The organism is Arthrobacter sp. SAFR-179 (assembly GCF_059414945.1).
In genome coordinates this window covers 1-115,343 of record NZ_JBPFDM010000015.1, presented here as the reverse complement: position 1 = coordinate 115,343, position 115,343 = coordinate 1, and the positions used below count along the sequence as shown (strand labels likewise).

Sequence of the window (115,343 nt, the reverse complement as noted above, 5' to 3'; positions counted from 1 at the left end):
TGCTGGACTGCAGGTCGGGCACGATGATGGCGGTGTCACCGTTGAACTGGCCCACGACGGCGGTGGGCTTGTATGCGGCTGCGTGGATGGAGGCGAGGTTGGCAAGTTCCCCGTGCTTGAGCCCGGCGTCGTCGGCGCGCGAGTCGGCGTCGGACATGCCGATGAGGATGAGCGCGGCGGGACGTTCCGAGGGGATTTTCCCGCTGTGCGCGCTGGCGGCGGCCTCGGCGGGGCCGGACAGGATCCGGACGATCCGGTCCTCCCGCATATGGACGGACTGCTGGTTGCGGTAGCGGATCAGTTCTGCGGAAACGCGTGCCGCGGAGCCGGTCAGGACGTATTCAACATCCGGACCAAAGCCGGCCCCGGTCTCCTGGAGCCAGATGTAGCCCATGATCCTTTCGCCTGCGAAGAGTGCGATGGCAACCCGTTCCCGCAGCCCGTCCTGGGGCCGTGCGGGGACGCGGACCGGCTGCCGGGTACGGTGGAGTTCCCGGTAGGCGCCCAGGTCCTTGAGCAGCAGTTCGTACTTGCGGGGGCCGCGGCGGGCCAGGATGGACGCCTTCCGGAGTTCATCGATGTCGTTGGTGACGGTGGAGTAGGCCAGGACCTTGTTGGCCGCATCCTCTATGAGCACATGGCTGGACGTGAGCCGCGCCGTGGTCTGGGCGATTGCGAACAGGTCTTCCTCGAGCAGCGTCAGCACTTCGCTCTGGTAGCTGCGCGGCTGGATCCGGTCCTTGGCAATGGAGAGCAGGCGGTCCCAGTCTGCCGACGGGTCCACCAGGAGCAGACCTAACCCGGCTGCGCGCAGGAGTTCCTCGGCTTCTGCGAGGTCTTCACGCTGGCCCTTCATGGCGACCACCGGGGGCGGGTCCTTCAGGAGGCGCCGGAGGGCAGGCAGCGCGGACCTGCCGCGGACCCCGATGAGCAGGACAAAGGCTTTGGCGGGCTCGATGGCTTCGTCGTCCGCGTCCACAATCAGGAACCGTTCGATGGCCGGCGCCGAAGGGGCAGGCCGGAGGATGAGGCTGGCGAAGCCAAGGGGAAGATCCGAGAGGATGTCATCCACCGTAACCGCGGCCATGGCTTTTCCTTTTGTGTCGATCCCAGCGGACGGCTCTGTCCGGTCACCTCATGCTATCCAGCCTCCGCAGGTGATTTCATGGAATCTTTTCCAAGTCCAGCGGCCCATTTTTGGTTTCCAGCCCGAGGCGCAGTCGCGGGGGCGGAAGCGGCACGTCTGCGGTAACGACCAGAGGCGGGCCAGCGCATGCTGGCCCGCCTCCGGTGCGGTGTAAGTGGTCCCGGTCAGATCCAGGCCGGTGCCGGCGCCGCCGGGGTGACCAATCCGTTGTCGAGCTTTGCCGTGGTTCCGTCCGTGCCGCGGCCGGTGGCCCACTGCGCGATGGCCGGAAGGGAACCCGAAACCACGGTGGGTGAGGCAGACGCCGTGTCACCGAAAGTCAGAGGCGACGCTGCGCCGGTAACTTCGACCATCAGGTCCTTGTCGGTCCCGCGGGCGTGCCAGGCACCGGTGATGTCGCCCAGGAGCCGTTCCAGGACGGGTGCGGGGATGTCCTTGAAGGTGGCACCGTTGTCCAGGTCCACGGCGTGCACCCACACTTCACGGGTGCGCATCCACACGGTTTCTTCCGCCGGGACTGTCCTGCCCTGGACGGTTTTGACCTTGTGGTGCCAGTTGTCGGCGGGCAGGTCGCGCCATTCCACGTTCAGGTGCACGGCGGAGTGGTCGAACAGGTTCCGCAGTGCGATGGGACTCAGGGTGGCGCCGAAGTCGATCTCGTGGTTGCGGACTTCAACGGAGGGATACATGGGTGTTTCCACCCCGGTGGCCGCCCACTCCACCAGGCGGGCCACCGCCCGCGCGTTGTAGCCCACGTGGGCTACAACGTGGCGGCGGCTCCAGCCCGGCAGCAGCGAGTCACCGTCGAGTTCCGCGTCCGTCAGCTCATTGAGCTTGCGGGCGAAGAACGCGGTGCCGCGCCGGGCCTGCAGCAGCCCGTCGAGCAGGACGGGATCGGTGGCCTGGTCGTGCCGGGCAACCATCAGGCTTCCTTGACCACGCGGTTGGTCAGCTGGCCCAGGCCCTCGATGGTGGTCACCAGGACCTGGCCCTCCTGCAGGTAGCGCTTGGGGTCCTGTGCGTGGCCCACACCGCCGGGGGTGCCGGTGGCAATGACGTCCCCCGGGTTCAGGGTGATGATCGTGGAGATGTAGGAGACCAGGAACTCTGGGGTGAACACCAAGTCCGAGGTGGGGGTGCTCTGCTGGACTTCACCGTCCACGGCCGAGGTCATCAGCGGTCCGGCAGTGAACTCGTCCTTGGTGACCAGGGCCGGGCCGAACGGGGTGGACTTCTCCCAGGTCTTGCCCTGCAGCCACTGGATGGTGCGGAACTGGTAGTCGCGCATGCTGATGTCGTTCAGCACCGAGTAGCCGGCGATGTGGTCCGCGGCTTCCGCCTCGGGAATGCGGCGGCCGGACTTGCCAATGACGACGGCGAGCTCCGCCTCCCAGTCAACGGTGTCCGACTCCTGCGGCAGGGCGAGGTCGTCGTTGGGGCCGATCAGGGATTCGGCGTACTTGGCGAACAGGGTGGGGTGCTCGGGGACCTCGCGGCCCATCTCCTTGATGTGGTTGCGGTAGTTGTGGCCAACACAGATGATCTTCCCCGGTGAGGGCACGACGGCGGCGAGGTCGGCGCCGTCGAGCGCGTGCGTTGCGCCGCGGGCTTCCTTGGCCGTGGTTTCCCAGTTGGGGTCCTTCAGCAGGGCACCGACGTCGGAGAAGCCCGGAATCTCGGTGAGAGTGTCACCGTCCTGGCGGACCGCCGTCGTACGTGCTTCATCGCCGGGGCCGGAGGCGAGGCGGAGGGTGAGGAGTTTCATTACTTGGTGCGTCCTTCGATGTAGGTGCGGTTGAAGTTCAGGCGCTCAAAGATGGGGGCGTCACTGAAACGGAACAAATCAAATTCACTCTCGGCCTGAAGCGACCAGGCAGCCCAGGACGGGACCACGAACAGGTCGCCCTTGGCCAGGATCTTCGTTTCGCCGTTGAGGGTCACAGTGCCGGTGCCTTCGAAGACCTGCCAGACGCTTGAGCCCACCTCGCGGACGGTCTCGGTGCTGGCGCCGGCGCGCAGCCGGTGGAACTCGGCACGGATGGTGGGCATCACGTCACCACCGGTGGTGGGGTTGGTGTACCGGATGGCGGCGTGGCCCTGGGAGACCGTGGCCGGGTGGCCCTCGTCTTCCAGCAGCAGCTGTTCGCGCAGGGCGGCGTCGGTGTACTTCCACCGGTAGGCGGCGATGGGGGAGTTGGTGGTGTCATCGAGCCCGGAGAGCGGGCGCAGGCCGGGGTGGGCCCAGAGCCGCTCGGAGCGGGAGATGTCCGGGGTGGCCTCATCGGTGACGCGCTCGGTGCCGAACTCGAAGAAGCCGGCGTCGGCGTAGTGCACGAACGGGATGTCCAGGCCGTCGATCCACGCCATGGGCTCGTCGGTGTCGTTGTGGTGGCCGTGGAAGTTCCAGCCCGGGGTGAGCAGGAAATCGCCGCGGGACATGCGGACGGGGTCGCCGTTCACCACGGTCCACACGCCCTCGCCTTCAACGACAAAGCGGAAGGCGTTCTGCGAGTGGCGGTGCTCCGGTGCCGTTTCCCGGCCGCCCAGGTACTGGATGGCTGCCCACAGCGTGGGGGTGGCATAGGGGGTGCCGGCAAGGCCCGGGTTGGCCAGCGCGATGGCGCGCCGTTCCCCGCCGCGGCCCACCGGCACCAGGTCCCCGGCGCGGGCGGCCAGGGGGTACAGGTCATTCCACCGCCATACGTGCGGCACTGCTTTGGGGGACGGGACCATGGGCATCAGGTCCGCGATCTCCGTCCACAACGGAATCAGGTTCTCTTTATCGAAATCCCGGTACAGCTGCTCAAGCTGGGCAGCCTCCTCAGGGGTGGGCTCGGGAACATGGTGTTCCTGCGCTACGGATTCGTGCGTTTGGTTTTCAGCGCTGATCGACACTGGCCTTCTCCTTGCGTGCGGACTGACTGCGACGTGGATTCGACCCTAGGGAAAATCTGCTGTGATCCCTAACATATTCTGGCTGCCAGAATTACTTCCGCGCCCGCTGTTGGCCCTGCTCAGGCGCCCCCTGCACCGTCCGCCGGATTGGCGGCGATGTCTATTTCCAGCTGGCGCCGGGTTTCCATCATGACGCCCACCAGTCCGGCGTCGAACAACGGGCGGAACCGTGCCACGGGAGTGGCCACGCTCAGGGCGCCCACCACCATGCCCTTGCCGTTGTGCAGGGCCATCCCGAAGGCACTGATGCCCTCCTCGGTGCCCTCGAAGTTGGCGGCAAACCCGTTGGCGCGGACGGACTCCAGCTCGCGCAGGAAGGCCGGATACTCGGCGTCCGGGATGTAGTCGCCGCCCAGCTCCGCGTTGGGACTGCGGAACAGCTGCTCCAGGACGCCTGGATCCAGTTCCGCCAGGATGGCCTTGCCGCCGGAGGCTTTGTGCGCCGGAAGCAGTGTGCCCTGGCGGTCCCCGACGCGCAGGATGTTGGTGCTCTCCACCGTGTCCAGGAAGCGGACCTTGGTGCCCACCCGGATCATGAGGTTGACGGTCTCATTGGTGCGGGCGCACAGCAGTTCCATGTGCGGCCGCGAGATGTCCCGCAGTTTCCGGGTCCAGCTGAAGCCTGCGGGGCCCGCGCCCATGGCCGGCCCGGGCACGTACCGGCGAGTCTCGTCCTGGACCGCAAAGCCCCGGTACACCAGCATGGCCAGGAGCCGGTGGGCTGTGGACGGGGCCACCCCCAGTTCCTCTGCCGCGTCCTTGAGCCGCAGGCTGCCAACGTCCCTCAGCAACTGGAGGAGCTGCAGGGCGTTGTCCACCGCTTCGATCGAATAGGTGGGCTTCCGCCGGGCCGGAAGATTCTGCATAACAGAATCTTATGGGCGGGACGGTATGACTGCCAGCACAGTGGTGGGATGAATCACACAACTTCCGCTGCAGCGCCGCAGCGCACGGCCGCCCCCGCTCCGGGCGCAGGCCTTTCCGGGTTTCCCCGGCGTTCCATGCTCGCCGTCCTGGTGTGCTGGCTGCTGGTCGTTTTCGACGGCTACGACCTGATTGTCTACGGCACCGTCCAGGGCTCGCTCATCAGCGACACCGGCTGGGGCCTCACCAAGGCCACGGCCGGAACCATCGGGTCCATGGCCTTCGTCGGCATGATGATCGGGGCGGTCTTCGCCGGCCGCATGTCCGATACCTGGGGCCGGCGGCGCACCATCATCGGCTGCGCCATCGTCTTCTCCGTCTTCACCATCCTCTGCGCCTTTGCGCCCAACGCGCCGGTCTTCGGCGGCCTCCGCCTGTTGGCCGGCATCGGACTGGGCGGCCTGGTGCCCTCAGCCAATGCCCTTGTGGCCGAACTGGTGCCGGAAAAATGGCGGTCCACCATTGCCACCCTGATGATGTCCGGGGTTCCCATCGGCGGATCCATCGCCGCACTGGTGGGCATCCCGCTGATTCCGGCCTTCGGCTGGCCCGTTATGTTCCTGGTGGCGGTCGTCGCCCTGGTGGTGGTGATCCCGCTGGGCCTTCGCTACCTGCCGGAAACCCTGGCCCCCAATCCTGGCGCGGAAGCCGGAGGCACAGTCAAGGCCTCAGTGGGATTCGGTTCCCTGCTGAGGGCGCCCTACCTTGGCATCAGCGTGCTGTTTGCCATCGGCACCCTGGTGACCCTGTTCGCCTGGTACGGGCTGGGCACGTGGCTGCCCAACCTCATGCAGCTGGCCGGCTACAACCTTGGCTCCGCCCTGACGTTCGCGCTGGCGCTCAATCTGGGCGCCGTGGCGGGCTCGGTGCTGACGGCTTGGGCGGGGACCCGGTTCGGACCCATCCCCACGGCCATTGCGGCAGCGGCCGTTGCCGCCGTCGCCCTGATGGTCCTGGTGACCGGGCCGCCCGTCGCCGTCGTCTATTTCATGCTGGTGCTTGCCGGTGTGGGGACGCACGGCACCCAGTGCCTGATCATCGCCGCCGTGGCCAGCCACTACCCGGCGCACCTGCGCGGTACCGCCCTGGGCTGGGCGCTCGGCGTGGGCCGGATCGGCGCCGTTGCCGCGCCGCAGGCCGGTGGGCTCCTGCTCGCAGCGGGCCTGGGCGTCAATTCAAACTTCCTGGCGTTTGCCGGAGCAGCCGCCGCGGCAGCAGTCCTGATCGCGGCAGTCGGCATGAAAATCAAGAAATCAACAGCAGTAGGAGTTTCCAATGTCTAACGTCAAAGAGTCCACCGACGTCCTCGTCGTGGGCGGCGGCATGGCCGGACTCGCCGGAGCCCTGGCGCTCCGCGAAAACGGCGCCGATGTCACCTTGGTTGAAGTGGCGCCGGCCTTCGGCGAAGTGGGTGCAGGCCTGCAGATGGCCCCCAACGCCTCCCGCGTCCTCAAGCGCTGGGGCCTGCTGGAGAAGGCGCTGGAAATCGGCGTCCAGCCCAAGCACCTGGTGTTCCGCGACGCCATTACCGGTGAGGAACTGACCCGCCAGACCCTGGGCGGCGAGTTCGAGGAACGCTACGGCGCCCCTTACGTTGTCATCCACCGCAGCGACCTGCACCGGATCCTGCTGGAGGCCTGCCAGGAAGCCGGCGTCACGCTGGTGAACGACGTCCTGGTGCAGAAGGTGGAAACCGACGGCGACCGGGCCCGCGCCTACACCGCCAAGGGTGAAGTCTTCGAAGCCGACGCCATCCTGGCAGCCGACGGCCTGAAGTCCACCCTCCGCGGCACGGTTGCCAACGACGGTCCGGTCAACTCGGCCTACGTGGCGTACCGCGGGACGGTGCCCGTCACGGAGGAGACTCCCGCCGCGGACCTGGAGGACGTCATTGTCTACCTGGGCCCGGACTGCCACCTGGTCCAGTACCCGCTGCGGAAGGGCCAGCTGCTCAACACCGTGGCAGTGTTCAAGTCCCCCTCCTTTGAACGCGGCGAAGAGCAGTACGGCGGCGTGGACGAACTCCAGGCCGCGTACAAGGACTGCGTCCCCGCTGTGCAGGAAGCCCTGAAAAACCTGGCCACCGGAATCCGCTGGCCCATGTACGACCGCAACCCCATCGAGAACTGGGTGTCCGGCCGCATGGCACTGATCGGCGATGCTGCCCACCCCATGTTGCAGTACCTGGCCCAGGGTGCCTGCCAGGCCCTGGAAGATGCAGCCGTGCTCCAGGATGTGGCCTGCAACAAGGTGTTCACCCCCGAGGGGATCGACGCCGGCGCCTGGGAGGCTGCCTTCCGCGAGTTCAATGAAGTCCGTGCCGCCCGCACCGCGCGCGTTCAGCGGACCGCCCGGATCTGGGGCGAGTCCTGGCACGTGGACGGCGTGGCCCGAGTCCTGCGGAACATGCTGTTCAAGAGCCGCGGCGACAACAACTTCCAGTACAACGACTGGCTGTACGGCCGCGGCGAGCCCGGCGTTCCCGCGGAGGTTCGGGCCGGGGCCAAGTTGGTGGAAGCCTAGGCACGGCATTCCAACGGCGGGCGTACGACGGCGGGTGGCTCCCGGCGTCGTACGCCGCTTTATGAATCGGCCGGGCGGGGCGTTCAACCCCCATCGACTGCTCCGTAGTTGTCCTTTTGACGCCTCAAAACGGCAGGTACGGAGCAATGGATTCCTCTACTGGGGCGCGGGGCCGGTGGACTCCCGGATGGTCAGGTGGGTGGGCATGACGGCCAGCTGGCGGGTGGCGCTTCCGGACAGTGGGTTGAGCTGCGCCAGCAGCATGGACACCGCCACCCTCCCGGCCTGTTCAATGGGACTGGAGATGGTGGTGAGGGGCGGGTTGCAGAAGTCGGCGCCGAAGATGTCGTCCGACCCGATGATGCTCATGTCTTCCGGGACGCGGATACCGCGGGCCTGCAGCCGCTGGAGCATACCGATGGCCAGCAGGTCGTTGAAGACGATGCAGGCCGTGGCCCCCGTCCTGACCGCCGCGTCCGCCGCGGCGGCCCCTGAGGTCGTCTTCGGGGTGTAGGGGCCGATCCGGTGGACCTCCATGCCCCGCCTTGTGGCGTCTTCCTCGAAGACCTTCCATCGCGCCTGGTTTGACCATGAGGTGGGCGGCCCGGCGACATAGCAGACTCTGTGGTGGCCCAGGGAGGCCAGGTGCTCCAGGGCCTGGATGATGGCGGAGGGCGTATCGATCATCACCGTGGGGGCGCTGGTGGAGGCACGGTTGAAGGTGACCAGGGGCTGGGTCCGGGAGACCTCTGCCAGTTGGGCGTCCGTCAGGCGCGAGGCGGCAAGGATGAAGCCGTCCGCGGACTTGCGCATCTTTTGCAGCGCATCCAGTTCCATCTCGCTGGACTCCTCGGTGTCCACCAGGAGCTGGGTCACGCCGGCGGCCTTGAGCTGGTGCTGGGTGCCGCGGATGATGTCGAAGTAGAACGGGTTGGTGATGTCGGGCACCAGCACGGCTACTGCATTGGTCCGGCCGGAACTAAGCCCGCGCGCCTGCGAACTCGGCACGTAGTTCAGTTCCGCTGCCGCCTCTTCGATCCGTACGCGCGTGCGCGGGTTTACCCGGTCCGGCTTGGCGAGGGCGCGTGAGACGGTGGACGTTGCCACCCCGGCGAGCTCGGCAACGTCGCGGATGGTGGGCGGGCGGTCTCGCCGTGCATCACGTTTTGGTGCGTCCCTGGCGGTCTCTGTAGTCCCTGAATCAGCCATGGCAGTGGACCTTTCCTTGCTGGCTGGACGAACGGCCATCCCCAGTTTCCTGCCGGCGTGCCCTGTCTTTTTACTGCCTCCATCTGAGCACTTATGGCAACTTTTGGCAACCGCTTGCCACCTGCTTGCCATCTTCCTAGACTGGCTTTCGAGTCGCCTGCAGTGATTTCCGCCACAGGACGGATGTGGCCATGTGGGTGTCCTAGAGGAGAAAAACAATGAGGTTTAAATCGACTACTGGGCTTGCGGCGATTGTTACGGCTGCAGCACTCGCCCTGACCGGTTGCGGTTCAGGTTCCGGGACCGGCGGGGGAGGTTCCACGAATGCGGACGGCAAAGTGGACGGGACGGGCAAAACCCTTAACGTCCTGGTCGGCGTCCTCAGCCAGTACCCCGAACAGCAGAAGCAGTGGCAGAGCGACATCGCCACCAAGTTCAAGGCTGAAACCGGAGCCGACGTGAAGTTCGAAACCTTCGCTTCGGCCAACGATGAACTCACCAGGATCCAGACCTCCGTGGTCTCCGGGCAGGGCCCCGACGTCTACGGGCTCGGCACCACCTTCACCCCCACGGCCTACGCCACCAAGGCATTCGTCACCCTCTCTGATGACGACTGGAAGAAAGTTGGCGGCAAGGACCGTTTCAACCAGGCCGCACTCGGTATTTCCGGACCGGACAAGGACCACCTGGCCGGTATTCCCTTCGTCAGCCGCCCGTTCGTGATGGCCTACAACAAGGACCTCCTCGCGGCCGCAGGCATCGACAAGCCCGCAACCAGCTGGGATGAACTTGCCGCCCAAGCCAAGAAGATGACCAAGGACGGCACATACGGCATCGCCACCGGCTACAAGGACAACTTCGATCCCTGGAAGTTCATCTGGGCCATGTCCGTCCAGGCAGGCAACCCGCTGGTGGACGGCAACAAGCTGAAGATGGACGACCCCACCGTCAAGAAGGCCTACGAGACCTACTTCGGCTGGCTGACCAACGACAAGGTTGTGGACCCCGCTGCAGTGGGCTGGAGCAACAGCAACGCCGTGGCCGCCTTCGCCAGCGGCAAGGCCGGCTACCTGATGATGACCACGTCCAGCTCCATCCCCACCCTGGATAAGTCGGCCATCGCCGGCAAGTACGAATACACCCTCATGCCCACCATCGCTCCGGGTGAGACGCAGTCCAAGTCCGACGGCGACGCCGCCAGCATCCTCTCAGGTGACAACCTGGTGGTGGCTGATTACTCCAAGCAGAAGGACCTCGCGTTCGCCTACATCAAGCTGATCACCTCCAAGGACGAGCAGCTGAACTACCAGAAGATCTTCGGCGACCTTCCGGCCAACGCCGAAGCCCTGGCCACCCTCACTGACGCCAAGCTCAAGCCGCTGGCCGAGGCCGCCGCAAAGTCCAAGGCCACCCCCTTCACCGGTGCCTGGGGCGACATCCAGCTGGGCCTCCTCAACGTCACCGTCCAGTCCGTCCCGGACCTGGCCGCGGGCAAGGTTGACGAGTCTGCGCTCGAACAAAGGATCAAGGACGCCCAGAGCAAGGGCCAGGCTTCCCTGGACCGGGCCTCTAAAGGATAGTTCCAATGTCAACTGACGCCTCCCATGAAGTCCGGCCTGCGGTGGATTCCGCCGCAGGCCGGGCGGCCAGGACTGCCGATGCAGCCGGCCACAGCCCCGAGCACCACGGTGGTCCCCGCCGTAAAGGCCTGAGCGAACGCAACCGGCCGCTGTGGATGCTCATCCCCGGCGGGGCCCTGATGATCATCATCATCGTGGTTCCGCTCCTGCTGGGCATCTACATGTCCGCCCTGAACCTGGACCAGTACACCCTGCGGAAATGGATCAGCGCACCATTCATCGGAGTCGAGAACTTCGTTGAAGCTGTGACCGCTTCACCGTTGCTGCACGCTGTGTGGCTCAGTGTCAGCTACTCGCTCCTGGCCATGGTGGTGACGCTTCCGCTGGGCATCGCGGCCGCCGTCGCCACCCAGAACGCTTTCAAGGGCCGCGCGGTCATCCGGTCGGTCTTCCTCATCCCCTACGTCCTCCCGTCCTTCGTGGTGGCAACTGTCTGGCGGACCATCCTCCAGCCGGGCGGCATCATGGATGAAGCCCTGGCAACCGTGGGAATCCACGTTGGCCTCTGGCTGAACGGGCCGCAGACCTTCTGGACGCTGGTACTGGTCCAGATCTGGGCGTCCTGGCCGTTCATCTACCTGCTGGCACTGTCCGGCCTGCAGTCCGTGGACCACGAGGTGCACGAAGCCTCCGCCCTGGACGGCGCACTCTGGTGGAACAAGCTTCGGTACGTCATTTTCCCCTACCTGAAGGGCCCGCTGGCGCTGGCCTTCCTGATCGGGATGCTGCACCACATCAACAACTTCACCCTCCCGTACGTGCTGTTCGGCGTTCCGGCGCCGGCCGACGTCGAGGTCCTGCCCATCCTGACCTACGTCACGAGCTTCCAGAGCTTCCGCTTTGGCCTCAGCGCCGCCATGGCCTTCATCTCCCTGGTGCTGATCGCCATCCCGCTGTTCGTCTACCTCCGTGCCGTCAAGCTTGACGACGCCGAAACACCTGGAGCCAAGAAATGAGCACCACGACAGCCAACCGGCAGCGTGCGGCCACCTTAGATATCGACCGTCCGGGCTCCCACCGCCAGCATGAGGTGCTGCGGCTTCTGCCCACCCCCTTGCTGATCTTCGTCCTGGTCTTCCTGGGCGTCCTGGTCCTGACTCCTGTGCTGTACATCTTCCTCGCCTCCGTCAACTCGGACATCGGGGTGGCCAACGGGGAGTTCTGGCCGTCCACGGTCACGTTCGAGAACTACTCGAAGATCTGGACCAGCGTGGGCCTGGCCACCGGCCTCACCAACAGCGTCCTGGTGGCCGGGGCAACCGCGGTGGTCTCGGCGGCGATGTCCATCTCCACGGCGTTCGTCCTGGTCCGCTACAGCTTCCGCGGCAGGCTGACCATCCTCCGCGGACTGCTGGCACTGCAGTCCGTGCCCGGGACCCTCATGGTGCTGCCCGTCTTCGTCCTGTTTTCCTCCGCCTCGACCTACCTCGGAATCCAGGTCATCGGGACCCAGTGGGGCCTGTTCGTCACCTACCTGACGTTCGCCATGCCGTTCTCCACCTGGGTCATGGTCACCTACCTCCGCGGGCTCCCCAAGGAGCTTGAAGAGGCAGCAAGGATCGACGGCGCGTCCCACCTTGGCGTGCTGTTCCGCATCATCCTGCCGCTGAGCTGGCCCGGCATCGTTGTCTCCGGCATCTTCGCCTTCCTGCTTGGCTGGAACGACGTGCTGTTCGCCTCGGTGATGACCCGGCCGGAAAGCCAGACCGCCGCCGTCGCGCTCCAAATCTTCGGCGCTTCCCAGGAAGGCGGCGCCATTCCCTACTACGGCCAGATGATGGCGGCGGCGCTCGTGTGCGCCGCTCCCGTGGTCATTCTTTACCTGATTTTCCAGCGTTACCTAGTAGGCGGGCTGACCGCCGGAGGAGTTAAATAACCATGGTTTCGACCACCCAGGTCACGTGGCAGCTGTCGGGCTTCGGAGATGAGATCGACGACGACCCTGCCGTCCAGGTCGCGGTGCTGCAGGCCCTCGGCGCCAACCATATCGAAGTCCGCAGCGCCTGGGGCACCAACATTGTGGACCTGAGCGACGAACAGCTCCAGGCCCTCGCCTCCCTGCTGGCGGACAAAGGCATGAAGGTCTCGGCCATCGCTTCGCCCATCGGGAAGGTGGATGTCAGCCTCCCGGTGGAGCATGAAGTGGAACGGCTGCGCCGGGCGGTGAACGCAGCCAAGGTCCTGGACGCCAGGTACATCCGCATCTTCTCCTTCTACTACGGCGAATCCGTGCAGGTGGACAGCATCCGCGACGCCGTCATGGAACGGATGCGGGCGCTTGCCGATGTCGCCGAGGAAGGCGGCGTGATCCTGCTGCACGAGAACGAAAAGGACATCTTCGGGGACACCCCCGACCGTGTCCTGGACATCATCGAGACCGTCAACTCGCCCGCCTTGAAGGTGGCCTGGGACGCCGCGAACTTCGTCCAGGTGGGGGTGAAGCCCTTCGACGAAGGCTACGCGAAACTCCGCCCGCACCTGGAGTACCTCCAGGTCAAGGATGCCTTGTTCGAAAACGGCCACGTGATGCCCGCCGGTGAAGGCGACGGCGACGTGCTCAAGACTGTGGAGGCCCTCAAGAACGACGGCTACCAGGGCTTCGCCTCCCTGGAACCGCACCTCGCCGGTGCCCACGGGCTGGGCGGATTCTCCGGCCCCACCGCATTCGGCATTGCAGCACGCGCCTTCGCAAAAGTCACCGCAGAAGCAGGAGTCCAGACCGCATGAGCACCTTGAATGTAGCCATCGCCGGGTGCGGCGTCATCGGCCGCACCCACGCCGTCGCCCTCCAGGCATTTCCGGAGGTCCGGATTGTCGCGCTGGTGGATGCCATCCCTGACGCGGCCGAGGCCCTGGCGGACTTCATCGAGAAGAAAGGGGGGCCACGGCCGCCGCAGTTCACCACCCTGCAGGAAGCCTTCGGCGCTGTCGACATCGACCTCGTGGCGCTGGCAACCCCCAGCGGCCTCCACATCCAGCAGGGCCTGGAAGTCCTGGCTGCCGGGAAGCACGTGGTGATCGAAAAGCCGCTTGACGTTGACCTCACCCGCGCCCAGGAAATCGAAGCCGCGGCCAAGGAAGCGGCGGGCAAGGGGATTGTGGCTTCCGTCATCAGCCAGCACCGGTTTGACCAGTCAAGCGTGGCCGTTGCCGATGCCGTGGCCAAGGGACGCTTCGGCCGGCTCACCTCCGCCATCGCTTCCGTGGCCTGGTGGCGCAGCCAGGGGTACTACGACTCCGGTGACTGGCGGGGCACCTGGTCCATGGACGGCGGCGGTGCCCTGATGAACCAGGGCGTCCACACCGTGGACCTGCTGCTGTGGTTCATGGGACGGCCCGTTGAGATCCACGCACACACAGCCCGGCTTGCCCATGAACGCATCGAGGTGGAGGACACCGCGGTTGCCACCATCACCTTCGAAAACGGCGGCCTGGCAGTCCTGCACGCCACCACCGCGGCCTACCCGGGGCTGACGGTACGCGTCCAACTGATGGGATCCGAAGGCTCGGCCGTGGTGGACAACGACCGGCTGCAGTACTTCCACAGCAAGGATGCCGGCGGTGAGTCCGCGGACATGGGCCTCCAAGGCGGCGGCAACCAGGCGGAAGAGGAACTGGCCAAGTTCCCGGAGGAGGACTACAAGGCCGCGGATCCCACCGTGTACCCCGCCGGCCACGTCCGGCAGTACCGGGACATCCTGGCGGCCCTCGCCGGTGGACGGCAGGCCGGCGTTACCGTCAGCGACGCCGTCAACGCGCTCGCCGCCGTACGCTCCGTTTACGTTTCGGCCACCCTTGGTCAGCCGGTCCTCTTCGACGACGTCCTGGCAGGCAAGTACAACGACCTTGAAGTCCGCACCGGCGGCACATCGGCAGAAAGCGCCTGAGGCTATGAAGTTTTCAGTATTTACCGCATCAACCCCCGAATGGACTCCCGAAGAAGCGGTGCAGCACCTGGCTGAGCAGGGCTGGGACGGCGTGGAGTGGCGGATCACGGACCAGGCTGATGCCCCCGAGCCCGGATTCTGGGCCGGCAACAAGGCAACCGTCCCGCTCACCGGCATGGAAGACCACCTGGACCGCATCGCCGCCCTTACCTCCGGCGCCGGCCTGGAATTCTCCGGCATCGGCGGATATGCCCGGTGCGACAACCATAAGGACGTTGACCACATGCTGGCCGCAACGGCCAGGCTGGGTGCGGAGAAAGTCAGGGTAACCACCCTTCCTTTGGGAACCGCGGCGTGGGGCAACGAACCGGCCAGCGGCACGCCCTACCCGGAGCTCTTCGCGGCAGCCCGCCGCGACTTTGAGTGGATCGCCGAACGGGCTGCTTACCACGGAGTCAAGGCGCTGGTGGAACTGCACCACCGCACCATCACCGCTTCCGCGTCCTCCGCCCTGCGGCTGCTGGACGGCCTGGATCCGCAGCACGTGGGCGTCATCCATGACCTGGGCAACCTGCTCATCGAAGGGCAGGAGGACTACCTCCCCGCCTTCGAACTCCTGGGCGACTACCTGGCCCATGTGCATGTCAAAAACGCGCTATGGGTCAACAGCGGGGAAACCGACGAGTCCGGCGCGGCCGTTTACCGCAACGAGTGGGCGCCGCTGCGGTCAGGCCAGGGCAGTGTCCTCCAGTACTTCAAGGCGCTCGCGGCCTTTGGCTATGACGGATGGGTGACGGTGGAGGACTTCTCCACCGAACTCCCGCTGGCTGAACGGACCGCGGACAACCTCGATTACCTCCGCTCCACCGCCGTACTGGCCGGACTCCCGGTCCCTGCAGGGAGGCGTTGACCCATGGGAACGCCCATTGCGGACCACCCTGACCGGCTCCTGCCGGCGGATCCCGGGGTCCGGGAGATCGCTCGGTCCCTCTTCAAGAAGGTGGAGGGGCTGCCGATCATCTCCCCGCACGGGCACGTCGATGCGGCGGTCATCGAGCGGAACACCCCCTTTCCCGATCCCGCCGCCCTGCTGGTCACCCCGGACCACTACGTCACCCGGCTGATCCACGCTGGCGGGGTGCCCATGGACCAGCTGGGATTGGGCAGCCATGCGGCCGGTTCGCGGCAGGTGTGGCGGCACTTCTGTGAGGCGTGGCCTGCCTTTGAAGGAACGGCGTCCGGGTACTGGATCCGGCAGGAGTTCGCCCACGTGTTCGGCCTGGCGGAGGAGCCGTCCGCGGAGAATGCTGACCGGCTGTACGACGCCCTGCAGGCCAAGCTTTCGGAGCCGGGCTTCCGGCCGCGCGAGCTGTTCAAGGAATTCAACATCGAGGTGCTGGCCACCACCGATGATCCGCTGGACTCGCTGGACAGCCACGCGGCGCTGCACGCCGACCCCGCGTTCGCCGCGCGGGTGCTGCCCACCTTCCGGCCGGACCAGTACCTGAACATGGCGCATCCGGCCTGGCAGGACAACGTGGAGCGCCTCATCGGCTCCGCCGGTGAGGGGGCGTCGGGCTACGCCGGGTACATCAGGGCACTTGAGGCCCGGCGCCGGCACTTCGTGGAGCGCGGCGCGGTCTCGGCCGATCACGGCGTTTTCACGCCTGCCACGCTCAAACTGGACGACGCCGAGGCGGAGCGGCTTTTTGAGCGGGGACGGGCGGGCCAGGCAAGTGCTGCTGACAGGGACGCCTTTGAAGCGCACATGATCTACCAGATGGCGCGGATGTCGGTGGAGGACGGCCTGGTGATGACCATCCATCCCGGGTCCTTCCGCAACCACCACGCACCCACGTTTGATGCGTTTGGGGCCGATACCGGCCACGATATCCCGGTGGCGGTCAATTACACGGAGGCCGTCCGGCCGCTGCTTCAGGATTTCGGGACCGCCAAGGACTTCCACCTGGTCCTCTTCACGCTCGACGAGACCGTGTTTTCCCGTGAACTTGCCCCGCTGGCCGGCTTCTACCCGTCGGTGTATCTCGGGGCGCCGTGGTGGTTCCTGGACGCACCGGATGCCATGCTCCGCTTCCGGTCCGCGGTGACGGAGACGGCAGGGTTCTCCCGGTCCTCGGGCTTCATTGATGACACGCGGGCTTTCTGCTCCATCCCGGCCCGCCATGACACTGCCCGGCGGATTGAGGCCTCGTTCCTGGCCCGGCTGGTGGCTGAGCACCGGGTCACCGAAGAACGCGCGCATGAACTGATCGTGGACATTATCGACGCCTCGCCCCGGCGGGTGTTCAAACTGTGAATGCGGCCCCGCCCGTCCCGGACCCGGCTCCTGCCCAGACCCCTGTTCCTGCACTGGACCGGAGCCTGAAGCCACTGCCCAAGGCCCCGGTACGCATTGTCCACCTCGGCCTGGGCGCCTTCCACCGTTCCCACCAGGCCTGGTACACCCAGCACGCCCCGGACGCGGCTGAGTGGGGGATCGCGGCGTTCACCGGCCGCCGCCCGGACGCCGCGGAGACGCTCTCCGCCCAGGACTGCCTCTACACCCTGGTGGAACGATCGGCAGGCGGGGACAGCTTCGAAGTCATCGGAAGCATCGTCGAAGCCGTGGACGGGGCCAACATCACCCGGCTTTGCGAGCTTGTCACCGCCCCGGAAACGGCCGTGGTCACGCTGACCATCACCGAGGCCGCCTACGGGTTGGCGGCGGATGGAACGTTCGACGCCGACGCCCCGAGTGTGGCGGATGACCTCCGCGCGCTGTCGGCAGCGGCGGCCCCGGAGACTTCCATTACAAGGGAGACTTCCGCTTCCGGGGAGACTTCCGCGCCCCGCGGGACTGTTGCTTCCGGCGGGGCAAGGGTGCCCGGCACGCCGTTGGGGCGCCTGGTGCTGGCCCTGGCGGGCCGGAAAGACAGCGGCGCGGGACCGATCGCCGTCGTCAGCTGTGACAACCTGTCGGCCAACGGTGACGTTGCCCGCCGTGGCGTCCTGGGCATGGCCGCAGCATGGGGGCAGGACCTGGTGGAGTGGATCGGGGCGAATGTCAGCTTCGTGAGTACTTCTGTGGACCGGATTACCCCGCGGACCACCGACGCGGACATCGCGGAAGTGGCGGAGCAATGCGGCTACCGCGACAGCTCGCCGGTGGTTGCCGAGCCGTTCCGGAACTGGGTGCTCAGCGGCGACTTCCCGGCCGGAAGGCCCCGCTGGGAGGATGCGGGCGCCGTGGTGGTTGATGACATCGAGCCCTACGAGAACCGCAAGCTGTGGCTGCTCAACGGGTCGCACTCCATCCTGGCGTACGTCGGCCAGCTGCGCGGGCACGCCACCGTTGCCGAGGCCCTGGCCGACCCGCTCTGCCGGAGGGCGGTGGAGGATTTTTGGGACGAGGCCGCCAACCATCTGCGCTCTGAGGGCCTGGACATCCCGGGGTACCGGCGGGCACTGCTTGAGCGCTTCGGAAACGCCCGGATCGCCCACCGCCTGGCCCAGATCGCTGCCGATGCCACCACAAAACTGCGGATGCGCGCTGTACCTGTCCTGGCAGCGGAACGCGCCGAAGGCCGCAGCGGTTCCGGTGCCGCCCTGATGCTCGCGGCGTGGATCGACTACGTGGCCGCGGCTGGGGACTTCCAGGATCCGCTGGCACGGGAGATCCGGGCGGCCGCTGCCCTTGACGGGGCCGGCAGGGTTGAAGCCCTGCTCCGCCTGGTCAATGCCGGCATCGCCGAGGACGCGGACATCGTGTCCCTGGTCCACCGGCTGTGCGGATCGTTCTCCGCAACAACTGCGTCCCCCGCCACCCCCACACGTACCTGACCCTGCTTTTTGAATCCCGCTTACTTGAACCCTGCTTTTATTTCCGGAAGGAACAGTTAATTCCCATGAAGATCGTTGCCGCCGATGTGTTTGTGACCAGTCCGTCCCGGAACTTTGTGACGTTGCGGATCACTACGGAGGATGGCGTGACCGGTATCGGTGATGCCACGTTGAACGGCCGTGAGCTCGCCGTCGCCGCGTATTTGAAGGAGCATGTGGCGCAGCTGCTGATTGGCAAGGATCCGCACCGGATTGAGGATACGTGGCAGTTCCTGTACCGGAGTGCGTATTGGCGGCGGGGTCCGGTGACGATGGCGGCGATCGCTGCCGTGGACATGGCGTTGTGGGATATCAAGGGCAAGCTGGCGGGGATGCCGGTGTACCAACTCCTGGGCGGTGCGTCGCGGAACGGCCTGCGGGCCTACGGGCACGCGTCGGGTGCGGACATCCCGTCGTTGTTTGATTCGGTCCGGGAGCATCTGGAGCTGGGCTATAAGTCGATCCGGATCCAGACCGCGGTGCCGGGGATCAAGGCCGTCTATGGTGTGGCGGCGCAGGCGCAGGCCTCGGGGGAGCGGTATGACTATGAGCCGGCGGGGCGGGGTGCGTTCCCGGTGGAGGAGGACTGGGACACCCGGGCCTACCTGCGGCACCTGCCTACCGTGTTTGAGGCGGTCCGGAATGAGTTTGGGCCGGAGATCCCTTTGTTGCATGACGGGCATCACCGGATGACGCCGATCCAGGCCGCGAAGCTGGGCAAGGCGCTGGAGCCGTATGACCTGTTTTGGCTGGAGGACTGCACGCCGGCTGAGAACCAGGAGGGGTTGCGCCTGGTGCGGCAGCACACCACCACGCCGCTGGCGATCGGGGAGGTCTTCAATACCGTGTATGACTTCCAGACGCTGATCAAGGAGCAGCTGATCGATTATGTCCGGGCGGCGTCGACGCACTTTGGCGGGATCAGTCCGTTGAAGAAGGTGATGGATTTCGCCGCGCAGTACCAGATCAAGTCCGGCTTCCACGGCCCCACAGACATCTCCCCGGTGGGCTTCGCCGCGCAGCTGCATGTGGGGTTGGCGATCCATAATTACGGGATCCAGGAGTACATGCAGCACTCGGAGAAGACCAACGAGGTCTTCGAGCAGTCCATGACCTTCACCGACGGCTATCTGCACCCGGGCGACAAGCCGGGCATCGGCGTCGAATTCAATGAAGAAGCCGCCGCGGCGTATCCCTACCAGCAGGCCTACCTGCCCTACAACCGCCTGGTCGACGGCACCGTCCACGACTGGTAAGGAAATTCGATGAAGAAGCAACGCATCGTGGTCATGGGTGTCTCCGGCTGCGGCAAGACCACCATCGGCGACCTCGTAGCCCGCGAACTGGGTGTCCCGTTCATAGACGGCGATTCCCTCCACCCCGTGGAGAACGTGGCCAAGATGGCGGCCGGCACACCGCTCACGGACGAGGACCGCTGGCCATGGCTCGCCACGGTGGGAACCGAGCTGGCAAAGGCCGGTGACGGCGGAATGGTCCTGGCCTGTTCCGCACTGCGCCGCAGTTACCGCGACGCCATCCGGGAACAGTCCCCGGATACGATCTTCCTGCACCTGAATGGCAGCAAGGAAGTCCTGAAGGCGCGGACGGAAGGCCGCACCGGGCACTTTATGCCCCCCGCCCTGCTCGATTCCCAACTCGCCACGCTCGAACCGCTCCAGGAAGACGAGGCCGGCGTGGTGGTGGACATCGCCGCGCCCGTCGCGGACGTCGTGGCCCAGGCACTCAAGGGAATCGCCGCCGTCGTACCTTCTGCCAAGGGGGCCCACGGCGCCCGGCCGCGGCAGTTCGACGTCGACCTTGCGGCGGCGCCGTTCAAGCTCGACGCCGACGCCATCGTCTGGGTGGAGGGCACCATTGGTGCCATGACGCTCGAGGAAAAGATCGGGCAGCTGTTCATCAACCACAACAACGACTACTCGCCCGAGTACCTCGACGGGGTGCTGGAGAACTACCACGTGGGCGGCATGCGGTACCGGCCCGGGCCGGCCGCCGCCGTGCAGGAACATATCCGCTACGCACAGTCCAGGTCCACGATTCCGCTGCTGATTGCTTCCAACCCGGAGATGGGTGGCGCCGGCAGCTGCGACGACGGCACGTTCGTGTCCACGCACCTCCAGGCCGGTTCGCATCCGGACAAGAACATAGCCCGGCAGATGGGCCAGGTGGCAGGGGTTGAGACGGCGGCCCTGGGCTGCAACTGGGCCTTCGCGCCGATCGTGGACATCCACTACAACTGGCGGAACACCGTCATTTCCACGCGTTCCTTTGGGAACACGCCGGAGATTGTGGTGGAGCGGGCCAAGGAGTACTTCGACGGCATCAGCGAATCGCCCACGGCCTGTGCCATGAAGCACTTCCCCGGCGACGGCATCGATGAGCGGGACCAGCACGTGGTCACGTCCTACAACACCCTTGGCTACGAGGAATGGAACCGGACGTACGGGCACGTGTACCGGGAGATGATTGCGCACGGCGTGCAATCCATCATGGTGGGCCACATTGGCGCGCCTGAGGTCTCCCGGCATTTCCGGCCAGGCCTTGCGGATGCCGAGATTCTGCCGGCCACGTTGTCCCCGGAGCTGCTCCAGGACCTGCTGCGCGGCGAGCTTGGCTTCAACGGCCTGGTCCTCACCGACGCCTCGCAGATGGTGGGCCTGACCCAGGCGATGAAGCGCAGGGACCTGGTGCCGGCCACGATCGCCGCCGGCTGCGACATGTTCCTGTTCTTCCGGAACCCGGCCGAGGACTTCCAGTACATGCTGGACGGGTACAAGTCCGGGGTCATCACCGAGCAGCGGCTGCACGATGCGCTGCGGCGGATTCTCGGGCTGAAGGCGTCCCTGGGGCTGCACCTGAAATCTGCGGACCAGCTGGTGCCGCCCGCGGAGGCGCTTGCCGTGATTGGCTCCGCAGAGCACCGGTCCATCGCCGCGGAGATCGCGGACAAGACGGTGACGCTGGTCAAGGACACAGCCGGGAACCTGCCCATCACCCCGGCCACGCATCCCCGGATCCGGTTGTACGGGATCTCCGGCGGGGCCGACTTCACCCGCGCTGACCCGCTGGCCTACCTGGAGGTGGTGAAGGAGGAATTGGAGGCTGCCGGTTTCGAGGTGCATCTGTTCCGGACCGCTGAGCAGCGCGAGGCGGCGGGGGAGACCGGGGTGAACTTCATGTCCGTCATCTCCGAGGAAGCCACGGGCGACTATGCGGAGAAGTACGACGCCGCGTTTGTCTTTGCCAATGTCAAGGGCTTCGCGCAGGAGGCGGCCATCCGAATCAAGTGGTCCTCGCCGATGGCCGCGGAAATCCCCTGGTACGTCACGGAGGTGCCCACGGTGTTCGTATCGCTCAACCAGCCAAACCACCTGATCGACGTGCCCATGGTCAGGACGGCAATCCATGCCCATGCCGGGACGCGGGAAGCCATCCGTGCCGCAGTGGAGAAGATCCAGGGACGGTCCGAATTCCAGGGCACGTTCAACGAGAACGTGTTTTGTGGGTCATTCGATACGCGGCTCTAGCAGTACTGCAGGAGGCGCCACCGCAGCAGCGGTGGCGCCTCCTTCATGCGTCAGTAGTGGGAGCCCTTAGGCGTCCTCACGGTCCGGGTTCTCCAGCCGGAAGAAGTTGGACTGGTTGCCATCCGTCCTCTGCTCCTGGTAGATGAAATTGAGGCGGCGCTCGTCAAAGGTCTTGAACCATTCTTCCCAGCTGACTTCGCGCAGGTTGGTGTCCTTGTCCCGGAAATCGATGCGCAGGACGCCAAGATGGTCACCATGTTCCGTGCCTTCAACCGTTGCGGGCACGCCGCCGCGTTCTTCGGCCCACTGCCTGATGACCTCATGGTGGGTGGTTGCCAGGCTTCGGCCTTCGCGTTCGGGCTCCGCATCCGGGGAGGTGATTTCCTGGGAGTACTTCAGCGATTTGGACGAGTCGTCGCCGTAGCGGATTTTGCCGCCGTCGGGGCCGGCACCCAGGTCTTCTGCATCTTCCGTGTCTTTTGCTTGGCTGCCGCTGGCTTTACCTTTGCCGCCGTCCCCGCCTTCCTGCCGGGCTTTGGCGACCTCCTTCACCAGCTCTTCCTTGCGCATTCCGGACGTGCCGGGAATGTTCTCTTCCTTGGCTTCGTTCCGGAGTTCGTCCACCTTCATGTTGCGCAGTTCGGTTTCACTGACGTCAGGGGTGTTCGGCGTCTGGTTACCCGGCTTCTCACTCATGGCATGTCCTCCTTGTGCTGAACTCTTTGGCAGAATCGACAAATAATAAGGCTGCTTACTTTTCTAGCCGCTGCCGGATAATGCGTCAAGCACGCGTGCCCGCCGACGCAGTCCCGGGGCCTTGAAAGACGGCTGTGAGGGGGCCTTGGACCCTGGGCGGCCGGTTAGGTATCTGTAGGCTCCATGCATTCCGTAGCTGAAAGAGGTGTGCCGTGAGCAGCACGACATCTGAGTTCCTAGCCCTCATGCGGCCAAAGACGGCCAGGAACAATGCATCCAGCCGCATCCGCCGACGGCTTCCCGGAGTCCTCGCTGCCGCCGCCGCTGCGGGGTTTCTCACTCACAGCCTCAGGCCGCGCGTACTGGGAACGTGGGGAACCACGGAGCCCGAAAGAGCTGGCTCCGCGTGATGGACTTCCTTCTTCTGCGCTGGTGCCTGGTCATGGACCGGGCGATGCTGCTGGGCATCAAGAAGCGCGCCGAAAGGGAAGCACACGGGCGGCAGCCGTCGTCGGCCCCGCAGTGACTCCGTCCGGTGCGCGGGCAACCGCGTAGTGTGAAGCAGTGGACTTCTCCTGCGAAATTTCTGAGGATGTTGTGCTCCGTCCTGTCCAGCCAACGGATGCGGGGGCGCTGGCGGCGGCCTTTCAAGCGAACCGTTCACATCTCGCCCCATGGGAACCGGTCCGGCCTGCGGAGTTTTACACCGTCCAAGGCCAGAAGGAAGCGGTTGAACGACGACGTGAGGAGCTGGATTCGGGCACGGCACTTCCCATGGTGCTGGCGCGAAATGACAGTATCGTGGGGCTGTTGACCTTGAGTTCGATCGTGCGGGGCGCCTTCCAGAACGCGCACTTGGGCTACTGGATCTCCCACGCGTCCCAGGGTGCAGGGATTATGACAGCGGCTGTAGGTGCCGCCATCAACATCGCCGCAGTTGATCTCGGTCTCCACCGGCTCGAGGCCGCAACCCTGGTGCACAACACGGCATCCCAGCGGGTGCTGGAAAAGAACGGGTTCGAGGCCTATGGCATGGCGCGCGCCTACCTCCGGATAGCGGGCCAATGGCAGGACCACCGGATGTACCAGCGGATTCTCTGAGCCCGTACATTGCGGCTAGAGTCAGCCAGTAATTCCTGACGGTCCTGTTGTTCATCAGCATCCTCAACTGAAGGGGCAAGTGGTCCACCCTATTCGTTCCGCCGCGCCCACGTGTAAGGGTTTGGTTCGTGCCCGCCGCGCCGGCCCTGCTCAAACCCCTGTTGCCATGCCTTCCCGACCGCGGACACCAAATCGGCGAGCAAGGGATAGTAGGGGTGGTCTGGACCGATGTAGATCATTTCGTCGTTGGCTCGGTCCACGGCGGCGCGGACTTGGTTCTCGGCAGCAGGACTGGTCACGGTACCGCCCTTCGTCCAGGAACTCCGGTGTCCGCTTCGAAGGTAACGCCGGACCGCGGAAGTGTCTACGGTTGCGGGCCAGGGGCCTGGCTGGAGCGACAAGGACCCACCTTACCCACCTGAACAGGCCAGCCACACGAGGACGCAGCGGGATCAAGGATGAGGAGAAGCATAGGCTGGCGTAGGCTCGGGCTATGTCACAACTTGGGGGAGTACGGCACTGTTGTCTCTGGCTTGTTTCAGCCGCCATGGCTCTGCTCGGCGCCACTCTGGCCGGCTGCGAATACCAGGATGAGTCCATGCCGGCTGCACGTTCTACTCCTTCAGCGCCTATATCGAACTCTACGGCGGGGCCGCCCACGAAACCCCCTGAGGTGGCAGCTGTCGAGGAGGGCAACCGGGCGAAGCTGGACGAGGTACTCGGTGTTCCGACCTCGGACACTTACCTGGATATAACGGAATCAATCGGTGGCAGGATGAATTCCTTTGTCACGGGCGCATCCCTGCCCTCCTCCGGCACCTATGCCGTAACAACAGCGTGCATCGGCACTTCCAGCGCCAGACTGGTCCTCACCCAGAGAACACCCGGGAGCACAAGCGATCAGGTGAACTTTTCCGAAGCATTCGCATGTACCGAGCCTTCCAGCAGGGCTCTCGACCTGCGCGCTGGCAGGGTCACTGTCGACGTCATCAACCTCAGCCCGGATGGATCCACCTGGGGGACGGGAGCCTTTGCCAATGTCCGGATCAGTCCCTGGAAGCCCTAAGGCGCGGAGTCGGAACACTTGAGCAGCATAGGCGGGCAGTAGTTCAGCAGTAGAAATGCATCAGCGGGGAAGGGACAGGTGAGGGCAGTGTCGGAAGCGACCCGCCGGTGGGCGGGGGCAAGCGCCTGGATCCTGATCGTGCTCGCCTCAATAGGCCTCATCGGTTACGGAATTGTGCACGCCGGAATCTGGCTCTGGATGCCGACGCCGGCCGAACAGGAGGCATCCTGGATCGGCAGCCGCTACATCTTCTTTGGTTGGCTGCTGTCCATTGCGGCCTCCGTCTGGTCACACCGCCGAGGCAACCCGTTGTGGGTGACCATCTGCGTCGCACTGCCGGGGTTTCTCGTGGGCTGGGCGGACCTCGTCAGCCCGTACACCCTCCTGCGCTTCCTGGCCGCGGTCGTGGCTTTCCCGCTGGCACTCGGAGGCGTGGCCGAGGTCATCTGGGCGCGCGGCCGATGGCAGCGGGGATAGGAAGGAAAAGCCGCGCCACACCTTTTTGCGCTCCACTTCGAGGGGCGGTCATCGATCCGAGGGGGCGTCAGCATCCTGATTACAAGGGCCGGAGCCTTTCTTGTGTACGGCCCCGTCCAGGAAGGTTGAGGGCAAAGAAAAAGGCTCTGGTTCCCTTGGATCTAAGGGAGCCAGAGCCTTTCTCATCGGCGGTGACGGTGGGATTTGAACCCACGTTGGCTTTTACACCAAACAACATTTCGAGTGTTGCACCTTCGGCCGCTCGGACACGTCACCAACCTCAATAGGGTACCGGAGCATGGCCTGCATCCCCAAAACGGACACCCGCCGATGCCATTGCGGGTCACCACATCCCAGGGCTGCCTTGATGTGCGATCGGGGCATCCCTATTGTCAGACCCCCTTGTCATGATGGGTTTATGGGGAACGCGGCGGTGGCGAGGGCTTTTGAGGACATTAAGGCTGCCCTTGCCGTGCTCAACGCGGAAGTTGATGGGGCGGGTTTGGAACCGTTTTCGGACGCTGATCCTTTGGCGGGGTTGGCGGATGGGTGCCTGGATATTCTTGCCGGTGCCCGGGAGGTGGAGGCCGGGTTTGCGGGGTTGAAGGCGAAGGCTGCTGTGAAGTACGCGGAGAGTGCCTGTGCTGTTGCGGGGCCGGGGGTGCCGGTGGTGGCGCAGGAGATGGCGGTTGCTGCGGAGATCGGGTGTGTACTGGCGTTGGGGCCGCGGGCTGCAGGGTCGTTCCTGGCCACGTCGCACGCCGTGATGACGACGTTGCCGCGGACTCTGGCGGCACTGCGGACCGGGGTGATCTCGTGGCAGCATGCGGTGGTGATGGCCGATGAAACCGCGGGTCTTGATGCTGCGGGGGTGGCGGCGTTGGAGGCGCATTTCCTGGACCCCGACGCACCTGACCCGGTCCGGGGGTGTCCGGTGGGGGAGATGCCGGCGCACCGGTTCAGGGCCAAGGCCCGGGTCTGGCGGGAACGCCACCATGCCGAGTCGATCGAGAAGCGTCACGCCAAGTCCGTGCTGGACCGGCGGGTGGAGTTCCGGCCGGACCGGGACGGGATGGCTTGGCTCAGCGCGTGTCTGCCGGCGGACCAGGCTGTGGCTGGCTGGAACCGGCTTACCGCTGTTGCCCGGGGCATGCAGGGCCCGGACGAGTCCCGGAGCATGCCCCAGCTGCGGGCGGACACCTTTGCCGAAGCGATCCTGGGTGGTGGGCTGGGCACGGGCGGTGACAGCAGCGGCAACATGAGCGGGAGCGGTGCCAGCCTAACGGGCGGCGTTGTCGGGACCAGTGGCGGCGAGGGTGGGAGTGACGGTACTGGGCGGGAGCAGCTGTCAACGCCAATCCGGGCCCAGGTTCTGGTGACGGTCCCGGTGCTCTCCCTGCAGGGGGTGACGGATGAGCCGGCGGTCCTGGACGGGTACGGGCCCATCCCGGCATCCATGGCACGGCGGCTTGTTGCGGGCGGGGCGGACTCGTTCCACCGGGTCCTGGTGGACCCGCGGGACGGGGCACCGTTGGAGATCGGCAGGACCAGCTACCGAATCACGAAAGCGATGCGGAACTGGCTAAGGATGCGGGACGGGAAATGCCCGTTCCCGGGGTGCAGCAACAACTCCCTGGACAACGAAGCCGATCACATCCTCGCCTGGCACCAGGGCGGCACCACGGGGATCAGCAACCTGGGGCAGCCCTGCCCGAAGCACCACCGGCTCCGGCACAGCACCGGTTGGAAACCCACACCGGCCAGCAAGGATGAACCACCCGGCTGGACCTCACCCGCCGGCCGGCACTACAAGAGCGAACACCAGGAGTGGGAACCACCACACTGGCCTCCCGGCTTCCTGCCCTGCCAACGAAGTCTCCTCGAGGAAGCACTCCTCCAGCATCTCGCCTCGTAAAGCCGAAGTGGGTGAACTGCAGACTGCGTGGCCTCAGCGTGACTCATGGACGAACCCGCCAGCCCCGCCGCTAGCCCCGCCGCCTGCCCGGGCGGCTGGCACCGGCGTCCAGTGCAGGCCACGACACCCCGCCACCCGCCGTCGGACTTTCCCTGTCCATGCACGTCCGGTTAGATTCATCAGCAAGATGACAAATTCACAGACTCCGATCCACGCAACCGCATACTGGACCACTGCCAAGGAACACGGCGAGCTCAGGACGGAAGAGGTGCCCGCGCCTGGACCTGGCGAAGCGCTGGTGCGTGCCCTGTACTCCGGCATCAGCAAGGGCACCGAGATGGTGGTCCATGCCGGTGCCGTGCCCCCGCGCGTCGCGGAAGAGATGCGGGCCCCACACCAGGAAGGGAACTTTCCCGGACCTGTGAAGTTCGGCTACCTCTCTGTGGGAGTGGTGGAGGACGGGCCCGAGGAGTGGAAGGGCCAGCGCGTCTTTTGCCTGAACCCGCATCAGGACCTTTACGTGGTCCCGGTGACCTCCCTGACCAGGATTCCCGACGACGTTCCATCCCGGCGCGCCGTCCTCACCGGAACGGTGGAAACGGCAGTCAATGCCTTGTGGGAAGCCGGCCCGCGTCTTGGCGACCGGATTGCCGTGGTCGGCGCCGGCCTGGTGGGCAGTATGGTTGCGACCCTGCTGCGCACCTTCCCCTTGCAGCGCCTGCAACTGGTGGACCTGGACCCCGGCAGGAAGCAGCTTGCGGACACTTTGGGTGTTGACTTCGCGCACCCGCATGAAGCTTTGGCGGACTGCGACATCGTGTTCCATTGCTCGGCGTCGCAGGAAGGCCTGGAGCGCAGCCTGCAGCTCGTCGGCGATGAAGGCGAGGTCATCGAAATGTCCTGGTACGCCAACCGTGAGGTCACTGTGCCACTGGGGGAGGACTTCCACGCGAGGCGGTTGTCCATCAGGGCAAGCCAAGTGGGCATGGTGGCACGCGCACGCAGGCACCGCCGCACCAATGCGGAGCGCCTCGACCTGGCCGTATCGCTGCTCAAGGACCCCGTCTTCGATGCATTCCTGACGGGCTCGTCCCGGTTTGAGAACCTGCCCAGCGTGGTCCAGAGCCTGGCAGATGGCAGCCTGGAAGCCTTGTGCCACGTCGTCGAGTACCCCGCCGGCGCTCCCGAGCCCGGCCCAGCCGTCCACAACCCGGAAAACTTGAGGTAACCCATGTTCAGCCTGACCATCCGCCGCCACTTCATGATTGCCCACAGCCTTCCGCGTGAAGCCTTCGGACCTGCCCAAGGATTGCACGGCGCAACCTTCGTCGCCGAGGTGGCCTTCCGCCGTCGCGCCCTGAACATCGACGCGATCGTCCTGGACATCGGCGCCGCCGGAACCATCATCGAGGAAGTGCTCGCCGGACTGAATTACCGCAACCTGGACGAGCACCCGGATTTCGAAGGCAAGCTCAGCACCACGGAAGCCCTCGCCGAGTACGTTGCACGTAAGGTGGCCGCGCAGGTCAAGGACACCGACGACGGCCGCGAACTCGCAGGAATCGACGTCACCCTCCGCGAGAACCCGGACGCCTGGGCCACCTACTCCCTGGACCTCACCGCCTAGCCATGCGCCCCATCCGGCTGCTGGTCCCCGGCAACATCCACCACAGCTCGGGCGGCAACATCTACAACGCGCGCCTGGTTGCCGGGCTGCAGGAACGGGGGGCCCAGGTCGAAGTGATCGCCGTGGAGGGCACCTGGCCGGACGCCGGTGCGAAGGACCGGCGCAGGCTGGGCACCCTCCTCGGGGCGTGGGGACCGGGGCAGGGGGTGACCATAGTCGATGGGCTGGTTGCCGTTGGTGCGCCGGATGAGCTGGAATTCGCGGCTAAGGCAGGACGCGAAACATGGATCCTGGTGCATATGCCCGTAGAGGAAAGTTCCGGGGCTGCAGCGCTGGACCGCGAAGCCAGGGCTCTCCGCGCTGCAACGGGCGTGATCTGCACCAGCACCTCTTCCGCGTCACTCCTCCTTGAGAGAGGGCTTCCGCGGGCGGAAGTTGTCCTTCCCGGGGTCAATCCCGCACCACAGGCATACGGATCCACACCCCCGCATGTTGCGGTGGTCGCCGCACTGCTGCCTAACAAGGACCAGTTGCTGACGGTGGAGGCGCTAAGCCAAATTCAGGACCTTGCCTGGACGGCATCGCTTGTGGGGTCAGACCAGGCGGACCCGGACTACGCGCAGCAGGTCAGGGCAGCCATTACGGCCAACGGACTCAGCAAGCGGGTCCAGCTCACCGGCGAGCTCAGCGGCGAAGCCCTTGAGGCTGAATGGGCGCGCACGGACCTGACCCTGCTGGTATCAAGGGTGGAAGCCTTCGGCATGGCCGTCACCGAATCCCTGGCCCACGGCATTCCCGTACTGGTCCGGTCAGGGACAGGGGCAGTGGAGGCGCTGGGGATGGCAGGACTGGCAACGGACGACGGCGAACCCCGCCTTCCGGGGGCAGTGCTTTCCCTTCCAGCCGGGGGACAGGAGAGTCCCGGCCGGCTGGCCGACGCCTTGCGCGGGTGGTTGGTGGATGAAAGGACTCGCGAGAGCTGGCGGACAGGTGCGCTTGATGCGCGGACCGGGCTGCCGGGGTGGAGCAAAACCGCGCAGGACGTGCTGGCACTTCTGGCGGGACGCGACGACCCGGGAGAGCGGCGACAGCGCTAGCGGATGCTCCGGTGCGCCGCGAAAAACTCCCGCAATACCAAAGCGCATTCTTCTTCGCGGACCCCGGGGTACACCTCAACCCAGTGGTTGAGCCGGCGCTCCCGCAGGATATCGAATACGGATCCTGCGGCGCCGGCCTTCTCGTCCCAGGCCCCAAAGACAACGCGGGGGATTCGCGCCAGGACAATGGCGCCCGCACACATGGCGCAGGGTTCAAGGGTGACCACCAGGGTGCAGTCGGACAACCGCCAGCCGTCGCCCAGGCCGCCGTCGAGCCGCGCCCTCTCCTTCAACCGTGCCGCAGCCTCCCTGATGGCCACCACCTCGGCGTGGGCTGTGGGGTCGCCCAGTTCCTCCCGCTGGTTCCGTCCGGAACCCAGCACGTCGCCGTCGGGCCCTATGACCACGGCGCCGATAGGCACATCCTCCGTGGCGAGCGCGCGACGGGCCTCCGCCAGGGCAAGGCCCATCCAGGCGTCGTGTTTCTTTTCGGGCAACCGCATGGCTCAATGATAGTTTCGGGGTTACTCAGGTTACTTGCCGATGCCGGGAGGCACCATGGACACGCTTCGGGACCGCTTAGGTACTTGGTTCAAACCGTACGCGGCGCTGATCCTCACCATTCTGGTGGGCGGTGTGGTCATCGTGTCTTTGGCGCTGCTTGGGTCCGAGGTTTACGACGACGTGGTGGACTCAGCCGGGCTGGCCAACCTGGACAAACCTGCCCTGGCGTTCGCCGAGACCCTGCGCAGCCCCTGGCTCGATGCGGTTGTCACGGGGTTCACCAACATCGGCGGCGGCATCGGGATGCCCATCCTCGCCAGCATCCTTACGGCATGGTTGACGTTCCTCAGCCGGAACTGGCGCCCCCTGGTGCTGATTGGTGGCGCAGCGGCAGCGTCGGTCAGCGCCACCACCTTTGGGAAGAAGTTGGTGGGCCGTACCCGCCCGGACCATGCTGACGCCGTTCCGCCCTACGAGGATTCGCCGTCCTTCCCCAGCGGCCACACCCTGAACACCACCGTGGTCATCAGCCTGGTGATTTACCTCATCTGCCTTCAGTTCCACACGATGCGGGTGCGCGTCACTGCTATCACCGCTGGTTCCATCTTCATCATCGCCATGGGTCTGAGCCGGGTTTTCCTGGGCCACCACTGGCTGACGGACGTCATGGCCGGGTGGATCCTGGGGCTGGCCTGGGTGGCCATCGTCATCCTGGCCCACCGGCTGTTCCACCTGGTCCGCAGGCGCGAACACATCGGCGCAGCGCCGTCGTTCGACCGTCCTATCGTCCGTGACGTGGTGGCCGAGGAACTGCACGACGGCGGATCTTCCGGACGTGGGAAGGGCAGCGCCGGGTGATAGTTTTGGGGGATGCGCACTCTCGTTGTTGACCACCCCCTGGTCGCCCACAAGCTCACCGTCCTGCGGGACAAGAACACGCCGTCGCCGGTCTTCCGCCAGCTGACGGAAGAGCTGGTGACCCTGCTGGCGTACGAAGCGACGCGGGAGGTCCGTACCGAGCCGGTCACCATCCAGACGCCGGTCAGCACAACCGTCGGCACCGCCTTCACCAAGCCCACCCCGCTGGTGGTTCCCATCCTCCGCGCGGGTTTGGGCATGCTGGAGGGCATGACCAAGCTCGTTCCCACCGCTGAAGTGGGCTTCCTGGGCATGGCCCGGGACGAGGAAACGCTGGACATCATCACCTACGCAGAGCGCCTGCCGGAGGACCTCACCGGCCGCCAGGTCTTCGTCCTGGACCCCATGCTGGCCACCGGCGGAACCTTGCGCGAAGCCATCAAGTTCCTCTTTAAGCGCGGCGCCTCCGACGTCACCTGCATCTGCCTGCTGGCTGCCCCCGAGGGCCTGGCCCGGCTGGAAGAGGAACTGTCTGGAGCCAACGTGCACATCGTCCTGGCCTCCATCGACGAGAAGCTCAACGAGAAGTCCTACATCGTCCCGGGCCTGGGCGACGCCGGCGACCGCCTCTACGGCATCGCCGGGTAGATTTCACCCTTTTTCAATACAGTTCCCGCCGCTAGCCTTTGCGGATGGACTGGAAACTTGAGCTTGTCTTTCTCCCCGTGTCCGACGTTGACCGCGCCAAGGACTTCTACGTCAACAAAGTGGGCTTTAATGCGGATTTCGACGAACGGCCGTCGGACTCCATCCGCTTCGTGCAGCTGACGCCGCCGGGTTCGGCCTGCTCCATCTGCATTGGCGAGGGACTCATCGACGCCCCTCCCGGCACGGGTTCCAACCTGCAGTTGGTGGTCAACGACATTAAAGCTGCGCATGAGACCACCTGAAGAACAACGGTGTGGATGTCAGCGATGTGGACGTGCAGGACTGGGGCCACTTCGTCTACTTCGCCGATCCCGACGGAAACAAGTGGGCTGTCCAGTACATCCCGCGGCGAAACACCGGCCAGGAAGCTGGCCAGGGCACTGTTCAGGACGCCGGGCAAAACGCTGGTTAACCCAAACCGCGGGCCGCATCATGATGATGCGGCCCGCGGTTGAAGGTGGCTTGCCTAGTACCAGTTGTGGGCCAGGTGGAAGTTCAGGGCGCCGCAGGGCGACTGGTAGCGCTCCTTGATGTAGTCCAGGCCCCAGTTGATCTGCGTGCGGTAGTTGGTGAGGTAGTCCGCACCGGCGCTGGCCATCTTCTCGGCCGGCAGGGACTGGACAATGCCGTATGCCCCGCTGCTGGCATTGGTGGCCGTGGTGGTCCAATCCGATTCCTTGGTCCACAGCGTCTGCAGGCACTGCATCTGGTCCGGAGCCCAGCCAAAGGTCCCCAGCTGGCTGGCGGCGTATGCCTGGGCGCCGGCGGGATCGTTAACCGCGACGGCGGCAGCCGGCTCAGGTGCGGGGGCAGGCTCGGGAGCCGGCGCCGGGGCGGGGGCTGGGGCAGGCGCTTCAGGCGCGGCCGGTGCTGCAGCGGGGGCCGGTTCCGCTGCCTGCGGTGCCACGCTGATGGCGGCGGGAGCCGGGCTGGCTGCCGGGTTGGAACGGATTTCGCTCTTCTCGATGCTCATTTGAGCGTCGGACGCTGCAGTGGAAGAGTTGGACCCGGTGGATGACGCCGGAGTCATGCTGCTGGTGGCCTGTCCTGCCGCGCCGACCCCCACCAGCACCGCACAGGATGCTGCAAGGACGGCCGCGCGCTGGCCCAGGGTGGTCTTCTTTGCCTGCTGCTTGGCCTTGTGTTTAGCCTTGGCCTGCAGCTGACGTGCTTCTGCCGTGTTTTTGGACATGATTGATCGCCTCTCACACCTGCGGAGTTAGCTGTCGGGTTCGGATGAGGGCATCCGGCTGTACGGAAAGATCACGTACTGGCTTAACCCCAAGGGCATTCAGTGCCCGGGACGGTGGGTCCCCCGCCTCTGCCGTAGCTCAATCGGAATCCGGGGAAGCGGCAGAGCTTGGCGTCAACCCGGGATATGCGGCCCGAACGGGGACCGCACCCAATCGACGGTACAGGAAGAACACGACAAAGTCACATTTAGGTAACGGAAGTCACGATGACCCGCGCGTCGAATTGCGGGACAGAACCTGTCGAAGATCTCAATTCGACGAGGCGGATGGCCTTGAACGCAGTGTGTGACGAACTCAGGGCACGGCGGGGCCGGCCGCGGGAAGACGGACAGCAAACTCGGTCCTGCCCGGCCGGGACACCAGTTCCACGGTGCCGCCGTGGGCCATGACGATGGACTCGACGATGGACAGGCCCAGGCCGGACGAGCCCTCGGAGCCGGAGCGGGCCGCGTCAGCCCGGGTGAAGCGCGAAAAGATCCTGCCCTGGAATTCCGCGGGGATGCCGGGCCCGTCATCGGTGACCGTAACCACCACGCTCCCGTCGGCAGAGCGCATCAACCCTGTGGTCACGGTGGTGCCGGCCGGTGTGTGCTTCCGGGCGTTGGAGAGCAGGTTAGCCAGCACCTGGTGCAGCTGGGTGGTGTCACCGCGGACCGTCACGGGTTGATGGGGCAGCTGCAGCTGCCAGATGTGTTCAGGGGCCATGACCTTTTCGTCGCTGACCGTTTCTATGACCAGCTGGGTAAGGTCCACTTCGGTGGTCTCGGTTGCCTTGCCCTCATCGAGCCTGGCCAGCAGCAGCAGGTCCTCCACCAGCGCGGTCATGCGCTCCGACTGGCTCTGCACCCGCCCCAGCGACTTTTGCCCGTCCTCGGTGAGGTGTTCGGTCATGCGCATCAGCTCGGTGTACCCGCGGATGGCGGTCAGCGGCGTTCGAAGCTCGTGGGAGGCGTCGGCAACAAACTGGCGCACCTTCATCTCGCTGCGCTGCCGGGCCTCCAGCGCGCTGGACACGTTGTCCAGCATCAGGTTCAGGGCGTGGCCCACACTGCCCACCTCAGTGGTGGGGTGCGCTGCGGAGGGCGGCACGCGCACGGCGAGTGCCACCTCGCCGGCGTCAAGGGGCAGCTTGGAAACCTTGGTGGCGACGTCCGACAGCTGTTCCAAGGGGCGCATGGTCCGGCGGATCAAGGCGGTGCCAACCAGCCCAATCAGGACCAGCCCGCCCAGCGAGACCAGCACCATGGTGAGCACAAGGGAGCCTTCGGTGGCTTTCTTCGTAGCAAGCGGAAGGCCGGTAATCACCACGTCGCCATAGGGCGTCCCGGTAGCCATCAGCCGGTAATCGCCGTTGGACAGTTCGCGGTCCACCGGCACGCCATCATGGGGGAGTGCCTGCAGGATGGCAACGTCGCGGGAGGTCAGGGAGATGCGGGTGGCGTCGGATGACAGGAACCCTGCCTCCCTGCTGACCTGCCCGTTCACTACCCGGGCATTGAGCGTTCCCACACTTTGCCCGCGTGCGTCAAGGGGATCTGGGCGGCCTGAGGGGTTGCCTTCGGGCGGCCGGCCGCGGGACGCCAGCTTCAGCTGCGCATCCAATTGACTGGTGAGGACCACGTCCATCGAGGCATAGCTGACCACCCCGATGGCGCCCGAGATGGCCACCAGCAGGGCCATGGACAGCAGGATCAGGCGTGTGCGGAGGTGCCAGGTGGAGGGATTGAACCAGGACCGGCCGGTGGGCCGGGGAACTCCGGGAAGAGACACGCGTTTCCTTTGGCTAGTCTGCAGGCTTAATGACGTAGCCCGCCCCGCGCACGGTGTGGATCATCGGCGGATGGCTGGCTTCGATCTTCTTGCGCAGGTAGGAAATGTACAGTTCCACGATGTTCGCCTGGCCGCCGAAGTCGTAATCCCACACGTGGTCCAGGATCTGGGCCTTGCTGACCACGCGCTTGGGGTTTTCCATGAGGTAACGGAGCAGCTCGAACTGGGTTGCCGTCAGTTGGATCCCTTCTCCGGCACGGGTAACTTCCCGGGTGTCCACATTGAGCACCAGGTCGCCCACCACCAGCTCGGCGGTATCCATGGCGGCCACCCCGGAACGCTGCACCAGGCGATGCAGGCGCAGCAGGACTTCCTCCATGCTGAAGGGTTTGGTGACATAGTCGTCCCCGCCCGCGGCCAGTCCCACGATGCGGTCCTGGACGTCGTCTTTGGCTGTCAGGAAGAGCGCAGGCACCTCCGGCGCAAAGACGCGAATCCTGCCCAGCAGCTCCACGCCGTCGAACCCCGGCAGCATGACGTCCAGCACCAGGACATCCGGATGGAAGTCCTTGGCGAGCTTCACCGCAGCGGGTCCGTCCGCTGCCACGGCCACAGACCAGCCCGCCATGCGCAGGCCCATGCTCATGAGTTCGGACAGGCTCGGTTCGTCATCCACCACCAGGGCACGGATGGGGGAGCCGTCCGGGTGGGTGAGCTGGGGAAGGTTGTTGGTCATGGAGTGCGGGGATGCCATGGGACAACTCTCCGATCTGTCGGTTTGCCAAGGCTTTGCCAATGCTGTGTTCCAGCTGTGAGCTCCAGCCTAGCCACCTGAACCAGGGGCAACGGTTGCCTTGCCCAAGCGGCGCCGCGGGTCACAGGTTGGCTCGGACTGCCGTACAGCCCCTGCGCAGCATCGCGGCGGACCCTTGTGGGACAAGAGCATCACCGCCAGCAGTTTCAACCTCTTGGAGAACGCCATGGATCAGCGAGACCAGGCGCAGGGAATGCGTCAGGGGGCAGAGCGGGACCACCCCCGTCCGCTCAGCTTGTCCATCATGACCACGGGAGCCAGCGTTCGCGTGACGGCCCTGAAAGGATTCGGACAGAGCGCACAGCACAATGGTTGCCCCTGCGACGGGCATCGCACGCCACTGAGGCCCAAAAAATCAGCAGGAGACGGAACGTCGGCTGGACAGGAGAAGTTCCTGTCCGGTCGATTCTATGTCAAACGGTTGAATTTTGACTGAATTCGATGAAATGCGCTTTCGGCGAAGAAAATTCTGGAATAGATAGGGCCCGGGCATATTCTCCGGATAAGCAGCAAAAAAATTTCGCTCTTCCGAAATAGTGATCTGCAGCACAATTCGGCGTTTCGTCTCACGATGCGGACGATCCGGTCCATTGTTACTTGCAAGTTGGCATTGTTACGCTGCACACTTCCAATGTGAACAAGAACTCAACAGCACCTGCAGCCGCAGAATATTGGCCCAGCACATCAGCTGCTGCCGACATGCGCTGTTGTCGAATGCACGCCTGACCTTCCCACCCACCGAAGTTCTTAGGCATTCGCCCCCAAGCCCAGCGTCGGGCGCCCCTCCCCGGTCCGCTGACGGGGAAGCCAGCATTCGAGCCGCGAATACGGCCATTTCACATTGAGGTAACCACACATGTCAGTTGCATCCGGATACGTCCACATCTCAGTCCGTAACGCCGCCAAGGCAGGACAGCCCTCCGGTCTTCGTCCCGGCTTCGGTCCGCGCACGTCGCTCGCTCCCTCCACGTCCGGCAGCAGCTTCCCCGGCCAGGGTTTCGCCCCGCAGGGATACAACCCCAACTCCTACGGCCAGCTCCGAGCCGTGCACCCCGCAGAGTCCGCACCCGTTACCGCCCCTACCCCTGTGGTGGCAGGTCCAAACGCGGTCCGCCCGGTAGCCAACGAGAACGTCGCCCGCGGCTTCGTGCTCTACATGGGCATCGACGAGGAGACCGCTGCAGCAGCGGGAACCTCCATCGCCAAGCTCGCACAGGAAATCCGTGCCTACGCCCAGTCGCTGGTCTCCGGTGCCGAAAGCTACGCCGCCGTGGCAGTAGCCCCCGCCGGCACCCCCGGCTCCGCGCTCGACGTCGTCCGTTCCACTTTTGGCGACCCCACCGTCAACTCCCGCCAGCGCACCGAAACCCCGCGCCCCGCCCAGCCCCAGGAACCGCGCCCCTCCGGTGTGCTCATCGACCTCGCCCGCCGCGAAGTCCACCTCGACGGCGAATCCCTGAACCTGACCTTCAAGGAGTTCGAGCTCCTCAACTACCTCGTCGAAAACGGCACCCGTACCGTGGGCCGCGACGAGCTCCTCGAAGGACTGTGGCGCAACGCCGAAGAAGTGCCCAACGAGCGCACCATCGACGTCCACATCCGCCGCCTCCGCTCCAAGCTGGGCCGCCTCGCCAACACCGTCCGCACTGTCCGCGGCCAGGGCTACCGGTTCTACGAGCACCCGGAAGTTGTTGTCTGGGCCGCTCCGGAGTACTCGATCTAGTCTTACCTTCGCTCGAAAGCCTGGCCCCTCTCTGGTGGGCGCCTTCGCTTTAGCAAGGCATCCTTCGGCGCCTGCGCTCGTGCCTCACGCAACAACGGCGCCTTCAGGACGCCTTGCTACGCTACGGCGCCGCACGTTAGAGGGGCCTTCCAAGCGCGTTGGGGCTCTCCGGGTGCTGTGCCTACGCGGCTGAGGGGTCCTTGCGTCACTGAGAGCACGCTTTGGAGCTATGGTTTCGTTCTGAAGCCTGAATTTCCGCCGTATGTGTTGCTGGCGGCGGCTCAAAGCGTGCTTGGCGTGACGTTTGCGGCGGAGGAAATCTTCGCTCCCTGGTGCTTTTGCTGGCGCTAGGCTTGGGCCATGAGTTCGCACCACGTTCGACGCCTTGTGATCATGCGGCACGCCAAGGCTGACTGGCCCGGCGGGGTGGCCGATCATGAGCGGCCACTGGAAGAACGCGGGCACCGGGAGGCGCCGCTGGCTGGCCGTTGGCTGCTCAAGCACAACATCGTCCCGGACTTCATTTTGTGCTCCAGCGCCCTGCGAACCCGCCAGACCTGCACCTGGGTCTGCTCTGAACTCGGCGACAAGGCCCCCACGCCCAAGCTCGAAGACGGACTCTATGCGGCGTCGGCCCTCCGGATGCTCACCGTGGTCAACCATGTTCCGGACACCGTGACCACGCTGATGCTGATCGCGCACCTGCCCGGCGTGCAGGACCTGGCCATGCACCTCGCCTCGCGTGATTCCGACCATGACGCCTACATGGACGCCGCCACCCGCTTTCCCACCAACGCGCTAACCGTCCTGGAGACGGAGAAACCGTGGGCGGAACTGGACGGCCAGGATGCCCGGATCACGCGGTTTGCGGTGCCCCGGTCCCACTAGACAGGCCGGCTGCCGTCGGGCCCGCTGGCCCCGGACCCGCTGCCCGCGATCTCCCGCAGAAGTCCCGCCACGTGCCTGATGCCGGGGCTGGCAGTCATGGTCCTGCGGTGAACGAGTCCCACTTGCCGCGCCTGGACCGGATTAACCACAGGGATGGCGACGACGTCCGGAGGCAGCGCCGGGCGGCCCAGGCGCGGCACGAGCGCTACAGCCACCCCCTGCTCAACGAAAGCGATATGAGTCGCGAAATCGGGGTCGTAAACCCTGATGTCCGGAACCCGCCCCAGGTCGGCGAAGATCCGCAGCAGGGCTTCGTTGCAAATCGCTCCTGCCGGCGTGCTGATCCAGCGCTCGTCCACGAGTTGAGAAGGTTCAACCTCCGGCTGCTGCGCCAGCGGATGGCCGCGGTGGACCAGGACGTCCGCCACGTCCTCGCACAGCCACTCCAGCGTGAGGTGCTCCGGGATGACCAACGGCACGGAATTCCAGTTGTGCACCAGGCCCAGATCGGCTTCGCCGTTGGCAACCCGGGCCACGGCCTCGCGCGGGTCCTCGGCCAGGACGGAAATATCCAGTGCTGCCCCCGATTGCCCCACTTCGGCCAGCAGGGGGCCCACCAGTCCGCGGCAGGCAGTGGAAAAGGAAACCACCCGCAGGCTGCCGCTGGGTTTGGCGGGGTCGGCCATCAGTGTGGACTCCAGCTCCTCCAGCTCCGCGAGGATGCGCCGCCCATACGCCGCCAGGGCTAGTCCGCGCTCGGTCAGCAGGACTCCGCGGCCCCGGCGTTCCAGGACGGCGAAGCCGCCCTCTTTCTCCAGCTTCTTCACCTGTTGGGAGACGGCGGACGGGCTGAACCCCATGGCTTCCGCGGCGGCGATAACGGTGCCGTGCTGCTCAATGGCCGCGAGCGCCCGTAAGGACCCTATGTCGATCATGAAGCAAAGGTACATGATTGAACGCCGAATAAAGCGCTGGTGCTTCATTTGCCGCTCTGCCAGAGTAGGAGCGTGACCCTCCGCGATTCCCTCCTTGCCGTTCTCGTCGCCCTGCTGTGGGGGCTGAACTTCGTGGCCATCGACATCGGACTCCACGCCGACGGCCAAAACTTTCCACCCCTGTTGTTCGTTGCGCTGCGCTTCATCCTGGTGGTGGTCCCCTGGATCTTCTTCGTCAGGAAGCCGGACGTGGGCTGGAAGGCCATTGTCGGCGTCGGCCTTTTCATGAGTGCGGGCCAGTTCGGCCTTCTCTACCTGGCCATGGCGCTCGGCATGCCGGCAGGTCTCGCGTCCCTGGTCCTGCAGGCGCAGGTGCTGCTGACCGTCCTGCTGGCTGCCGGTTTCCTGAACGAGCGGCCCACCATGCGCCAGCTGGCGGGTGTCGGGCTCGGCGTCGCGGGACTCGCCGTCGTCGCCGTGGGACGCAGTGCGGTGGCACCGCTCCTGCCCCTGGTCATCGTCCTGGCGGCAGCGCTGTCCTGGGCGGGCGGAAACGTCATCGCCCGGAAGGCCAAAGCTGCCTCGGGCCTGGGGCTGGTGGTCTGGTCAGGCGCCGTGGTGCCGCTCCCGCTCGCAGCGTTGTCGGTGCTCGTTGACGGGCCGGGGCAGGTGTGGAATTCGCTGTCCACCATTCAGGTGCCAACCATTCTGAGCGCCCTGTACACCGCTGTTTTTGCCTCGCTGGTGGGCTACGGAATCTGGAACCGGCTCCTGGCCAGCCACCCGTCGTCGGCCGTTGTGCCGTTCACCCTGCTGGTCCCGGTGGTGGGCATGAGCGCTGCCTGGCTGGTCCTCGCGGAAGTGCCGTCGCCAACGGAACTGGCGGGCGGGCTGCTCCTCCTGGGCGGGGTGGCGACGGCGGTGCTGACCGGGCCAGGCCCGCGGCGTCAGCGGCGGGAGGCGGAGCCGCTGCCGGACCTGGGGGCCGGCCTGGCTGAGGGTGAAGAAGCGGACGACGACGGGCGTTTGGCCGGCGGGGAGCCACCTGGCGGGGTGCGGGTGACGGAAGCCCGTTGACGGGCGGTGGCTTGGCCGCCCGGGTGCTGGGCGGCAGGGCGCTGGGCGGCAGCGCGCTGGGCGGCAGGGCGCGCCGGCCGCGGACTCCCGCGCCGTGCGGCGGAAGGCCTGCGGGTCGCCCCGCTCCCTCCCCGTCCCGGCCATAAAGCACCCAGGAAGAGGATCCCGAAGGTTCCGGCCAGCGCACAGGCGGCACCAAGGAAATAGTTGTCGGGGTCGTGAGTGGGAAGCGGGGTGCCCAGGAACGAGGACTGGCCGTCGAACGCCAGCTCCCATGTGCTGAGGAACGCCAGGGAAAAGCCGAGGGCGAGGGCCGTGCCGAAGCCGGCCGCCAGCAGGGCAAACCGCCGCCGCCGGACCAGGATCTCGGCAAGCGCGGCGAGGTACGCCAGGACGAGGACGCCGAGGAACGCCATGAAGACCGGCTCGGCCAGTGTCATGGCCGTGAGCACCAGCAGCCCTGCAGCGACGATGCCGCAGATCACCGCGAACTTTCCGCTCTTCCCCGTATGGCGCATGTGCTCCATCATCCCCGAGAAGCGGGTTCCTTGAGGACGTAGCCGCGCATGATGGCCATGATTGCTGCAACGCTCTGGTCCCGAGTGCGCTCGGGGTTGTAGGTCTGCCGGTCCAGGCCCACCACAAAGCAGGCACCGAAGATGGCGGTCTCCAGGCTTCCCCTGGACACTGCATCGTCCACGGGGTAGGCCTTGGCCACCCTTTCCACGGCCTTGCCGATGACTTCCAGGAGCTCGCCGCGCAGGACCGAGAAGGTGCCCTGCCACTCACTGGGAATCCGCCAGTTCTCGCTGACCCACAGGCGTGCAAACGACGGGTACTCCGCCATGAAATCCATGGCCTGGCCAATCATCGCTTCCATGGCCAGCAAGGGGTCACGGCCGGTGCCTGCGCTGTCCGCGGCCTCGAGCAGCTGCGCTTTGAGGATGTCCACCCCATGCCGCAGCAGCTGCGCGATCAGCTCCGACTTGCTGCCGAAGTTGTAGTAGACGGTGCCTTTGGAAACCCCGGCAGCAGCAGCGATCTCATCCACCGTGACGCTTGCCGCCCCGCGCTCGCCGATCAGCTCCATGGAGGCATCGAAGAGTTTCTGGCGGGTGGCATTGGTGCGGGCGGGCCGGAGCCCTTTGGCGGCCGTGGGTTCGGTGCTCATACCGCGATCTCCGGTTTCAGCGTCTTGAGGGTCCAGTATTTGTTCTTCCGGACAGCGAGGGTGGACATTGCCGCGCCCAGCAGAGTGTAGCCCAGGAGCCCCACCAGGGTGGGGACGATCATGGACAGGTCGCCGCCGTAGATCAGGTGCCGCATCCCGGTCACCACGTAACCCATGGGCAGGACCTGGTGCACCACGTGCAGTGGCTGCGGGGTGGTCTGCCACGGGAACGTGCCGCCGGATGACACCAGCTGCAGGACCAGCAGGATGAGCACCACCAGCTTGCCCGGCGAACCCAGCAGCGCCACCACGCCCTGGATGAGCGCGCTGAACGCCATGGCGGCGGCCAGCATGAACAGCCACATCAGGACCGGGTGGGCCGGGTTCAGCCCCAGCGCCACGTCCACCACCAGGGTCAGCAGGGACGCCTGCACTATTGAGACCAGCAGGAAGGGCAGCCAGCCGCCCAGCGCGATCTTCCACGACGGCGCGTTGGAGGCCAGCGCCCGCTGCGTAATGGGGCGCATGGCCTGGACCAGCATGAAGATCCCGATCCACAGGGCGAGCGTGAGGAAGAACGGGGCCAGGCCTGCACCGTAGGACCCGGCCTTGGCCTGCGACACGTTGCTGACCGCCACGGGATCGGCCATGACCTGGGACAGGTTGCTCTTCTGGGCGTCGTCCGGGTTGGGGACCTGGCCGGCGCCCTTCCCGATCTCGTCGGCGAGCGTGCGGGAGCCCGAGGCGGCCTGGCCCGCGCCATCGGCAACCTGGGCGGCTCCGGCGTCCACCTTGTGTGCACCGTCCGCAAGGCCTGCGGCACCGTCGACGGCGGATTGCTCGCCTGCCGCCAGGGCAGAGGCTCCCGTGTGCAGCTGGTCAGCCCCTGCCGAGGCCTGTGCGATGGCGTCCTTCAGTGCGGGCATCCCCGCAGCCAGCTGGGCCGCGCCAACACTGACTGCTTCGGAACCGTTGGCCAGTTGCTGGACCTGGGCCGCATCCGTCTGGATTTTGCTCTTGGCGGCTGCCACCGGACTGGATGAAGCGGCGGCGTCGAAATCCGCAAGGACCTTGTCCGCCTGCTCCTGGGTCAGGACGCCGGAAGCGACGAGCCTGCCGTTGGACTCCACAATGCGGGAGCGGAGTCCTTGGTCCGCTGCGTCCAGCTGCGCCGCCACGTCCTGGACCTTCGCGTTCAATTGGGCGTTCCCGGCAGCCACTTGGGCGGCGCCGGACGCGAGCGTCTGGGTGTCCGTGGGCAGGGTGGCCGTCTTGTCCGTCAGGACTGACAGGCCGCTGCTGACCTGCCCCGCGCCGTCGGTCAGCTGGTTGGCGCCGTCGCGCAGCTTCAGCTGGCCGGCGTACAGCTGGTCCGCCCCGCTGCTCAAAGCCGTGGTTCCCTCGTGGAGGGTGAGGGTTCCGTCCCTGAGGGTGGCCACGCCGTCGGCCAGCTGGGAGGCGCCGTCCGCGGCCTGGACCATCTTGGCGTGAATGGTGCCGAAGCCGGTGAGCAGCTGGTTGGCGGTTTCCTCACCCACTTCCTTGGCAACGGTGGAGTGCACGGCAGTGGTCAGCTTGTCCACGATGGTGCTCAGGAGGTAGTTGTTGGCATCGTTCGTGGTCACATTCAGCATGGCCTGGCTGGCGGAGTCGAAGCTGCCGGGCGAAACCAGGTTGGCTGAAAAGTCCTTGGGGATCTTCAGCGCGAAGGCGTACTGCCCGCTGCTCACTCCGGCATCGGCTTCCGTGGAGCTGGCCACGGGCACCCAGTGGAAAACGTTGCCTTCCACCAGGCTGTCCGCCACCTTGGCCCCCGCCTCCAGCCGGGTGCCGTCGGCTGTGGTTGCGCCGGTATCCTCCACCACCAGGGCGGCGTCCAGGTTGTTGAGGTGCCCGTACGGATCCCAGTTGGCGTAGAGGTACACCGCGCCATAGAGCAGCGGGACCATGGTCAGCGCCAGGATGGTCAGCTTGGGCAGCAGCCCGCCGGTCATGCGCTTGAGTTCGGAGCGGGCCAGCCGCAGGACAGTCACTTGGCAACCTCGGTTTCGAGTGGGGTTTCCTGGTTTTCGGTGGTTCCCGCGTCGTCCGGTTCCGCCGCGGCTTCCGCGGCCGGCGCCGCTTCCGGCGCCGCATTGCCGATCACAGCAGCCGGTCCGTCCCACGAGCCGGGGACGGCGCTGACTGCCGCCACGACGGCGAGCGGGCGCCCGGCGTCGTACGCCAACTCCTGCAGGCGCGGCAGCCAGGTGAGCTCATCGGCGCTGTGGCGGTCCGGGGAGTCAACCACCAGCAGGTCCGTGCGGGGGTTGGCCAGGGCCAGCGCGGTCAACAGCTCAAGCCGCCGCTGAGGTTCCAGCTGCTCTGTCCACAGGCCCGCGATGTCCTCGAACCGGTTGACCTTGAGCCACGGGCCACTGAGCAGCGCCCCGCGGTAGCGGCGGGGTATCAGGGCCAGGTCCTCGGTCACCAGGTCGCGGACGCTGAGGTGTTCCTCAGGTTCGTTGACGCCGGGGGAGTCCACCAGGGCTGCCGCCAGGCGGAGCTGTTTGGTCCGGGTGCTGTTGTCCCAGCTGACGTGTCCACCGGCAGCCTTCATCCTCCCGCTGAGCAGGAGGGACAGGGCGGTGCGCTGGTCCTGGCGGTCGCCGGCAACGAGGAGCAGTTCGCCGCGGCGGACGGCCAGCGACGTTGGCGGAAGCAGCGGATCCCGGCGTCCTTTGGCATGGAGCTGGTGTGCTGAGAGCAAGGCTTGCCTTTCACAGAAATCGTCTGCATCAAGGCTAACCGAACTGACTGGTCAGTTCAAATAGGGATCAGAGCCCATACTTTTCCAGCAACCGGAGCCATACCTCGCTGATGGTGGGGTAGGAGGGGACGGCATGCCAGAGGCGGTCCAGTGGCACCTCGCCCACCACGGCAATGGTGGCCGCATGCAGCAGTTCGGCCACGTCCGGGCCGGCGAACGTGGCGCCAAGCAGGACCTTGCGGTCTTCATCAACCACCAGCTGGGCCCAGCCTTCATAGTTCTCCGAATGGAGGGAGGATCCGGCCACCTGGATGGGCAACTCAACAGAGCATGCGTTGTACCCATCCTTCCTGGCCGCCTTCAGCGTGCGTCCGACGCTGGCCAGCTCCGGGTCCGTGAAGACGACGCTGGGCACGGCATGCTCGTTGGCCGTCTGGGCATAGCGCGACCAGTCATCGGGGTTTCCCTTGAGCTCGCCGTTCGCCCGCGCCGCGATGGCGGCGCCGGTGGCGCGGGCCTCGTACTTGCCCTGGTGGGTAAAGAGGTTCTTGCCTGCGGCGTCCCCCACCGCGTAGAGCCAGGGTTCGTCGCCGGGGGTTCCCTGGACCAGCCCCGACCCGTCCGTTGTGAGGGAAAGATGCCCGGAATCGTCCGGCTCGAAACCCGCGCTCTCGAGGCCCAGGCCTTCGAGGGCAGGGTGCCTGCCCGTGGAAACCAGGACCTTCTCCGCCGTCACGTCGGTTCCGTCGCCGAGGCTGACGGTGAGGGTGCCGTCGTCGTTCTCCCTGATGCGTTTCGTGGCGGTGTTCAAGCGAAGTTCCACCCCGTCCGCGCGCAGCCCTGCCGCAACCAGTGCCGAAGCCTCCGGCGGAAAATTGCCCAGCAGCCCGCTGCGCGCCACCAAGGTGACGCTGGAACCCAGCCGGGCGAAAGCCTGGGCCAATTCGGCACCGGCCACCCCTCCGCCCAATACCGTCAGGCTCCTCGGGACCTCACCCGCTGATGTGGCTTCGCGGGTTCCCCATACCTGTACATCCTGCAGGCCCTCAATGGGTGGGGTATTGGGCGTTGAGCCCGTGGCAAGTACCACCGCATGCCGCGCCCGCAGCAGGTGCCGGTTTCCGTCCAGCCCTGCAACCTCCACGGCCCTGGGTCCGGTCAGCCAGGCATGGCCGCGGACCAGGTCGATGCCGGTATCTTCGACCCACGAGACCTGGCTGTCATCCTGCCAGTTGGACGTGAAGTAGTTGCGGCGTTCAAGGACGGCGGCGGCGTCGAGGGTGCGGGTGACTGCCTCCTTGGCGCCCGGCGTCGTCTGTGCCCCGTGCAGCGCGGTGCCTGGCCGGAGGAGTGCCTTCGACGGCATGCAGGCCCAGTAGGAGCATTCACCGCCCACCAGTTCCGCTTCCACGAGTACGGCGGTAAGCCCGCCTTCCACGACGCGGCCTGCCACGTTTTCCCCTACGGCGCCTGCGCCGATGACAACAACATCAAATTCGCGCTCAATGGCGTCGGGCATCATGTGCACAGCCTAGCCGGGGATGACGGGCCCGGCGGCACAAAAAAGGTCCGCACCGGCGAACCGGTGCGGACCTTGTTGGTGCGCCCAAAGGGATTCGAACCCCTGACCTTCTGTTCCGTAGACAGACGCTCTATCCAGCTGAGCTATGGGCGCATTCCGTGTCCCGGGAGAAGAACCGCTCTCCCTGAACCTCGAATTACTTTACGCGAGGGTTGGCCGGGATGCCAAATCGAAAGGACTGTAATCTCGACAACTAGACCGGTATAGGTGACCTTTGTCACTTAATCGGTCGTTTCGCCGCAATAATTCCTTGATTTTCCGCGGAATTCACTTTTGGTGACGGCAGATGTCAGTCAAGCTCCCCAAAAACTCCACTGGTCCGGACCATAGCATTTAGCTCACACCGATGAACCCGAGGAAGGGAACTGCAATGGGCGATCTGGCGCAGAAGCCGCTGCTTGAGAAAGCACCCACCACACATGCCGGTCTGCTGGCATGGGTCGAAGAGGTTGCTGAGCTTACGCAGCCGGACCGCATTTACTGGGTTGACGGGTCCGAAGAGGAAAACACCCGCCTTACCGACGAGCTTGTTGCTGCCGGAACCTTGACCCGGCTCAACCAGGATCTCTTCCCGAACTCCTTCGCTGCGTTCTCGGATCCCGCTGACGTTGCCCGCGTTGAGGAACAGACCTTCATTTGCTCCGAGAACAAGCGTGACGCCGGCTTCACCAATAACTGGATGGAACCGCGGGAGATGAAGGACAAGCTGCGCGGCCTGTTCGCCGGTTCCATGCGCGGCCGCACCATGTACGTCATCCCGTTCGTCATGGGCCACCTGGACGCCGAGGACCCCAAGTTCGGCGTGGAGATCACCGACAGTGCCTACGTTGTTGCCTCCATGCGCATCATGGCAAACATCGGCACCGAGGTCCTGGACAAGATCACGGCCACCAATGCCTTCTTCGTTCCGGCCCTGCACTCCCTCGGCGCCCCGCTGGCACCGGGCCAGGAGGACGTGGCCTGGCCCTGCAACCCGGACAAGTGGATTGTCCACTTCCCCGAAGAGCGGTCCATCTGGTCCTTTGGCTCCGGTTACGGCGGCAACGCCCTGCTCGGAAAGAAGTGCTACGCCCTGCGCATCGCCTCGGTCATGGCGCGCGACGAAGGCTGGCTGGCGGAGCACATGCTCATCCTCAAGCTCACCTCGCCGGAGAAGAAGTCGTACTACATGTCCGCAGCCTTCCCCTCGGCCTGCGGCAAGACCAACCTTGCCTTGCTCGACCCCACCATCGAAGGCTGGGAAGTTGAAACCCTTGGCGATGACATCACCTGGATGCGCATCGGCAAGGAAGGCGAACTGCGCGCCACCAACCCGGAGGCCGGCCTCTTCGGCGTAGCCCCCGGCACCGGCTGGGGCACCAACCCCAACGCGATGCGCGCCATTGCCAAGGGCCACAGCATCTTCACCAACGTGGCACTGACCGACGACGGCGGTGTCTGGTGGGAGGGCATGACGGACGAAGTTCCGGCCCACCTGACCGACTGGGAGGGCAACTCCTGGACCCCCGATTCGGGCCGTCCCGCCGCCCACCCGAACTCCCGGTTCTGCACCCCCATCTCGCAGGTGGACATGCTGGCTGAGGAGTACTACAGCCCCGAAGGCGTGGAGCTCTCAGCCATCCTGTTCGGCGGCCGCCGCAAGACCACGGTTCCACTGGTCACGCAGGCGCGCAACTGGACCAACGGTATCTTCATGGGTTCCACCCTGTCCTCCGAGACAACGGCCGCTGCCGCCGGGCAGGTGGGCGTGCTCCGCCGCGACCCGATGGCCATGCTGCCCTTCATCGGTTACGACGCTGGTGACTACCTGAAGCACTGGATCAGCGTTTCAGGCAAGGCCAACCCGGAACGCCTGCCGCACATCTTCCTGGTGAACTGGTTCCGCCGCACCGCGGACGGTGATTTCGCGTGGCCTGGCTTCGGCGACAACGCCCGGGTCCTGAAGTGGGCCATCGAGCGCCTCGAGGGCAAGGCGGACGCCGTCGAAACCCCCATCGGCTTCGTCCCGGCCGGACATGCACTGGACCTCACCGGCCTGGACCTCACCCACGCCCACGTGGAGGACGCCGTCCGCGTTGACCGCGAGGAATGGGACGCCGAGCTCGCTTCCATCGAGGAATGGTACGCAAAGTTCGGTGATTCCCTCCCGGATGCCCTGCGCGCGGAGCTCGACTCCCTCAAGGAACGCATGGCCAAGCACTAGCCACTGGTTAAGCCAACGACGGCGGCCCCGCACCTTTTCGACAAGGTGCGGGGCCGCCGTCGTTCCCCACCATCGAATCAGCTGGCGAGCCAGATGTCCGGGCCGAAGACCTCGTAGTGGATCTTGGTGGCCGGAATGCCGGCGTTGATGGCCTCATTGCGGATGTTCTTCATGAACGGCAGGGGGCCGCATAGGTAGAGGGAGGCGTCGGCCGGAAGGTCCACTTCACGCAGGGTCATGAATCCCTCCTTGGCGCCGTCCACCGGCTTCTCCAGCCAGAGCTGCAGTTCGGCACCGTCAAGGCGTTCGACGTCGTCCGTCATCTGGCTGCGCAGTGCCCAGCTGTCCAGGGTGCTTTCGGCGTGCAGCACCAGGACCTGCCGGTCGGAGCCGGTTTCGGCGAGGGAGCGGAGGATGGAGGCGGTGGGGGTGCAGCCGATGCCGGCGGAGGCGAGGACCACCGGGCCGTCCCCCTCCTTGAGCGTGATCTCGCCGTAGGGGTTGGAGATCTCGACGACGTCCCCCACCTGGACAGTGTTGTGCAGGACGGGGGAGACCTCGCCGCCGTCGTCCAGCTTGGTGGTGAAGGTGCGGCTGGTGCCCGCGTCCCCGGAAAGGGAGTACTGCCGGACCTGGCGCAGGCCGTCCACAACGGCAACCTTGACGCTGATGTACTGGCCGGGAAGGGCCGGGGTTACAGGGGTGTCGTCGGCGGGCTCGAGCGTGAAGGTCATGGAGCCGGTTCCTGCCGGTTCCTTGGCTGCCACGCGCCAGGGCATCCACATCCTGTCATTGGCCTGCGCTGCGTAAAGACCCTTTTCGAGCTTGATCAGGGCGTCCGCCATCAGCCAGTACACCTCGGTCCAGGCTTCGGCGATCTCGGGTGTGATGACCTCGGCCAGGTCTTCGGCGATCGCCGCGAACAGGTGCTCGTAGACCACCTGGTACTGCGGTTCGGTGATGCCCAAAGAGGCGTGCCGGTGCGCGATGCGGGAAAGGACGGTTTCCGGCAGGGTGCCCGGGTTGTTGACCAGGTGGGTGGCGAAGGCTGCGATGCTCCCGGCCAGGGCCTGCTGCTGGTTGCCGGAGCGCTGGTTGGAGCGGCTGAACAGGCCATCCATCAGTTCAGGGTGCGCCGCGAAAAGGCGGGCGTAGAAGTTGGGGGTGATGGATCCGATCCTGGAACCGACCAGCGGCAGGGTGGCCTCAATGACGGGGCGGGACTTGTCCGAGAGCATCTGAACTCCTGAGGTTATGGCCGGGGCCTTCGTCCGGCCGGATGAAAACTCATATTTCAAATACAAGTATTTCTGCCTCAGTTCTACACCTTGTAGAAGTTTGAAATCAAACCGGGAGCCGGCACCCGGATTGAAGGGTCAAAGCCCCGGGCGGAGTCCGATCATCTGGAAGACCGGTGCCATTTGCCGCTCCTGCGGGAGGTCCGCGATGACCACGGAGTCCAGTTCCGCATAGAAGGCCTCGCGGGCGCGGGCGAGTGCGCCGCGGAGTTTGCACTCGTTGATGAGGGGGCAGTTCCCGCCGGGTGCCACACAGTCGGCGGGATCTGTGCGGGTATCGAGCTGCCGCAGGATCTGGCCCACGGTGGCGATGCGGCCCGCGTGGCTGAGGCGGGAGCCGCCGGAGCGGCCACGGGCAACCTCAATGAGCCCCATGCTCCGGAGCTTCGCCATGGCCTTGCTGACATGGTTGTAGGGCGTTCCCACTGAGTCTGCGATGCTCTGGGTGGTGAGCAGCGTGCCGTCCGGAACGGCTGCGAGCACCATGAGTGCGCGCAGGCTGACGTCAGCGAAGGCATTGATCTTCATGGCTGCAGTCCGGTCTAGTCCACCCAGATGGCGGGTTCGCTGGCGTCCGCACCCAGCTCGCCGAATTCCCAGGACTGGGTGGTCGCGTTGGCGGAGTATGGCAGCACCGCGGCAAACAGGGAACCGTCCCGGTGCTCGGCGGCCACGTGGATGGCGTCCGAATCCTCCTCCACCAGCAGGATGTCGCAGACCACGGCGGCGGCGCGGAAGTCGTCCCGGTTCTGGCGAAGGAGGGCCTGCAGGTCGTGGATCATGGCGTCGGCGTCGAAGTCCCCGTCGCTGCCTTCCGTGGCATCCGCCGGTGAGACGGCAACCAGCCGCACCTCGCCGTCGTTCTGGACCGTCAGCGCGAAGGGCAGGAACCCGCCGTTGCGCTGGAGCTGCTCCTGGGCCGCGCTGACGCCCGTGCCCAGGAGGTTCTCCAAGTCAGTTGCCGTGGCCTCGGAGACGGAATCGCGCCAGCTTTCCTGCCCGCTGTTTCCGTCCGCTGCCTGTCCGGTGGAGTCCGTCATCCGCGGCTAGGCCCGGACCAGGGACAGGACGCGGTCGCGGATGCGTTCCATGGTGGCCCGGTCCGTGGCCTCGGCGTTGAGCCGCAGGAACGGTTCGGTGTTGGAGGGGCGCAGGTTGAACCAGTAGCTGCCGTCGTTGGCCGTGAAGGTGCTGCCGTCGAGGTTGTCGATGGTGAGGTCCTCATCCGCGAAGGCCTGGCGCACCCGCTCCACCGCTGCCGGCTTGTCCTCCACCTCAGAGTTGATTTCGCCGGAGCTGACGTAGGGCTCGTATTCGCGCGCCAGCTCGGAGAGCGGGCCGTCCTGCTCGCCCAAGGCTGCCAGGACGTGCATTGCTGCCAGCATGCCGGTGTCGGCGTTCCAGAAGTCGCGGAAGTAGAAGTGGGCGGAGTGCTCGCCGCCGAACACCGCGCCTTCCTTTGCCATGACTGCCTTGATGAAGGAGTGGCCAACGCGCGTGCGGACGGCGCGTCCGCCGTCGTGCTCCACCAGTTCGGCGACGGCACGGGAGGTCAGCAGGTTGTGGATGATGGCGGGCTTTTCCTCGCCCTGGGCCTTGGCGCGGGCGATCTCGCGGCGGGCCACCATGCCGGTAATGGCCGACGGCGACACTGGCTCCCCCTTCTCGTCGATGACAAAGCAGCGGTCGGCGTCGCCGTCGAAGGCCAGTCCGATGTCCGCACCGTGTTCGATGACCGCGGCCTGCAGGTCGCGGAGGTTTTCCGGCTCCAGTGGGTTGGCCGGGTGGTTGGGGAACGAACCGTCCAGCTCGAAATAGAGGGGGACGATGTCGAAGGGCAGCTTGGGCAGCAGCGAGTCACCCAGGACAGCCGGGGTGGTCAGGCCGGCCATGCCGTTGCCGGCGTCCACCACCACCTTCAGGGGGCGGGACGCGGAAAGGTCAACCAGCTTGCGGAGGTACTCGGAGTAGTCCTTGAGGACGTCGCGGACGCTGATAAGTCCCCTGGTGCCGGTCGCGGGGATGGACCCGGAGTTGAGGTACTGCTCCGCGAGGGCCTGGATTTCCTTGAGGCCGGTTTCGGAGGAGATGGGGACGGCGCCCGCCTTCGCCATCTTGATGCCGTTGTATTCGGCGGGGTTGTGGCTGGCGGTGAAGGTGGCCCCGGCGCGGTTGAGGAATCCGCAGGCAAAATACAGCTCGTCGGTGGAGATCAGGTCCAGCAGCTCCACATTGGCGCCGCGGGCGGCCGCTCCGTTGGCGAAGGCCTTAGAGAACTCAGGGGAGGAAGGACGCATGTCCCCGCCCACCACGATGGTCTGGCCTTCAAGCTGCAGGACATCCACGAACGCGGCCCCCACGGCTTCGACGATTTCGGCGGTGATCGACTCGCCCACAATCCCACGGACGTCGTAGGCCTTGAAGGATGCCGAAAGGTCAAATGTCGTTGTCTGTTCGCTAGTCACGGGCTTTATCTTACGTGGGCAGCGCGCGCGGCCAATGTGGTTGGGGGGGTCTTTCGTAACAGGTATGCCCTTGCGCCCGCTTTCCACATAGCAGCCTGCGGCTGTGCAGGGTGTCGGAGGGTGCTGGGATACTGAATCAATGGCCGATAACCAGTACACGTCCACCGTTTCCACTACCGCCGTTGCAGACCCGACAGGTCCCGGCGCACCCGGAACCGCCACCCACGCCGAAGCGCTTGAGGTCCTGCGCGGCCTGGTGGGGCACCTGGACGCGGTCTTCCACGAGGGGCAGTTTGAGGCTATCGAGGCATTGGTCGACGGCGGGCGGCGGGCTTTGGTGGTCCAGCGCACCGGCTGGGGCAAGTCGGCCGTCTACTTTGTGGCATCACTGCTGCTGCGCCGGCGGGGTGCCGGGCCCACGCTGATCGTCTCGCCGCTGCTCGCCCTGATGCGGGACCAGGTGGCAGCTGCCGCGCGTGCCGGGGTTCGCGCCGTGGCCATCAACTCCGCCAACCAGCTGGAGTGGGACAGCGTCCGTGAACAGCTGGCCGCCGATGAGGTGGACGTGCTCCTGGTTTCCCCGGAACGGCTGACCAATCCCGCGTTCCGGGAAACCCAGCTGCCCGAATTGATCCGGCGGACCGGCCTGCTGGTCATCGATGAAGCCCACTGTATTTCCGACTGGGGCCACGACTTCCGCCCCGACTACCGGCGGATCGCGGACCTCATTACACGGCTGCCGGATTCGGTCCCGGTCCTGGCCACCACCGCCACAGCCAACTCGCGCGTGGTGCACGATATCGAAGAGCAGCTCGGCGCCGGGGTCCTGACCATCCGCGGTTCGCTGGGCCGCGACTCGCTGCGGCTTGGTGTCCTGTCGCTCCCCGACTCCAAAGAGCGGCTGGGCTGGCTCTTGACCCACCTGGCGGATCTGCCGGGCAGCGGAATTATCTACACCCTTACCGTTTCCGCGGCCGAGGACACCGCCCGCCTGTTGTCGGAGGCGGGACATAATGTGCTGGCCTACACCGGACGGACCGATCCGGCAGACCGTGAGCGGGCCGAGCAGCTGCTGAAGGACAACCAGGTCAAGGCGCTCGTGGCCACGTCCGCCCTGGGAATGGGCTTCGACAAGCCCGATCTTGGTTTCGTGGTCCACCTCGGGGCGCCATCCTCGCCCGTGGCTTACTACCAGCAGGTGGGGCGTGCCGGCCGTGGTGCTGCCAACGCAGACGTCCTCCTGCTCCCCGGCGCGGAGGACCGGGAGATCTGGCAGTATTTCGCCACCGCGTCGATGCCCTCGGAGGAAAAGGCCGGGGCGGTGCTGACTGCTTTGGCCGAGGCTGGAGCTGCCCTGTCCACGGTGGCGCTGGAAGCAAGGGTGGACCTTCGCCGCACCCCGCTGGAGCTCCTGCTGAAGGTGTTGTCGGTGGACGGCGCAGTGGAACGGGTCGGCGGTGGCTGGCGGTCCACCGGCCAGCCGTGGGTTTACGACGCCGAACGCTACCGCCGGATTGCCGAGGCGCGGGTGGACGAGCAGGACTCCATGGTGATCTACCAGGACACCGCAGGCTGCCGGATGGAGTACATCACCTCGGTCCTGGATGATGAGACGGCCCGGCCGTGCGGGCGGTGCGACAACTGCGCGGGCCGCTGGTTCCCGGCGGAGGTGGCAGCCGATGCCACAGCGGCAGCCAGCCAGACCCTGAGCCGGGCCGGCGGTGTCCTTGAACCGCGGCTTCAGTGGCCCAGCGGCATGGACCGGCTGGGAGTGCCGGTGAAAGGAAAACTCAAGCCGGGAGAAGGCCTTTCGGAGGGGCGCGTCCTGGCCCGGCTGACGGACCTCGGGTGGGGCGGCGCCTTGCGGGAGCTGTTTGCCGCCGGCGCGGAGGACCGGGCGGTGGACCCCAGGATGCTCCAGGCATGCGTGCAGGTCCTGCGCGAATGGGGAACCGGTGATGGCCGGAACCCGGGGTGGAGCGGCGCGGGCAGGCCGGCAGCCATCGTGGGTGTGCCGTCCCGCAGCAAACCGCAGCTGGTGGGTTCGCTGGCAAGGGGGATTTCAGAAATCGGGCGGATCCCCTACCTCGGAGAGCTGCAACCGGCACATGGCGGCCCCACCGGCGGCCGCGGCGGAAACAGCGCCTACCGGCTGGCGGGGGTATGGGACCGGCTGGTGGTGGGACCGGAGCTTGAAGCCGCCCTGCAGTCCGTCCAGGGCCAGACGGTCATGCTGATTGATGATCTGGCCGACAGCCGGTGGACCCTTACCGTCGCGGGGCGCGCCCTTCGGATTGCCGGGGCGGGAGCGGTGCTTCCCCTGGTTCTGGCCCAGGCCGGCTGACGGCGGCCCCTGCATGGCGGGGGAGCAGGAGGCTGTCCGCGGTGCTGGCCAGCATCAGGACGGCCATGGCCACGAACGCGCCGCGGAAGGGCCCTGACGGATCCTGCGGTCCAAACGCCAGCCCGTCGAAGGTCCGGATGAGCAGGGCTGCCACCGCGATACCCGAGCCCGTGCCGAGTTGTACCAGCGTGGCGGAAACAGTGTTGGCGGAGGTCAGCTGTGCCGGCGGGATGTCGGCGTACTGCACGGAGGCATAAGCCGAGAAGCCGATGGAGCGGAAGGCGCCGCTGCATACCAGCAGCACAACCATCAACGCCTCAGGGGTCTCCGGTGTGAGGAGGGCGCAGAGAGCGAAGGTGACGGCGGACCCCAGCGAGGCGAACACCAGCATCGCTTTGAAACCGAACTTCCGGATCAGCGGGGTGGTGGCCGGTTTGATCCCGATGTTCCCGATGAACACGGCTGCCACCAGGGCGCCGGCATGCAGCGGGGACCAGCCGAACCCGGTCTGGAGCATCAGCGGAAGCAGGAACGGGACCGAGCTGATGGTGACCCGGTACACGAACCCGCCCGTGGCCATCGCCCGGAAGGTCCGGGTGCGGAAGACCTGCAGGTTGAACAGTGGATGGGGCGTCCGCCGCATCCACAGCACGGCTCCGGCCAGTGCCGCAAGGCCGGCAGCGGCACTGATTCCGGCCCAGGGGAGGTCCGGGTGGCTGCTGGCGAGTTCCAGGCCGGCCACCAGCGCGCCCACCCCCACGGTAGTCAGGACCATCCCGGGCCAGTCAAGCCGCCGGCCGGAATCCCCGGGTGCTACCGGAACCAGGCGCAGGGCGGCGAGAAACGCGGCGGCACCCAGGGGGATGTTCACCAGGAAGATCCAGTGCCAGGAAAGGTACGTGGTGAGCGCCCCGCCCACCAGCGGTGCCAGGACCGGCGCAAGGAGTCCGGGCCACACAAGGAATGCGGTGGCACGCAACAACTCGGATTTCGGGGTTCCCCGCAGGACCACCAGGGTCCCCACCGGAACCATCATGGCCCCGCCAACGCCCTGGGCGACGCGGCTCAGGGTCAGCGTGGCCAGGTCCTGGCTAAGGGCGCAGGCCAGGGAAGCAAGCGTGAAGACGGCGATGGCCGCGCAGAAGATCCGCCTGGCGCCGAACCGCTCCGCCAGCCAGCCGCTGATGGGAATGCCGACGGCTACGGTCAACAGGTACGCGGTCATGGTGATGTTGACGTCGGCGGCGGGAACGGCCAAATCTGCCGAAATGCTGGGGATGGCCGTGGTGAGGACCGTGCCGTCCAGGAATTCCATGAAGAACGTGGCCGCCACCAGAAGTGCCAGGCGTGGGTTCCATGCCGCCCGGGCGACGTCCGTTTGGTGTGAGTTGCTGCGTGCCGCCATGCGCCCATCCTGCCATCGCGGCAGAGGCAGGCGCCTTCCCCGTCCGCTTTGCGGACAGCGCGTTCCAGGCGTAGGCCGAAAGCCACGCCCCGGTTTCAGAAGCTTGTCCGCGCATCCGAACCCATAACGCTCTGATACGCGAACGGGCTTATGGCAGGTTGCGGGGCGCCGGGAAACGCAAAAGGCCCCGGTCCAGTGGACCGGGGCCAAACGCGGAGACGGGGGGATTTGAACCCCCGGTCGAGTTTAACCCCGACCCTTCATTAGCAGTGAAGTCCATTCGGCCGCTCTGGCACGTCTCCAATTGCTATTCCTAGCCCACCAAGGATACGCAGATCCGGCCATGCAGTGCAAAACGGTCACTCCCAAAGCCCCGGCCAGCCGGCCGCGGCCCAGGGCGCCTACGGGAAACGCTGCACGGGGCGGACCATGCGGATCTCCGGCAGGTCCTCCCAGTCCGGCAGGATGTCCCGGGCGCCGTCGGGTTCAAAGCCGAACCGGCGGTAAAAGCCGATGGCGCGGCCGTTCCCGGCGGCCACCCACAGACTCGCCGCCTTGGTGCCCAGGGCTGCCGTGAGCAGGCGCCGGCCCAGCCCAAGGCCCTGGTGCGAAGCCAGCAGGTACAACCCCCACAGTTCCAGATCACCCGAGGACGGCGGCGGGTGGCCTTCGGGGGAACCGGGAGCCGGCAGGAACCGTACACCCGCGAACCCAACTACCATCCCGCCGTCGCGCGCCACCCAAACCTCGGCAGGTTCCGGCCGGTCCAGCAGGTGCCGCCAGAGCCGCAGCCTGTCTGCCGGATCCACGGCAGCGAGGAAAGCATCGGACAGCATTCCCCGGTATGTTTCCTGCCAGCAGTGGACATGCACCTGTGCCAGCTGTTCGATGTCCCTGGCGCCGGCCCTGCGGACGGCCGGAGCGGACTCCATGGCCGTCAGCCTGCCAGCGCCTTCCACAGGAAGTGCTGGCTGCGGGCCTGCAGCGCGGCGGCCTGGCGGTTGTCCGAGGCGCCGGCATGGCCGCCTTCCAACGCTTCGTGGAACCACACCTTGGGAATGCCCATGGCCAGCATCCGGGCCGCCATCTTGCGCGCCTGCACCGGGCCGACGCGGTCGTCCGATGTTGCCGTCCAGATGAAGGTCTCCGGGTACTCCACCGCATCCTTGAGCAGGTGGTAGGGCGAGAAGGTCCTGATGTACTCCCACTGTTCGGGGACGTCCGGGTCCCCGTACTCCGCAATCCAGGAATGCCCGGCGGAGAGCTTGGTGTAGCGGCGCATGTCCAGCAGCGGCACTCCACAGGATACGGCCCGGAACAGTTCGGGGTAACGGGTGAGCATGTTTCCCACCAGCAGCCCGCCGTTGGAGCCGCCCACGCAGCCCAGCCGCCGGGGAGATGTGACGCCGCGCGAGATGAGGTCGCGGGCCACGGCCGCGAAGTCCTCGTACGCACGGTGCCGGTTTTCCTTCAGCGCGGCCCGGTGCCACGCCGGCCCGTACTCGCCGCCGCCGCGGATGTTTGCCACCACATACACACCGCCGCGGGAGTGCGGCGCCTTCCCGTCGCTTGCGTCCGACAGCGTGGTCCGCCGCTCCAGCCATGCCCGGCCCACCGTGCCGCTGTAGGCGGGCGTCCGGGAAACCTCAAACCCGCCGTAGCCGGACAGCTGGGTGGGGTTCTGCCCGTCCAAAGCCAGCCCGCGCGGAGCTATCTGGAAGTACGGGACCCGGGTGCCGTCGTCGGACACGGCGAAGTGCTGCTCCACCTCATAGTCGCCGTCGGCAAAGAACGACGGCGACGCCTTGATGGTGGCGTGCCGGCTCACCACGCCGGACGTCCCGCCGTCGTCATGTCCGTTCCCGGCCCTTTCCAAGGTGCCGCGCATGAGGGTGGTGGGGGTGGTGAAGCCGGTGGCGACGAGCCAGAAGTCGTCGCCGGCGCCGCCGTCCGCCGGTCCCTCGTCCTCGTCGTCCACGGCGTACGCGTTCACGTCATGCAGCGGCGGGCAGGCATCAAGGAGGGTTGCCGTCCAGCCGCCGTCCACGCTGCCGGTGGGCCGGGACGGGTCCAGCACCCGGATTTCCGAGGAAACGTCCCTGAGCAGGTTGAGCAGCAGGAAGTTCCGGGTCCAGCTCCAGGACTGCAGCGACGTGTGGTCATCCGGAGTGAACAGCACGGTGGGCTGCCGGCTGCCGGCCAGGTAGTCCTCGAAGTTGGCGGCGAGGAGCGATCCTGACGGGTAGGTGGTGCCGTCCAGGTCCCAGTCCTGCTGCGGGCGGAAGAGCAGCCACTCCCGGTGCGCGCTGATGTTGACGTCGGTGGGAACGTCAATCTGCACCCAGTCCCCGTCCCGCAGCACGAAGTTGGTCCGATTAAAGAAATCGATGTAGTCCACGGCGAAGGTGCGCTCAAATCCGGGCGTGGAATCGTGCGCCGCAAAGGCCATCATGTGGTCCTCCGGCACCTCGAACAGGCGCGGGGCCGCGGCCAGGGAATCACCGCGCTCGAGGGTCACCGCGGTGCGGGCATAGGAGGATGCGGTCCTGGGCAGGCCCTCTGCGGTGGAGGAAACCAGGAGCGTATCGGCGTCCAGCCATGACACATTGCCCTTCGCGGTGGGCAGGTCGAACCCGCCCCGGGCGGGATCAACGAAGCCGCGCGCCTCGACGTCGAACTCACGGTAGCGGTTCGCGTCGCCGCCGTCGGGGGAGAGCGCAAGCAGTGCCAGGCGGTAGGGCTGGCCGGCCGCCGGGCGCAGGAACGTGGCCCCGTGGAACACCCACTCTTCGCCTTCGGCCCGGGACAGTTCGTCAACGTCCAGCAGGACGTCCCATTCCGGGGAATCGGTGAGGTAGCTCTCCCAGGTGGTGCGCCGCCAGAGGCCCTTGGGGTTCCGGCTGTCCTTCCAGAAGTTGTAGTACCAGTCGCCACGCTTGCCCACCATGGCGATCCGGTCCGTGGAGTCCAGGACCTCCAGGATGCTGTTCTCCAGTTCGGCGTAGCCGGCGTCCTCCAGCAGGTCCTCGGTCCGGGAATTCTGCTCCCGGACCCAGGCCAGCTGTTCCTCGCCGTAGATGTCCTCCAGCCACACATTTTCGTCGACGGGCACCGGTGCCGTTCCCTGCGGTGCGGTGCCGGGGGTGTCCTGGCCGGGACCGGGAAGGGATGCTTGATCAGCTGCTGTGGTGGTCATGGGGCCCATCCAAACAACATCCCCCAAGGCTGGCAAGTCAAGCGGCCGCGGCATACTCCGCTTCCAGCCCGTACGCTGGATGCCGTGGAATTATCGCAGAGCAACCGGGCCGTCATCATCGGCGGCGGCCCCCGTGGCACCAGCGTGCTGGAGCGGCTGCTCGCCCACACCAACGCAGCGGGCACGCCCGTGCGGCTGCACATTGATGTGGTTGACCCTTACCCGGCTGGCCCCGGGCACGTGTGGCAGCCCGGGCAGTCCCGGCTGTTCCTGATGAACACCCAGTCGTTCTACCCCACCCTGATCCCGCAGGACCCGTCGCTGCCAGCCCCGGTTGCGGGCGGCACGTTCGACCAGTGGCGGGCGCAGCAGCAGCGGGACCCGCTGCCGGTCCTGACCGTCGAGGAACGGGCGGAACTGGCGGTGCTTGAGTCGAACGACTTTCCCAGCCGCGCTCTGTACGGACGCTACCTTCAGTGCACCCTGGAGGAACTGCTGGGCAACGCACCCGAGGGCGTCACGGTGGACTTCCACCAAACCTCGGCCGTGGCGGTGCGTCCGGTGGGGGACGGAAGGTTCGACGTCGGCCTGGCCACCGGAGCGACGCTTCGCGCCAACGCCGTGGTGCTGGCCCTGGGGCACATCCCGTCCCGGCTGAACCCGGAACAGCGCGAGCTCCAGGCCGCAGCTGTGCAGCTGGGTCTGCAGTACTTTCCCCCTGCCGCGCCCGCAGACGTGGACTGGTCCCGGATCCCCGCGGGCGAGCCCGTCCTGGTTCGCGGCATGGGCCTGAACTTCTTCGACACGATGGGGCAGCTCACCGAAGGCCGCGGCGGGAAATTCGTGTCCACCGGCAGCCGGCTTGAGTATGAACCGTCCGGCCAGGAGCCCCGGATCATTGCTGCCTCCCGGCGTGGGACCCCCTACCGCGCCAAAGCAGCCCTCAACGGCTACTACGCCGCGTCCGTCACCCTCCGGTACCTCACGGAGGCTGCCCTGGAACGGCTGGCGAAGGCGGGAATCCGGCCCTCGTTCGACCACGACCTGTGGCCGCTCCTGCACCGCGACGCCCTCTGGGCCTACTATTCAACGCTTGTGCGCTCGCAGCCGGCCGCGGTCTCCGACGCGAAGGCCTTCCTCGCAGCGCTCGAGGAAGCCCTGCAGCCGCACGCGCACAGCGCCGTTAAGTGGGAAGACAACGTGGAGAGCGTCCTGGCCATCCACGTCGGTCCACGGCACCGGCTGGATTTGCCAGGCCTGGCGGCCCCGCTGGCCGGCCGCTCGTTCGCGTCCCGCGGCGAGCATGATGCCGCGGTGGTGGAGTTCCTGCTGGACGATGCGCGCCGTTCAGCCCTCGGCGAGGACGACCCCGTCAAAATGGCCATTGCCGCGCTGCACCACGGGCGTGCCGTCCTCAAAACGGCAGTGGCCGACGGCGGCATCACCGACGAGTCCTGGGTCGCCGGGCTGCGTGGCTGGTTTGAGTCCTTCGTGGAGGGCCTCGCCAGCGGCCCCCCGGCGCTGCGCGCCGAACAGCTTGCCGCACTGGCAAGGGCCGGTGTGGTCAGCTTTGTTGGACCGGACCCCAAATTCGGCGTGGACCGGAAGTCCGCGATGTTCACTGCTTCCTCGCCGTGGGTTGCGGGTCCCCCGGTCATGGCACGGACGATGGTGGAGGCCCTTGCCCCTGGCAACCGGGTGTCGGCCAACGATTCGCCCGTCCTGGAACAGTTGCTGTCCGATGGCCTGGTGCGGCCCAGGCTCATGATGGCCGCCGAGGGTGCTCCGGTCGAGTCCACCGGCCTGGACGTGGAGCCCCACCCGTACCGCCCGGTTGCCGCCAACGGGTCGGTGACGGAAAACCTGTACGTGCTGGGCCTCCAGTTGTCCTCCACCCAGTGGGGCACCGCCATCGCCGCCGAGGCCCTCCAGCCCGGCAGCCCCGCCTACCGCAGCGGCCAGCGGACCCTCCGGGATGCCGACGAGATCGCGGCGGCCATCCTCCGCAGCTGACCCACGCCCGCTCACCTTTGGCAATGATTCTCCAAACGCCCGCTCACCTTTGACCGGTAAAACGGCAGCGCCCGCTCACCAATGGCGAGCGGGCGCTGCTGTTACGCGGCCGCCTGACAGCGCCGACGGGGTGCCTTTTCCGTCAGCCACGCAGGCAGGCGCGGTAGGCGGCCATGGCGTGCCCGTAGTTCGCCTGGCCCCTGACGTCAGCGGGGCGGGTGGGCTTGACCGGCGGAACACAGACCGGCTGCGCCGGCGTATCGGCTCCCACCAGGACGGCGACCTTCACCACCGTGCCGGACTCGACGGCGGTGAGCACCAGTGTGGCCGCGCCCTCCGCTGTCCCGGCCGGGACCGCCAGGTTCACCGTGGCCGCGCCGGAGGCGACCGGAACGGTGCCCAACTGGGTCACAGTGCCGGCGGCATCGGTGAACGAGGCCTCCAGCGCCGTGTTCACCGGGCTGCCCAGGGACGTCAGGTCCAGTTTGGACACGGCCGCCGTGACCGGCTCGCCGGGCTTGACGCCAGCGGCGGTGGTGTTGGTGACTGCCACGGAGCGGCGGGCGAAGTCCGGGGAAACGGGGCTGCTCTTCTGGAGGTACCCCATCCACGCGTCCCGGTCCACCAGCCCGGAATCGCGGGTGTTGGTACCCTCCGTGAAGATCCGGAAGTTGTCTCCGCCGGTTGCCAGGAAGCTGAACGTGCCTACCCGGTAGGACCTGGCCGGGTCCAGCAGTTCACCGTTCACGCGAACCGAGGTGATGCGGTCTCCGGCTGCGCGGGCGGCGTCATAGGTGTAGTTCACGTTCTTCGACAGGCCCAGCTGCAGATAGGCGCGGCTGGGAACCGTGCCGTCCGGGTTGGTCTGCCACTGCTGCTCCAGCAGCGTCTTGAACTGCGCCCCGGTCAGGGACGTGGTCCATAGATTGTTTACGAACGGCAGCACCGCATTGGCCTCGGCGTACGTGATGGTGCCGTCCGGTGCGTAGTACAGCTCATTGCGGAGGCCGCCGGGATTGACGACGCCGATTTCCGCACCGCCGAGCTCAGCCGGCTGCAGGGAAGAGAGAAGGGAGTCGGCCACCAGGTTGCCCAGGGTGGATTCGCTGCCGCGGTCATCGCGCTTGGCGGTGCCGGCGGCATCGGCGGTGAAGGCCGTGGTGATGTCCTTGGTGACCGAGCCAATGGGCTGGTTGCCCACCGCGGCCGCGTCCGCCAGGGCCTTCTTGACGATGGCGTCGACGGCGGCGACGCGCGGGTAGGCAGCCACCAAGCCGGCGGCGGCGTCAGTGGTGCGCTTGACGTTTCCGGCCTTGTAGGCCGTCACCTCCTTGCTGGCGGTGTCCACGGTCAGCTGGATCTGGCCCACGTTCTCGCCGTAGTTTCCCGTCTGGACGATCGGCCGGGTCTTGCCCGCTGCGCCGGGAACGGGTGCGTCCCACGCGTATTCCTTGTGCGTGTGACCGGTGAAGATCGCATCCACCTCGGGAGACGCCTCGGTGACCAGCTTCGCGAACGGGCCGCCGGCTGCCACTTCCTGCTCCAGTGTGGCGCCTTCCACCACGCCGGAGCCGGCGCCGTCGTGGTCCTCCACGATGATGACGTCGGCCAGCTTGTCCGCCGTGATCTTTGCGGCCACCCGGTTGATGGCATCCACCGGGTCCCCGAAGTCGAGGTCCGCGATGCCGGCCGGCGTCACCAGGGACGGGACCTCCTGCGTGACGGTGCCGATGACGGCCACCTTGATGCCGTTCAGGTCCAGCACCATGTACTCGGGGAGTACGGGGTCGGTGGTGCCCTTTTTGTAGACGTTCGCACCCAGGTAAGGGAACTTGGCGTTGGTGCCGCCCGCGATGACGCGGTCGCGCAGGTCCGCCCAGCCGCCGTCGAACTCGTGGTTGCCCACGGCAGACGCCTTCAGTTCCAGGGCATTCAGCACGTCAATGGTGGGCTGGTCCTTGGCAACTGCCGAGGCGAACAGGGAAGCGCCGATGTTGTCCCCGGCGGAGAGGAACGCGGTGGCACCGGGGGCGGCCGCGGCCCGCAGCTTCTCGATGGTGCCGGCGAACTGGACCGTGTTGGTGTCGATCCTGCCGTGGAAGTCGTTGATGGCCAGGAGATTGAGGTCAACGGTGGCAGGTGTGGACGGCAGGTTCAGGCCGACCACCACGGGGTCGTGGTCGCTGGCACGGAACTGGTCCAGGGCGTAGTAGTTGGTGATGTTGTTGTTGTAGCGGCTGTATTCCAGCGCCACGGATTCCACGGAGTTGATGTTCCAGATGTCGGCTCCGGTGACCACCGCGTTGGCGGCGGGGGAGGCCAGGATGTGGTCCAGGGACCCCACCAGGCCGCCGAACAGGTAGGAGTGCTTGGCTGATCCGTCGGGGTTGCGGGCCTTGTCGTCCTGGTTGACATAGCCCGCGGCGGTCAGGACATTGATCGGGTCTTCTTTGCCGTAGGAGTTGAAGTCCCCGGCCAGGAACACCTTGTCGGTGCCCTCGGACTTCTGCAGCTCGTCGGAGAAGGCAAGCAGGGACTGCGCCTGGGCAGTGCGGGCAAGGTTTGAGGCGCCCTGGCCCTTGTCGGTGTCGTCCGGGGTTGCAGCCGAGCCCTTGGACTTGAAGTGGTTGGCGATGGCGATGAACTTTTTGTCATCAGGGGCACCGACGGGCTTGAACACCTGGGCCAGTGGTTTGCGGGCGCTGGCGAAGGCCACGGTGTCGTTGTGGATGATGGATTCACCTACAGGTTCGGCTACGGCCTTTTTGTAGATGAACGCGGTCCGGATCATGTCCTCGTCAGCCAGCGGCGGTGCGTTCGCGGGAGTGCGGACGTAGTCCCAGATACCGGGGGTGGGGATGTTCAGGGCCTCCACGAGCCTGGCCAGGGCGTCGTCCCGGTTCTTGCCGAACTGGGCGGAGTTCTCGACCTCCATCAGCGTCACGACGTCCGCGCCGGACTTGGTGATGGCGGAGACGATCTTGTCCTGCTGGCGCTGGAGGTTCTCCGCGTTGGCGGCGCCGCGGGCATCGCAGCCGCCGCGGACCGTGATGGGGTTGCCGCCGCGGTCCTCGTAGAACGTGCACCCGGACAATGTATCGCCCGTGGTGGGGAAGTAATTCAGGACGTTGAAGGACGCGATCTTCAGGTTGCCGCCCACTGGTGCGGGGGCTTCGGTGCGGGTGGCTCCGAAGCCGGCCGGCTGGACCGTGGCCTTGTTGGCCGCGGTGAGGTGCGTCAGCGGCTGGAGCTTCCAGGAGTTGTTGGCGTAGCCCAGCACCACGTTGGTGGTGAAGGTGGCCGGCGAGCCCACCCGGACAGGGTCCGTGGTGGTGAGGTACGGCAGTACCTCGGCCTTGGTGGCGGCATCCTTCAGGAAGTTGGTGCTTGAGCCGTCGTCGAGCTTGATGCCCCGGGCAGCATTGTCCGCGACGACGGCCGCGTACACTGCCGAGCCATAAGGCGCCACGGCGGTGGGCTGCACCAGGGGAGTGGTCCCGCCGGCCAAGCCGATCTCGCCATACTGGTTCAGGCTGTAGTTGTCGCTCACCGTCATGGGCCCCTGGGGTGCCAGCAGCATGCCTTCCAGGGATTCACGGAAGGTCTCGGTGGCGGGGAGGGTGAAGACGGTGGGCTTGACCTCGGGAGCGGCATGGCTGAGCTTGGCGAGCCCGGTTGCGGTTGTGACGTTGAGTTGGGTCATGCCGTAGTACTCGGCCACCGTGCCGGTCACCTGGACATAATCACCCGCCTGCACCGAGGCTACCGTGGCCGGGGAGTAGACGAAGATGCCGTCGGAGGCGGAGTGGTTGGTGGCCGTCAGGTCACCGCCCGTGCCGGGGGTCTGGAGGTAGTAGCCGTTGAGGCCGCCCGTGGGGAAGGCCGCGGTGACTTTGCCCGTGGTGGTGACGGTGGCCCCGGCCAGGGGACTTTCCGTCCCGGTGCCCTGGATTTCCGCGATGGTCCTGGCAACGGGATCCGGCGAGGGCGATGGGGTGGGGTCCGGAGCGGGAACGGCGCCGCCCGACGGCGTTGGCGTAATGGCGCCCAAAAGCGTGAAGTCCGCGGCGTTGCTGTTGCTGTCCGCCCCGGCTGCCCGGTTGAGGCTCTTCACATCGGTGTTTCCGGCAGGTGCCGCAGCAGCCTGGGTCTCGAAGGTGTTGGAGGTGCCGTAGCCCAGGAGGTCGGCCACGCCCGCCGTTTCCAGCACCGACCCCGTGGGGAGGGCGACGGCGGCGGGCTGCTTGGCGAGCACGATGGTGCCGTTGCTGCCGCTGAAGTTCAGCGCGCCGGCAACGAGGTCAGGTGCGGGCAGGTCCGCGCCGTTGGTTCCGTTGCTGCCGCCCTGCACCAGGTAGTAGCCCTTGGCAGGAATCGAACCGGACAGGGCGGCCACGCCCGTTGGGGCCCCGGTGCCGGTACCGGAGCGGTACTGCACGGACCAGCCGTCCAGGGAAACGGGGGCGTCGGAGCTGTTGTAGAGCTCCACGAATTTGTTCCTGTACGCGGCGCCGGTGCTGCCGCCGCTGAGGTAGGCCTCGTTGATGACAACGGGGGAGGTGCCGGCCGCGGCTGAGACCTCCGCGGCCGCCGGGACAGCTGCCAGCGGGGCTGCGATGAGCCCCGCTGACAACGCTGTGCCCAGCGCTGACTTCCAAAGTGATTGATGCATCCGCTCTTACTTTCATTGAGGTGTCCCGGTGGGGACCCGGTGGGGTGCGTCCGCTTGTACCATTCGGACTGGGGGCCGGATCCTGCTCCTGGTCAAGTGGGTGTCCGGCACATGACAACAGCACTGAATGAACGCAGGGTGGATGGAGCGTGCATTCGGCGGGACGTTCCCCAGCGGAGCGCCCCGTTCTCCGGCCCGGACCTGCCTGGCCCCAACCGGAGGTGCTGTTGGCGGGAGTGATGGCACCGGCAACAGCCAAGTGTGCCGGCAATCACAAACGATACCCGCGGGTAGCTTTCGGTCCCGGGTTTGGCGGCGGGTTAATCCAAAGAATTTACGTGCCTGCAACAGGCCGGCCCGGGAAAGTTAAAGCAGGAAACCCCTGGCCGCCGTTGCCGGCTGCCAGGGGTTTCTTCTGCGGAAGGTAAGAGATTCGAACTCTTGGTACGGGGTTACCGCACACTGGTTTTCAAGACCAGCTCCTTCGGCCGCTCGGACAACCTTCCTCAGCTAGTAGTGTTTCATAGGCACTTGCCTGCAACAAAACAGGCCGGGGATGGTGACCGGTGCACACTGGTTGCAGCCAGGATTTGAGTCAGGAACGGGAGAGGTCCATGAAAGCCGTCTACATATCGGAACCGGGCGGCCCGGAGGTGCTGGAAGTCCGGGACGTGGATGCCCCGGTGCCCGGCCAGGGCGAAGTGCTCATTGACGTGGTGGCCGCAGGCCTGAACCGTGCCGATGTCCAGCAGCGCAGGGGTTTTTATCCGCCGCCGCCGGGCGCCTCCGAGGTGCCGGGGCTGGAAGTATCGGGCCGTATCGCCGGTTTTGGGCCGGGCGTCAGCAAGCCCTTCTCCCTGGGGGACAAGGTGGTGGCCCTGCTGGCCGGCGGCGGCTACGCCCAGCAGGTGGCGGTTCCGGCCGAACAGGTCCTGCGGGTGCCGGAAGGGGTTGACCTGGTCACTGCGGCGTCGCTGCCGGAGGTGGCGGCAACGGTCTACTCGAACCTCATCATGACGGCGCAGCTGCAGCCGGGGGAGACTGTCCTCATCCATGGGGCCACCGGCGGGATCGGCACCATGGCCATCCAGCTTGCCAAGGCCTTCGGCGCCAAGGTGGCCACCACGGCTGGTACGGAGGAAAAGGTCAGTACGGCCAAGGCCTTCCTTGGCGCGGACATCGCCATCAATTACGCCGAGGAGGACTTCCCGGAGAGCCTCCGCCGGCAGAACGACGGCAAGGGGGCGGATGTCATCCTGGACGTCGTGGGTGCCAAGTACCTGCAGCAGAACGTGGACGCCCTGGCCGACTACGGGCGCCTCGTGGTGATCGGCCTGCAGGGCGGCACCAAAGGTGAGCTGGACCTGGGCCTGTTGCTGAAGAAGCGCGCTGCCGTGGTGGCCACCGCCCTGCGGCCCCGGCCGGTGTCGGAAAAGGGCGCCATCATGACTGCCGTCCGGGACGCGGTCTGGCCGCTGGTGGCCGATGGCAGGATCCGCCCGCTGGTGGCCAAGACGTTCCCGCTGGACCAAGTGGCTGCGGCGCACCGCTACTTCGACAGCGGCGACCATGTGGGCAAAGTCCTTCTGGTCATGTAGCACCCCGCGATACATACCCGGTATTGCAGCAACGCCCCTTCGGCGTTAGGCTTCCTATACGCGGTATGCACGGGTCTTGGGGGTCCGTGCATACCGGTAAGACAACCCGGGGGAGCATCATGTCCATTCGCCACAGCCTCCTCGCCCTGCTGCAGGACCAGCCGCGCTACGGCTACCAGCTGCGGGCCGAGTTTGAGAACCGAACCGGGGCCACATGGCCCCTGAACATCGGGCAGGTGTACACCACCCTGGACCGGCTGGAGCGCGACGCCCTGGTGGCCAAGGAGGGCGACGACGGCGAAGGCCACGTGGTCTACAGCATCACCCCGGCCGGCAAGGCAGAGGTCCGGAACTGGTTTGCCGCCCCCGTGGAGCGGAACAACCCGCCGCGAAACGAGCTGGCCATCAAGCTCGCGCTCGCCGTCACCCTGCCCGGGGTTGATGTCCAGGCCATCATCCAGGCCCAACGGGTGGCATCGATCAGGGCACTGCAGGACTACACCAAGGCGCGCCGCGATACAGCCGCAAACCAGCGGGCCACGGACACCGCCTGGCTGCTGGTCCTTGATTCGCTGATCTTCCAGACCGAAGCGGAAGTGCGCTGGCTGGACCTCTGCGAGGCCAGGATGGTCCAGCAGGCCCAGGCCGGCACAGCGGGTGGAGAGCGGAAACTGTCCAACGGGGCCAGAGAAGGCGCCCCGCTCAACGCGGACAGCCGACGGTGAGCGTGCAGGGGCCTCAGCAGGTCCTTGAGCTCGCCAGGGTGGGCAGGACATTTGGGGAAGGCGCGACGGCGGTCGCCGCGCTACGCGATGTTGACCTCACCATTTCAGCAGGGGAGTTTGTCGCTGTCATGGGCCCGTCCGGCTCCGGCAAGTCCTCCCTGCTTGCCCTGGCCGGCGGACTGGACCGGCCGACGTCGGGCGCGGTCTATGTGGAGTCCACGCCGTTGGCAGGGCTGGGCCTCAACGAACTGGCCCGCCTGCGCCGCCGCGCGGTGGGCTACCTCTTCCAAGACTTCAACCTGGTCCCCACGCTGACAGCGGCGGAAAACGTTGCACTGCCGCTGGAACTGGACGGAACGTCCGGCCGAAAGGCCCACCGGCAGGCGGCCGATGCGCTCCGGCAGGTAGGAATCCTGGAACTGGCAGACCGGTTCATGGACCAGATGTCCGGCGGCCAGCAGCAGCGCGTGGCCATTGCCCGGGCCATCGTGGGCAAGAGGCGCCTGATCCTGGCCGATGAGCCCACCGGTGCCCTGGATTCCACCACCGGCCTGGGGGTCATGGAGGTCTTGCGGGGCCGGGCCGACGCCGGTGCAGCCGTCATGCTGGTAACCCACGAGCCAAGGCACGCAGCCTGGGCCGACAGGGTGGTCTTCCTTCGGGATGGGCGGATCATTGACCAGGCCGCCGCCATGCACGATCCCGCCATGCTCCTCAGCCAGGCCGGGATCTGATGCCGATGGACCTTGCTCCGGCGCCCTTAAGCCGCCGGAGCAGTCATCGGGTTGCCCTGCGGCAGGCGCGCCGGGACATCGCCCGCCACAAGGGGCGGTCCCTTCTCATCATCCTGCTCATCATGTTGCCGGTGGCCGGGATGACGGGCGCCGCCACCCTGTACCAGAGCTCCCAGCGGACGCCGGAGGAGATCGTCAGCTACGAACTGGGCAACACCCAGGCGAGGTTCACCGTCCTGCCGGTGCCCAGTGCGGACTCGCTCCAGGACCCGCTCAATGACGGCGTGGTCGCCTCCAGTCCTGGCCGGTTCGACCCTGATTTCCAGCGAACGGACCCATTCGACGCCATCCCGCCAGGCTACGACGTCCTGCCGCAGCGCCTGCTCCAGCTGACCACCGGCGTGGGGGAAGCCCTTGTTTCACTGCAGGGCCGCGAAGTGGATGCACTCAATCCGGCGTTCACCGGTAAATTCAGCCTCCTGGCCGGGCGTGCCTCGAGCGGCAGGACAGAAGTGCTTGCTTCGCCCGGGCTGATGACGCGTTTCAACCTCACCTTCGGGCAGGAATTTACGACGTCGGCAGGCACCTTCGTCCCGGTGGGCACCATCCGCGACGCCGGCGTTTCAGACGGCAACAGCATCCTGTACCTGCGGGCAGGCCAAGTGCCCGCTGACGTGGTCCAGGGGCCGCTGACCCGCCAGTCCGTGTCCTACTACCTGGTGGGCCCGGACCCGGTCACCTGGCCGCAGGTCAGGGAAGCCAACAGTAAAGGCGTGGGCGTGCTGTCCCGCAGCGTGGTGCTGAACCCGCCGTCCCGTGAGGAACGGACCGTCGCCGGTTCAATTCCACGGGATGATTCGACGGAAGCGGTGGCACTCTACGCCAGCTTAGGGATGATCGGTGCACTCGCGCTGCTGGAGGTGGGCCTGCTGGCCGGTGCTGCCTTCGCCGTCGGCGCCAAGCAGCAGGTGCGTGAGCTGGCACTGCTGGCGTCCTCGGGCGCGGAAGCCGCCACCATCCGCGCTGTTGTCACCGCCGGTGGACTCTGGCTTGGCGGCCTTGCCGTTGCCGCGGGAGCCGCGGTGGGGCTGGGAGCTGCTGCCGTCGTCGTCCACGTGGTGCGGGCGAACGGATCCGCCCGGCTGCCGGGACTGCATCCGGATTTCCTCCTGACAGCCGCAGCCATGGCCATGGGCCTGGCATCCTGCGCCATCGCCGCCATGGTGCCTGCACGCCAGGTGTCCCGGCAGGCAGTGCTGGGTGCCCTGAAAGCCGGGCGTGCACCCGCGGAGAAGAGCCGGCGGGCAAGCGTGGCCGGCGCCGGTACGGTGGTGCTTGCCGCCGGGCTGTTGGCGGCCGGCTGGGTTTTGGGGCGGTCCACCAACGATCCGGACCGGCAGGCGGAGCAGCTGCCGCTGGTGGTCACACTGCTCATCCTCGGCGCCGTGCTGGCGGTAGCCGGCCTGGTGCTGCTGACCGGCTGGCTGGTCCTCCGCTTGACCTCCCGCATCCGGTGGATGCCGCTGCCCCTTCGGATGGCGGCCCGGGATTCGGCGCGGAACCGCGGGCGCAGCGTTCCCGCCGTCGCCGCGGTACTCGCCGCCGCCACCCTGGCAAGCGCGGCCCTGGTTCTTTCCGCCAGCCAACAGGCGGGGCTGCGGGAGTCCCATTATTGGGGTGCCCTGCAAAACCAGGCGTACCTGCCGCTGGTCGTGGACCCGCCCGCATCAGCCGATGGCAGCAGGCAGCCGTCCGTCCGGGTGGACGGCCACGAGCTCTCCTCTGCAGTGGCAGATGCCCTGGGCACTGTTGAATCGTCACAGGTCATCACCGCGCCTGAGAGCCTGCGCAACTGCCCCGACGGTCCCAGCGACCTCGCAGTGCCCGCCCGGACGGCAACCTCCAACTGTCTGTTGTACTCATTGGCCAAACCTGCAGCCAACCAGTGCCCCAGGACGCCCAAGGGCAGGCTGCTGGACCCGGGCGACTGGCGGTGCCACGGCTCCCTGGTCAACGAACAACCGTCCGGGGCAGCCATCCTGGTGGGCGGTGAGGAGGACATCCGGGCGGCCCTGGGCCGCAGCGCCACCCCGCGGGCCCTTGCGGTGCTGAACGCCGGCGGGATGGTGGTGACCAACCCGGTCTACGTCAGTGACGGAAGGGTGCTGCTGGAGGGGAAGGATGTGCGGACCCACGAGCCGGCGGCTTCGGGGCCTGGCACCGTCCACGCAACCGTCAGGAGCGACTCCCTTGCAGCGGCAGTGCTGGAACCGGCTGTCCCCGTGCCCTACTACGGCGTGGTCTCCCCTGAAACCGCGGAACGCCTGGACCTCCACGCGGCCCCCACCGGAGTGCTCGTACAGCTTTCGACCTACCCCTCCGAGGCTGCGGCGGATGCAGCCTCAGCTGCGGCCGCCGCTGTCTACGGGCAGCCCGGCCTGCCTTTCCAGCCGGAAGCGGGCATCTCGCAGGCAAGCCAGTGGATCACCTGGTCCATCGTGGCCGCGGCTGCCCTCATCACCTTCAACGCGGCTGGCATTACCACTGGGCTGTCGATGGCGGATGCCCGGAAGGACCATGCGGTCCTGGCCGGCGTTGGTGCCTCGCCGCGGCTGCGCAAGGCGCTTGCCGGGTCGCAGGGACTGTTCACCAGCGGGGTCGGAGCCGTCCTGGGAACGCTGGCGGGATCGGTACCCGCGGTCCTGCTGGTCCTGTCCACGGACATGCGGACAGCCCTTGAGGTTCCCTGGCTGCAATTGTCCGCACTCGTTGCGGCAGTGCCTTTGACGGCGGCCGCGCTCGCCTGGGTTTTTACCCGCCCCGGGCTGGCGCTGCAGCGGCGCGCGTGGATCCAGCGGCATTAGGACACACAATTGGGTCTTTTTGATCGCTGTCATCGGGCCTACGGTGGGTTCCGGGAGCCGCCCGCCGGGCGGCGGAACTTACGGAGGAACGTCATGACAACACATGTTGCAGACTGCAGTGTCACCCGTTGTTCGTTCAACGACCACGAAGGCTGCACCGCGCACGCCATCACTGTTGGCGGAACCCAGGACCATGCATCCTGCGCCACCTTCATCGAGACCGGCATCCACGGCGGCCTGCCCAAGGTACTGGCTGACGTCGGCGCATGCCAGCGCGCCGAGTGCGTCCACAACGACCACCTGATGTGCAACGCCGCCGAAGTGCACGTGGGCCCCGGCGCTGACAACGCCGACTGCCTCACCTACGCCCACGCCTGACTAACCCTGCCCCTGACACTCGCGAAGGCTCCCGCCCGGAATCCTGGACAGGGGCCTTCGCCGTGCCGCCGCCCGCCGTCGTCCACGTGATCCTGCTCATTCGGCGCCGGCTCACCGCCGCTCGCCGCACAGCCCGGCGCCGCGCCGCCGTCGGGCGTTCCCGGCATGTTACCCCTTGGTAGGGTTCCCAGTAGCAAAAGTGGGAAATCTCTCAAGGAGGAGACATGGCCGGAGTGCCTGACCAGCGGAAGAACGGATCCCGGGCGGAGGGCGGACTGGCGACGGACCCGGATCTTCCCCCGCCCGCTGTGGACAAGGCACGGCTTGAGGCCGAGGAGCGGAGGTGGACGCCGGCCAAGATCGCCCTCTGGGCAGCAATAGCCCTCCTGGGTGGCGTCGCCTGGTTCATGCTGGCGATCGTCCGCGGGGAAACCGTCAATGCCATCTGGTTCGTCTTTGCCTCCGTGTGCACCTACTTGATCGGGTACCGCTTCTACTCCAAGGTGATTGAGCGCTACATCACCAGGCCTGACGACCGCCGCGCCACCCCTGCCGAATACAAGGCCGACGGCAAGGACTACGTCCGCACGGACCGCAACGTCCTCTTCGGCCACCACTTCGCCGCCATCGCCGGCGCGGGCCCCCTGGTTGGCCCGATCATCGCTGCCCAGATGGGGTATCTCCCCGGCACCATCTGGATCATCCTCGGCGTCGTCCTCGCCGGCGCCGTCCAGGACTACCTGGTCATGTTCTTCTCCATGCGCCGCGGCGGCCGGTCCCTCGGCCAGATGGCCCGCGAGGAACTCGGCGTCATCGGCGGCACTGCCGCCCTCATCGCCACCCTGCTGATCATGGTGATCATCGTGGCCATCCTGGCGCTCGTCGTCGTCAATGCCCTGGGTGAAAGCCCGTGGGGCGTGTTCTCCGTGGGCATGACCATCCCCATCGCCCTGTTCATGGGCGTCTACCTCCGCTACCTGCGCCCCGGCAAGGTCATGGAAGTCTCGATCATCGGCTTCGTCCTCCTCATGGCGGCCATCATCGGCGGCGGCCTGGTGGCGCAGACCGAATGGGGTGCCACCGTGTTCCACCTGGACAAGGTGACCATTGCCTGGGGCCTCCTTATTTACGGCTTCATCGCAGCGGTCCTGCCCGTGTGGCTGCTGCTGGCCCCGCGCGACTACCTCTCCACCTTCATGAAGATCGGCGTCATCGTGATGCTCGCGCTGGCCATCATCGTGGTCCGGCCCGAAGTCAGCGTCCCGGCCTTCAGTGAATTCGCCAGCCGCGAGAACGGACCGGTGTTGTCCGGTGCCCTGTTCCCCTTCCTGTTCGTCACCATCGCCTGCGGTGCGCTGTCCGGTTTCCACGCCCTGATTTCCTCCGGCACCACCCCCAAGCTGGTGGAGAAGGAACGGCAGACCCGGTACATCGGCTACGGCGGCATGCTGATGGAGTCCTTCGTCGCCATCATGGCCCTGGTGGCAGCCATCTCGATCGACCGAGGCCTCTACTTCGCCATGAACGCCCCCGCAGCCCTTACGGGCGGGACCGTGGAAACGGCAGCAACCTGGGTCAACAGCCTGGGCCTGAGCGGCGTCAACATCAGCCCCGGTCTCCTGAGTGAAACCGCCGCCAACGTAGGCGAGCAGAGCATCGTCTCCCGCACCGGCGGTGCGCCCACGCTGGCCGTGGGGCTGGCGCACATCATGCAGCAGTTCATCGGCGGGACGGCCATGATGGCGTTCTGGTACCACTTCGCCATCATGTTCGAGGCACTCTTCATCCTCACCGCCGTGGACGCCGGCACGCGCGTTGCCCGTTTCATGCTGCAGGACTCCATCGGCAACTTCGTCCCCAAGTTCAAGGAAGCCTCCTGGCGCCCGGGAGCCTGGCTCTGCACGGCCATCATGGTGGCTGCCTGGGGTGCCGTGCTGCTGATGGGCGTGACCGATCCACTGGGCGGCATCAATACCCTGTTCCCGCTGTTCGGTATAGCCAACCAGCTGCTGGCCGCCATCGCGCTGGCTGTATGCCTGGCGATCGTGGCCAAGCGCGGCACCTTCAAGTACCTGTGGGTCGTTGCCCTGCCGCTGACCTTCGCCGCCGTGGTCACCATCACTGCCAGCTTCCAGAAGATCTTCTCGCCCGTCCCCGCCGTGGGGTACTTCGCCAACAACGCCGCCTTCAGCAAGGCGCTGGCCGACGGCAAGAAGGAGTTCGGCACCGCCAAGACCGTGGCCGCCATGGAAGCCGTGGTCCGCAACACCGCCATCCAGGGCTGGCTGTCCGTGATCTTCGTGGTGCTCACCATCATCGTGATCGCGACGGCGGTGCTCGCCACCGTCAAGGCGTTCCGTGACAAGGCGGCCGGGAGAGCCACCACGGACAACGAGGACCCGGCAGTTCCCTCCCGGGTCTTCGCCCCCGCCGGGCTGGTGCCGACGACGGCTGAACGGGAACTGGCAGCCGAGTGGGACAGGGTGCCCGCAGACGTACGGCTTGAACGGGCCGGGCACTGATGAGCACCGGTATGGCCCTGGTGGCCAATGGATTCCGCGGCTTCGCCCGCTACCTGGGCGGAGTCATGGGCGCGGACGCCTATGCCAAGTACCTGGAACACCACAGGGCGGCCGGGCACCAGGAACCGCCCCTCACCGAACGCGAGTTCTGGCGGGACCGCACGGACCGCCAGGACACCAACCCGCAGGGGAGGTGCTGCTGATTTGAGCCGGCAGCGGACAAGCCCGCCACAGGCCTTCATGGGTGGGCCCCTGGCGGATGGGCCGTGAGAGTATGAACGCATGAGCGATCCCAATGACACTCAGGCACCTGAGGACCTCCCGGTAGAAGGCACTCCCGTTGACGACGCCCAAGACCCGGTACAGGTTCCGTCCGCCGCGGACGGCAAGCCCCGGGGCAGCAGCCTGCAGGACCTGGTGGACGAGCCGGCCAAGGTGATGCGGATCGGCACCATGATCCGGCAGCTGCTTGAAGAGGTGAAGTCCGCGCCGCTGGACGACGCTGCGAGGGGCAGGCTGGCGGCCATCCATGCCCGCTCCATCAAGGAGCTGGAGGACGGGCTTGCGCCCGAGCTCGTGGCGGAACTGGACAGGATCAACCTGCCGTTCTCCGATGAGGCCACTCCCTCCGATGCCGAGCTCCGGATCGCCCAGGCCCAGCTGGTGGGCTGGCTGGAGGGCCTGTTCCACGGGATCCAGACCGCCATCGCCGCACAGAACGCCGCCCGCGAACACGCCGCAGCGCAGCTGCAGCTGCGCCAGTTGCCGCCGGGCACCATGATTGCCCCCGGCGTCGTCATTGGTGAAAACGGTGAGCCGCAGCGTGCCCCGGCCGGGGCACGCCCCGGTCCGCAGGCGCGGCCCGGCCAGCGTGAAGACCCGGACCACGGTCCCGGGCAGTACCTGTAGGTTCCGCTTGGGCCTTTTCAGCGCCGCCCGGCAGGGGCGCAAAGATGACGCGGAATTGGGCAAGGGGCTGTGGCGCCGCGCGCACGACCGCTTCCAACGGGGACTTGACCGCTTCCACCAGGTGCTCGAGGGCGTGGAAGACGACCAGCTGTACGGCGAACTTCTTGAGATCGCCAACGAACTGGCTGCCGTCCTGCAGCGCGTCCGGGCGGTGTGCATGGAGGCGCAGCGGCGTGCGCCCAGCGAGGGCCTGGACATACCGGCAGGCCTGGCGGACGTGCACAGGTCCCTGTCCAAGGCCGGCAATTCGCTGGCCACCACCGCCGAAGCGGCGGCCATGCTTCGGCTCGCCGTGGGCCCGGTGCCGGTTGGTGCCGCGTCCGTGCGGCGCCGGGCTGACGCCGTCTTCCAGCAGGTGGACGACGCCGAGAGGCGGCTTCGCGGGGACTAGCTGGGCCGGCGGCACGAAAATATTCCCGCTTGGGCAGGAGAATATTGCGGTTAAGCGGGTGGCTTACATTGACCCAATCGGGGGCGTGGCGCGGGGGACGTTTGGCAGGATGAAGGAATGACTTCTTCACCTACCTTGACTTTCAACGACGGAAACACGATCCCCCAGCTCGGCTACGGTGTGTGGCAGGTTGAGGACGACGTGGCTGAAAAGGTTGTCCGCCAGGCGTTCGAAGCCGGCTTCCGCCACATCGACACTGCGAAGATTTACGGCAACGAGGCAGGCGTGGGCCGCGCCATCGCCAGCTCCGGCCTGTCACCGGAACAGATCTTCATCACCACCAAGCTGTGGAACGCGGACCAGGGGTATGAGTCCACCCTCGCCGCTTTCGAGGAATCCATGGACCGGCTTGGCCTCGAAACGCTTGATCTTTACCTGATCCACTGGATGCAGCCCAAGCAGGACAAGTACGTTGACACCTGGAAGGCCCTGATCGAGCTCCAGAAGCGCGGCCGGGTCAGGTCCATTGGTGTTTCCAACTTCACCGCCGAGGGCCTGCAGCGCCTGATCGACGAAACCGGAGTGGTTCCGGCCATCCACCAGATCGAGCTGCACCCCTACTTCAACCAGCGTGAACTGCGGGACTTTGGAGCCGAAAAGGGCATCCTGACCCAGGCCTGGTCCCCGCTGGGCCAGGGCGGGGAACTGCTGGAGGACCCTGTTGTCGCCTCGATCGCTGCGAAGCACCAGGCCACCCCTGCCCAGGTGGTCATCGCATGGCACCTCGCCATCGGCAACGTGGTCATCCCCAAGTCCGTCACCGAGTCCCGCATCAAGGAGAACTTCGCGGCACTTGAGGTATCCCTGGACGCTGAGGACGTCGAAGCCATCAACAACCTGGACCGGACCGCCAGCGGCGAGGGCCGCATTGGACCCGATCCCGCGGTCTCCGACTTCGCGTAACCCGCGACGGCGGCACCGGCCCAACAGCCCGGGAATCCGCCAAACCAGCGTCAGCCCGCGCTGCCGGCAACCGCCAGGCAGCGCGGGCTGACGCCTTTAACGTCGATGGTGCAGAACATGGCCGTGGTGCCGTGGGCCGGCCCGGGCCTTTCCCGGCGGCGGTCAGGCAGCGATCTGGACGTGCTCTACTGTGACGGCGTCCACCACGGCCCAGTTGTCTTCGCCATGGCAGTGGCGGCAGGCGAAGCGCTCGGCCTCTTCAAGCGTTTCAAAGACCTCTGAACGAGTGCGGCTGCAGTCGGCGTCAAAGTACGTTACGTGAAATTCCTGTACGGCGTGGTTTTCCATAGATCCAGTGTGCAACCGGGGTCTGACATTCCCAGGAACCAGCGCGCCGCGTGTTGTCTGGACATGACACGGCGGCGCGACTGGCGGCGCCTCTGGAGGTTCAGTTGGTCCGTGAATCTGCGATGGCTTCCGGCGTCGGCCGTACCTTCAGCGCGAGTCCGGCCAGCGACAGCATCACCAGTCCGCTCCAGGTGAGGGTGCCGGTCCATATCTCGGGCTGGAAGCTGAGCGCCCCGTCATGCAGTGCCACGGCAGCGAAATAAGGCGCCCAAAAAACGACGGGTGCCAGGCCCGCGGCAGTCATGAGCCGCCCGGGCCGGTCGGGGGCAGGACGCACGGCCGCCCACACCAGTCCCACGAGGACGGCGCCGGCGAGGGCCGCCGGAATGAACCATGCATCCCGCAGGGCCACCATGGCCTGCAGGGCTGCGGAGGGGACCAGTGCCATCGCCGCAACCAGCACGGCCGGCAACCGCCACCGCAGCGACAGCAACAGGACGGGAACGAAGAGCACCGCGGTTGAGACAAGGAATGAGGCAAGGGAGACCATGATGCTCGACGACGTCGGAACCGTCACGGCCGGCTGGGTCCCCGCGGCGCTGGAGTAGGTCTGGATGAGGCCATGGCGGGCGAAGACCGCGAACTCCTGCAGGATGAACGCCCCCACCATTCCGGCGAGCATGGCGCTCACGAACGCCGGCACCAGCTGTGGCCAGGCCCGGTCAGGAGAGTGCCATGCTGCCGAGAACGGTGCGCCCAGGATGAGGAAGGCGCCGGTAGCGAGTCCCAGATGGGACGGGCTGAACAGTGCGCTGATGTTCTGCTCAATGCCGAACACCGAATGCCAGGCGATGTCGCCCATTCCCGACGCCAGGAAGAGCATCACGCCGGCCGCCGCAGCTCCGTAGCCTGCGGGAACCGCTTCCCGCCATCGCGTCCCCGGGGCATGCCGGCGCCAGGTCAGGGCGGCGATCCAGACTGCGCACGCCGCGAAGCCCGAGTAGAGGATGGCGTGCCACGGCGTGAAGAAGGTCTCCAGGTCGCGGAGGTTGTTGTGGGCCCAGCCGTCAACGTAGGTCCCGGTAATGAGCCAGACACCGGCCGCGAGGGTGACGGCGTCTTCCGCGGCCGTCGTGGGGCGGTGAACTGACACCGGCGGAATCGCAAAGGCGTGTGCTGCTGCGGCGTCCATGGCTCCAGAGTAGGTCCTGCCGGCACCCGGGGCGAGGGGACTTTCACAACACGTTGGCGCCTCTCAGTTGCTGGCCAGGCGGAGGACGCGTTCCTGCGCAAGCATGGCGGTACGGCTGGCCTTGCCGGCCGCCCGCACCGCTTGTTTCGCCTCCGCCGAAGTGGCGGCAAGTCCCTTGCGGGAGCGGTCCAGGCTTTCCTCGGCGGCCTTGAGCCGGCTTCGAAGGTCAGCCGTTTCCTGCTGCAGTTCCGCTATTTCCAGCCGCATCCGTTCCTCCTGCTCCTGCAGGTCGCGTGCCAGCCGGGTGGCTTCCTCTTCCGTTGCCTGGGCCTCGGCCAGCGCAGCCTTGGCCCGTTCCAACGCCGGCGGCGACGCCGGCCGCGGTGTCTGGCGCACGGCCTCAAGCCGGGGCTTGGCGCGCGGTGGCTGGGATGCCTGCTCCGCCGTCGTCCGTGTCTTTGCCGCTGTTGCCTTTGCTGCTGCTCCCTTCACCGCAGCCGGGGGAGGGCTGGCACGGCGGGTGGTGCGCGCAACGGGGAGCATCCCTGGGAGGGCCACCGCCCCGTCCAGGTCCACGTCGTTGATGCCGTCGGCGGTCAGCACCTTCAGCAGCCGGCCACTGCCCACGGCAGCCTCAGCACGCTCATCTGCCGTCATTGCGCGCAGGGTCTCCTCAACGTCGGCGGCCACGGCGTCGCTGATGGGGCGGCCCTGCTCCTGGGCAACAGCCCGGGCAACATCGACGGCGTCAGCCAGCATGGAGCGGCGCTCCCGGCCCAGCTCGCGGAGGACAGGCGCATCCAGCGAATCCTGGGCCGCCCTCATGCGCTCCCCAAGCCCGCCAAGCCCGGCCAGCACGTCCGGCCGGTACCGGGAAAGCATGTTGACTGCCCAAGCGGCCACGGCTGGTTTCGGCAGGGCGCGGACCGCTGCAGCCAGCTGCTTGTCCTGGAGCGCAGCGTCCTTCGCCGCTCCGGTCCGGGCCGCAACGAAGTCGTCCAGCGGCCCGCCGTACAGCCTGTCCGCAATATCCGCCAGGGCTTCGTCTTCCATGCCGCCATCTTAGGTGCCATGCTGCAGCGGGCCGGCCGGTCCGCCCGTCCCGGCTCCTGGAGAGGACGCCGCCTGCAGTGGCAAGGGCACTCTGTTGTTCATCGGCCCGTAGGGGTATGTTGCACAAATGGACGATTCATACCAGGTCATCGTGGTGGGCGGCGGCTTCGCCGGAAAGACGGCGGCTGAGGAGTTGGGCCGCAAAGGCGTCCGGGTGCTGTTGCTCGATGCCAACAATTACCAGCAATTCCAGCCGCTCCTCTACCAGGTGGCTGCATCCCAGATAGGCGTCTCGGCAGTTACAAGGCCGCTCCGCTCCGAGTTCCGCCGGATCAACAACGTGCGGGTCCTGACGGCGGAAGTGACATCGATCGACGCGGCCAACCGCACCGTCACCACCGTAGACGGTTCAAGCTACCGGGCCAGGATCCTGGTCATTGCCACCGGGGCCGTGCCCAACTTCTTTAACACCCCCGGGGCTGAAGAGCACGCCTACCCGCTGTACTCTGTGGCGGACGCAACACGGCTCAGCGCTGCCATCACCGCCGTCCTGGACGAAGCTGACCGCGAGCCGGCGGCGGAGGCCGACGTGATTGTGGTGGGCGGTGGTCCCACGGGTGTGGAGACTGCCGGTGCCCTGGCGGAAAACGTCAAATACATTCTGCCCAAGTACTTCACACCGGGACTGGCCGCCCGGTGCCATGTCCACCTGGTGGATATGGTTCCGAATGTGCTTGCCGCCTTTTCGGAGAAATCACAGGCGTACGCCCGCCACCGCCTGACCAAGCTGGGCGTGCAGCTGCACATGGGCCAGGCAGTCGGCGAGGTACGGCCCGACGGCGTGACCCTCAAGGACGGCACCGTCATTCCTGGCCGTATCGTGGTGTGGGCCGGAGGCCTGCAGGCCGGCCGGATCATCACCGAGTCCGGCCTGAAACAGGGCAGGGGCGGCAGGGTGGACGTGCAGCCGGACCTCACAGCCCCTGCCTTCGAGGGCGTGTACGTGCTGGGGGACTCCGCCAACATCACCGACGCCGCAGGAAACAAATTGCCGCAGCTGGGTTCGGTTGCCCAGCAGTCAGGCAAATGGGCGGCCCGCAACATCCATGCTGACCTGACCGGGGGTGTGCGGCAGCCCTTCCGCTACCTGGACAAGGGGTACATGGCCATGGTGGGCCGCGGGGCAGCCGTCGCGGAGCTGGGGCCCCGTCGCCTGCAACTGCAGGGACCCCTGGCATTCGTGTCGTGGCTGGCGGTCCACCTCGCCCTGCTGCCCGGATTCCAGCAGAAAGTACGGGCCCTGTTCTCCTGGGCTAACGGTTATGTCACCCACAGCCCGGCGCAGGTAGTGGTGGGCAGGCCGGACTAGGATTGCCGCCCGCACCTGCCGCGCCGCCGCCGCCGTCGTCAGTTTTTCATGAAACTCAGGAGGCGCCCCGCCACGGCCCAACCCGACGCCTGGTAGCGGTCGGCGATGTCCGGTTCAACCACCATGTGCAGGTACTCGACGCCGTGGACGAACGCCTCCTCGGCCATGCCCGCGAACAGCCCCTGCTCAAACGTTGCCTGCTCCGGCCCTTCTGGGAGTTCCGTGACGGCGACCGCCGCGAAGTCGTCCCGCACCTGGATACGGCCCCTCGCCACGGGGCGGTCAAAGACGGTGATTTCGACGGCGTCGTAGCTCTCCATGGGTGCCAGGGCCACCTGGGAGTTTTCCGGCAGTTGCACCGCTGTGTTCAGTCCGGCGGTTGCAGCCATGAGCAGGACCCGCTCCGAAGCCCGGGTGAGGCCGTCCGGAGCGCCCATGCCCTCAGCCTCGGCGCAGACCAGGGTGAGGCGTACGCCGGAACCGGCCGCTGCCTTGGCGGCAAGTTCCTCCACGGCAGGCCCCGGCCAACCTGCCACGTACTCCTGCCCCTCCGTCGGCTGCCCTTCACCCGTGGACCCTGCATTCGTCTGGGCAGGGCCGTCTCCGACGACGAATCCCGATTCCACGGCCTCAACGGGGCGCTCGTGAAGGTCCGCCCAGGCAGGCACCCAGCCGATGGTGGGTGTGTTGTGCTGTTCCGGCATGGCGCGTTCCTTACGTTTGGCGCCGGCCGAACATGGTCCACCCGACGCTGCTGGGCAGGCTTTCCCTGTCAACGTATCGGATCAGCACCCACCCTGCCAGCCGAAGTGTGCAGGCACGCTCAAGGCAGATGGGTGAAGGTGGTTCCAGCCGAGATCAGCTTGTCCACGGCCTGCTTGGTGCCTTCCGCGGTTCCGCCGTTGGGATGGTTGCCGTGGCAGATCACAATGTCTCCTGCCCGGGCCCTGCCCACCTCTTTGGCTACGACGGCGGCGGAATATGTTGCACCGCCGTCGCCATTGATGCTGAAGCCCGCAGGCTTCACGCCCAGCGTGCCCAGGATCTCCACGGCAACGTCATCCATGTACGCAGTGCCCGGGCGGAAGTACCGGGGACGTTTGCCTGTGATCCCGGACAGGACCTGATCGCTGGGCATGATCTCGTCGTAGGCTTCGCCGGCACTCCTGGTGCCGGGGATGCCATAGGCCGTGTTGCCGCTGGTGGACAACGGCTTATGGGACGTTCCGTGGTTTGCGATTTCGAAGAGCGGATCCGCTGCCAGTTGCCTTGCCGTGGCGGGATTGGCTGCGATCCACCGGGAATTCAGGAAGAGCGTCGCCGGGACATGCCGTTGGCGCAGCATGTCGATCAGTGCCTGATCGTAACCGCTGCCGCCGGGACCGCCGCAAAAGTCGAAGGTGAGGGCAACGCCCTGTGAGCCGGAGGGCAGCCGCGCCAGGACACCCGGAGCTTCCAGCCCCCAGTACCGCGCCTGGCGCTTGGTGTAAGTGTCTACGATCTGCGTTCGTGCCGGCACGGGCGCCGCTGGCCTGTTAGGCGTCGACTCGTCGCCGTCGGGGCCGGTCTGTGCAAGCGGCGCGGGGACGTCATCCCTGCAGGTTTCCGCCAACCTATCTTGCGCCGGGGAACAACGTTCTGAACGCTGCTGCAGGTCAGGCACGGCGGCCGACAACGTCAGCACGGCTGCCAGGAGGATGGTCCTGCGCGCGGGGCCTTTCCCGTCCTGGCTCAAATGCCGGGGTGCGTTTGGTTCCACTCCTAAAATCCCCGCCGGGCCGCGACGCCGACGAACGTACGGGCTCGCCGCCCCGGGCATCCGGGGATGTCCGGCCGGGCGCAGCCGGAGCGGACTGGATGTGCCGCGGCGCGCGGAACAGCAGCGTGGAGGTGGGGGATCATGTGGGGAGGATACCGCGGCTGTCCTGCCGTTTCCTGAACCTTGCAGCTCACGCGGAGCGGCGGGCGTAACAAAGGGCCTTGGCGATCACTTATCCGACGTGGATGCCCGGACGTCGACGTGGGTCGATCCGCTCCCGGTACTCGTCATCCCTTAGAACCTTGGGGCTTCGCAGGTAGTCCCCTTGCTTGTACAGGGCACTGGAGGTGCCTGCGGCCTCATGGACTGTGAAGCGGCCCCTGCTGGTTCCCGTGATGCCGGTGAGCCAACCGAACTGGACGGCGCATGTGGGTTCACGGCCAGCCGCTGTATGGATCCGCGTTGTGGTTCGTGGAGGGCGGGTCCTTGTAGATGCGGCCCCTCTGGGACTGAGGCTCTCCAATATGCCGGGGCGGCCGGGTGCGGCGGTGCCTGTGCTGCCAGTACGCGTTCAGCAGCCGCACCACCACCATGAACAGAACGAAGCCGCCGAAGAAGACCAGATACTCCATCAGTGCTCCTGCCCTGCGTTGCTCCGCTGAGCCTGCAGCCAGCGCCGGCGCTTCGCGGCGGTCCTGAAGGCCTGTACCGACATGACCAGGCCGCCTGCACCTACGCCAAACCCAAGCAGGATGGTAGTCAGCTCCTTGCCGGCCCCGATGGCCCAAGCGCCGACCGCGATCATGCCGAGGGACAGGGCGGTGGTGAAGGCTGCGAGAGCGGTGATTAACCCCGGGCTCTGGACGGGTGTGGTGGCAGCCATCGACCACCCTTCGGGGACGCCGCCAGGCCCGTACTGTTCCTCGTACTGGCGCACGTTGAGGCTGCTCGGGTCGTAGAGGGTGCCGTCAGGCCGGCGAAACTGCTTGTCCTGGCTGAACATTGATCGAATCCTATCGGGAGGCGCCGGGCTTGCCCGGGCGGTCCTGGCCGAGTTCCAGGAGATTGATGTCGACTCCGCCGCTGCTGCTCGGCTTCGGTGACCCGCGCAGCTTGCGGAGCCGGGTGGCCCGGTACTCGCCGCGGGCGAGGTTGAACGTATAGAGCGTCATGAGCCCGGCGAAGCCGATCAGCCACAGGGCGCCCCAGTCCGGTAGCCCGCCGCCCCACAGCGGGCGCTGGAAAAGCCAGACACCTACGATCAGGCCGAGTCCCAGGAAGACCGTGATGATTCCCATGCCCCACCAGGTGCTGACCTGGGCCTGACCTGACCCGGGCGTGAACCCGATCTCGTCGGCCGGGTAGCTGTGCAGCTCGCCCCTGCTGGTCTTGCGCAGGACCCGCTTCTCGCCGGCAGCCACCGCCTTCTTGTGCTCGGCGTAGACGGCGTCCTCACGCTCAAACCGCTCCCGGTCATAAACCATCTCTTAGGCTCGCTTCTCTTGGTCGGGCAGGTAGTCGGGCTCGCCTGGGAATGGACGGGCGCCGTTCGGGAAGTTCTCCCTGGTGATTTCCAGGGTGCCAGGGTGTTCCTCGAACCATTTGCGGGCACGGTCGTCGGAGACGCCATACCGGGGCTTGGGCAGCCCCTTGGCCTCGCGGAGTTTTCGCGCCCTAAGCTCGTCCCGCAAAGCGCGGATGCTCAGGACCCACCCACCGGTGAACAGGACGGTCGCAACTGCGGTGCCAACGGTGAGGACCAGAGCCATCCCGATGTCGGCAGCGCCAAAGAACGACATGATCAGCGCGGTGAATCCGAAAAGGAAACCCAGAGGCGCCAGGATTGCAGGGACGGTCGCGATGAGGGTGACAACAGCCAGCCCAGTGAAGGTCCGCGCCTGGTAGTTACCCCCGCTGTGGTGCGTACCTCCGAGGCCCCATTCGTCCCAGGTGTAGGCGTAAATGACGGTTTCCTTGCCCCACCCTCCGGTGGCGTAAGCGTATGGAGGGAGGGCTGGGTGCTTCGGTGTTTCAGTGGTCAACGCATGCTTCCGATCGGTGGCGGCAAGGTCCGCGGCTCGTCTCTTCAGCAGCCATTCTTCCTGTTGCGGCAGAGCCAACAAGGGAATAACACTCACATCGCAGTGACAACGACGACCGGAAGTTGACGAAGGTGTGCCATAAGTGTGCCCTGCGCCCAGGGCCGTGCCACCGCTTAACCAGCGAAAAACCCCGGAAACCCCTGGAACCAGGGGCTGTCCGGGGTTTATCCCGAGCTTCCTATCAGAATCGAACTGATGACCTTTTCATTACGAGTGAAACGCTCTACCGACTGAGCTAAGGAAGCACCGCACAAAATCCCCGGCGGAACCGGGCGCTTCATGCAAGAGTCAACTGTAATAGAGTCCCGCCGCCGCGGTCAAAATGGCCGGGCAGGGGCTGCTGCGATCCTCAACACACCGTGTTGTCGGCAGGCAGTTTGCCGCCGACCAGATAGTTGTCCACCGAATCCTCCAGGCAGCTGTTGGCCCGGCCGTAGGCGGTGTGCCCTTCGCCCCTCCAGGTGAGCAGGGAAGCGTTCCCCAACTGCTTGCGCAGCGACGCGGCCCAGTCCACGGGAGTTGCGGGGTCGCCCGTGGTACCGATGACCACGATGGGCGAGTCACCGCTGTATTCCACAGGGGCCGGCGTGCGCACGTTCTTGTAGGGCCACTCTGCACAGGTGATCCCGCCGTAGGCGAAGAAGTAGCCCAGGGTGGGGGAGTCCTGTTCCAGCCGCTTCTCCTCCACGCGCATGCCTTCGGTGTCCGAAACCATGGGGTAGTCCAGGCAGTTGATTGCGTTGAAGGCGAACGTCGAATTGGAGGTGTAGGTACCGTCGGGGGAACGGTCGGCGCCAAGATCGGCAAGCCGAAGCATGAGGCTTACATCACCGGACACAGCAGCTTCCAGCGCCTGGGTGAGGGCCGGCCAGCTTTGGTCGTTGTACAGCGGGGTAATGAGGCCGCTGACCAGCGTGGTGGCATTCACCAGCCGGCCGTCCTTGGCAGTGCGGGGTGTTTGCTGCACGGAGTTGATGAGGTCCCGGATCTGCTGCACGCCGGATTCGACATCACCACCCAGGGGGCACTTGCCTTGCTTCTGGCAACTGGCCACGTAGCTGTGCAGTGCTTTTTCGAAGGCGCGGGCCTGGCCGCTGGTCAGGTCCTCGTTGCTGATTGATGGATCGAGGGCCCCGTCGAGGACCATCCGGCCCACATTGGCCGGGAACAGTGAGGCATAGGTGGAGCCAAGGAAGGTGCCATAGGAGTACCCCAGGTAGTTCAGCTTGGTGTCGTTGACGACGGCGCGGAGAACGTCCAGGTCCTTCGCGGAGCTGACGGTATCGATGTGCCCCAATACCGGGCCCGTTTGTGCTGCGCACTGGTCAGCGATGGCCTTGGTGTCAGCCAATGCCTCCGCCAGCCCGGCCTCGGTTTCGTATGGGTAGGTCTTGGCGCGCGCGGCGTCGCGCTCCGCATCCGTCAGGCAGGTGACGGGGGCGGAGCGCTTCACACCGCGCGGATCGAAGCCCACCAGGTCGTAGGCGTTGCGGACAGCGGCTGAAAAGTGTGTCCCGGCGGCGTCCTTCACAAAGTCGTAGCCGGAGGCACCCGGTCCGCCGGGATTAACCAGGAGGCTGCCGGTCTTCTTTCCTGTGCTGGCGGCCCGCAGTGCGGCAATCTGGATGGTATCCCCGCCGGGATTGCCGTAATCCAGGGGCACGGTCACTTTGGCGCACTGGAACTCCTTTTCGCAGGGCTGCCACACGACTTCCTGGGAGTAGAACTTTTCCAGCCCGGCGGGAGCGGACGCCACGATAGACGGGTCGGCCTTGGCGGTGGCAGCCTCCGGCGGGTTTTTGTCGCCGCCGTTCAGGAGACTGCACGAGGCCAGGACCATGGCCAGGGCCATGGCACCGGCGGCGCGGACGGCGACACCGATGGACCTGTGGCGTGCGGGCAGGGGGCGGGCAGTCATCGGGTCTCCTTGGAGGGGTGGATCAGGCTGGCAGCCATGGACTCAATGGTCAGCAGCGGGGCAACGTTGGTGGTGGTGATGCGTTCACGGGCTTTGTTGATGGCATCCATTCGGGCCAGCGTGGCTTCCGGGGTGGAGCGGGCGGCAAAGTCTTCCAGCTCACTCCTCAGCTCAACGTTGACCAGCTCCACGGCGTTCCCAAGCTGGATGATCAGGACGTCCCGGTAGAAGGACAGCAAGTCCGTCAGCGTCCGGTCCAGGGAGTCCGTAATGGACCTCTTGGCCCGCCGTTTCTGGTCGTCTTCGAGCTGTTTCAGCTGGCTGCGCATGGCCGGAGGGAGGGTGCCTGATTCCGGTGCGCCCAGGGTCGCCAAGAGGGCAGCCTTCTCCGCCGCGTCCCTTTCCTCGTTCGAGCTGTTGGCTTCTGCCGTGGCAATCTTGACCAGCTTGTCCGCCATCATGACCGCGGCTGTTACGCCGCGCAGCCCAAGCGGAAAGCGGACCGTCTCCAGGCGGCGTTCCCTTGCGGCAGGATCCCTGGCGAGCCGCCGGGCAATGCCCACGTGGCTCTGGGCAGCACGGGCCGCCTGCTCAGCAAGGGCAGGGTCAACGCCGTCGCGCCGGACCAACAGCGCTGCCACGTCGGAGGCGGGCGGCAGCCGCAGGGCCACACTGCGGCAGCGGGAACGGATGGTGACCAGGACATCGGCAGGGGACGGCGCGCAGAGCATCCACACGGTCCGCGGTGTGGGTTCCTCGATGGCCTTCAGGAGCACGTTGGTGGTCCGCTCGGCCATGCGGTCGGCGTCCTCCACCACGATGATCCGCCAGCGCCCGGACGATGGCCGGTTGCCCGCGGTAGCCACCAGTTCGCGGGCTTCGTCAATGGTGATGGTGACCTTCTCGGTGCGCACGAACGTCACGTCTGAATGGGTCTCACCCAGGATCGTGTGGCATGCCTGGCACTGTCCGCAGCCACGCAGGCTGACGTCCTCCTGGTCGCAGTTCAGCGCGGCCGCGAACGCCTTGGCCGCATTGGAACGCCCCGACCCCGGTGGGCCGGTGAACAGCCACGCGTGAGTCAGGCTTTCGCCGCTTGCGGCCTGGCGCAATTGTTCGACGACGGCGGGCTGGCCTTGGAGGTCATCCCAGACGGTCATGAGCCACCGCCGTCCGTGGCCGTTGCCGTGGCCGGAACAGCAAGGAGCGTATCCACCCGCGCGAGGATCTGCCCGGCCAAATCATCCACCGGCAGGTGGGCCGGGAGGACCAGGTACCCCTCCGGGCGGCCGGCGGCGAGGCTGAGGAAAGCTTCCCGGATCCTGGTGTGGAACTCGTCGGCCTCGGATTCCAGGCGGTCTTCCGCTGCCTGGCCGGCAGTCCGGCGCCTGCGGCCAAGTTGGGGGTCGACGTCCAAAAGGACTGTGAGGTGGGGCTGGAGGCCCGAGGTGGCCCACTCATTGAGGGAGCGTACCGCCTCCAGGCCCAGGTTGCGGCCGGCCCCCTGATAGGCCACAGAGGAGTCGATGTACCGGTCGGTCAGCACGATCTCACCGCGGCCAAGGGCCGGGCGGATGACCTGGGTGGCATGGGCAGCGCGGGAAGCGGCAAATATGAGGGCTTCCGTGTGGGCATCGATGTCGCCGTTCCCGTGATCCAGGACCAGCGACCGCAGTTTCTCACCCACCGGGGTGCCGCCGGGTTCACGGGTGCGCAGCACGGTGTAGCCACGGGACTCCAGTGCCGCCGCAAGCCTGGCCGCCTGGGTGGACTTGCCGGCACCATCGCCACCTTCGAATGCGATGAATACGCCGGCCCTCTGTTTATTCACTTCTCAAGCCTACCGAGGCATGGCGACATTCCTGGCCGCCGTATACCCCCTGTGCAGGAGGGGTGGATGTACCAGCGTCCACAAAATGACACCACTTTTCGGCCCAATTGGCCGGAACAGTACGCTTTTCACCATGAGTCTTTCCGAGCATCAGGCCGCTGCCCTCTCACCCGAGACCGTGGTGGTGGCGGCAGGGCGTCCGCCGCGGGAAAGGGACCAGCCGGTCAATCCTCCCATTACCCTTTCCTCCACCTACTTCGGCACCGGCCCCCTGGGGGACGGGGACCGGGGTTACGGCCGCTACTCCAACCCCACCTGGGATCCCTTCGAAGAGGCGCTGGGCCAGCTCGAAGGATCCGCGTTGCCTGGCCTGCTCTACGCGTCGGGGCTGGCTGCGGTCAGTTCCGCGCTGTCCCTGATCCCTGCCGGCGGCGTGCTGGTCATGCCCAACCACAGCTACTCCGGCTCGCTGGTGATGGCCACGGAACTCGCCCAAAAAGGCTTCATTGAACTCCGGACCGTGGACATTGCCGACACCGATGCAGTCAAGATCGCCCTTGCACCCAAGGGCCCGTCGGTGAAAGCCGCGGCCATGCTGTGGCTGGAAAGCCCCACCAACCCAATGCTGGGGATCGCTGACATGGCCGCCGTCGCGGAGGCCGCCCATGCAGTGGGGGCGATCGTTGTCACGGACAACACCTTCTCCACCCCGCTGGTGCAGCAGCCCCTGCTGCTCGGATCGGACGTCGTCCTCCACTCGGTGACCAAGTACCTCGCCGGGCACTCCGACGTCGTCCTCGGTGCGCTGGTCACCGCCAACCCGGACATCCGCTCATCGCTGCTCCACCACCGCATCATTCACGGCGCCATCGCCGGTCCCTTCGAAGCCTGGCTCGCCCTGCGGGGCCTGCGGACCCTCGCGCTGCGCGTGGAACGGTCGCAGGAATCGGCGATGGTCCTCGCGGAACGGCTTGCCGGGCACCCCGGCATTGAATCCATCCGGTTCCCCGGCCTCGACACCGACCCCGGGCACGCCCGGGCGAAAGCGCAAATGAACGGGTTCGGCTCCATCATCTGCATCCAGGTGGCACCCGCGGCGGGCCTGGGCGGCGCCGACGCGGCGGACAAACTGGTGCAGGCGCTGGATCTCTGGCTGCCTGCCACGTCCTTGGGCGGGGTGGAGTCCCTGATCGAACGCCGGCGCCGGCACTCAGCCGAACCCGCGAGTGTGCCGGAGAACCTGGTCCGGCTCAGCGTCGGGGTGGAAAACGTTGAGGACCTCTGGGCAGACCTGAAACAGGCGCTGGACACGCTGGAGGGCTAGGCTGGGCTTGTGGACGGTCGAATAATCATCGCGTACGTAGAGCAGGCAGTGTTCTTCATCCTTGGCCTGGTGGCACTGGGGCTTGAACTGTGGGCGTTCGTCGACTGTGCCCGGCACCGGGCCAACGCCTTCGAAGCCACGGGCAAGCGGACCAAGACCTTCTGGCTTGCCCTGACCGGTGGCGCGCTGCTGGTGGGCATCATCTCGCTGTTCGGCGCCGGCGGCGGCATCATCAGCACCCTCGGACTCTTCGGGCTCGCCGCGGTGGTGGCGGCCTCCGTCTACCTGGCCGATGTCCGTCCCGCAGTAAAGGACGCGGGCCGCGGCGGCAGCCGCAACATGGGCCCCTACGGCCCTTGGTGACCAGCTCTTAACCCGGCCCTAACCCAGCGGGGCCACCGCTTCCCAATCCGCCGTCAGCTCGCCCAGCCGCCACCTGGCCGGTCCGTCCTGGAGCGGCCACCCGGCGTCGCGCAGGCTTCGGCACATACCCACCCAGCGCTGCCTGTTGCCAAACGAGGCAAGCGGCGCGCTCCCAAGCCACGCCCGGTCCATCGCCTGCATGAAGGCATGAACCCGTTCGCCCGGGACGTTGCGGTGGATCAAGGCCTTGGGAAGCCGTTCGGCCACGTCCGAGGGCAGGTCAAAGCTGCCGAAACGGACAGAGATGCTGAGGGACAACGGGCGGTGTTGGTCCAGCGTCACCCAGGTCACGCGCCGCCCAATCTCGTCGCACGTGCCGTCGACGAAGATGCCGTCCGGCGACAACCTGTCCTGCACCAGCCGCCAGATGCCCTGGACATCGGCTTCCTCGTACTGCCGGAGGACATTGAAGGCGCGGACCAGGACTGGACGCCCGGGAATGGGCAGTTCGAAGCCGCCCACGTGGAAGGTCAGCCCGGGCCGCTGCAGGGGAAGCGCGGCGCGGACGCGCTCGGGTTCAATCTCAATCCCGCAGACCCGTACGTCCGGCCGGACGGCAGCGAGCCTTTCATAAAGTTCGACGGCGGTGGCTGGGGTTGCGCCGTAGCCCAGATCGACGACGAGGGGGTCCGGCCCGGACCGCAGGCGCCAGGCCTGCGGTCCGGTCAGCCAGCGGTCCACCCGGCGCATCCGGTTGGGATTGGTGGTGCCGCGGGTTACGTTGCCCACCGGGCGGCCCTGCCGGGTGCCGGAGGTCCTGCCGGAAAGTTGCGGGGCGTTCACCCGTTCAGCCTTTTGAACCACCGCACAACCCTATCCCCGCCGCTTGCGGGGCGGGGGCACGGACGCCGGCCTTGTAACGCTGGGCGGGCGGCAACACTGCTCGGCTAGGATGAAAATCATGACTTACAAGCTGATTCTGCTGCGCCACGGCCACAGCGAATGGAACGCCAAGAACCTGTTCACCGGCTGGGTGGACGTCGACCTGAACGACCAGGGCCGCGCGGAAGCAGCGCGCGGCGGTGAGCTGCTGGTGGAGAACAACATCCTCCCGGACGTGCTCTACACCTCCCTGCTGAAGCGGGCCATCAACACCGCGAACATCGCCCTGGACAAGGCCGACCGCGGCTGGATCCCGGTCAAGCGCGACTGGCGCCTGAACGAACGCCACTACGGCGCGCTGCAGGGCAAGGACAAGGCGCAGACCCTCGCCGAGTACGGCGAAGAGCAGTTCATGGAATGGCGCCGCTCCTACGACACCCCGCCGCCGCCCCTGGACGACGACTCCGAGTTCTCCCAGGCCCACGACCCCCGTTACGCAGACCTCGGCGACGCGCTGCCGCGGACTGAATGCCTGAAGGATGTCCTGGTTCGGCTCCTGCCCTACTGGGAATCGGACATCAAGGAAGACCTCAAGGCCGGCAAGACGGTCCTGGTCACCGCGCACGGCAACTCGCTGCGCGCCCTGGTCAAGCACCTTGACGGCATCAGCGACGAAGCCATCGCCGGCCTGAACATCCCCACCGGCATCCCGCTGGTCTACGAACTGGACGAGGACTTCCAGCCGGTCAAGCCCGGCGGAACCTACCTCGACCCCGAGGCCGCCGAAGAGGCCATCCTGGCCGTCGCCAACCAGGGCAAGAAATAAGGCATTAACGCGTACGACGGCGGGCTGGTCACCTCAGTGGCCAGCCCGCCGTCGTATATCCGCTCTTTGTGTGGTCAGCTGTGCTCAGTGGCGTTCGGCTGCCACGCACCCGTGACCAGGTAGGTCACCTTCTGGGCTACGGAGACGCCGTGGTCGGCGAAGCGCTCGAAGTAGCGGCTGGCAAGGGCCACGTCCACGGTGGTGGCGGGGGATTCGTTCCACTCAGGGGCGGCGATGGCCTTGAAGACGCTCAAGTGCAGGTCGTTGATGGCCGTGTTGGCCTTGAGAATATCCCTGGCCACCTCCAGGTCGCGGCTCTCCAGCAGGACCGTCAGCTTGTCGGCGATCTCCTGGTCGAGTTCAGCCATTCGGTTGAAGGTCTCCGTCATGGACGCCGGAATCACCGTGGACGGGTACCGCAGGCGGGCCAGCTGGGCGATGTGGCGGGCCAGGTCACCCATCCGCTCGAGGGATGCGCTCATCCGGAGCGAACCGACGATCATGCGCAGGTCGCTGGCAACAGGGCCCTGCAGCGCCAGAATGTCGATGGCCCGCTCGTCAAGGCTGTTCTGCAGGAAGTCGATGCGCGCGTCAGCGGCGATGACATCCTGCGCGAGGTCAACGTCCGCTACCTGGAATGAGGTAGTGGCCTTGTTGATCGCTTCGCTGACCAGCCGGGAGATCTCCACCAGCTGGTCACCGACCTGGGTGAGCTCTTCCTGAAAAACCTTACGCACGTAGGCGTCCTTTCCTTGGAACTCCCGCCGGCCGCTCCAGGGCAGCAGGAATCGTGTCGCCATGAGGCGCTCTGACCACCAACTCTGTCACCGCCGGGTAAACGATTATGCCCCCATAGATGAACGTTAGTTGAACCGTTTGCCGGATGGGGCGGAAGGCGCCGGCGGGCTTAAGGCAAGAGCATAAAGTGGAGCTGTGGATCCTATGCTCATTGGTCTGGTAGCCGGCCTCATCGGCCTGGCGCTTGGCACGTTCGGCGTGCTCGCCTACCGGGTCAGCGAGAAGCAGCGCGAACTGTTGGACATCGACGCCGGGGAGCTGGCGCTGCCGGCCGGCGCAGCGGAGGTGCTCGCCGTCGTCGGACGTGCCTTCGTGGTGCTGGACGACGTGGACGGCGTGGTCCGTGCCAGCCCCGCCGCATACGCATACGGCCTGGTCCGCGGGCACACCGTGGTGCACAAGGAACTCCTAGACATGACCGCCGGAGTCCGGCGGGACGGCGTCATCCTGGAAAAGCAGCTCGAACTCCCACGCGGCCCGCTGGGCAAGGGAACCATTATCGTCCAGGTCCGCGCGGCCATGCTGGGTGAGGAATACATCCTGCTCCTTGCCGATGACCGGACGGAAATCACCCGCACCGAAGAGATCCGCAACGACTTCGTCGCCAACGTGTCGCATGAACTGAAAACCCCCGTGGGTGCCATCTCCCTGCTGGCAGAGGCGCTGGAATCCTCCGCCGACGATGAAGAAGCGGTCCGCCGCTTCGCCAAGCGCATGCACAAGGAATCTGCCCGCCTCGCTGCACTGGTCCAGGACATCATCGAACTTTCCCGCCTTCAGGGCGCCAGCGTCACCCAGGAGGGCGGTCCGGTGGACATCAACGCCGTCATCGCCGAGGCAGTGGACCGGTCGCAGCTTCCCGCGGAGAGCAAGAACATCAGCATCGTGGTGGGCGGCCGCGCCGACGGCAAGGTCTTCGGCGACCAGGACCTGCTGGTGACGGCGCTGCGGAACCTCATCGACAACGCCATCCGCTATTCGCCGGCCAACACACGGGTGGGGATCGGTGTCCGTTCGCGCGAAGGCCTGGTCTCCATTTCGGTGACGGACCAGGGGGACGGACTGAGCCCCGAGGACCAGGAACGCGTTTTTGAACGCTTCTACCGCGTGGACGCAGCCCGGTCCCGCCAGACCGGGGGCACCGGCCTGGGCCTGAGCATCGTGAAGCACGTGGCATCGAACCACGGCGGCGAAGTGACCCTGTGGTCCCAGCCCGGGCAGGGGTCCACCTTCACCCTCCGTCTGCCCGAGATGGAAGGCCAGGACGACGAGGCAGGGCCGGCCGCAACGGAAGCACCGGGATTGATGCCGGAGAAGCCAAGTCTCACCCAAGTACCCCGCGCCGCCGGCGCAACAGAACGAGGAGCCAGCGCTTGAGCAGGATTTTGATTGTCGAGGATGAGGAGTCGTTCAGCGACCCCTTGTCCTATTTGCTGGGCAAAGAAGGGTTCGAGGTTGAGGTGGTGGACAACGGCCTCGACGCCATCACCGAATTCGACCGCAACGGCGCCGACCTGGTGCTGCTTGACCTGCAGCTGCCCGGGCTCTCCGGCACCGAGGTGTGCCGCCAGCTCCGACAGCGCTCCAGCGTTCCCGTCATCATGCTGACGGCCAAGGACTCGGAGATCGACAAAGTGGTGGGCCTGGAGCTCGGTGCGGACGACTACGTCACCAAGCCCTACTCCTCCCGTGAACTGGTGGCCCGTGTCAGGGCCGTGCTGCGCCGCCAGGGCGAGCCGGAGGAACTAATCTCCTCAACGGTCCAGGCGGGCCCGGTCCGCATGGACATCGAGCGGCACGTGGTCAGCGTGAGCGGCGAGCAGGTCCTGCTTCCCCTGAAGGAGTTCGAGCTCCTGGAGATGCTCCTGCGCAATTCGGGCAGGGTGCTGACCCGCGGCCAGCTGATCGACCGCGTGTGGGGTTCCGACTATGTGGGCGACACCAAGACCCTGGACGTCCATGTGAAACGGCTTCGCGGCAAGATCGAACCGGACCCCTCCGCGCCGCGCTACCTGGTGACCGTCCGCGGCCTCGGGTACAAATTCGAACCGTAGGCCGGTTCCCGGACAACCTCGGAAGACATAACAAAAGGGAGGCGCCTGGACGGCCCTCCCTTTTGTTACGCCTGCTTCCTGCAGCGACCCGCTGTTCGCTTAGCGGCTCGTGGCCGTTGCCGTGGCGCTCGGAGTGGCACTGGCCGATGATTCGGCGCCGGCGGAAGCGCTGGAGCTGGCTGAGGAACCGGCGCTGGCGGAGGAATCCGCGCTGGGGCTCGCCGACGAGGATGTCGCCGAGGGGCTCGGGGTAGGCACGTAGTCCTTGTATTCCGCCAGGGTGGCGTCCAGTACGGGAACCTTCACCGTGTTGCTGACGTTGGTGCCGTTCTCGCTGATCTTGACGTCCACCAGGGAACCGGGCTTGCCGCCGGTGGTGCTCAGGATGGCCTCGTCGGAGTCCTCATTCAGGAGGGTGTACGAGTTGGCCTTCACCGGTACCTCGGTCTGTGAACCCTTGGCGCCGTTGACCGTGAGCTTCACGTCCTTGGAGGAGGAGTTGTAGACGGCGCCGATGAGGCGGCCGGGCTTGTCCTCGCCCGTGGAAACAATCAGGATGTTCCGCAGCTGGAGGGGACCGAGGTCTGCGCGGATGCCGTCCGAGGCGGAGTACTGGTGGCTGGTCTGCTGGGGTGTGATGTAACCGCAGCCTGCGGTCAGCAGGCTGGCGCCAAGGGCGGCAGCCGTCAGTGCCAGTTTGCCGCGCTGGGCCCGGTTCATCGCAGTGGAACGCACGTCACGTACTCCTCGAGAAATTTGAAGTCTTTTTCAGCCATAGCCTATCCGCAATGAGGGGCAAACGAGGATTCGGCGGTGTCACATCTGCCGTGGGAGCGCTCACGTGATGCACTAATCTTGCCATCCGTCAAGGGGGCGGAGGGGGTTGATTGGGCCGATTTTCCGCGTATTTTCGCGGTTGGAGGCCCTTTCTCCGGCCGGTCATATGCCTGAATCGTGATAAACTGGTCTGCGGGAAAGGGGAAATGTCCACATGGTATTTGAGGTCGGCGAGACAGTAGTTTACCCTCACCACGGTGCTGCGAAAATTGAAGAAATCAAGATGCGCACCATCAAGGGCGAAGAGAAGATGTATCTCAAGCTCAAGGTGGCTCAGGGTGATCTGACCATTGAAGTTCCAGCAGAGAACGTTGACCTTGTTGGGGTCCGGGACGTAGTGGGCAAGGAAGGCCTGGAGCACGTGTTTGATGTGCTCCGCGCCGAGTTCACCGAAGAGCCCACCAACTGGTCACGCAGGTACAAGGCAAATCTGGAGAAGCTTGCTTCCGGTGACGTCATCAAGGTGGCAGAGGTTGTTCGCGACCTGTGGCGCCGGGATCACGACCGGGGCCTTTCCGCAGGCGAGAAGCGAATGCTGGCCAAAGCCCGTCAGATTCTGATTTCAGAACTGGCGCTGGCTGAGAAGACCGACGAGGAGAAGGCTGCAAGCGTTCTCGACGAGGTCCTGGCTTCCTAAGAATTTAGCCCCGGCGGCACGCAAGTGCCGCCGGGGCTTCTTTTTTTGGGTCCGTCCGGTGGTGTCCAAGCCACCTGACCGAAGTGGCGGCGTCGTAGGCTTGTCCGCATGAGTGATTCATCCACGCGCCTGGTCACCGCCGTCATCCTTGTGGCCGCCGGTTCCGGGCAGCGTCTTGGCTACGGAATGCCCAAGGCGGCGGTGCCGCTCGGCGGCGAGCCCATCCTGATGCATGCACTCCGGGGAATCGTCGCGTCAGGAGTGGCCAGCCAGGTGTGCGTGGCCCTGCCTGCCGGGGACCAGGACCTGCGCCAGTTGTGTGACGGTTTCCGTGGCGAACTTGCCGACGGCGGCCCGCTCCTGACGATTGTCGACGGCGGATCCACCCGGGCTGATTCCGTCCGGGCCGGGATCGCGGCACTGATGGACGGCATCGAGGCGGTCCTGGTCCATGATGCCGCCCGGGCCCTGACGCCCGAATCCGTCTTCCACCGCGTATCTGATGCCCTTGCCGCCGGTGCTGCCGCCGTCATTCCCGCAGTTCCGGTAGTGGATACGGTCAAAACCGTGGCCGCCACCACCGGTGGGGACAGTGCCTTTGCGCCGGAGGTTGTCACGGGGACGGCCCGCCGTGAGGAGCTGAGGGCGGTGCAGACGCCACAGGGTTTCACGATCGGAACCCTGTTGCAGGCGCACCAAGCCGCACAAGCGCTGGACCAGCAGCAGTCCGCGGCCGTCACCGACGACGCCATGCTGGTGGAGATGCTCGGCACCGCCGTCCATGCCGTCCGCGGCTCAACGCAGTCCCTCAAGATCACCACACCCCTTGACCTGATCTTCGCCGAAGGACTCCTGGAAGGCCCGCTCGGAGCCCGGTGGGTGGAAGGATGAGCGTGGACATGGTCCTGCCGCGCACCGGAGTGGGAATCGACGTCCATGCCTACGCGCCGGAAGACTCGCCCCGCCCGCTCTGGCTGGGCGGACTCCTGTGGCCCGGCGAACGCGGCCTGGCCGGGCACTCCGACGGCGACGCCGTGGCCCATGCTGCCGCGGACGCCCTGTTCTCTGCCGCCGGAATCGGAGACCTTGGCACGCATTTCGGCACCGACCGCCCCGAGTTCGCCGGCGCGTCCGGCGCCACACTCCTTGCGGAGGCTGCACGGATCGTGCGGGCGGCGGGTTTCGAGATCGGCAATGTTGCGGTGCAGTTCGTAGCCAACCGGCCCAAGTTCGGGCCGCGGCGGGAAGAGTCCCAGAAGGTCCTCAGCGAAGCCGCCGGCGCCCACGTGGGTGTCACGGCCACCACCAGCGACGGCCTGGGATTCACCGGACGCGGAGAGGGTATTTCCGCGGTGGCCACCGCACTGGTGTACCCGCAGCAGCCCCAACCCATCAGCTAGTCTGGAGCGGTGACCCTGCGCTTCTATGACACCGCCTCCGCCGAAGTCCGGAACTTCGTCCCCATCGTCGACGGCAAGGTCAGCCTCTACTACTGCGGCGCCACCGTCCAGGGCATGCCGCACGTGGGCCACATCCGCTCCGCCATCGCCTTCGACCAGCTCACCCGCTGGCTTGAGTACCGCGGCATGCGCGTCACGGTGGTCCGCAACGTCACGGACATCGACGACAAGATCCTTGCCAAATCCGAGGCATCCTTTGCGCCGGACTTCAGCCCCGAGGCGGGCGAAGTGCCACGCGAGGAATGGTGGGCGCTGGCCTACCGCTACGAGCAGGAGTTCCTGAAGGCCTACGACACCCTGGGCGTCTCGCGTCCCACCTACGAACCCCGGGCCACCGGGCACATTCCCGAGATGCATGCCCTGATCCAGCAGCTCATCGAGCGCGGCCACGCCTACCCCGCCCTGGACGATTCGGGGGACGTGTATTTCGACGTCCGTTCGTGGGACAAGTACGGAGCCCTGACCCGGCAGAACATCGATGACATGCAGGCAGCGCCCGACGCCGATCCCCGCGGCAAGAAGGACCCCCGCGACTTTGCGCTGTGGAAGGGTTCCAAAGAAGGCGAGCCGGCCACCGCCAGCTGGGCGTCCCCCTGGGGTGCCGGACGGCCCGGCTGGCACCTTGAGTGCTCGGCCATGGTCACCAAGTACCTGGGCACCGCGTTCGATATCCACGGCGGCGGCCTGGACCTGCGCTTTCCGCACCACGAAAACGAGATGGCGCAGTCACAGGCGGCGGGCCACCCGTTCGCCAACTTCTGGATGCACAACGGCATGGTGACCTACCAGGGCGAAAAGATGTCCAAGTCCATCGGCAACACCATCAGCCCGGCTGAAATGCTGGAACTGGCGTCGCCCCGGGTGGTGCGCTACTACCTGGGCCAGGCGCATTACCGCTCCGTCCTGGACTACCGGCCCACCTCCCTGCAGGAGGCCGCCGCCGCCGTCGAACGCATTGACGGGTTCCTTGCCAAGGCCGGTGCCCGCTTCGGCGGCGACGTGGGAGCCATGGAGGGCAACCACGGCCCCTCTTCCCCGGCCGTCGACGCATTTTGCGAAGCCATGGATGACGACCTCAACGTACCGCGCGCCCTGGCCGCACTCCACGACACAGTCCGCGCGGGCAACACAGCCCTTGCCGAAGGCGACGACGACGCTGCCCGGGACGCGATGCACGCCGTCGTCCTGATGACCGGCGTCCTGGGGCTGAACGCCGTCGAAGGTTCCGCCGCGGCGACAACCCGTGAGGCCGAAGCCTTGGGCGTACTGGTCGAGGCGCAGTTGGCTGCCCGCGCTGCTGCCCGGGCTGAGAAGGACTGGGCTGCGTCCGACGCCATCCGGGACACGCTCAACCAGGCCGGCGTCGTGGTGGAGGACGGCCCCGACGGCGCCACCTGGAGCCTCAAACGGGATTGATCCGCCGGCCCGCCTGAACTCCGCCACTGGCCGGGGCCTGCCGATTTTTCTTCGGTCAGTAGACTGGTATGCAGACTCAGTCAACACAATCAAGGGTGGAACATCATGGCCAACAATGGTCGCCGATCGGTTAAAGCGAAGAAGGGCCCAACCATCGGAACCGGTGGCCATGGCCGCAAGGCCCTGGAGGGCAAGGGTCCCACGCCCAAGGCCGAAGACCGTCCGTACCACAAGGCGCACAAGGCCAAGCAGCTTTCCGAGCGGTCCGCCGCCAAACGCGGAACGGGTGCCCGCAGCGCGGGCGCGGCGAAGTCCGGGCCCAAGGGCCGTGCCACCGAGGAAGTGGTGACCGGGCGCAACTCGGTGGTTGAAGCGCTCCGCGCCGGCATCCCCGCCAAAGCCCTGCACGTTGCCATCCGCATCGAGATGGACGACCGCGTCAAGGAATCCCTGAAGCTCGCCGCCGAACGTGGCATCCCGCTGATGGAGACGGGCAAGCCCGAACTTGACCGGATGACGGATGATGCCGTCCACCAGGGCCTGGTGCTGCAGATCCCGCCCTACGAGTACCAGGACGCCTACGAACTGGCCGAGGAAACCGTCGAAAAGTGGAAGAAGGGGCACATCAAGAATGCGCCGCTCTTCGTTGCACTGGACGGCATCACGGACCCCCGGAACCTGGGCGCCATCATCCGCTCCGTCTCCGCCTTCAGCGGCCACGGCGTCATTGTGCCTGAGCGCCGCTCCGTAGGCGTCACCGCAGCGGCCTGGAAAACCAGCGCCGGCGCTGCCGTCCGCGTGCCGGTGGCCCGCGCCGCCAACCTGAACAACGCCCTGAAGCAGTTCAAGAACATGGGCATCTTCGTGCTGGGGCTCGACGGCGACGGCGACGTCTCGCTGCCTGACCTCACCCTGGCCACCGAACCCGTCTGCATCGTGGTGGGCTCCGAGGGCAAGGGCCTGAGCCGCCTGGTCCGCGAGAACTGCGACCAGATCGTGTCCATCCCCATCGATTCCGCCATGGAGTCACTCAACGCTTCAATGGCCGTGGGTATCTCGCTGTACGAGGTCTCCCGGCAGCGCGCAGCAGGGTAAGCACTCCAGGCCCGGTCATTGCCGGGCTGGTTACCCGGCGCCGCAGCGGCGAACGGGCAGGTCAGGTGCCGCTGGCGGCTACTATTTAGGTGATGGTCATGCCGCTCTTCGACACTGCTTCCGCCATGGACGCCTCCTCGGCCGTTCCCCTTGGTGTCAGCGTTCCGCGCGCTGATTCCGGCGGTACCCGGCACCACGCCGGCGCGCGCGCCAACGTCGCCTGCCTCGCTCCAGGGGTATCCAGCCTGGACATCGTTTATTGCCCTCCCGGAGGCCGGTGGCGGGTCCAGACCCTGGCCAACGTGACGCGGGGCGTCCACCACGGCATCGTCGAGGACCTGCCGTACGGTTCCCGCTACGGCTTCCGTCCAACCACGGACGCCCATTCCCTGCCCGCCAAGCCTGCTCCGGGCAACGCCAACGCTTCCGGCAGGCAGCCCCTCCTCCTGGACCCGTATGGCCGGGGGGTGGACCAGCGCGACGGCTTCCTCACCAGCGTACGAACCGCTACCGACTTCGACTGGGGGACGGACGAACGCCTGCACCTTCCCTGGCGGAACACCATCGTGTACGAAGCGCATGTCCGCGGCCAGAGCATGCTCCACCCCGACGTTCCGGAAGAACTCAGGGGCACCTACGCAGGCCTGGCCCACCCCGCCGTGGTGGAGCACCTGACCAGCCTGGGCATCACCTCGGTCCAGCTCCTGCCCGTGCACTTCCACATCGATGAGCCGCACCTGCAGGATCTCGGCCTGATCAACTACTGGGGGTACAACACCGCCGCGTTCTTCGCCCTGCACCCTGGTTATGCCACCAGGGCGGCACGGGAGGAAGGTCCGCAGGCTGTCCAGGACGAATTCAAGGCCATGGTCAAGGCACTCCACGCCGCCGGGCTGGAGGTCATCCTGGACGTCGTGTACAACCACACAGCCGAAGGCGGGCCCGACGGTCCGGTCCTGAGCTTCCGCGGACTGGGGGAGGACACGTACTACCGGGTGGACGGCCACGGCAAATACATCGACACCACCGGCTGCGGCAATTCACTCAATTTCGCGGACCCGCGCGTGGTCCAGCTGGTGACCGATTCCCTGCGGTACTGGGTGGACGAGTTCCACATCGACGGCTTCCGGTTCGACCTCGCCGTCACGCTGTGCAGGGACGCCGCAAATGAGTTCGACCCCGAACATCCCTTCCTCACCGCCGTCGCCGCCGACCCCGTCCTGTCCGAGGTCAAACTGATCGCTGAGCCGTGGGACATTGGCTACGGAGGCTGGCAGACCGGGCGGTTCCCGCCGGGGTGGGTGGACTGGAACGACCACTTCCGCGACGCCGTCCGTACCTTCTGGCTGGCAGACCGTGCAGCCATCGATGCCGGCGGCCACGGCGGGACCATGGCCAAGCTTGCAGATGCTCTCTCGGGTTCCGCCAGCCTCTTCCAGGCGTCCGGACGCTCGCGGCTGGCATCGGTCAACTTCGTCACTGCCCACGACGGCTTCACCATGAACGACCTTGTGTCCTACGACCGAAAGCACAACGAGGCCAACGGCGAAGAGAACAGGGACGGGCACGGGGACAACCGCAGTTACAACCATGGCGTGGAGGGTCCCACCGAGAACGGCGTGATCCTGGAAAAGCGGGCGCAGTCGCGGCGGAACCTCATGGCGTCATTGATGGTTTCGCTGGGTGTTCCCATGATCACCGCCGGCGATGAGCTGGCCAGGACGCAGCAGGGGAACAACAACGCCTACTGCCAGGACAACGCCCTTACCTGGCTTGACTGGACCATGACGCCGGAGGCGCACGAGATGCTGCGGAGCACCAAACGGTACATCCGCCTGCGCAAGGAGTTCCTGGCCGCCCAGCCGCATGATTTCCCGGTCCGGGACGAACAGTCCTACCTGTACTGGTTCGACCAGCATGGCCAGCCCATGTCCGCCGACCGCTGGAACGATCCGCAGCACCGCGTCATGCAGCTCCTGCTCGGCGACGACGGCGGCGACCTGGCCGGCCTGGTGGTGGTCAACGGCAGCGCGTCGGACGTATTGGTTACCCTGCCGGACGCGGGGAGGAAAGCTCCAAGCCTGTTCGAGCTTCGGCTGACCACCTCGCCGCGCCACAAGCAGCGGCAAGGCATCCAGGTGGCTTCGGGGGAAACCGACCTTGCCGAGGCCAACTCCATCAGCATCTACCGCACCTAGGTCCCCATGCGCAACCGCTCCCTCCTTCCCTTGCTCCTGGCCGCCCTGGTGGTGCTGGCCTTGGTGGCGTTCGGCGGCGCCGGGCTGCTGGGCCAGCAAGCGGAACGCCCGACGCCGGAAACGGCTTCCAGCTCCACCTCCACGCCGGGCGGGGCGGCCACGTCCGCGGCGGCGAAGCAGCAGTCTCCGCCACAGCGGAGCGCCAACCCCTCGAGCCTGCCGGAGATCCGGGAGTCGGCCCTCCCCGCGGAAGGCCGCCGGGTGCTGGGGCTGATCCGGGCGGGCGGCCCTTTCCGGTACAGCCAGGACGACCAGGTGTTCGGCAACTTTGAGCGGGTCCTGCCCGTCCGGGACCGCGGCTACTACCGCGAGTACACCGTTCCCACCCCTGGGGAAACGGACCGGGGCGCACGCCGCATCGTGGCCGGCGACGCCGGGGAGAAGTATTACACCAGTGACCACTACGCAACGTTCAAGTACATAGCGGAAGGCAACTAGCACAACCATGAAGATCTTCTCCGGCGACACCTGGACACTGGAAGAACTGCAGGAACAGGTGGCCGACGCCGGCCGGCGCAGCGTGGTGGTCCCTCCGGCGGACAGCAAACGCGCCGTCCTGGAGACCTTCGGGGAGGTCCTGGACTTTCCAGAACACTACGGCGTGAACCTGGACGCGCTGAACGATTCGCTCCACGACTTTGCCGACAGCATCACCGACAACGGCAACCCGCCCGTCACGGTCCTCTGGCAGGTGGCGGCCCTGTTCCGCAGCGACAGGTCGTTCGGCATCATCTGCGAAATCCTGCAGGACGCCGAACGGTACGCGGGCAAGGACCTTGCCGTCACCGCCGTGCTGCTCTGAGCCGTGCTGCTCTGAGCCTGGCTGGCTGCCCTAACGCCGTCCCCGGCTTCCGCGCCTAGCCCTCGCGGCGTTCCTCGTGCGAGACGTAGGTGTCCAGCAGCGCCGAGGCCCGGCCGCCGTCGTCCTCCGCCGCCAGTCCCTTGCGCATGCTCTCCGCCTTCTGGCGCCCCACCGGGAACGGCGGAAGCAACGGGATTTCGGGGTCGGTCAGGACCTCGATCACCACAGGGCAGTCCGCTGCAAACGCCTGGTCCCAGGCGTCAGCGATCCCATCCGGGTCCTCCACCCGGATGCCCTTCAGTCCCAGCAGGTCCGCGTAGGCGGCGAAGGGAAAATCGGGCAGTTCCTGGCTTGCGGCAAAGCGTGGCTCGCCCTCCGACTCACGCTGCTCCCACGTGACCTCGGTGAGCTCCCGGTTGTTGAAGACGCACACCACGAACCTCGGATCCTGCCAGTCGCGCCAGCGGTGCGCCACCGTGACCAGTTCGGCCGTGCCCAGCATCTGCATGGCGCCGTCTCCGGCCAGGGCCACCAACGGGCGGTCCGGATGCGCCAGCTTGGCGGCGAGCCCGTACGGGATGGCGCAGCCCATGCTGGCCAGCGTCCCGGACAGATGCGCCGGGACGCCCCGGGGCAGCATCAGTTGCCGGGCATACCAGTAAACGCAGCTTCCGACGTCGACACTCAGCTGGGCGTTCTCCGGCAGCCTGCCGTTGAGCTCCCGGACCACGCGTTCGGGATTGACAGGGCTGGCGGCCACTGCGGCCCGGTCTGCCGAGAGGATACGCCAGCGGCTGACTTCCTCCTCCACCGCTGAACGCCACGGGGTGCGTGCACGGTGTTCCAGACGTTGGTTCAAGGCTTCCAGGGCAGACGCGGCGTCTCCCGCCAGCCCAACCTCCACGGGGTACCGGTTGCCGATCTTCTTCTCATCGATGTCGATCTGCACGGCCCGGGCGGCCCCGGGTGGCGGGTAGAACTCTGTCCAGGGGTCGTTGGAACCCACGATGAGGAGCGCGTCGCAGTTGCCCAGCAGGTAGGCACTCGCTGTGGTGCCCAGGTGGCCCATGGTTCCCACCGCAAAGGGCAGGTCCTCATCCACGTAGGGCTTGCCCAGCAGGCTGGTGGCGATTCCGGCCCCTAGCTTTTCCGCCACGGCCACCACTTCCCCGGCGGCATGCCTGGCGCCCTGGCCCACCAGGAGGGCCACCCGCTCCGCAGAATTCAGGAGGGCGGCTGCGGCGGCCAGATCCTCCTCCCGCGGGGTCTTTGCTGCAGCACTCCAGGACGGGGCAGTGACGACGATCCCGTGCTGCTGTTCCAGCTCGGGGGCAGGAGCTGACTGGACGTCGTGCGGAATGATGACCACGCAGGGGGAGGAGGTGGCCTTCGCCGTCCGGAAAGCACGGTCCAGGACCATGGGCAGCTGCTCCGGCGCGCTGACCTGCTGTACGAACTGCGACGCGACGTCCTTGAACAACGCCATGAGGTCGATTTCCTGCATGTAGGCAGAACCCAGAACCGTGCGGCTCTGCTGTCCCACGACGGCCACCACCGGCACGCCGTCCAGCTTTGCGTCGTACAGGCCGTTGAGCAGGTGGACGGCGCCGGGGCCCTGGGTGGAGGTCACCACCCCCACGCCGCCGGTGTACTTGGCGTGGCCCACGGCCATGAAGGCCGCCGACTCCTCGTGCCGGGCCTGGACGAATTCCACCTGGCCGTCGGTCCGTCGCAGGGCACCCATAAACCCGTTGATGCCGTCCCCGCTGTAGCCGAAGACCCGGCCAACACCCCATGTGGTGAGGCGCTCCACGATGACATCGGCCACTGTACGTTCGGTCATTGAGCCCTCCTGCGTTGGGTTGGTTCCGTGCCTGCCAGGAGCCTTACCCATCCGGCCAGGGGGCTAAGCGTTGACGATCAGTCCCAGTTCCGCTTTCGAGGCCAGGGCTTCATGCCGGGGGAGTACGCGGACCGTGTATCCGAACGGTCCCGAGCGGTCGATGACCAGCGAACCGCTGAACAGGTGCCGTCCGCTGCCCAGGTCCTCTTTCACCTGCAGCTCCATCATGGTGATGTCCGCAAGGGCGTCGTTTTCCTCCGCCCGGCCGTAGGCCACCTCCACGGAGACGTCGTCGGGGGTCAGCGCGTTCAGGGCCACGTAGGCGTTGACCTGGAGGGTATCGCCGATCTGCGGATCCTCTGATACGCCCACCGAGTCCACGTGTTCCACGTGCACCTGGGGCCAGGCGCCGCGGACCTTGGCGGACCAGGATGCCAGGGCACGGGCCTGAACGTACGAGTTGGCCGTGGCGCTGCGGCCGGCTTCCGCGGCGGGGCGGTACAGGATGTTCACGTAGTCACGGAGCATGCGTTCCGCGGACACGGCCGGGCCCAGGTGGGACAGGGTGTGCTTGATCATGGACACCCAGTGCGTGGGGACCGTCTCGCTCCTGGTGGTCGAGGGACCCGCAGCTCCTGCCCCTTCGGACACCGTGCTCCCGTAAAAGCGCGGGGCCACCTGTGTTTCCAGCAGTTCGTACAGCGCTGCGGCCTCGATGTCGTCGCGTTCCTCGGGGGAGGCGTCGTTGTTGGCCGTGGGGATCGCCCAGCCGTTCTCGCCGTCGTACATCTCGTCCCACCAGCCGTCCAGGACGGACAGGTTCAGGGATCCGTTCAGCGCCGCCTTCATGCCGGACGTCCCGCAGGCCTCCAACGGCCGCAGCGGGTTGTTCAGCCAGACGTCGCAGCCGGGGAACAGGGTCCTGGCCATGGCGATGTCGTAGTTGGGCAGGAACGCGATGCGGTGCCGCACCTCGGGATCGTCCGTGAAGCGCACCAGGTCCTGGATCATTTTCTTCCCGGCGTCATCGGCGGGGTGGGACTTTCCGGCGATGACCAGCTGGATGGGGTGCTCCTTGTGCAGGAGCAGTGCCTTGAGCCGCGCCGGCTCGCGCAGCATCAGCGTGAGCCGCTTGTACGTGGGCACCCGGCGGGCAAATCCGATGGTCAGCACATCCGGGTCCAGGACGTTGTCCGTCCAGCCCAGTTCGGCGTCGGCCGCGCCGCGCTTCTTCCAGGCGGCGCGCAGCCTGCGGCGGACGTCCTCCACCAGGGCGGCCCGCATCTCCCGGCGCAAAGCCCACACGTCGGCGTCGCTGACGTTGTAGGCCAGGTCCCATTTGCCCAGCGCTTCGGCCTCACTGCCGAACTGGTCGCGGGCCAGCTTGGAAATGCGGCTGTCCACCCAGGTGGGCACGTGCACGCCGTTGGTCACGGAGGTAATGGGCACCTCGGAGTGGTCGAAGCCCGGCCAGAGGGCGGAGAACATGCCGCGGGACACTTCACCGTGGAGCTTGGCCACGCCATTGGCGCGCTGGGCCAGGCGCAGGCCCATCACCGCCATGTTGAAGACTGCCGGGTTGCCGTCCGCGTAGTTTTCGCGGCCCAGCTCCAGGATCCGGTCTACCGGGACCGCGGGCGCCAGCCCTGCCTGGAAGAAGTGGCTGATCTGGTTGATTTCGAACCTGTCGATGCCGGCCGGGACGGGGGTGTGCGTGGTGAAGACCGTGGAGGCGCGCCCTGCGGCCAGCGCTTCATCGAACGTCAGCGCCTGTTCCCCGGACATCAGTTCCTGGATTCGTTCGATCCCAAGGAACCCCGCGTGCCCTTCGTTGGTGTGGAACACCTCGGGTGCGGCGCAGCCCGTCAACTTCTGGAAGGCGCGCAGGGCCTTGACCCCGCCCATGCCCAGCAGCAGCTCCTGCTGCAGCCGGTGGTCGCCGCCGCCGCCGTACAGCCGGTCCGTGATGCTGCGGGCGGCGTCGTCGTTGCCCGGCACGTTGGAGTCCAGCAGGAGCAAGGGAACGCGTCCGACGTCGGCACGCCAGATGTGTGCCAGCAGGCGCCTTCCGTTGGGGAGGGGGAGGGAGATCTGCAGGGCTTTGCCGTTGCCGTCAGGGGAGGGCTCGCGGAGCAGCGTCAGCGGAAGCCCGTCCGGATCCAGGACGGGGTAGGTCTCCTGCTGCCAGGCATCGCGGGACAGTGACTGCTTGAAATAGCCGGCCTGGTAGAGCAGGCCCACACCGATCAGGGGAACGCCCAGGTCCGAAGCAGCCTTCAGGTGGTCACCGGCCAGGATGCCCAGGCCGCCCGAATACTGCGGCAGGACCTCGGTGATGCCGAACTCGGGGGAGAAATAGGCAATGGAAGCCGGCGCCTCCGGGCCCAGGCCCTGGTACCAGCGCGGCTCCTCAAGGTACCGGTCAAGGTCCTCCTCGGCGGCGTGCACCCGTTCCACAACCGACTGGTCCGCGGCGAGCTGCTGGAATTCCTCGCGGCTGACCATCCCCAGGAAGCCCACGGGGTCCTGCCCGCTTTCCTCCCACAGCCGCGGGTTCAGCCCGGCGAAAAGTTCCCGTGTGGGACGGTGCCAGGACCACCGCAAATTGCTGGCCAGCCGGGCCAGTGGCCTGATGGGCTCGGGGAGGACTGTACGGACCGTAAACCTGCGGATTGCCTTCACCTGCGTCACACTAACCGACAACATGCGCGGCTGGAACCAGCTTTCGGTTTCTTTTGGGTAAATGACAGGGGCATGGAGAAATTACGCCACGGCACAAGGAATTTAGTGAGCACGCTTAGCAATCCTGGCCATTTCTCGCTAACGTCGAGCCTGTGACGACTAACTCAGGAACCAGTGCCGCATCCACCAAAATGCCCCAGGGCCGCATCACCGAGGGCCTGCGGTTCGGGCGTTTTCCCATCACCGCCGTGCAGCCTGTCGTCGAGGGCGGCAAGTTTCCGGCCAAAGCCCTGCCCGGCGAGTCCATCGTGGTGGGCGCCACCGCCTTCCGGGAAGGGCACGACCAGCTCGGCGTCAGCGCCGTACTCTTGGATCCCTCCGGTGCGGAGCGCCAGCGCGTGCGGCTCGCGCCGCCCCGCGGGGAACGCGGGATGGGAACCGACCGCTGGGAAGGCGTGCTCACGCCGTCGGAACCCGGGAACTGGTCCTTTGTGATCGAAGCCTGGCATGACCGCTACGGCACCTGGCACCACAACGCTGACGTGAAGATCGACGCCGGGATCGACGTCGAACTCATGCTCGCCGAAGGTGCCAAACTGCTGGGCGAAGCGTCCGCCGAAGACTTCCGGGACGACGTTGACCGGGCCGCCCTGCGGCACGCTTCCGGCGTCCTGGCCGACCAGTCCCGCAGCACCGAGGAACGGCTGGGCGCCGGGTTCAGCCAGGAAATCGCAGACATCGTGGCACGCCAGCCCATCCGGGAACTGGTGACGGTTTCGGAGAAGTATCCGCTGCTGGTGGAGCGGGACAGGGCCGGCCGCGGCGCCTGGTACGAGTTCTTTCCCCGCTCCGAAGGCGCGGTCAAGGACCACAACACAGGGGAATGGACCTCCGGAAACTTCCGGACCGCGGCACAGCGGCTCGATGCGGTGGCCGCCATGGGGTTCGACGTCCTGTACATGCCGCCCATCCATCCCATCGGCGTCCAGCACCGCAAGGGACCGAACAACACCCTGGTTGCCGGCCCCAACGATCCCGGCTCACCCTGGGCGATTGGAGCCAAGGAGGGCGGCCACGACGCCATCCATCCCGACCTTGGTTCCTTCGAGGACTTCGACGCCTTTGTGGCGCGGGCCAACGAGCTGGGCCTGGAAGTTGCCCTGGACCTTGCGCTTCAGGCGGCCCCCGACCACCCCTGGGTGCAGTCCCACCCGGAATGGTTCACTACGCGGGTGGACGGCAGCATCGCCTATGCCGAAAACCCGCCAAAGAAGTACCAGGACATATATCCGCTCAATTTCGATAATGACCCGGAAGGGCTTTCCCAGGAAATTCTGCGGATTGTCCTCTTGTGGGTCAGCCACGGCGTAAAGATTTTCCGGGTGGATAACCCGCACACCAAACCGGTGTGGTTCTGGGAATGGCTAATTGCCGAAGTGAATAAAACAGCGCCCGGCGTGGTGTTCCTCGCCGAAGCGTTCACCCGTCCCGCCATGATGCACGCGCTGGGCCGCGCCGGCTTCCAGCAGTCCTACACCTACTTCACCTGGCGCAACACGAAGAAGGAGATCGAGGCGTACTTCGACGAAGTCAGCCACGAATCCCCGGCGTTCTTCCGCCCCAACTTCTTCGTCAACACCCCGGACATCCTTACGGAGTACCTGCAGTACGGCGGGCCGGCGGCGTTCCGGATCCGGGCTGTCCTTGCCTCCACCGGAAGCCCGCTCTGGGGCGTTTACGCAGGGTACGAACTGTACGAGCACGTCGCCCGGCCCGGCGCCGAGGAGTACATCGACAACGAGAAGTTCGAGTACAAGGCCCGCGACTGGGACGCCGCCGCGGAATCCGGGCGCTCGCTGGCGCCGTACATCACCCGGCTCAACCACATCCGGCGTGACCACCCTGCGCTGCTGGACCTGCAGAACCTGACGGTCCACCAAAGCACGGACGAGTCCACGGTGGTCTACTCCAAGCACAAGACCCTTCCTGACGGGTCCAAGGACACCATCATCGTGGTGGTCAACGTGGACCCCCATGTCACCAAGGAATGCAGTGTGGTCCTGGACCTTGCAGCCCTGGAGCTGGACCCGCAGGACCGCACCCCGGGCGGCGGCTTCTACGTGGACGACCTGATCTCCGGCCAAAGCTGGGAGTGGGGCGAGTACAACTACGTGCGGCTTGATCCGCACGTGGAACCGGCCCACATCCTGAGCGTGAGGAGAATGCATTCGTGAATTTCAATCCGCAAAGTTCCGGCCACTTCACCCCAAAGAGCACGTTCGAGCTAAATGCGCCTGGCCTCCAGCATGACCCGCTGTGGTATCGCAAGGCCGTGTTCTATGAAGTACTTGTCAGGGCCTTTGCGGATGCCAACGGCGATGGGTCCGGGGATTTCTCCGGACTCATCGACCGGCTGGACTACCTGCAGTGGCTGGGCGTGGACTGCCTGTGGCTGCCCCCGTTTTTCCAGTCACCGCTGCGCGACGGCGGCTACGACATCTCCGACTACAACTCGGTCCTCGACGAATTCGGCACGATCAGCGATTTCAAGCGGCTCGTGGCCGAAGCCCACGCCCGCGGCGTCCGGGTCATCATCGACCTGCCGTTGAACCACACTTCGGACCAGCACCCGTGGTTCCAGGAGTCCCGCAAGGATCCTGACGGTCCATTCGGGGACTTCTACGTCTGGAGCGACACGGACGAAAAGTACCAGGACGCGCGCATCATCTTCGTGGACACCGAGGAATCCAACTGGACGTTCGATCCCATCCGGCGCCAGTTCTTCTGGCACCGTTTCTTCAGCCACCAGCCGGACCTGAACTTCGAAAACCCCAAGGTAATCGAGGCGCTCTTCGATGTGGTCCGCTTCTGGCTGGACCAGGGCATTGACGGGTTCCGCGCGGACGCCATCCCGTACCTCTACGAGGAGGAAGGGACCAACTGCGAGAACCTTCCGGCAACCCACGAGTTCCTCCGACGGCTCCGCACCATGGTGGACGAAAGCTACCCCGGACGCGTCGTCATCGCTGAGGCCAACCAGCCGCCCAACGAAGTGGTGGAGTACTTCGGCACCGAGGATGAACCCGAATGCCACATGGCGTTCCACTTCCCCATCATGCCCCGCCTCTATTACGCGTTGCGGGACCAGAAGGCCGCGCCCATCATCGAAACCATGCGGGACACCCCGGACATCCCGGAGGGCGCACAGTGGGGCACGTTCCTCCGCAACCACGACGAGCTGACCCTGGAAATGGTCACTGCGGACGAGCGCGCCGCCATGCTGGGCTGGTACGCCCCCGATCCGAGAATGCGCGCCAATATCGGCATCCGGCGCAGGCTGGCGCCGCTGCTGGACAACTCGCGGGCTGAGATCGAGTTGATCAACGCCCTGCTGCTGTCCCTGCCGGGCAGCCCGTTCCTGTACTACGGGGACGAGATCGGCATGGGGGACAACATCTGGCTCGAGGACCGCGACGCCGTCCGTACCCCCATGCAGTGGAACCCGGACCGGAACGCGGGCTTCTCCCACGCGGACCCCGGCAAGCTGTACCTGCCGCCCATCCAGTCGCTGGTCTACAACTACAGCATGGCCAACGTCGAAGCCGAGGCCGCCCATTCCGGGTCCCTGCTCCGCTGGACCCGGCAGATCCTCAGCGTCCGCAAGAACCACCCAGCCTTTGGTTTGGGCGAATTCAAGCACGTCGAGGCAGACCACGACGCCGTCCTGGCCTACCTTCGCGTACTGCCGGACAGCAACCCTGCCGGCGTCAACGGCGAAACCATCTTGTGCGCCTTCAACCTCTCCCAGCACCCCGTCGCTGCCACATTGCGCGTCCCCGAATACGCCGGGCGCGGGTTGCGTGACGTCTTTGGCGGACAGATCTTCCCCGGCATCGGCGATGACGGCACCCTCACACTGACCATCGGAAGCCACGATTTTTTCTGGCTCCGGATGCGTTCGGCGGGGTCCAGTCCGTCGTCGCCCTACACCCAGGCCATGCCCATCCTGTCGATAGAGAACTGAGATGAACCAGCCAATCCTCACTCCTGCCCTTACCGCGCTGCTCAAGGAATGGCTGCCGCAGCAGCGGTGGTTCCCCGTCAAAACCCCGGACTTCACCATCTCCCAGGCCGGCAGCCTGGGCCTGGAGGACGCCAGCGGGCACGCCGCGCTGGCCGTGTTCCTCCTCAACGTCACCACTGAGGGGCCCGACGGCGGCCCCCGCACCGCCGTGGTCCAGGTCCCCTTGAGCTTCAGGCCCGCACCTGCCGGCGGCATGGAACGCGCGCTGATAGGCGAAGCCGCCGGAATGGATCCCACCCGCCCCTGGGTCTACGACGCAGTGCACGACCCCGACTTCGTGGGCGCCTGGCTCGACCTCATCCGGGAAGAGTCAAAGGCCACGAACGGCACTGCCACCGGATTCCGCGTGGAAGGGACCCACCGCCTGCCCACGGCCAAGGGCGTGGTGAAGGTGCTCTCAGGCGAGCAGTCCAACAGTTCCGTCATCGTGGACGACGGCGAATCGGCCGCCATGGTGAAATTCTTCCGGGTCCTGTCGGACGGGACCAACCCGGAAATCGAGGTCGGCGCTGCCCTGACCAAGGCCGGAACCGCGGAAGTCCCCGCAACGCTCGGCTGGGTCCGCGGCGAATGGCTCGGGAAGCCCGGCGACGCCGGAGACGGCACCCGTTACGTCCAGGGTGAGCTTGCCGTCGCCCACGAATTCCTCGCCGGCGGCCGTGACGCCTGGCGGTTGGCGGTGGACGCCGCCCGCTCCGGCACCGACTTCACGGCAGAAGCCCGCGCCCTGGGAGCAGCCACCGCCACTGTGCACAAACGCCTGGCGGAGGCACTGGGGCAATCAGCCGAGCCGGAACCCGGCAAGGCTCCCGGACCTGCTGTTGCCCAGCGTGTCCGGACTGCCTGGGCAGAAGCCCATGCCGCCGTCGGACCTTACGACGACGCCCTGGACACCCTGCTGGCCGACGTCGACAAGGTTCCGGCCGGGCCCCTGCAGCGGATCCACGGCGACCTGCACCTGGGCCAGATCCTCCTTGTGACCGGGCAGTCCGGCGACGAGTCCCGCTGGGCCATCCTGGATTTCGAGGGGGAGCCCCTGCGTCCCATCGCCGAGCGGAACGTCCCGGACGTACCCCTCCGCGACGTGGTGGGAATGCTCCGGTCCTTCGACTACGCCGCCGGAGCAGCACAGCGCGAGCAGGAAGGTGCCCAGGTCCCCGACAGCTGGGTTGATGATTGTTCGGACGCCTTCCTTGCCGGCTACGCAGGGGTCATTCCCGGCACGGTGGACCGGTCCTCGCCCCTGTTTGTGGCATTGTGGCTGGACAAGGCGCTGTACGAAGTTGTTTATGAAATGCGTAACAGGCCCGACTGGCTGGCGATTCCAGTAAACGCCTCCAGGCGGCTCCTAAGCGGTAACGGCGCCGGTGATCACGCCGGCGCAGCATCGGAAGGTAACGAAATGACAGGCTCAGCACGAACTGACCGCCCGGGAGTGCCGCTGCACGTGGATGAAGGCACCCTGGGCAGGATCGCGAACGGTGAACACCACGCCCCACACTCCGTCCTGGGCGCGCACCTGGACGACTACGGGCACGTCACCATCCGTACCGTGAAGCATCTGGCCGAAGCAATCACGGTGGTCACCCAGGCCGGTGAAGTGCCCATGCAGCACGAGGCCCACGGCGTATGGGTAGCAGTCCTGGAACCGCTGGAGCACGGCCACGTGCCCGACTACCGGCTCTCCGTCACTTACCCGGGCAAGGACCCGGTGACCGTTGATGAGCCGTACCGCTACCTGCCCACCGTAGGCGAAGTGGACCTGCACCTCATCGGCGAAGGCCGGCACGAGAAGCTGTGGCAGGTGCTCGGTGCCCACGTCCGGCACTACAAGTCATCGCTTGGGGACGTCAACGGCGTATCCTTTGCCGTCTGGGCGCCCAACGCACAGGCTGTCCGCGTCAAGGGCGATTTCAACGCCTGGGACGGACGGGAAAACTCCATGCGGTCACTGGGTTCCTCCGGTGTCTGGGAAGTGTTCATCCCCGGCGTCCCGGCAGGCGCCTGCTACAAGTACGAGATCCTGACACGCGGCGGCTACTGGGTTGAAAAGGCCGACCCGCTGGCGTTCGGCACGGAAGTTCCCCCGTTGACGGCGTCCAGGGTGGTGGAACCCTCCTACGCCTTCAAGGACGACGAGTGGATGGAAGCGCGGGCCAAGCGCGACCCGCACAACTCGGCCATGAGCGTCTACGAGGTACACCTCGGATCCTGGCGCCTGGGCCTTGGCTACCGTGAACTGGCCAAGGAACTGGTGGACTACGTCAAGTGGCTCGGGTTCACGCACGTGGAATTCATGCCGGTTGCGGAGCACCCGTTCGGCGGTTCCTGGGGTTACCAGGTCACGTCCTACTTCGCGCCGACGTCCCGGTTCGGGCATCCTGACGAGTTCCGCTACCTGGTGGACGCCCTCCACCAGGCGGGAATCGGCGTGCTGCTGGACTGGGTTCCCGCGCACTTCCCCAAGGATTCCTGGGCGCTGGCCCAGTTCGACGGCGAGCCCCTCTACGAGCACTCGGATCCGAACCTTGGCGAGCACCCTGACTGGGGCACCCTGATCTTCGACTTTGGCCGCACCGAGGTCCGGAACTTCCTGGTGGCCAACGCCCTCTACTGGCTGGAGGAGTTCCACATTGACGGCCTGCGCGTGGACGCCGTGGCCTCCATGCTCTACCTCGACTATTCGCGGCAGGAAGGCCAGTGGCAGCCCAACCGGTTCGGCGGCCGGGAGAACCTCGAGGCCATTTCCTTCCTGCAGGAAGTCAATGCCACCGTCTACAAGACGCACCCAGGCGCCGTCATGATTGCGGAAGAGTCCACGGCTTTCCCGGGCGTCACCGCTCCCACCAGCCACGGTGGCCTGGGTTTCGGCCTGAAGTGGAACATGGGCTGGATGCACGACTCTCTGAAGTACATTTCGGAGGACCCGTACAACCGCAAGTGGCACCACGGAACGGTCACGTTCTCCCTGGTCTACGCCTTCACCGAGAACTTCCTGCTGCCGATCAGCCACGACGAGGTTGTCCACGGTAAGGGCTCCATGCTCCGCAAGATGCCCGGTGACCGGTGGCAGCAGCTGGCCAACCTCCGTGCCTTCTTCGCCTACCAGTGGGCACATCCGGGCAAGCAGCTCATCTTCATGGGAACGGAGTTTGGCCAGGAAGCCGAATGGTCCGAGCAGCACGGACTGGACTGGTGGCTTGCGGACATCCCCGCCCACCGCGGACTGCAGCTCCTGACCAAGGACCTGAACGAGCTCTACGCTGCGACGCCTGCCCTCTACACACAGGACAACGTTCCTGCCGGGTTCCAGTGGATCAACGGGGGAGACGCCGACCGCAACGTCCTGTCCTTCATCCGGCGGGACACCGAAGGCAATCCGATTGTCTGCGCCATCAACTTCTCCGGTGCCCCGCACGTCGGCTACACCCTGGGAGTTCCCGTGGCTGGCACGTGGACCGAGGTCCTGAACACGGACCACACCACCTATGGCGGCTCGGGTGTGCTGAACAGTGGAGAGCTGAAGGCAACGAACGAAGGGCAGGATGGCCAGCCGGCCACATTGAGTGTCACGCTGCCCCCGCTTGGAGCGTCTTACTTCAAACCCGGAACATCATCCGCCGGCTAAGCCAGCCCGCTGGCTGCCTAGGTAGGGACTGAGAACGAAGGGCCCGGAATCCGCGTGATTCCGGGCCCTTCGGGTGTTCGGGGGAGGCCTTCCGACGGCGGACTGGCGATCCCGAATGAGTGGTGGTAGAGTTTATTTCCGCGCTGCTCCACGGAGTCAGACGGAAAACCGAACCCCCTAAAGCTTACGCTGAGGATGGTCGCGGACGCCGGTTTGACACGCAGGAGGTCAGCGGGTAAGTTTGGAAAGTTGCTCCGGAGCGATCCTGAACGGAATGTTTGGGTGGTGCCGGGTGTGTCTGTTGTTTGAGAACTCAATAGTG

The 115,343-nt window shown here is 66.3% G+C and carries 97 protein-coding genes, 5 tRNA genes, 1 pseudogene and 1 riboswitch (1 of these 104 running past the window's edge); of the genes and pseudogenes, 56 read left to right on the top strand and 47 right to left on the bottom strand.

Annotated elements, in window-relative coordinates:
* From ACR65K_RS19485 to ACR65K_RS19465, 5 genes are all read right to left on the bottom strand, one after another.
* On the bottom strand, positions 1-1,087 hold the 5' portion of the coding sequence (locus ACR65K_RS19485) for a PucR family transcriptional regulator (protein ID WP_440154603.1). Its footprint begins 512 nt before the window's first position; only the first 1,087 of its 1,599 coding nucleotides appear in the window; the start codon lies at positions 1,085-1,087; the stop codon falls past the left edge of the window.
* A 224-nt stretch (positions 1,088-1,311) separates the two neighbouring features.
* Positions 1,312-2,070 (bottom strand): maleylpyruvate isomerase family mycothiol-dependent enzyme, encoded by a 759-nt coding sequence (locus ACR65K_RS19480; RefSeq protein ID WP_440154602.1) that lies wholly within the window; start codon positions 2,068-2,070, stop codon positions 1,312-1,314.
* On the bottom strand, positions 2,070-2,912 hold the full coding sequence (locus tag ACR65K_RS19475) for a fumarylacetoacetate hydrolase family protein (RefSeq protein ID WP_440154601.1): 843 nt from the start codon (positions 2,910-2,912) through the stop codon (positions 2,070-2,072). The genes ACR65K_RS19480 and ACR65K_RS19475 overlap by 1 nt, the downstream gene beginning before the upstream one ends.
* A complete protein-coding gene (locus tag ACR65K_RS19470; protein ID WP_440154600.1) occupies positions 2,912-4,042 on the bottom strand; it encodes a cupin domain-containing protein in 1,131 nt (376 codons plus the stop codon). Before ACR65K_RS19470 ends, ACR65K_RS19475 begins: the two co-directional genes overlap by 1 nt.
* Before the next feature lie 119 nt (positions 4,043-4,161).
* Positions 4,162-4,968: an IclR family transcriptional regulator gene (locus ACR65K_RS19465; protein ID WP_440154599.1), complete on the bottom strand. Its 807-nt coding sequence runs from the start codon at positions 4,966-4,968 to the stop codon at positions 4,162-4,164.
* Positions 4,969-5,016: 48 nt separating this feature from the next.
* Between ACR65K_RS19465 and ACR65K_RS19460 the strand changes: the two genes are divergently transcribed.
* Together ACR65K_RS19460 and ACR65K_RS19455 are read left to right on the top strand one after the other, a co-directional pair.
* The gene (locus ACR65K_RS19460) at positions 5,017-6,309 is read left to right on the top strand and encodes an MFS transporter (protein ID WP_440154598.1); all 1,293 of its coding nucleotides are present in this window, start codon (positions 5,017-5,019) and stop codon (positions 6,307-6,309) included.
* Entirely contained in the window at positions 6,302-7,549 is a 1,248-nt protein-coding gene (locus ACR65K_RS19455; protein ID WP_440154597.1) for an FAD-dependent oxidoreductase, read from the top strand. Before ACR65K_RS19460 ends, ACR65K_RS19455 begins: the two co-directional genes overlap by 8 nt.
* Before the next feature lie 156 nt (positions 7,550-7,705).
* On the opposite strand, the gene ACR65K_RS19450 is transcribed toward ACR65K_RS19455, so the two are convergent.
* Positions 7,706-8,758 (bottom strand): LacI family DNA-binding transcriptional regulator, encoded by a 1,053-nt coding sequence (locus ACR65K_RS19450; RefSeq protein WP_440154596.1) that lies wholly within the window; start codon positions 8,756-8,758, stop codon positions 7,706-7,708.
* 218 nt (positions 8,759-8,976) lie between these two features.
* On the opposite strand from ACR65K_RS19450, the gene ACR65K_RS19445 reads away from it, so the two are divergent.
* The 10 genes from ACR65K_RS19445 to ACR65K_RS19400 all read left to right on the top strand — a co-directional run bounded on the left by ACR65K_RS19445 (position 8,977) and on the right by ACR65K_RS19400 (position 21,709).
* On the top strand, positions 8,977-10,338 hold the full coding sequence (locus ACR65K_RS19445) for an ABC transporter substrate-binding protein (protein ID WP_440154595.1): 1,362 nt from the start codon (positions 8,977-8,979) through the stop codon (positions 10,336-10,338).
* Positions 10,339-10,343: 5 nt separating this feature from the next.
* Positions 10,344-11,354 (top strand): carbohydrate ABC transporter permease, encoded by a 1,011-nt coding sequence (locus tag ACR65K_RS19440; RefSeq protein WP_440154594.1) that lies wholly within the window; start codon positions 10,344-10,346, stop codon positions 11,352-11,354.
* The gene (locus tag ACR65K_RS19435; protein ID WP_440154593.1) at positions 11,351-12,274 is read left to right on the top strand and encodes a carbohydrate ABC transporter permease; all 924 of its coding nucleotides are present in this window, start codon (positions 11,351-11,353) and stop codon (positions 12,272-12,274) included. Before ACR65K_RS19440 ends, ACR65K_RS19435 begins: the two co-directional genes overlap by 4 nt.
* Positions 12,275-12,276: 2 nt before the next feature.
* Positions 12,277-13,125 carry a sugar phosphate isomerase/epimerase family protein gene (locus ACR65K_RS19430; RefSeq protein WP_440154592.1) on the top strand — a complete coding sequence of 283 codons (849 nt, stop codon included), beginning with the start codon at positions 12,277-12,279 and terminating at the stop codon, positions 13,123-13,125.
* Positions 13,122-14,285 carry a Gfo/Idh/MocA family protein gene (locus ACR65K_RS19425; RefSeq protein WP_440154591.1) on the top strand — a complete coding sequence of 388 codons (1,164 nt, stop codon included), beginning with the start codon at positions 13,122-13,124 and terminating at the stop codon, positions 14,283-14,285. The genes ACR65K_RS19430 and ACR65K_RS19425 overlap by 4 nt, the downstream gene beginning before the upstream one ends.
* A gap of 4 nt (positions 14,286-14,289) precedes the next feature.
* Positions 14,290-15,195, top strand: a complete 906-nt coding sequence (locus ACR65K_RS19420; protein WP_440154590.1) for a sugar phosphate isomerase/epimerase family protein — start codon at positions 14,290-14,292, stop codon at positions 15,193-15,195.
* A 3-nt stretch (positions 15,196-15,198) separates the two neighbouring features.
* Complete coding sequence (uxaC, locus tag ACR65K_RS19415) at positions 15,199-16,602, top strand: glucuronate isomerase (RefSeq protein WP_440154589.1); 1,404 nt, start codon at positions 15,199-15,201, stop codon at positions 16,600-16,602.
* Between the two features lie 53 nt (positions 16,603-16,655).
* Positions 16,656-18,125 (top strand): mannitol dehydrogenase family protein, encoded by a 1,470-nt coding sequence (locus ACR65K_RS19410; protein WP_440154607.1) that lies wholly within the window; start codon positions 16,656-16,658, stop codon positions 18,123-18,125.
* Between the two features lie 65 nt (positions 18,126-18,190).
* Positions 18,191-19,420: a D-mannonate dehydratase ManD gene (gene manD / locus ACR65K_RS19405; protein ID WP_440154588.1), complete on the top strand. Its 1,230-nt coding sequence runs from the start codon at positions 18,191-18,193 to the stop codon at positions 19,418-19,420.
* Between the two features lie 9 nt (positions 19,421-19,429).
* Positions 19,430-21,709: a gluconokinase, GntK/IdnK-type gene (locus ACR65K_RS19400; protein WP_440154587.1), complete on the top strand. Its 2,280-nt coding sequence runs from the start codon at positions 19,430-19,432 to the stop codon at positions 21,707-21,709.
* Between the two features lie 66 nt (positions 21,710-21,775).
* Here ACR65K_RS19400 and ACR65K_RS19395 read toward each other — a convergent pair whose 3' ends face one another.
* Complete coding sequence (locus tag ACR65K_RS19395) at positions 21,776-22,405, bottom strand: Rho termination factor N-terminal domain-containing protein (RefSeq protein ID WP_440154586.1); 630 nt, start codon at positions 22,403-22,405, stop codon at positions 21,776-21,778.
* 370 nt (positions 22,406-22,775) lie between these two features.
* Between ACR65K_RS19395 and ACR65K_RS19390 the strand changes: the two genes are divergently transcribed.
* Together ACR65K_RS19390 and ACR65K_RS19385 are read left to right on the top strand one after the other, a co-directional pair.
* A complete protein-coding gene (locus ACR65K_RS19390) occupies positions 22,776-22,931 on the top strand; it encodes a hypothetical protein (RefSeq protein ID WP_440154585.1) in 156 nt (51 codons plus the stop codon).
* Positions 22,932-22,969: 38 nt separating this feature from the next.
* Positions 22,970-23,506, top strand: coding sequence for a GNAT family N-acetyltransferase (locus ACR65K_RS19385; protein WP_440154584.1), 537 nt, complete (start codon positions 22,970-22,972; stop codon positions 23,504-23,506).
* A gap of 89 nt (positions 23,507-23,595) precedes the next feature.
* Here ACR65K_RS19385 and ACR65K_RS19380 read toward each other — a convergent pair whose 3' ends face one another.
* A complete protein-coding gene (locus ACR65K_RS19380) occupies positions 23,596-23,805 on the bottom strand; it encodes a hypothetical protein (RefSeq protein WP_056333066.1) in 210 nt (69 codons plus the stop codon).
* A gap of 374 nt (positions 23,806-24,179) precedes the next feature.
* On the opposite strand from ACR65K_RS19380, the gene ACR65K_RS19375 reads away from it, so the two are divergent.
* A complete protein-coding gene (locus tag ACR65K_RS19375) occupies positions 24,180-24,572 on the top strand; it encodes a hypothetical protein (RefSeq protein ID WP_056333070.1) in 393 nt (130 codons plus the stop codon).
* 87 nt (positions 24,573-24,659) lie between these two features.
* A complete protein-coding gene (locus ACR65K_RS19370) occupies positions 24,660-25,049 on the top strand; it encodes a hypothetical protein (protein ID WP_440154583.1) in 390 nt (129 codons plus the stop codon).
* Between the two features lie 189 nt (positions 25,050-25,238).
* Here ACR65K_RS19370 and ACR65K_RS19365 read toward each other — a convergent pair.
* Positions 25,239-25,325: transfer RNA gene (locus ACR65K_RS19365), tRNA-Ser, on the bottom strand.
* Positions 25,326-25,467: 142 nt separating this feature from the next.
* Here ACR65K_RS19365 and ACR65K_RS19360 point away from each other — a divergent pair.
* From ACR65K_RS19360 to ACR65K_RS19345, 4 genes are all read left to right on the top strand, one after another.
* Entirely contained in the window at positions 25,468-26,964 is a 1,497-nt protein-coding gene (locus ACR65K_RS19360) for an HNH endonuclease signature motif containing protein (protein WP_440154582.1), read from the top strand.
* Between the two features lie 187 nt (positions 26,965-27,151).
* Positions 27,152-28,192 carry a zinc-dependent alcohol dehydrogenase gene (locus tag ACR65K_RS19355; RefSeq protein ID WP_440154581.1) on the top strand — a complete coding sequence of 347 codons (1,041 nt, stop codon included), beginning with the start codon at positions 27,152-27,154 and terminating at the stop codon, positions 28,190-28,192.
* 3 nt (positions 28,193-28,195) lie between these two features.
* A complete protein-coding gene (locus ACR65K_RS19350) occupies positions 28,196-28,591 on the top strand; it encodes a 6-pyruvoyl trahydropterin synthase family protein (RefSeq protein WP_440154580.1) in 396 nt (131 codons plus the stop codon).
* A gap of 2 nt (positions 28,592-28,593) precedes the next feature.
* A complete protein-coding gene (locus ACR65K_RS19345; protein WP_440154579.1) occupies positions 28,594-29,688 on the top strand; it encodes a glycosyltransferase family 4 protein in 1,095 nt (364 codons plus the stop codon).
* Here ACR65K_RS19345 and ACR65K_RS19340 read toward each other — a convergent pair.
* The gene (locus ACR65K_RS19340; RefSeq protein WP_440154578.1) at positions 29,685-30,191 is read right to left on the bottom strand and encodes a nucleoside deaminase; all 507 of its coding nucleotides are present in this window, start codon (positions 30,189-30,191) and stop codon (positions 29,685-29,687) included. The genes ACR65K_RS19345 and ACR65K_RS19340 overlap by 4 nt on opposite strands.
* A 55-nt stretch (positions 30,192-30,246) precedes the next feature.
* Between ACR65K_RS19340 and ACR65K_RS19335 the strand changes: the two genes are divergently transcribed.
* The 3 genes and pseudogenes from ACR65K_RS19335 (at position 30,247) to ACR65K_RS19325 (ending at position 32,170) form a co-directional block, all read left to right on the top strand.
* Positions 30,247-31,050: a phosphatase PAP2 family protein gene (locus ACR65K_RS19335; protein WP_440154577.1), complete on the top strand. Its 804-nt coding sequence runs from the start codon at positions 30,247-30,249 to the stop codon at positions 31,048-31,050.
* A gap of 12 nt (positions 31,051-31,062) precedes the next feature.
* On the top strand, positions 31,063-31,698 hold the full coding sequence (gene upp, locus ACR65K_RS19330) for a uracil phosphoribosyltransferase (protein ID WP_056330138.1): 636 nt from the start codon (positions 31,063-31,065) through the stop codon (positions 31,696-31,698).
* Positions 31,699-31,742: 44 nt separating this feature from the next.
* A pseudogene (locus ACR65K_RS19325) lies at positions 31,743-32,170 on the top strand (VOC family protein).
* A 54-nt stretch (positions 32,171-32,224) separates the two neighbouring features.
* On the opposite strand, the gene ACR65K_RS19320 reads toward ACR65K_RS19325, so the two are convergent.
* The 3 genes from ACR65K_RS19320 to ACR65K_RS19310 form a co-directional block, all read right to left on the bottom strand.
* Complete coding sequence (locus ACR65K_RS19320; RefSeq protein WP_440154576.1) at positions 32,225-32,950, bottom strand: aggregation-promoting factor C-terminal-like domain-containing protein; 726 nt, start codon at positions 32,948-32,950, stop codon at positions 32,225-32,227.
* A 5-nt stretch (positions 32,951-32,955) separates the two neighbouring features.
* A riboswitch (cyclic di-AMP (ydaO/yuaA leader) is annotated at positions 32,956-33,116 on the bottom strand.
* Positions 33,117-33,305: 189 nt separating this feature from the next.
* Positions 33,306-34,781, bottom strand: coding sequence for a sensor histidine kinase (locus ACR65K_RS19315; RefSeq protein WP_440154575.1), 1,476 nt, complete (start codon positions 34,779-34,781; stop codon positions 33,306-33,308).
* A gap of 13 nt (positions 34,782-34,794) precedes the next feature.
* Complete coding sequence (locus ACR65K_RS19310) at positions 34,795-35,535, bottom strand: response regulator transcription factor (RefSeq protein ID WP_440154574.1); 741 nt, start codon at positions 35,533-35,535, stop codon at positions 34,795-34,797.
* 916 nt (positions 35,536-36,451) lie between these two features.
* Between ACR65K_RS19310 and ACR65K_RS19305 the strand changes: the two genes are divergently transcribed.
* Together ACR65K_RS19305 and ACR65K_RS19300 are read left to right on the top strand one after the other, a co-directional pair.
* Positions 36,452-37,318: a winged helix-turn-helix domain-containing protein gene (locus ACR65K_RS19305; RefSeq protein ID WP_056330150.1), complete on the top strand. Its 867-nt coding sequence runs from the start codon at positions 36,452-36,454 to the stop codon at positions 37,316-37,318.
* A 360-nt stretch (positions 37,319-37,678) separates the two neighbouring features.
* Positions 37,679-38,206 (top strand): SixA phosphatase family protein, encoded by a 528-nt coding sequence (locus ACR65K_RS19300; protein WP_056330153.1) that lies wholly within the window; start codon positions 37,679-37,681, stop codon positions 38,204-38,206.
* On the opposite strand, the gene ACR65K_RS19295 is transcribed toward ACR65K_RS19300, so the two are convergent.
* A complete protein-coding gene (locus tag ACR65K_RS19295; protein ID WP_056330334.1) occupies positions 38,203-39,141 on the bottom strand; it encodes a LysR family transcriptional regulator in 939 nt (312 codons plus the stop codon). The two genes, ACR65K_RS19300 and ACR65K_RS19295, sit on opposite strands and share 4 nt — an antisense overlap.
* Before the next feature lie 72 nt (positions 39,142-39,213).
* On the opposite strand from ACR65K_RS19295, the gene ACR65K_RS19290 reads away from it, so the two are divergent.
* The gene (locus ACR65K_RS19290) at positions 39,214-40,218 is read left to right on the top strand and encodes an EamA family transporter (protein ID WP_440154573.1); all 1,005 of its coding nucleotides are present in this window, start codon (positions 39,214-39,216) and stop codon (positions 40,216-40,218) included.
* 526 nt (positions 40,219-40,744) lie between these two features.
* Here the strand turns inward: ACR65K_RS19290 and ACR65K_RS19285 are convergent.
* The 5 genes from ACR65K_RS19285 to ACR65K_RS19265 form a co-directional block, all read right to left on the bottom strand.
* Positions 40,745-41,389 (bottom strand): TetR/AcrR family transcriptional regulator, encoded by a 645-nt coding sequence (locus ACR65K_RS19285; protein WP_440154572.1) that lies wholly within the window; start codon positions 41,387-41,389, stop codon positions 40,745-40,747.
* The gene (locus ACR65K_RS19280; RefSeq protein WP_440154571.1) at positions 41,386-43,422 is read right to left on the bottom strand and encodes a YhgE/Pip family protein; all 2,037 of its coding nucleotides are present in this window, start codon (positions 43,420-43,422) and stop codon (positions 41,386-41,388) included. Before ACR65K_RS19280 ends, ACR65K_RS19285 begins: the two co-directional genes overlap by 4 nt.
* Positions 43,419-44,138, bottom strand: coding sequence for a P-loop NTPase family protein (locus ACR65K_RS19275; protein ID WP_440154570.1), 720 nt, complete (start codon positions 44,136-44,138; stop codon positions 43,419-43,421). The genes ACR65K_RS19280 and ACR65K_RS19275 overlap by 4 nt, the downstream gene beginning before the upstream one ends.
* A 67-nt stretch (positions 44,139-44,205) precedes the next feature.
* Positions 44,206-45,660, bottom strand: coding sequence for a dihydrolipoyl dehydrogenase family protein (locus ACR65K_RS19270; protein WP_056330165.1), 1,455 nt, complete (start codon positions 45,658-45,660; stop codon positions 44,206-44,208).
* 76 nt (positions 45,661-45,736) lie between these two features.
* Positions 45,737-45,813 (bottom strand) — tRNA-Arg (locus ACR65K_RS19265).
* A 277-nt stretch (positions 45,814-46,090) separates the two neighbouring features.
* On the opposite strand from ACR65K_RS19265, the gene ACR65K_RS19260 reads away from it, so the two are divergent.
* The gene (locus ACR65K_RS19260; protein WP_056330168.1) at positions 46,091-47,923 is read left to right on the top strand and encodes a phosphoenolpyruvate carboxykinase (GTP); all 1,833 of its coding nucleotides are present in this window, start codon (positions 46,091-46,093) and stop codon (positions 47,921-47,923) included.
* 77 nt (positions 47,924-48,000) lie between these two features.
* On the opposite strand, the gene ACR65K_RS19255 is transcribed toward ACR65K_RS19260, so the two are convergent.
* The 4 genes from ACR65K_RS19255 to ACR65K_RS19240 all read right to left on the bottom strand — a co-directional run bounded on the left by ACR65K_RS19255 (position 48,001) and on the right by ACR65K_RS19240 (position 51,686).
* On the bottom strand, positions 48,001-49,161 hold the full coding sequence (locus ACR65K_RS19255) for a globin domain-containing protein (RefSeq protein WP_440154569.1): 1,161 nt from the start codon (positions 49,159-49,161) through the stop codon (positions 48,001-48,003).
* A gap of 138 nt (positions 49,162-49,299) precedes the next feature.
* Complete coding sequence (locus tag ACR65K_RS19250) at positions 49,300-49,749, bottom strand: RrF2 family transcriptional regulator (RefSeq protein WP_056330173.1); 450 nt, start codon at positions 49,747-49,749, stop codon at positions 49,300-49,302.
* 14 nt (positions 49,750-49,763) lie between these two features.
* On the bottom strand, positions 49,764-50,261 hold the full coding sequence (locus ACR65K_RS19245) for a hypothetical protein (RefSeq protein ID WP_440154568.1): 498 nt from the start codon (positions 50,259-50,261) through the stop codon (positions 49,764-49,766).
* A 6-nt stretch (positions 50,262-50,267) separates the two neighbouring features.
* Positions 50,268-51,686 (bottom strand): phosphomannomutase/phosphoglucomutase, encoded by a 1,419-nt coding sequence (locus tag ACR65K_RS19240; RefSeq protein ID WP_056330180.1) that lies wholly within the window; start codon positions 51,684-51,686, stop codon positions 50,268-50,270.
* A 139-nt stretch (positions 51,687-51,825) separates the two neighbouring features.
* Between ACR65K_RS19240 and ACR65K_RS19235 the strand changes: the two genes are divergently transcribed.
* Positions 51,826-54,030 (top strand): RecQ family ATP-dependent DNA helicase, encoded by a 2,205-nt coding sequence (locus tag ACR65K_RS19235; protein ID WP_440154567.1) that lies wholly within the window; start codon positions 51,826-51,828, stop codon positions 54,028-54,030.
* Here ACR65K_RS19235 and ACR65K_RS19230 read toward each other — a convergent pair.
* The 4 genes from ACR65K_RS19230 to ACR65K_RS19215 all read right to left on the bottom strand — a co-directional run bounded on the left by ACR65K_RS19230 (position 53,954) and on the right by ACR65K_RS19215 (position 58,631).
* Positions 53,954-55,435: an MFS transporter gene (locus ACR65K_RS19230; protein ID WP_440154566.1), complete on the bottom strand. Its 1,482-nt coding sequence runs from the start codon at positions 55,433-55,435 to the stop codon at positions 53,954-53,956. The two genes, ACR65K_RS19235 and ACR65K_RS19230, sit on opposite strands and share 77 nt — an antisense overlap.
* A 213-nt stretch (positions 55,436-55,648) precedes the next feature.
* Positions 55,649-55,737: transfer RNA gene (locus tag ACR65K_RS19225), tRNA-Ser, on the bottom strand.
* A 99-nt stretch (positions 55,738-55,836) separates the two neighbouring features.
* Positions 55,837-56,367 (bottom strand): GNAT family N-acetyltransferase, encoded by a 531-nt coding sequence (locus tag ACR65K_RS19220; protein WP_440154565.1) that lies wholly within the window; start codon positions 56,365-56,367, stop codon positions 55,837-55,839.
* A 5-nt stretch (positions 56,368-56,372) separates the two neighbouring features.
* On the bottom strand, positions 56,373-58,631 hold the full coding sequence (locus ACR65K_RS19215) for a prolyl oligopeptidase family serine peptidase (RefSeq protein ID WP_440154564.1): 2,259 nt from the start codon (positions 58,629-58,631) through the stop codon (positions 56,373-56,375).
* An 84-nt stretch (positions 58,632-58,715) separates the two neighbouring features.
* Between ACR65K_RS19215 and ACR65K_RS19210 the strand changes: the two genes are divergently transcribed.
* Positions 58,716-60,644, top strand: a complete 1,929-nt coding sequence (locus tag ACR65K_RS19210) for an FAD/NAD(P)-binding protein (protein WP_440154563.1) — start codon at positions 58,716-58,718, stop codon at positions 60,642-60,644.
* A gap of 142 nt (positions 60,645-60,786) precedes the next feature.
* On the opposite strand, the gene ACR65K_RS19205 is transcribed toward ACR65K_RS19210, so the two are convergent.
* Together ACR65K_RS19205 and ACR65K_RS19200 are read right to left on the bottom strand one after the other, a co-directional pair.
* Positions 60,787-65,316: an ExeM/NucH family extracellular endonuclease gene (locus ACR65K_RS19205; protein WP_440154562.1), complete on the bottom strand. Its 4,530-nt coding sequence runs from the start codon at positions 65,314-65,316 to the stop codon at positions 60,787-60,789.
* A gap of 418 nt (positions 65,317-65,734) precedes the next feature.
* Positions 65,735-65,822: transfer RNA gene (locus ACR65K_RS19200), tRNA-Ser, on the bottom strand.
* Between the two features lie 108 nt (positions 65,823-65,930).
* Between ACR65K_RS19200 and ACR65K_RS19195 the strand changes: the two genes are divergently transcribed.
* The 10 genes from ACR65K_RS19195 to ACR65K_RS19150 all read left to right on the top strand — a co-directional run bounded on the left by ACR65K_RS19195 (position 65,931) and on the right by ACR65K_RS19150 (position 76,460).
* Positions 65,931-66,914 (top strand): NAD(P)H-quinone oxidoreductase, encoded by a 984-nt coding sequence (locus tag ACR65K_RS19195; RefSeq protein ID WP_440154561.1) that lies wholly within the window; start codon positions 65,931-65,933, stop codon positions 66,912-66,914.
* Between the two features lie 119 nt (positions 66,915-67,033).
* Positions 67,034-67,639 carry a PadR family transcriptional regulator gene (locus tag ACR65K_RS19190; protein ID WP_440154560.1) on the top strand — a complete coding sequence of 202 codons (606 nt, stop codon included), beginning with the start codon at positions 67,034-67,036 and terminating at the stop codon, positions 67,637-67,639.
* Positions 67,636-68,373, top strand: a complete 738-nt coding sequence (locus ACR65K_RS19185; protein ID WP_440154559.1) for an ABC transporter ATP-binding protein — start codon at positions 67,636-67,638, stop codon at positions 68,371-68,373. The genes ACR65K_RS19190 and ACR65K_RS19185 overlap by 4 nt, the downstream gene beginning before the upstream one ends.
* Positions 68,373-71,237, top strand: a complete 2,865-nt coding sequence (locus ACR65K_RS19180; RefSeq protein WP_440154558.1) for an FtsX-like permease family protein — start codon at positions 68,373-68,375, stop codon at positions 71,235-71,237. The genes ACR65K_RS19185 and ACR65K_RS19180 overlap by 1 nt, the downstream gene beginning before the upstream one ends.
* 93 nt (positions 71,238-71,330) lie before the next feature.
* A complete protein-coding gene (locus ACR65K_RS19175) occupies positions 71,331-71,615 on the top strand; it encodes a DUF1540 domain-containing protein (protein WP_307091964.1) in 285 nt (94 codons plus the stop codon).
* Positions 71,616-71,839: 224 nt separating this feature from the next.
* Positions 71,840-74,137, top strand: coding sequence for a carbon starvation CstA family protein (locus ACR65K_RS19170; RefSeq protein WP_440154557.1), 2,298 nt, complete (start codon positions 71,840-71,842; stop codon positions 74,135-74,137).
* Positions 74,137-74,340, top strand: a complete 204-nt coding sequence (locus ACR65K_RS19165; RefSeq protein WP_440154556.1) for a YbdD/YjiX family protein — start codon at positions 74,137-74,139, stop codon at positions 74,338-74,340. The genes ACR65K_RS19170 and ACR65K_RS19165 overlap by 1 nt, the downstream gene beginning before the upstream one ends.
* A 79-nt stretch (positions 74,341-74,419) precedes the next feature.
* A complete protein-coding gene (locus ACR65K_RS19160) occupies positions 74,420-75,046 on the top strand; it encodes a bacterial proteasome activator family protein (protein ID WP_440154555.1) in 627 nt (208 codons plus the stop codon).
* A gap of 7 nt (positions 75,047-75,053) precedes the next feature.
* On the top strand, positions 75,054-75,497 hold the full coding sequence (locus ACR65K_RS19155) for a hypothetical protein (RefSeq protein ID WP_056330214.1): 444 nt from the start codon (positions 75,054-75,056) through the stop codon (positions 75,495-75,497).
* Between the two features lie 117 nt (positions 75,498-75,614).
* Complete coding sequence (locus ACR65K_RS19150) at positions 75,615-76,460, top strand: aldo/keto reductase (RefSeq protein WP_440154554.1); 846 nt, start codon at positions 75,615-75,617, stop codon at positions 76,458-76,460.
* A 162-nt stretch (positions 76,461-76,622) separates the two neighbouring features.
* Here the strand turns inward: ACR65K_RS19150 and ACR65K_RS19145 are convergent, their stop codons facing one another.
* The 3 genes from ACR65K_RS19145 to ACR65K_RS19135 form a co-directional block, all read right to left on the bottom strand.
* Positions 76,623-76,808, bottom strand: a complete 186-nt coding sequence (locus tag ACR65K_RS19145) for a hypothetical protein (RefSeq protein WP_440154553.1) — start codon at positions 76,806-76,808, stop codon at positions 76,623-76,625.
* Positions 76,809-76,908: 100 nt separating this feature from the next.
* Entirely contained in the window at positions 76,909-78,000 is a 1,092-nt protein-coding gene (locus tag ACR65K_RS19140; RefSeq protein WP_440154552.1) for a hypothetical protein, read from the bottom strand.
* 63 nt (positions 78,001-78,063) lie between these two features.
* On the bottom strand, positions 78,064-79,053 hold the full coding sequence (locus ACR65K_RS19135) for a hypothetical protein (protein WP_440154551.1): 990 nt from the start codon (positions 79,051-79,053) through the stop codon (positions 78,064-78,066).
* A 127-nt stretch (positions 79,054-79,180) separates the two neighbouring features.
* Here ACR65K_RS19135 and ACR65K_RS19130 point away from each other — a divergent pair, with 127 nt between their 5' ends.
* On the top strand, positions 79,181-80,422 hold the full coding sequence (locus ACR65K_RS19130) for an NAD(P)/FAD-dependent oxidoreductase (protein ID WP_440154550.1): 1,242 nt from the start codon (positions 79,181-79,183) through the stop codon (positions 80,420-80,422).
* A 38-nt stretch (positions 80,423-80,460) separates the two neighbouring features.
* Here ACR65K_RS19130 and ACR65K_RS19125 read toward each other — a convergent pair whose 3' ends face one another.
* From ACR65K_RS19125 to tmk, 10 genes are all read right to left on the bottom strand, one after another.
* Positions 80,461-81,126, bottom strand: a complete 666-nt coding sequence (locus ACR65K_RS19125; RefSeq protein ID WP_440154549.1) for a hypothetical protein — start codon at positions 81,124-81,126, stop codon at positions 80,461-80,463.
* A 119-nt stretch (positions 81,127-81,245) separates the two neighbouring features.
* On the bottom strand, positions 81,246-81,941 hold the full coding sequence (locus ACR65K_RS19120) for a polysaccharide deacetylase family protein (protein WP_440154548.1): 696 nt from the start codon (positions 81,939-81,941) through the stop codon (positions 81,246-81,248).
* A gap of 674 nt (positions 81,942-82,615) precedes the next feature.
* Positions 82,616-82,813 (bottom strand): hypothetical protein, encoded by a 198-nt coding sequence (locus tag ACR65K_RS19115; protein ID WP_440154547.1) that lies wholly within the window; start codon positions 82,811-82,813, stop codon positions 82,616-82,618.
* Entirely contained in the window at positions 82,813-83,184 is a 372-nt protein-coding gene (locus ACR65K_RS19110; RefSeq protein ID WP_440154546.1) for a hypothetical protein, read from the bottom strand. Before ACR65K_RS19110 ends, ACR65K_RS19115 begins: the two co-directional genes overlap by 1 nt.
* A 10-nt stretch (positions 83,185-83,194) precedes the next feature.
* Entirely contained in the window at positions 83,195-83,665 is a 471-nt protein-coding gene (locus ACR65K_RS19105; protein WP_440154545.1) for a hypothetical protein, read from the bottom strand.
* Between the two features lie 3 nt (positions 83,666-83,668).
* A complete protein-coding gene (locus tag ACR65K_RS19100; protein ID WP_440154544.1) occupies positions 83,669-84,223 on the bottom strand; it encodes a hypothetical protein in 555 nt (184 codons plus the stop codon).
* 232 nt (positions 84,224-84,455) lie between these two features.
* Positions 84,456-84,528: transfer RNA gene (locus ACR65K_RS19095), tRNA-Thr, on the bottom strand.
* A 104-nt stretch (positions 84,529-84,632) separates the two neighbouring features.
* Positions 84,633-86,201: an alpha/beta hydrolase gene (locus ACR65K_RS19090; protein WP_440154543.1), complete on the bottom strand. Its 1,569-nt coding sequence runs from the start codon at positions 86,199-86,201 to the stop codon at positions 84,633-84,635.
* A complete protein-coding gene (locus ACR65K_RS19085) occupies positions 86,198-87,361 on the bottom strand; it encodes a DNA polymerase III subunit delta' (protein WP_440154542.1) in 1,164 nt (387 codons plus the stop codon). The genes ACR65K_RS19090 and ACR65K_RS19085 overlap by 4 nt, the downstream gene beginning before the upstream one ends.
* Positions 87,358-88,032: a dTMP kinase gene (tmk, locus tag ACR65K_RS19080; RefSeq protein WP_440154541.1), complete on the bottom strand. Its 675-nt coding sequence runs from the start codon at positions 88,030-88,032 to the stop codon at positions 87,358-87,360. The genes ACR65K_RS19085 and tmk overlap by 4 nt, the downstream gene beginning before the upstream one ends.
* A 133-nt stretch (positions 88,033-88,165) precedes the next feature.
* On the opposite strand from tmk, the gene ACR65K_RS19075 reads away from it, so the two are divergent.
* Positions 88,166-89,356 (top strand): trans-sulfuration enzyme family protein, encoded by a 1,191-nt coding sequence (locus tag ACR65K_RS19075; RefSeq protein WP_440154540.1) that lies wholly within the window; start codon positions 88,166-88,168, stop codon positions 89,354-89,356.
* Between the two features lie 9 nt (positions 89,357-89,365).
* Complete coding sequence (locus ACR65K_RS19070; RefSeq protein ID WP_026266062.1) at positions 89,366-89,719, top strand: DUF2516 family protein; 354 nt, start codon at positions 89,366-89,368, stop codon at positions 89,717-89,719.
* Positions 89,720-89,737: 18 nt separating this feature from the next.
* On the opposite strand, the gene ACR65K_RS19065 is transcribed toward ACR65K_RS19070, so the two are convergent.
* Positions 89,738-90,583: a class I SAM-dependent methyltransferase gene (locus ACR65K_RS19065; protein ID WP_440154539.1), complete on the bottom strand. Its 846-nt coding sequence runs from the start codon at positions 90,581-90,583 to the stop codon at positions 89,738-89,740.
* A 97-nt stretch (positions 90,584-90,680) separates the two neighbouring features.
* Here ACR65K_RS19065 and ACR65K_RS19060 point away from each other — a divergent pair, with 97 nt between their 5' ends.
* Positions 90,681-91,427 carry a phosphoglyceromutase gene (locus ACR65K_RS19060; protein ID WP_142119922.1) on the top strand — a complete coding sequence of 249 codons (747 nt, stop codon included), beginning with the start codon at positions 90,681-90,683 and terminating at the stop codon, positions 91,425-91,427.
* Positions 91,428-91,501: 74 nt separating this feature from the next.
* Here the strand turns inward: ACR65K_RS19060 and phoU are convergent, their stop codons facing one another.
* Positions 91,502-92,164, bottom strand: a complete 663-nt coding sequence (gene phoU, locus ACR65K_RS19055; protein WP_056330250.1) for a phosphate signaling complex protein PhoU — start codon at positions 92,162-92,164, stop codon at positions 91,502-91,504.
* 205 nt (positions 92,165-92,369) lie between these two features.
* Here phoU and ACR65K_RS19050 point away from each other — a divergent pair, with 205 nt between their 5' ends.
* The gene (locus ACR65K_RS19050; protein ID WP_056330253.1) at positions 92,370-93,602 is read left to right on the top strand and encodes a sensor histidine kinase; all 1,233 of its coding nucleotides are present in this window, start codon (positions 92,370-92,372) and stop codon (positions 93,600-93,602) included.
* Complete coding sequence (locus ACR65K_RS19045; protein ID WP_440154538.1) at positions 93,599-94,279, top strand: response regulator; 681 nt, start codon at positions 93,599-93,601, stop codon at positions 94,277-94,279. Before ACR65K_RS19050 ends, ACR65K_RS19045 begins: the two co-directional genes overlap by 4 nt.
* A gap of 99 nt (positions 94,280-94,378) precedes the next feature.
* On the opposite strand, the gene ACR65K_RS19040 is transcribed toward ACR65K_RS19045, so the two are convergent.
* Complete coding sequence (locus tag ACR65K_RS19040) at positions 94,379-94,999, bottom strand: hypothetical protein (protein ID WP_440154606.1); 621 nt, start codon at positions 94,997-94,999, stop codon at positions 94,379-94,381.
* Positions 95,000-95,270: 271 nt separating this feature from the next.
* Between ACR65K_RS19040 and ACR65K_RS19035 the strand changes: the two genes are divergently transcribed.
* The 8 genes from ACR65K_RS19035 to ACR65K_RS19000 all read left to right on the top strand — a co-directional run bounded on the left by ACR65K_RS19035 (position 95,271) and on the right by ACR65K_RS19000 (position 102,784).
* Entirely contained in the window at positions 95,271-95,753 is a 483-nt protein-coding gene (locus ACR65K_RS19035) for a CarD family transcriptional regulator (protein ID WP_011690592.1), read from the top strand.
* Between the two features lie 108 nt (positions 95,754-95,861).
* On the top strand, positions 95,862-96,644 hold the full coding sequence (gene ispD / locus ACR65K_RS19030) for a 2-C-methyl-D-erythritol 4-phosphate cytidylyltransferase (protein WP_056330261.1): 783 nt from the start codon (positions 95,862-95,864) through the stop codon (positions 96,642-96,644).
* 8 nt (positions 96,645-96,652) lie between these two features.
* Positions 96,653-97,153 (top strand): 2-C-methyl-D-erythritol 2,4-cyclodiphosphate synthase, encoded by a 501-nt coding sequence (gene ispF, locus ACR65K_RS19025; RefSeq protein WP_200946125.1) that lies wholly within the window; start codon positions 96,653-96,655, stop codon positions 97,151-97,153.
* A gap of 9 nt (positions 97,154-97,162) precedes the next feature.
* Complete coding sequence (gene cysS, locus ACR65K_RS19020) at positions 97,163-98,629, top strand: cysteine--tRNA ligase (protein ID WP_056330267.1); 1,467 nt, start codon at positions 97,163-97,165, stop codon at positions 98,627-98,629.
* A 105-nt stretch (positions 98,630-98,734) separates the two neighbouring features.
* Positions 98,735-99,724 (top strand): 23S rRNA (guanosine(2251)-2'-O)-methyltransferase RlmB, encoded by a 990-nt coding sequence (gene rlmB / locus ACR65K_RS19015; RefSeq protein ID WP_440154537.1) that lies wholly within the window; start codon positions 98,735-98,737, stop codon positions 99,722-99,724.
* A 92-nt stretch (positions 99,725-99,816) separates the two neighbouring features.
* Positions 99,817-101,922: a glycogen debranching protein GlgX gene (gene glgX, locus ACR65K_RS19010; protein ID WP_440154536.1), complete on the top strand. Its 2,106-nt coding sequence runs from the start codon at positions 99,817-99,819 to the stop codon at positions 101,920-101,922.
* Between the two features lie 6 nt (positions 101,923-101,928).
* The gene (locus ACR65K_RS19005; protein WP_056330274.1) at positions 101,929-102,420 is read left to right on the top strand and encodes a guanyl-specific ribonuclease; all 492 of its coding nucleotides are present in this window, start codon (positions 101,929-101,931) and stop codon (positions 102,418-102,420) included.
* A gap of 7 nt (positions 102,421-102,427) precedes the next feature.
* Positions 102,428-102,784 carry a barstar family protein gene (locus ACR65K_RS19000; RefSeq protein ID WP_056330277.1) on the top strand — a complete coding sequence of 119 codons (357 nt, stop codon included), beginning with the start codon at positions 102,428-102,430 and terminating at the stop codon, positions 102,782-102,784.
* A gap of 55 nt (positions 102,785-102,839) precedes the next feature.
* On the opposite strand, the gene ACR65K_RS18995 is transcribed toward ACR65K_RS19000, so the two are convergent.
* Together ACR65K_RS18995 and glgP are read right to left on the bottom strand one after the other, a co-directional pair.
* On the bottom strand, positions 102,840-104,627 hold the full coding sequence (locus ACR65K_RS18995; RefSeq protein WP_440154535.1) for a thiamine pyrophosphate-requiring protein: 1,788 nt from the start codon (positions 104,625-104,627) through the stop codon (positions 102,840-102,842).
* Between the two features lie 63 nt (positions 104,628-104,690).
* Positions 104,691-107,309, bottom strand: a complete 2,619-nt coding sequence (glgP, locus tag ACR65K_RS18990) for an alpha-glucan family phosphorylase (protein ID WP_440154534.1) — start codon at positions 107,307-107,309, stop codon at positions 104,691-104,693.
* A 191-nt stretch (positions 107,310-107,500) separates the two neighbouring features.
* Here glgP and ACR65K_RS18985 point away from each other — a divergent pair, with 191 nt between their 5' ends.
* Genes ACR65K_RS18985 through ACR65K_RS18975 form a run of 3 tightly spaced genes read left to right on the top strand, consistent with a single transcriptional unit; the run spans position 107,501 to position 115,021 of the window.
* Entirely contained in the window at positions 107,501-109,543 is a 2,043-nt protein-coding gene (locus ACR65K_RS18985) for an alpha-1,4-glucan--maltose-1-phosphate maltosyltransferase (protein WP_440154605.1), read from the top strand.
* On the top strand, positions 109,540-111,333 hold the full coding sequence (gene treS, locus ACR65K_RS18980) for a maltose alpha-D-glucosyltransferase (protein ID WP_440154533.1): 1,794 nt from the start codon (positions 109,540-109,542) through the stop codon (positions 111,331-111,333). Before ACR65K_RS18985 ends, treS begins: the two co-directional genes overlap by 4 nt.
* A 1-nt stretch (position 111,334) precedes the next feature.
* Positions 111,335-115,021 carry a 1,4-alpha-glucan branching enzyme gene (locus tag ACR65K_RS18975; RefSeq protein ID WP_440154532.1) on the top strand — a complete coding sequence of 1,229 codons (3,687 nt, stop codon included), beginning with the start codon at positions 111,335-111,337 and terminating at the stop codon, positions 115,019-115,021.
* The last annotated feature ends 322 nt before the right edge of the window (positions 115,022-115,343 follow it).

Coding starts and splice junctions, on each gene's coding strand:
- ACR65K_RS19455 (WP_440154597.1), top strand. CDS start 6,302: ATGTCTAACGTCAAAGAGTCCACCGACGTCCTCGTCGTGGGCGGCGGC.
- ACR65K_RS19465 (WP_440154599.1), bottom strand. CDS start 4,968: ATGCAGAATCTTCCGGCCCGGCGGAAGCCCACCTATTCGATCGAAGCG.
- ACR65K_RS19480 (WP_440154602.1), bottom strand. CDS start 2,070: ATGGTTGCCCGGCACGACCAGGCCACCGATCCCGTCCTGCTCGACGGG.
- ACR65K_RS19105 (WP_440154545.1), bottom strand. CDS start 83,665: ATGGTTTATGACCGGGAGCGGTTTGAGCGTGAGGACGCCGTCTACGCC.
- ACR65K_RS19360 (WP_440154582.1), top strand. CDS start 25,468: ATGGGGAACGCGGCGGTGGCGAGGGCTTTTGAGGACATTAAGGCTGCC.
- glgX (WP_440154536.1), top strand. CDS start 99,817: ATGGTCATGCCGCTCTTCGACACTGCTTCCGCCATGGACGCCTCCTCG.
- ACR65K_RS19125 (WP_440154549.1), bottom strand. CDS start 81,126: ATGCCGGAACAGCACAACACACCCACCATCGGCTGGGTGCCTGCCTGG.
- ACR65K_RS19245 (WP_440154568.1), bottom strand. CDS start 50,261: ATGACGGACTCCACCGGACAGGCAGCGGACGGAAACAGCGGGCAGGAA.
- ACR65K_RS19160 (WP_440154555.1), top strand. CDS start 74,420: ATGAGCGATCCCAATGACACTCAGGCACCTGAGGACCTCCCGGTAGAA.
- ACR65K_RS19425 (WP_440154591.1), top strand. CDS start 13,122: ATGAGCACCTTGAATGTAGCCATCGCCGGGTGCGGCGTCATCGGCCGC.
- ACR65K_RS19170 (WP_440154557.1), top strand. CDS start 71,840: ATGGCCGGAGTGCCTGACCAGCGGAAGAACGGATCCCGGGCGGAGGGC.
- ACR65K_RS19175 (WP_307091964.1), top strand. CDS start 71,331: ATGACAACACATGTTGCAGACTGCAGTGTCACCCGTTGTTCGTTCAAC.
- ACR65K_RS19090 (WP_440154543.1), bottom strand. CDS start 86,201: ATGACTGCCCGCCCCCTGCCCGCACGCCACAGGTCCATCGGTGTCGCC.
- ACR65K_RS19310 (WP_440154574.1), bottom strand. CDS start 35,535: ATGGCATCCCCGCACTCCATGACCAACAACCTTCCCCAGCTCACCCAC.
- ACR65K_RS19060 (WP_142119922.1), top strand. CDS start 90,681: ATGACTTACAAGCTGATTCTGCTGCGCCACGGCCACAGCGAATGGAAC.
- ACR65K_RS19255 (WP_440154569.1), bottom strand. CDS start 49,161: ATGCTCTCGGACAAGTCCCGCCCCGTCATTGAGGCCACCCTGCCGCTG.
- ACR65K_RS19450 (WP_440154596.1), bottom strand. CDS start 8,758: ATGGCTGATTCAGGGACTACAGAGACCGCCAGGGACGCACCAAAACGT.
- ACR65K_RS19190 (WP_440154560.1), top strand. CDS start 67,034: ATGTCCATTCGCCACAGCCTCCTCGCCCTGCTGCAGGACCAGCCGCGC.
- ACR65K_RS19110 (WP_440154546.1), bottom strand. CDS start 83,184: ATGTTCAGCCAGGACAAGCAGTTTCGCCGGCCTGACGGCACCCTCTAC.
- ACR65K_RS19085 (WP_440154542.1), bottom strand. CDS start 87,361: ATGACCGTCTGGGATGACCTCCAAGGCCAGCCCGCCGTCGTCGAACAA.
- ispD (WP_056330261.1), top strand. CDS start 95,862: ATGAGTGATTCATCCACGCGCCTGGTCACCGCCGTCATCCTTGTGGCC.
- ACR65K_RS19040 (WP_440154606.1), bottom strand. CDS start 94,999: ATGAACCGGGCCCAGCGCGGCAAACTGGCACTGACGGCTGCCGCCCTT.
- ACR65K_RS19000 (WP_056330277.1), top strand. CDS start 102,428: ATGAAGATCTTCTCCGGCGACACCTGGACACTGGAAGAACTGCAGGAA.
- ACR65K_RS19475 (WP_440154601.1), bottom strand. CDS start 2,912: ATGAAACTCCTCACCCTCCGCCTCGCCTCCGGCCCCGGCGATGAAGCA.
- ACR65K_RS19180 (WP_440154558.1), top strand. CDS start 68,373: ATGCCGATGGACCTTGCTCCGGCGCCCTTAAGCCGCCGGAGCAGTCAT.
- ACR65K_RS19005 (WP_056330274.1), top strand. CDS start 101,929: ATGCGCAACCGCTCCCTCCTTCCCTTGCTCCTGGCCGCCCTGGTGGTG.
- ACR65K_RS19130 (WP_440154550.1), top strand. CDS start 79,181: ATGGACGATTCATACCAGGTCATCGTGGTGGGCGGCGGCTTCGCCGGA.
- uxaC (WP_440154589.1), top strand. CDS start 15,199: ATGGGAACGCCCATTGCGGACCACCCTGACCGGCTCCTGCCGGCGGAT.
- ACR65K_RS19165 (WP_440154556.1), top strand. CDS start 74,137: ATGAGCACCGGTATGGCCCTGGTGGCCAATGGATTCCGCGGCTTCGCC.
- ACR65K_RS19230 (WP_440154566.1), bottom strand. CDS start 55,435: ATGGCGGCACGCAGCAACTCACACCAAACGGACGTCGCCCGGGCGGCA.
- rlmB (WP_440154537.1), top strand. CDS start 98,735: ATGGCCAACAATGGTCGCCGATCGGTTAAAGCGAAGAAGGGCCCAACC.
- ACR65K_RS19300 (WP_056330153.1), top strand. CDS start 37,679: ATGAGTTCGCACCACGTTCGACGCCTTGTGATCATGCGGCACGCCAAG.
- ACR65K_RS19285 (WP_440154572.1), bottom strand. CDS start 41,389: ATGAGCACCGAACCCACGGCCGCCAAAGGGCTCCGGCCCGCCCGCACC.
- ACR65K_RS19035 (WP_011690592.1), top strand. CDS start 95,271: ATGGTATTTGAGGTCGGCGAGACAGTAGTTTACCCTCACCACGGTGCT.
- ACR65K_RS19145 (WP_440154553.1), bottom strand. CDS start 76,808: ATGGAAAACCACGCCGTACAGGAATTTCACGTAACGTACTTTGACGCC.
- ACR65K_RS19400 (WP_440154587.1), top strand. CDS start 19,430: ATGAAGAAGCAACGCATCGTGGTCATGGGTGTCTCCGGCTGCGGCAAG.
- ACR65K_RS19075 (WP_440154540.1), top strand. CDS start 88,166: ATGAGTCTTTCCGAGCATCAGGCCGCTGCCCTCTCACCCGAGACCGTG.
- upp (WP_056330138.1), top strand. CDS start 31,063: ATGCGCACTCTCGTTGTTGACCACCCCCTGGTCGCCCACAAGCTCACC.
- ACR65K_RS19420 (WP_440154590.1), top strand. CDS start 14,290: ATGAAGTTTTCAGTATTTACCGCATCAACCCCCGAATGGACTCCCGAA.
- ACR65K_RS18995 (WP_440154535.1), bottom strand. CDS start 104,627: ATGACCGAACGTACAGTGGCCGATGTCATCGTGGAGCGCCTCACCACA.
- ACR65K_RS19335 (WP_440154577.1), top strand. CDS start 30,247: ATGGACACGCTTCGGGACCGCTTAGGTACTTGGTTCAAACCGTACGCG.
- ACR65K_RS19460 (WP_440154598.1), top strand. CDS start 5,017: ATGAATCACACAACTTCCGCTGCAGCGCCGCAGCGCACGGCCGCCCCC.
- ACR65K_RS19320 (WP_440154576.1), bottom strand. CDS start 32,950: ATGTCCAAAAACACGGCAGAAGCACGTCAGCTGCAGGCCAAGGCTAAA.
- ACR65K_RS19250 (WP_056330173.1), bottom strand. CDS start 49,749: ATGAAGATCAATGCCTTCGCTGACGTCAGCCTGCGCGCACTCATGGTG.
- ACR65K_RS19305 (WP_056330150.1), top strand. CDS start 36,452: ATGTCAGTTGCATCCGGATACGTCCACATCTCAGTCCGTAACGCCGCC.
- ACR65K_RS19135 (WP_440154551.1), bottom strand. CDS start 79,053: ATGGAAGACGAAGCCCTGGCGGATATTGCGGACAGGCTGTACGGCGGG.
- ACR65K_RS19355 (WP_440154581.1), top strand. CDS start 27,152: ATGACAAATTCACAGACTCCGATCCACGCAACCGCATACTGGACCACT.
- ACR65K_RS19140 (WP_440154552.1), bottom strand. CDS start 78,000: ATGGACGCCGCAGCAGCACACGCCTTTGCGATTCCGCCGGTGTCAGTT.
- ACR65K_RS19440 (WP_440154594.1), top strand. CDS start 10,344: ATGTCAACTGACGCCTCCCATGAAGTCCGGCCTGCGGTGGATTCCGCC.
- ACR65K_RS19260 (WP_056330168.1), top strand. CDS start 46,091: ATGGGCGATCTGGCGCAGAAGCCGCTGCTTGAGAAAGCACCCACCACA.
- ACR65K_RS19150 (WP_440154554.1), top strand. CDS start 75,615: ATGACTTCTTCACCTACCTTGACTTTCAACGACGGAAACACGATCCCC.
- ACR65K_RS19295 (WP_056330334.1), bottom strand. CDS start 39,141: ATGATCGACATAGGGTCCTTACGGGCGCTCGCGGCCATTGAGCAGCAC.
- ACR65K_RS19205 (WP_440154562.1), bottom strand. CDS start 65,316: ATGCATCAATCACTTTGGAAGTCAGCGCTGGGCACAGCGTTGTCAGCG.
- ACR65K_RS19220 (WP_440154565.1), bottom strand. CDS start 56,367: ATGGAGTCCGCTCCGGCCGTCCGCAGGGCCGGCGCCAGGGACATCGAA.
- ispF (WP_200946125.1), top strand. CDS start 96,653: ATGGTCCTGCCGCGCACCGGAGTGGGAATCGACGTCCATGCCTACGCG.
- ACR65K_RS19270 (WP_056330165.1), bottom strand. CDS start 45,660: ATGATGCCCGACGCCATTGAGCGCGAATTTGATGTTGTTGTCATCGGC.
- ACR65K_RS19235 (WP_440154567.1), top strand. CDS start 51,826: ATGGCCGATAACCAGTACACGTCCACCGTTTCCACTACCGCCGTTGCA.
- ACR65K_RS19430 (WP_440154592.1), top strand. CDS start 12,277: ATGGTTTCGACCACCCAGGTCACGTGGCAGCTGTCGGGCTTCGGAGAT.
- manD (WP_440154588.1), top strand. CDS start 18,191: ATGAAGATCGTTGCCGCCGATGTGTTTGTGACCAGTCCGTCCCGGAAC.
- ACR65K_RS19395 (WP_440154586.1), bottom strand. CDS start 22,405: ATGAGTGAGAAGCCGGGTAACCAGACGCCGAACACCCCTGACGTCAGT.
- ACR65K_RS19215 (WP_440154564.1), bottom strand. CDS start 58,631: ATGACCACCACAGCAGCTGATCAAGCATCCCTTCCCGGTCCCGGCCAG.
- ACR65K_RS18975 (WP_440154532.1), top strand. CDS start 111,335: ATGAACCAGCCAATCCTCACTCCTGCCCTTACCGCGCTGCTCAAGGAA.
- ACR65K_RS19345 (WP_440154579.1), top strand. CDS start 28,594: ATGCGCCCCATCCGGCTGCTGGTCCCCGGCAACATCCACCACAGCTCG.
- ACR65K_RS19435 (WP_440154593.1), top strand. CDS start 11,351: ATGAGCACCACGACAGCCAACCGGCAGCGTGCGGCCACCTTAGATATC.
- ACR65K_RS19195 (WP_440154561.1), top strand. CDS start 65,931: ATGAAAGCCGTCTACATATCGGAACCGGGCGGCCCGGAGGTGCTGGAA.
- ACR65K_RS19445 (WP_440154595.1), top strand. CDS start 8,977: ATGAGGTTTAAATCGACTACTGGGCTTGCGGCGATTGTTACGGCTGCA.
- ACR65K_RS19050 (WP_056330253.1), top strand. CDS start 92,370: ATGCTCATTGGTCTGGTAGCCGGCCTCATCGGCCTGGCGCTTGGCACG.
- ACR65K_RS18985 (WP_440154605.1), top strand. CDS start 107,501: ATGCCCCAGGGCCGCATCACCGAGGGCCTGCGGTTCGGGCGTTTTCCC.
- ACR65K_RS19350 (WP_440154580.1), top strand. CDS start 28,196: ATGTTCAGCCTGACCATCCGCCGCCACTTCATGATTGCCCACAGCCTT.
- ACR65K_RS19340 (WP_440154578.1), bottom strand. CDS start 30,191: ATGCGGTTGCCCGAAAAGAAACACGACGCCTGGATGGGCCTTGCCCTG.
- ACR65K_RS19115 (WP_440154547.1), bottom strand. CDS start 82,813: ATGGAGTATCTGGTCTTCTTCGGCGGCTTCGTTCTGTTCATGGTGGTG.